This is a genomic window from Candidatus Blochmanniella camponoti, from assembly GCF_023585825.1.
Taxonomy (GTDB): Bacteria; Pseudomonadota; Gammaproteobacteria; order Enterobacterales; family Enterobacteriaceae; genus Blochmanniella; species Blochmanniella camponoti.
Map to the genome: position 1 here is coordinate 576,714 of NZ_CP097751.1, position 115,343 is coordinate 692,056.

A 115,343-nucleotide genomic window follows, 5' to 3' on the forward strand; every position below is an offset into this window, starting at 1 on the left:
TAGTAATGTACGGTATTTTGGGTATATCCATGGGATGTAACATATTCCAGCGTTCGCAGTCTTGCCCATTCCTTGCTAATTCAGTAAACGAGGTAACACTATATACATCAGAACTTACGTCATATTCTTGAGATAAGATTTTAGCTGCTTCACGAACAAGACGTAAAATAGCACCAGACCCCATCAATTGAATTTTTCCATTTTTTCCCGATAAAGATTCTAACTTATAAATTCCTTTTCTAATACCTTCTTCAACTCCTATTGGCATGGCTGGCATATGATATTTTTCATTTAATGTAGTTATGTAATAATATACATTTTCTGGATTACTTCCGTACATACGCATGAGGCCATCTTGTATAATAACAGCAATTTCATATGCATATGCTGGATCATAAGAAATGCAATTAGGAATTGTTAATGACTGAATGTGACTGTGACCATCAGCATGTTGCAATCCTTCGCCATTTAAAGTAGTTCGACCAGATGTCCCTCCGATCAAAAATCCTCGAGCTTGTTGATCAGCAGCAGCCCAAAAAAAATCTCCGATTCTTTGAAAACCAAACATTGAATAATATACATAAAATGGTATCATGGGGAAGTCGTTAGTACTGTATGAGGTAGCGGCTGCTAACCACGACGCTGCTGCGCCTAATTCGCTGATACCTTCTTGTAAAATTTGACCTTGTTTATCTTCACGATAATATGCAAGTAAATCATGATCCTGAGGAGTGTATTGTTGTCCCATAGAGCTATAAATACCGATTTGACGAAACAGCCCTTCCATCCCAAATGTTCGGCCTTCATCAGCAATTATAGGTACTAGTCTATTTTTAATTGGGGTGTATTTTAGTAATATGTTTAGAACACGTATAAATGCAAGAGTAGTAGAAATATCTTTATTTTGTTGTATTAGCAAAGGATGAAAATGTTCTAATGTTGGTAGTTCTAGAGAATTAGTTGCATGTTGCAACCTATTTGGAATGTATCCAAATAATGTTTTACGTCGCTCATGTAAGTATATGTGTTCCTGAGAACCTTCTTTAAATTTTAAATAAGGTAAAGATTCAATTTGGTCATCTTTGACGAGATTTAAGTTAAATCTATCCCTAAAATAACGTATCCCTTCTATGTTAATTTTTTTTATTTGATGCGCAACGTTCATTCCTTCTGCACTAGAACCCATACCATAACCTTTAACAGTATGTGCCAATATTACAACAGGTTTTCCAGAACTATTTTTAGCTTTTTCTAAAGCAGCAAATACTTTTTTAGGATCATGTCCACCGCGATCTAATGCCCAAATTTCAGAGTCACTCATATCGTCTACCAACGTGCTAGTTTCTGGATATTTACCAAAAAAGTGTTCACGTACATAAGCACCATTTTTAGATTTAAACGTTTGATAGTCTCCATCAACCGTTTCATTCATAAGTTGAATGAGCTTGCCGCTAGTATCCTTGTGTAATAATGCATCCCATTTACTTCCCCAAATAACTTTAATTACTTCCCACCCTGACCCTTTAAATATATTTTCTAAGTCATTAATAATTTTTCCATTTCCTATTACTGGACCATCTAATCGTTGTAGATTACAATTAATAATAAAAATTAAATTATCCAATTTTTCTCTAGCAGCAATATTAAGCGCTCCTTTAGATTCAGGTTCATCCATCTCTCCGTCTCCTAAAAAAGTGTATACTGTTTGCAAAGTGGTGTCTTTTAGATTTCTATTATTCAAGTATTTTAAAAATTTTGCTTGATAAATTGCACTAATTGAAGCAAGACCCATAGAAACTGTAGGAAATTGCCAAAAATCTGGCATTAATTTTGGATGAGGATATGAAGGAAGTCCTAAATTTTTTACTTCTTGGCGAAAATGATTTATTTGGTCCTCATGCAATCGTCCTTCAAGAAAAGCACGGGCATATATACCAGGTGAAATATGGCCTTGAAAATATACTAAGTCACCTCCATCGTGCTTATTACGCGCACGAAAAAAATGGTTAAAACACACTTCATATAATGTAGCGGAAGATTGGAATGAGGCGATATGACCTCCTAAATCCAAGTTTTTTTTTGATGCATGCAATACCATCATGATGGCATTCCAACGCACAGCAGCACATATGCGCTCTTCTATTTCTAAATTTCCGGGATATTCTGGTTCATCTTTAACTGGAATAGTATTTATATAATCATTTGTTATTTTATTATTAGAAATAATAACGCCATTATTACAGGCTTCATGTATAATTTGATTCATTAAAAATTGAGCTCGCTCAACACCTTCTCTTTGAATAACTGAAGAAATAGATTTTAACCAATCTTGTGTTTCTATGGGATCCACATCATCAGATAAACGTTCTAACATTGTAGCATTTCCTTAATGTATTTAAAGTATGTTCATGTTTATGTTGATTTTATAAATATTGTAATCAAATATTTATGTGCGTTTGTATGTATAATGAATAAAATGATTTTAAAAAACATATTGGTGTCGTTGTTTTTAACAAATCAAAATATTTGCTACGGAAAAACAATATTCAGCAATTCAATGAATGTATGATGGCTCTATGACATTCTATGATCTTTTCTCTAAGAGAAAGTAATAATGAAATGAAGAATTAAAAAAATAATATTCAAAAAAATATTATTTATAGATTTTTGTACCAATTCTTTATAAAATATCATTGATTTAAGTGATCGCATTAAAATGTATAAGAGACTTATTTTGTATACCAATACTCATTGGTGCATATATATTATATAATTTAAATTAATAATGTTATCATCGCAAAATGGCTTCGTACATATCATCATAAAATTGAATTATATTTCAGATCCTTTATACTAATATAGTATAAAATACATGTTAATTTTTATTGTGTTTAATCGTGATGTGTATTTTATATACAGTATCGATATTTTGATTATATATTTAAATATGACAAACAAAAATAATACCTGAATATTTGATAACGATAAGTAAGATGGTGTTAAGATTCATGATGTATATATTATTAACTAATTTTCAGATAGTATCACGGGTAATAATAGGGTAAAATGGTAATTGTATTGAACAATCTTCTATTATACATGCAATGAAATGTATAATATTCAATGTTGTACTGCATCCAATCTTGTTAAGTTGTACATGTGATGGATTTTTAGTTTTCGTTACAATCTAAATACTAGTATGAACGCTAAGTACATTTGAGAATTTATATATAATAAAATATGATTATGGATATGGTAAGTTTATTATATAACGTTAAACATTTCTGCATTCAGAGAAAAATTAGATTAATAATTATTTCTGGAATTTATGATAATAGTATTATAATAATATTACAAGAATTTCCTCTTCATATCAGAAATAACCTATAATAATAACATCTATGTTATAGATACACAATATAGAAATGTTTGTATCATATTCTTATTCAGTTATAATTATAAAAATTTAAAATTTCAGATATTGAAATTATTTGATCATCAAACATCAATTTTAGAAATTTTATGTATGATTGAGTTATTTTCATTTTATTTGTATCTATTTTTTATAGCATAAGAAAAATTCGTAAATTTTTTTAAAAATAAAATACCAACATGGTGACATACATAACAGTATGTTATTAACGATGTTTTATAAATTTTTAAAAAATATATTTATTTTAGTAGCTTAAATATCAAAAAATACTCAAAACCCTAAATGCTAATAGCAATAGTCACATTAGTATAAACTGGATTTTTTTTACTACATATTATGGATATTTTGGTATATACAAAATATTTCTTACAAATCTTCTCCATTAAGAACAGCTACATATTATTAGGAAATTGTTTGATATTTTTAATCAAAATGCTATTAGATATCAGAATGTTGTTAGATTATATTTATAATTAAAAATTATAAAACATTTTAATTGATATTAAATTTAAATAAGTGACGCAGTTTAATACTGTATTAGAGCTGATTCAATAAAAACCTAGTCGTATTTATTGTATAAAGAAAGATATCTATATTCATAGAAACATAAGTATGAATATTGTTGTACCTTGGTAAGTTATAATTGTGATAATACCGGTATTGATATTGATTAATATTTAAAACATGAAAACATTAATAATATCTTATGGTGTGATTCCTTTTATTTATTCAATAATTAATTATTAGTTAATATAACTTATTTGTAGGAAACATATATGTGGCCCACGTATTTATTTGTTTTAAATTAATTATTTAACACTAATCATAATATTTTATCTAAAAAGATAGAATTGTTTATTTAAAATAGACATAAATTGTTGTAGATTTGTGTGATTCATTATGTGACTTATTATCACGTATAATCAAAGGAGAATAAATTATAACCGATTGTCAATCTACCTGAGTATTGTAACGTATGTCAATAATATAATTTTTATGAATCAATTATCATATAAGTATCATTCTGTCATTGTGCAACGAGCTTTATTTTTTTTATACACTGTAATGTGCTTTTTTTTGTTTATTATCATTTTAATTGTAGTGTATGGAATATTTTTAGATAAGAAGGTTCAAAGTCGTATTGATGGAAAGGTTTGGAGACTACCTACTATTATTTATAGCCGTATGATTAATGTAGAACCTAATATGTCGTATCATAAAAATGATATAATTCATTTATTGGAAGCGTTACAGTATCGCCAAGTCTCTAAAATTACTCATTCAGGAGAATTTGTTGTACATAATAATGACATTGAATTATTTCGTAGGTCTTTTAATTTTCCAAGTGGAGAAGAAGGAGAGATACATGTATCCTTTTTTTTTAATCAAGAAAAATTACTTCGCATTTACAATCAAGACACAAAGAATAATTTTGGTTTATTTCGATTTGATCCTAAGATCATGTCTATTTTATATGCTCCCAATAAGCAACAAAGATTATTTATACCAAGATCAGGATTTCCAGATATATTAATAGATATGTTGTTAGCTGTTGAAGATCGTTATTTTTATCGGCATGATGGTATTCAGATATCTTCTATTGGTCGCGCTTTTTTAGCAAATGTTTTTTCCGGTCGTACTGTACAAGGCGGAAGTACTTTAACGCAACAATTGGTAAAAAATTTATTTTTAAATAATACACGATCGTTGTGGCGTAAATTTAATGAAGCCTATATGGCTTTAATTTTTGATCATCGATATAGTAAGGACCGTATTCTTGAATTATATTTGAATGAAATATATTTTGGTCAAAACGGAAATGATCAAATTCATGGATTTCCTTTAGCTAGTTTTTATTATTTTGGTCGACCGATCAATGAATTAAGTATAGATCAACAGGCAATGTTAGTGGGGATGATAAAAGGCGCGTCTTTATATAATCCCTGGAAAAATCCACACATAACACTGGAACGTCGCAATTTAATACTCAAATTATTAGAACATAGAAATATTATTGATAAAAAAATATGTGCTATTCTTAGTGCGCGACCTTTAGGAACTCAGCCAAAGGATGAGATATTAATCTTACAACCTGCTTTTACACAAATGGTAAATGAAGAAATACAAAATATTGATCAAATTCATGATTTTTCTGGAATAAAAATATTTACTACGTTAGATCCTATTTCCCAAAAAGCAGCAGAACAGGCAATGGAATTGGGTATTCATAAATTAAGACATTATTATAATGTAAAAGATTTAGAAGGAGCCATAGTTGTAGTAGATCGATTTAGTGGAAAAATACGAGCTATGGTAGGAGGATCTGATCCCCATTTTTCTGGATTTAATCGTGCGATGCATGCTCGTCGTTCTATAGGTTCATTAGCAAAGCCAGCAGTGTATTTAGCAGCTCTAAGTCATCCTGATAAATATCACCTCAATACATGGATTGCTGATGAGCCTATTCATTTACAACAACCAAATGGAGTAATTTGGTCCCCTAAAAATTATGACCGAAAATTTCGAGGTAAGGTCACTCTTATTGATGCTTTTATTAAATCTCTTAATGTACCTACTGTTAATTTAGGCATGACAATAGGATTAGACGCTATTTCTGATGTTTTAAAAAAATTGGGCATTTCGCCTGATTTTATTTCTTCCTTTCCATCTATCCTTTTAGGATCCATTAGTTTGACACCTATAGAAGTCGCTCAAGAATTTCAAACTATTGCTAGCGGCGGGCAATATTCTGCCTTATCATCTGTTTGTTATATTATGAACGAAGAAGATATGGTATTATATCAACATTTTACTAAGACAGAGCGTGTTATTTTCCCTCAAGCAGCTTATTTAACGTTATATGCAATGCAACAAGTAGTAACACGAGGAACGTCTTGTATTTTATCTTTAAAATTTCCTTGTTCTCAGTTAGCCGCAAAAACCGGAACTACTAATGATCTTCGTGATAGTTGGTTTGTTGGAATTGATGACACAGAAGTAACTGTGATTTGGATAGGACGTGACAATAATGGAAGAACTAAGTTAACAGGTACTAATGGCGCATTAACTCTATATAATTTGTATTTAGATCATAAAAATCCTACTCCTTTACATTTAGAACTACCTAGTGGTATTAAGAACATACCTATAGATAATTGTGGTAATTTTACATTAAATGATAGCAAAAATACTGATTGTCAGGTCTTGCCAGTGTGGGTGAATGATTGGCAATTATTATTTCAGTCACTTAAAGAATCAAAAATAATCTCGTATAATCAACAATCGATAAATACCGTAGAAGAAAAAGGTACTCACAATACCAAATGAATAGATAAATAATTTTACTATAAATAATTGTTAATTGTTTGGTAAAATAGAAGTACGATTTATACAATAATATCCAATGATACTTTACGTCACTTTCATTCTATTTTAATATCGTTAATTGATAGCATTATATTTAAATATTTCCTAATAAAATAAAATTTATTTATATAGTATATGTTTATAAATTGTAAATAATGTCACTGTATATAACATATATTTGATAATTATATAAATTTTTTTAATGGATTAATTTTTTTATAAAGTTAAATATGCTCAAATTATAAATTGATTAATTAATTATTATAAAACGAATTATAATGTTTTATATTCAATATAAAAGGTTAATAATTATGAATAATGATGCAAAATTTCCTATACAATTGACTGATTTTGCGGCCAGCAAAGTAAAGTTTTTTACTGAAAATGAAATAATTAATAGTAATTTACATTTAAAATTGCGCGTATATATTGTAGGAGGAGGTTGCAGTGGGTTTCAATATGGTTTTATCTTAGATGATAAAATTTCTAGCGATGATTGTATTATAAAAAATAACGGTGCCACTTTAGTAATAGACCCTATGAGCCTGCAATATTTATTTGGAGGTATTATAGATTATTACGAAGGATTAGAAGGATCTCGATTTGTTGTAATCAATCCAAATGCCAAGAATACTTGTAGTTGTGGTTCTTCTTTCAGTGTATAAATATTTGTTGTGTACAACAAATATTTATACCAAATAATCAAACATCTTATATTTTACTATAATTATGTTCATCAAATATTATTATGTTAAAGTTTATATCATATATACATCGTGTTTTGTATAGTATACACTTCAAGTATTGAAAGTTGTTACTGCGACTACTCTATATAGTGAGTGAATATTGCGTTTTGTTGCAAAAGATTGTGTAATGTCATGATACTCAATGATGGTACTGTTATTTATTTTTTATAGCCAAATTATGTAATTTTTAGACGTTTTATTTGCAATCGAATAAATCATTTATTAATTATCAAGATTTGCAGAACATCTGGGAATAATAAGAATTTTATTCTAAAGATAAAGATAAGCATATAATAATTACTTATTTAACTAATAATCCGCTATGATCATAGAAAAATTTGAAACCGTGAAAAAATTAAATGTATAATTTGGGTTGATATGTGAGAGTGAATTATATTTTTGTAACTGGTGGCGTGGTATCATCTTTGGGTAAGGGCATTGCTACAGCATCTTTGGCTGCAGTTTTAGAGGCTCGTGGTCTCAGTGTAACTATAATAAAGTTAGATCCTTATATCAATATGGACCCTGGTACAATTAGCCCCGTACAACATGGAGAAGTGTTTATTACTGAAGATGGAGCAGAGACCGATTTAGATTTAGGGCATTATGAACGTTTCATTCGTACTAAAATGAGACATCATAATAACTTTACTGCTGGTAAAATTTATGCTGATGTTTTGCGGAAAGAGCGTCGTGGAGATTATTTAGGCGCTACGATACAGATTATTCCTCATGTTACTGACACTATAAAGAAATGGCTTATAGCAGGTGCTTCTGGTCACGATGTGTTGTTAGTAGAAATAGGTGGCACAGTGGGTGATATTGAATCATTACCCTTTTTAGAAGCTATTAGGCAAATGGTAATGGAAGTAAATAGAGAACAAACTTTATACATACATCTGACATTAGTGCCTTTTATCGCAGTATCTGGAGAACTAAAAACTAAGCCAACACAACATTCAGTAAAAGAATTGCTTTCTATTGGTATTCAACCTGACATTTTAATTTGTAGATCTGATCGAGTAATCAGTAATAGTGAACGAAAAAAAATTTCTTTGTTTTGCAATGTACCTAAGCAAGCGATAATTGCTCTGCAAGATGTAGATTCAATTTATAAAATACCTGCTTTACTTAAAGATCAAGGATTAGATAATTATATTTGCAAACGTTTTAATTTAAATTGTCCTGAGGCAAATCTATCAGATTGGGAGGAAGTAATTTATTATCAAGAACATCCGATAGGAGAAGTGACTGTTGGTATGGTAGGTAAATATATTGAATTGATAGATGCTTACAAATCAGTGACAGAAGCATTAAAGCATGCTGGAATAAAAAACCGTTTTATTGTTAATATTCGTCTTATTAACTCCCAAGATGTGGAAAAATTGGGTATAGAAAAAACACTGAAGGATTTAGATGCTATTTTAGTACCTGGAGGATTTGGTTATCGCGGAGTGGAAGGAAAAATTTTATCCGCACAATATGCTCGAGAAAACAATATACCGTATTTTGGAATTTGCTTGGGCATGCAAGTAGCATTGATCGAATTCGCTCGCCATGTTGCTGGAATGCCAGAAGCCAATTCTACAGAATTTGTAACTAATTGTAAATGTCCAGTAATAGCTTTAATAACTGAGTGTAAAGATGAGAATGGTATTTTTATAACACACAATAATAATGCTAATTTGGGTGGTACTATGCGCTTAGGTAATCAAGCGTGTTATTTAATTAAGGGAAGTTTAACGCATCAAATATATGGCAAAAGCACTATATTAGAACGTCATCGACATCGTTATGAAGTAAACAATATGTTGTTAAAACATATAACACGTGCTGGATTAAGTTGTGTTGGCTTTTCTGAAAAAAATAATTTAGTAGAAGTAATTGAATATCCAAATCATCCATGGTTTATAGGTAGTCAGTTCCACCCCGAATTTAATTCTACACCTCGTGAAGGTCATCCTTTATTTATAGGTTTTATAAAAGCCGCAATAGAATACCAACATCGTCATAATAAATTAATTTAGTACATACGAGTGAGAATGTTTATGATATTATTTTTTGGTTCGTATGAAAATCAAGATTAATTCACAAAGGAAATAAAAATGCCTAAGATTTTAAATATTGTTGGACGCGAGGTCATTGATTCTCGTGGTAATCCAACAGTAGAGACTGAAGTATATATTAAAGGTGGTTCTAGATTCGCATCTGTTCCGTCTGGAGCATCTGTTGGTTCTCAAGAAGCTTTAGAGTTAAGAGATAATAATAATAATCGGTTTTTTGGAAAAGGAGTAACAAAAGCGGTCAGCGCTGTAAATGGACCCATTCGCAAAGCATTAATAGGAATGGATGTAACGCAACAACGTGTTATTGATACGATTATGATTGATTTGGATGGAACCAGTAATAAGTCAAAATTTGGTGCTAACGCTATCTTGAGTGTTTCTTTAGCAGTTGCAAAAGCAGCTTCGGCATTTAAAAATGTTCCATTATATCAACATATTTCTGATTTGTATGATGCACCAACAAATACATTTGTTATACCACTCCCTATGATGAATATTATTAATGGCGGTAAGCATGCTGATAATAATTTAGATATTCAGGAATTTATGATTATCCCGATTGGGGCAAAAACCATCAAAGAAGCAATTCAGATGGGATCTGAAATATCACATAATTTAAGAGTAATCTTAAATAATAAAGGAATATCCACGCAATTAGGCGACGAAGGTGGATATGCTCCTAATCTTAATTCTCATGCCACTGCATTAGAATTAATAAAAGAATCTATAGAACAGTCCGATTATATTTTAAAAGAAGATGTTGTCCTAGCAATAGATTGTGCTGCATCTGAATTGTTTGATACATCTACCAATAGGTATAACATAAAAAGTGAAAAAAAGTTTTTTACTTCTGAGGAATTTACTTATTATTTGTCATCATTAGCACAAAAATACTCGATAGTTTCTATTGAAGATGGACAAAGTGAATATGATTGGGATGGATTTTCTTACCAAACCAAAGTTCTTGGTAATAAAATTCAACTAATAGGAGATGACTTGTTTGTAACTAACATAAATCTGTTACAAATAGGTATTAATCGAAATATTGCAAATTCTATTTTAATTAAATGCAATCAGATAGGGTCTTTAACTGAAACACTAGAAACGATTAGAATGGCTAAAAATGCAGGTTACGGTACAATTATTTCACATCGTTCCGGAGAAACTGAAGATACAAGCATTGCTGACATCGCCGTGGGTACCTCTGCGGGTCAAATAAAAACTGGACCTGTGCGTTGTTCTGAACGAGTAGCTAAATACAATCAACTAATTCGTATAGAAGAAATGTTAGGAAAAAAGGGAGTGTTTTATAGATTCAACAGTAAACTTATGTCATAGTTGATGCCGTAATTCAGTATATATAAATATATACAAAATTAGATAAAAGAATATTTTTTATAGAAAAATTAAAAGATGAGGCAGTTTGTATGCTCTATATGATAATAGAGCATTAATTAATAAGTAATTAATTTGCGTTTTTTTTGATATAAAAAATATATATGTAATTATTGCTGTGAGCTAAACAATAGTATATATAAATATATATACTAGTAATATAGTTAATTCTTAATGTGTCTTTTTATATTGTGTTGTAAACTGTTTCTTATTAATTTCAAAAAATTGAATAATTGATTCTACCGCATATATTTTATATTGCTACTATAATAACATACCTGTTGAAGTATGTGCGTTTTATGTTTTATTGCAGTTTATGTTGTTTTCAAATAACAAGAAATAATTCTCAAAAAGTATTTTTTAATGAGATCTAATAAATTTTCAAATTAAGTTTATTTATATACGTTAGTAATCCATATTGTTTAATATCCAGATAAATTGGATTACATGGGTATGTCAATATTTTAAAAAGATACACATCCTTACCAATTTGTAAGATTTTTTATTTATGCAACAAATTAAGTAGTTTAATTTAATGATAAAAAACACAGCACATAACGAAATAACACCGTTAACTTCGGAGCAGTTAGATTATATTCGATCATTTTTAGTTACTTTGTCCAGTTCTCAACTGATTTGGATATCCGGATACCTATGGGGATTGGCAAGTGTTGCAGAAACTAATAAAATAACTGATATTTCTAAAAACACTAAAATCGAAGGTGTTTGTCTTAATAAAACAATTACTTTAATATCTGCTTCTCAAACTGGAAATGCACGTCAATTAGCTGAGAAATTACGCGATGATATTCATGCAATTAATATGGATGTCATGTTGTTCAATGCTGGAGATTACAGATTTAAGAAAATTTCTAAAGAAACATTATTAATTATTATTACTTCCACCTATGGAGAGGGAGAACCTCCAGAAGAAGCAATTGCGTTATACAGGTATTTATTTTCCAATAAAGCAGTTAAAATGCCAAATACTCATTTTGCGGTATTTAGTTTTGGAGATCGTTCATATGAACATTTTGCTAAAGCTGGGAAAGATTTTGATCAGCGATTAGAGGAGCTTGGAGCGCATCGATTATGCGATCGAGTCGATGTTGATATCGATTTTAAAGAAGAAGCTAATGTGTGGAGAAAAAAAATAGTTCTTTTATTAAAAAATAAAAGAATATCTACTTCCATATTTAATCAAAATAATGAAAGTTGCAGTCTTGAGCAAGTAAATCACATTGTATATAACAAAGAATATCCATTAATTGCTTGTTTATCAAACCGATACAAAATTACTAGTCGTGATTCACTTAAAGATGTGCATCATTTAGAGATAAATATTGCTGATTCTGGTTTACATTATCAACCAGGAGATGCGTTAGGAGTGTGGTATGAAAATGATCCTAATCTTATTAATGAGTTATTAGAATTATTAAGATTGAAAGGAACTGAACAAGTACGAGTTAAAGAAGAGCCAATGTTTCTTAGTGAAGCATTACAGAAACATTATGAATTAACTCATAATACTTCTGTTGTTGTAAAAAATATAGCTACTATTACTCAAAATAAAATGTTGTTGGATTTATTCGGTAATTCAGAAAAATTAAATAAATTTATTTTAACTACGCCTATTATTGAAATGATGCATCGTGTATCAATTGCAATAACTCCGCAAGAGTTATTGCAAATATTACGCCCTATGAAACCCCGATTTTATTCCATTTCTTCCGCTCAATCAGAGGTAGGAGATGAAATACATATTACTGTAAGCGTAGTACGTTATAAGACAAATGAACGCTTTAGAACAGGTGGTGCTAGTGGTTATTTAGTAGATCGCATAAAAGAAAATGAAAAAATACGTATTTTTATTGAGCCTAATAATAATTTTAGACTACCAAAAAATTCTAATGTTCCAGTAATTATGATTGGAGCCGGAACAGGTATTGCTCCGTTTCGTGCTTTTATGCAACAAAGAGCTGCAGATAGTGCATCAGGAAAAAACTGGTTATTTTTTGGGAATTTAAGATTCATAGATGATTTTCTTTATCAAATTGAATGGCAACGTTATTTCAGAGATGGTTTATTAACCAAAATTGATACAGCTTGGTCCAGAGATCAAAATGATAAGATTTATGTACAAAACAAATTATTAAAGAACAGCGTAGAGCTTTGGTCATGGATTCAAGAAGGAGCTCATATTTATGTATGTGGCGATGCTAAACATATGGCTCAAGATGTAAATAAGGCTTTAGTTATGTTAGCATCTAAACATGGGAGTATGGGTTTAGATGAAGCGAATGAATTTTGGCATAACATGCGGATACAACATCGTTATCAGAGAGATATTTACTAATGAACAGCAAATATAATCATAACAATGATAAAAATATACCGTTATTATCCGATAATGAGCGAATTAAACAGGAAAGCAACTTTCTAAGAGGCACTATTGCTCAAAATTTAGACAATAACTTAACCGGTGGATTTAGTACAGAAGATGCTCAATTAATCAGATTCCATGGCATGTATCAACAGGATGATCGCGATGTACGTGTAGAACGAGCAAATCAAAAATTAGAACCACTAATCAATATGATGTTGCGCTGTCGTTTACCGGGCGGCGTGATTATGCCGGCCCAATGGTTGGCTATCGATGATTTTTCAGAAAAATATACTTTATATGGCACGATACGTCTTACTACTCGACAAACCTTTCAACTACATGGTTTATTAAAACCTAACTTGAAAAATGTGCATCGTTTATTGAATAAATTGGGATTAGATTCTATAGCTACTGCTGGAGATGTAAATCGTAATGTAATATGCACAGCTAATCCCATGGAATCAACATTACATTATCAGGTATGGGAATTGGCGAAAAGTATTTCTTCATATTTACTGCCGAAATCTAATGCATATGCAGAAATTTGGTTAGATTCAAAAAAAACAGAATCTACAGATTCTGAGCCAATTTTAAGCGCTACTTATTTACCTCGTAAATTTAAAATAGCAATTGCGATACCGCCTATAAATGATGTAGATGTTCATGCTAACGATCTTAGTTTTATTGCTATCAGAAGCGAGAACACTGATCAAATAATTGGTTTTAATGTATTAGTAGGTGGAGGATTAGCAATGACTTACGGAGATATTACCACATATCCTCGTACAGCTAGCGCATTTGGATATATTTCTACACAAGATGTTTTAAAAATTGCAGAAACAGTAGTTACAATACAAAGAGATTGGGGAAATAGATCTGATCGTAGACATGCTAAAACAAAGTATACTTTGACTCGAGTTGGAGTGACAACATTTAAATCAGAAGTTGAACGTCGTTCTGGAGTAAAATTTCATCCAATTCATCCTTATGTATTCACGGATAGAGGAGATCGATTTGGATGGGTACAGGGTATTGATGATTATTGGCATCTTACTTTATTTATAGAAAACGGAAGAATATCAAATAATGATCCCCGTAAGCTGTTAAAACGTGGAATTGCAGAAGTTGCGCAAATACATTCAGGTTCTTTTAGATTGACTGCAAATCAAAATTTAATTATTTCTGGAGTATCTAAGGACAATAAATTAATGGTTGAAAGTACATTAAGAAAATATGGTGTAATCAATGATGATATTACGCCGCAACGAAAAGCATCTATGGCATGTGTAGCGTTTCCTACTTGTCCATTAGCGATGGCAGAAGCAGAACGATTTTTACCAAAATTTGTTACTAAGATAGAAAATATCATGTCAAAATATAGATTAGAAAAAGATGCTATTATTTTACGAGTAACAGGTTGTCCTAACAGTTGTGCTCGCTCGATGTTATCAGAAATTGGATTAACAGGAAGATCAATTGGGCGTTATAATCTTTATTTAGGAGGCAATAATATCGGTACGCGTATTCCTCGATTGTACAAAGAAAATATCACGGAAAATGATATTTTAAATATTCTTGATATGACTATTAGTCGTTGGGCACAAGAGAGAAATAATCAAGAATCTTATGGAGATTATGTAGTAAGATCTGGGATAGTTAATGCTGTTATAAATTCTGAAAAAGATTTTTATGAATAAACTATTAAATGTTATTAATCATTGCTGGACTTTTACAGAACTCAATGCACTAGATGTTAATGAACAAAAATTGATTTTAGTTAAAATAAATCGATATTTAGAATCTTTAAATACGGTAGATAGGTTCACATGGGCTATAGAATATTTACCTAAACAAGCAATATTGTCTTCGAGTTTTGGTATTCAATCATCAGTCAGTTTACATTTAACCACTCATTATTATCCTAATATTCCGATTATTTTAATTGATACTGGTTATTTATTTCCAGAAACATATCGATTTATCGATCGATTGACAGAAAAAATGCAATTAAATTTACATGTATTTTCTCCGAATCAATCTGCAGCATGGCAAGAAGCACGATATGGTAAATTATGGACACAAGGCGTAAAAGGAATCCAACAATACAATGCTATTAACAAAGTTGAACCTATGCGTCGTGCTCTAAGGACGCTGAAAGTGGAAACATGGTTTGCAGGCTTAAGGAGAAATCAGTCAGATAGTCGTAAAAAATTGCCAATAATAACCATTCAAAATGGAATTTTCAAATTCCTACCTATCGTTGATTGGAATTCTCTTCAGATTCATAGATACATTGAAAAACATTCTTTGGAATATCATCCATTGTGGCAACAAGGTTATGTATCAATAGGAGATGTACATACTAGCAGAAAATGGGAACCTGGTATGAAAGAAGAAGATACACGTTTTTTTGGACTACAACGTGAATGTGGTTTACATATTATTGAGTGAATTTATTATTTATATGAAATATTTGTGTGATTATACTTTATTTGTATTACTATATAATAATTACCTCCAGGATACTATGGGTAGTTGTCAATAGTATCCTGTTTGATAGTGTGTGTTCTCATATTTTAGTCATTATTAGAATATTTTAGTATATATGTTTCTAATTGTAGAGAATACAATTTAAAAACCTGAAAAATATGAACTGTTATTCATAATTATAATTTTGTGATTGCATAATTATATTATTATTTATTATTGCTTAAGTATTAACGTAATACCGTGGAATATTTACCGATATTTATTGATCTCAAAAATAGGCCAGTGTTAGTAGTTGGGGGAGGTATTGTTGCTGCACGAAAAATACAAATGCTACAAAGGGCGGGAGCTACTATTACGATAGTAGCTCCCGCCCTTTGTACAGAATTAAAAAAAGTTTTAATTACACAAAATATCAGTTGGATTAGTAAAAATTTTCAACCTATTATGTTAAATAAAGTAATTTTAGTGATTGTAGCAACCAATGATCCTAAATTAAATACTTTAATATACCAAAATGCTGAAAAACACAATATATTAATAAATACTGTGGATGACAAGAATAAATGTTCATTTATTTTCCCTGCTATTGTCGATCGTAATCCCGTTTTAATAGGAATTTCTTCTTGCGGAAAAGCACCTATTTTAGTACGTATTTTACGTGAAAAACTTGAATTGTTATTACCAAAGTCTCTGGGATTTGTAGCAAAATTGGCGGGAGCATGGCGTGATCAAGTAAAACAGCATATTGTAGATACAGTACTCAGGCGTCAGTTTTGGGAGAAAATATTTTATAATGGGCACGTTGCTACCTTAATGGAACAAGGTCGCCCTAAAGAAGCTAATAAAGTTTTTAACTATACGCTTAACCATTCTATAAAAAATAAGAATAATAAAAAAGGTCATGTCACGTTAGTAGGGGCGGGGCCCGGAGATATAGGATTGTTAACTATCAAAGGATTGCAAGTAATACAACAAGCAGATATCATACTGTATGATTACTTAGTAAATTCAGATATTTTAGATTTAGCCCGGCGCGATGCCGATAAAATTTGTGTTGGAAAACGTGTTGGAAATCATTTAATTTCTCAAAAAAAACTCAATCAATTTATAGTACAATTAGCACAGAAAGGAAATAAAGTCGTTAGACTGAAAGGAGGAGATCCATTTATTTTTGGGCGGGGCGGAGAGGAATTACAAGCAATAGCAGAGGCAGGTATTGCTTTTCAAGTAGTTCCTGGTATTACAGCAGGAATCGGTGTTGCGGCTTATTCTGGTATTCCTTTAACTCATAGAAAATATGCTCATAGCGTTGTTTTTATTACAGGGCATCATAATACAAATGGCGATAATCAATTTAACTGGAACAGTTTATCAAACAATCAACAGACATTAGTAATTTACATGGGTAAGATTAATGCTATAAGTATTAAGAATAATCTAATCATTCATGGGCGAAATATGCAAACTCCCGTAGCCGTAATTAGCCGAGGGACATATCAAGATCAAAAAATTTTAATTGGGACCTTAATTGAATTAGAAAAATTGGCACACATGGCTGATTATCCCGCTTTGTTAGTTATTGGCGATGTCGTGTCATTGCATAGTAAAATCAATTGGTTTGGTCAAAAAGCATTGAATTACTATCCTATTAATTCAATTATTAATTTGATATAAGTTAAAAGGACAATGTATGATCCACAATAGAAAGCATATTACTTATTTTCATAGATTAGAGTCAGAAAGTATCTATATTATTCGTGAAGTAGTTGCTGAGTTTCAAAAACCAGTCATGCTATATTCTATTGGTAAAGATTCTTCAGTAATGTTACATTTAGCTCGAAAAGCATTTTATCCTAGCGCATTACCTTTCCCCTTATTACATATAGATACTGGTTGGAAATTTCATGAAATGTATGTATTTCGAGACAATACCGCTAAATCTTATGATTTAGAGTTATTAGTGCATAAAAATCCAGAAGGAATATCTATGGGAATCAACCCATTTATTCATGGTAGCGCTAAACATACAGATATTATGAAAACAGAAGGATTGAAACAAGCATTACATCAATATAGCTTCGATGCAGCTTTCGGAGGCGCTCGCCGTGATGAAGAAAAAGTTAGGTCTAAAGAACGGATTTATTCGTTTCGAGATAAATTTCATTGTTGGAATCCTAGAAAACAACGTCCGGAATTATGGAATAATTATAATGGAAAAATTAATAAAGGAGAAAGTATTCGTGTATTTCCTTTATCCAATTGGACAGAGTTAGATATTTGGCAGTATATTTTTTTTGAAAAAATTGATATAGTATCATTATACTTAGCTAAAAATCGACCTGTGATTTGTAGAAATGGTAATTTGATTATGGTAGACGACGATCGAATCAATCTTACATTTGAAGAATCTGTAGAAACACGTATGGTACGATTTCGTACGTTGGGATGTTGGCCATTAACCGGAGCGATTGAATCTCAAGCAGAGACATTACCTGCAATAATTGAGGAAATGTTAATATCTAAGAAAAGTGAACGTCAAGGTCGAATCATTGATTTTGATCAATCCGGATCTATGGAAAGCAAAAAACGTCAAGGTTATTTCTAAAGGATCATTATGATTAGCACCATAGAGCAGGAAATTATCAATCATGGAGGAATTGAAAATTATCTATATGCGCAACAACATAAAATGTTGTTGCGCTTTCTTACATGTGGTAGTGTAGACGATGGTAAAAGTACCTTGATAGGACGATTGTTACATGATTCTTATCAAATTTATGATGATCAGTTATCTATTCTTTATACGGATAGTAAAAAAATTGGTACTCAAAAAAATAAATTAGACCTAGCATTGCTGGTAGATGGATTACAATCGGAACGTGCCCAAGGCATTACTATAGATGTTGCTTATCGTTATTTTTTTACTAAAAAACGTAAATTTATCATTGCTGATACTCCAGGGCATATAGAATATACAAAAAATATGGTTACCGGTGCTTCTACTAGCGAATTGGCTATTTTATTAGTTGATGCGCGCAAAGGAATACAGAGTCAAACTAAAAGGCATTGGTTTATCACTGTACTTCTGGGTATTCAGTATATTATAGTGGCAATTAATAAAATGGATTTAATAAATTATAATCAAAAAATATTTCAAAAAATTAGCAAAGAATATTTAGAATTTACTAAGAAACATTTATCGACTGAGATACATACAACATTTATTCCAATATCCGCTGTAGACGGAGATAATGTTACGACATTATCAACAAATATGCAGTGGTACAACGGACCCACATTGTTGGAAATGTTAGAAGATATTCAGATTAATGATTCCTTACATTTTGAGCAGCAAGAATTACGTTTTCCAGTACAGTATGTAATTCGTCATAATTTAGATTTCAGAGGTTATGTTGGCACTATTGCTTCTGGTAGTATGTATGTTGGACAACGTATTAATATTTTTCCTTCAAATACTACTTCTGCTATTAAACGTATTATTAAATTTAATGCGGATCAAACACATGCTGGGGTTAGAGAGGCAATCGCTATAACTTTAGAAGATGATCTTGACGTTAGTCGCGGAGATATAATAATTGATTCTCATGCCACTATTACACCGGTTCAGAACGCGTTGGTAGATGTGGTATGGATGAAAAAAGAAGCATTAAAAAAAAATCAATATTTTAATGTCAAGATTGCTACTAAAGTTATAAGAGCACAAGTAAAAAATATAGAATACCAAATAGATGTTAATACTTTGGAATCTAAAAAGACAAACATAATTTCACTCAATGGAATTGGACTAGTAAGGTTGTTATTCGATGAGCCACTGATACTAGATCCATATCCTCATTACCCAACAACTGGTAGTATGATATTTATTGATTTATTAACCAATGAAACTGTAGGAGCTGGAATGGTTCGTACTCCTATCGCGCGTCATAAATCTAAGAATAATAAAAATTATAGTGAATTTGAATTGGCATTACATGAATTTATTCGTTTTCATTTTCCTCATTGGAATATCCCAGACTTATTATGATGACAATTATATTATGATTCATAAAAATATCAATCGTATATCTAACAAAAATATTTTTTGGAACACTTGTTATATAACACAACAAGATCGTGAGCTTCTACATAAACATCGGGCTATATTATTATGGTTTACAGGGCTATCAGGATCTGGTAAGTCAATTTTAGCTAATGTTTTAGAAACAAAACTACATCATAGAAATATCAGCACATATATGTTAGATGGAGATAATGTCCGACATGGATTGTGTCAGGATTTAGGATTTAGTGATCATGATCGACATGAAAATATACGTCGAGTAGGAGAAACAGCGCGATTGATGGTTGATGCTGGTGTAGTGGTGTTAGCTACTTTTATTTCTCCTTATCATCGTGATCGTCAAATGGTACGTAATATGTTTCCTATCAATCATTTTATTGAAATATTTGTTGATACACCCTTTCATGTGTGTGAACAACGCGATTCAAAAGGTTTGTATAAAAGAGCTAGATCAGGTGAAATAGAAAATTTTACCGGTATCAGCTCTCCTTACGAACAACCAAAAAAACCAGATATATATTTAGATGGTCAAAAATCGATCGTAGAGTTAATCAATCAAATATTGCGATCATCATGTATTGAGTATTTGTTTAAAATAGACTTATCTATCTAATAGATAAGTAATATAAATTTATATAATTAATAATTTGTATGATTAATTATATCATCTATGATGATTAGATGCTGTTTTTAATAAAGACTATTTTTTAATAGAAACAGTTTTATATTTTATAATTAAAATAAATCTTTTAAAAAAGAAATACTCTTTTATAATAAAATTATAATAATTTATGATGATTTTTAAATCAATTGTTCTAACATGCATTATAAGTTTATATCAATAACTACAATTATATATTTAATGACCATAATTACCTATTTAATAGATATTTATTCGTTATCAGTAACAGCGAGTTGACTATATGGTGAATATAATCGATTTATTAATATAAAATATAATGAATTGGCGAAAAAATGAACAAGTTAAATTGTATATTGTTAGCATTGTTGATTTGGTTGCAATATTCACTTTGGTTAGGAAAAAATGGTATTTGTGATTTAATAAATATTCATAATACAATTACATTATATAAAAATATTAATAATATTGATCAACTGAAGGTTCGTAATAATCAATTATTGTATGAAATTTATGATTTACTTCATGGATATGAAGCAATTGAGGAGCGATCAAGGTATGACCTTGGTATGATTAAACTCGGTGAAACTTTTTATCTAATAACATTGTGATAGCAACATTAATTAAATAAAAAGGTCAACGATGGTTTGATTATTTTGATATACGTGGGTGTTTATACTAAATATGTTGAAAAAAAAAATTCCATATATTACTGCTATCCTTCCAGCAGCAGGCACTGGAAAACGCATGAAAAGTTTATTGCCGAAACAATACTGCACCATAGGTGACAAAACTTTGATTGAACATTCCATGAACGCTCTGTTATGTCAATCATGCATTCGTCATTGCATCGTAGTAATTAATGCGCGTGATCGTTGGTTTCGTCAATTATCTATCTCTTACGATCCTAGAGTTAGTGTAGTTGTTGGAGGACACACGCGAGCTGATTCAGTTATGGCTGGATTGCAGCATGTAAAAAAATCAGTTTGGGTTATTGTGCATGACGCGGTGCGTCCTTGTTTACATCATGAAGATTTATTACGGCTTTTTGAGATCACAAAATTTTCTCAAGTAGGTGGAATTTTAGCAATACCAATTTGTAATACTATTAAACGGACTTACTGTGGGACTAATTTTATAAGATATACTGTAGATCGTGAGAATTTATGGCATGCTTTAACTCCACAGTTATTTAATTATGATCTTTTAAAATATTGTCTTAAAAAAGCTTTGAAAAATAGAGTGATTGTTACTGATGAAGCATCGGCTGTAGAATATTGTGGGTATAAATCCATTGTGATACACGGTCGTTCTGATAATATAAAAGTTACTCATCAAAATGATTTAAAATTAGCTAACTTTTATTTATCTAAATTATATAAAAAAAATTAACAAGGATTGTAAGTATGTTACGTATTGGTTATGGGTTTGATGTGCATCAATTTGGAGGATGTAGACCGCTTATCATTGGGGGGGTGAATATCCCCTGTATGAAAGGAATTAAAGCGCATTCTGATGGCGATGTGATGATGCATTCACTAATTGATGCTTTATTAGGAGCTGCTTGTTATGGTGATATTGGGTCGATGTTTCCGGATACTGATGCTAAATATAATAATATAGATAGTCGAAAATTGTTACGAATTGCCTGGGAAAAAATTACCATGCAAAGATTTTTATTAGAAAATATAGATATTACTGTAATCCTACAAGTCCCAAGGATAAACACATATATTTATCAGATGAAACATCATTTATCTCAAGACTTAAATTGTTCAGTAACTAGTATTAATATAAAAGCCACTACGACTGATACACTGGGATATATCGGCCGATCTGAAGGTATTGCGTGTATAGCAGTCGTGTTATTAACACGTTAAATATTTATTAAAATAATAAAAATACATATATTTTTATTTCATAATTCTTAGATAAATCTATCGTATTGATAGATTTATCTAAGAATTATTTTAATTATTGTTACGGTTATTATGATATGTGACTCATTCTAGCTAAATTGATACACAAAATATATGTGATATTCTGATATCTATTAGTAAATTACTACAACCAGTATCATCAGACGTATATAAAGATAGGATGCGCATTATTGTATGCGCATTTATATTTGACATGTATATTAAATATATACATTTATGATTTATAAAAAATACGAAATTATTCAAATTTTATAAAATACTTATATATTTTTATATATAACTATATATTAGTGATTTTTTCTATAAAACAAAAAATGTGTAGATGTTAAAAACATATAAGAATGATTCTCAAAAATTCCTAAAAATAATTCTATTGTTGTATGCATTAAGTAAATATTATATACTGGTTATTAATACGCAATGTTGGAATGTATATTAAATTTATGAGTTATTTATTTGATTATATAAAATGTATTTAATATCAGTGACGAATGCATATGTGTTATTTGTATATTGTATGATTCTGAAACAAATAAATTATCAATAGAAAATAAGCAGGGAGCAGAGGAGTGTAGCGCATCTATTATGCTAGTAAATAGCAGATCGATAATTTATATAATAGTAGTTCTTGTATTTCTAGAGGGATGTTCTAGTGATAATATCCATAGATACCATAGTAAATGCGCGTCACAATCCCTTAATTCTGATGTTACTATCTATATGTCTCAAGATAAAAAGACAAATATACGGTATCCACAGAAAATACCTGCTGTTGCTAACGTTCATAAATACAATCATACAAATTACAGTTCTTATCACGAATCTACATATACAGTAAAATCAGGCGATACTTTATTTTATATTGCTTGGATTACGGGAAATGATTGTTTAAATTTAGCAAAAATAAATAATATTAAAGATGTAAATGTATTAAAAGTAGATCAAGTTTTAATAGTACATCGTAATACAATGTGGCTGTATTTTAAAAAATTCTTAAGAGAAATTTTTATTCCTTTTGATAGCGGTAATAATGCTTTTAAAAAAATATTATTTTTTGTTAAAAAACAATTGTTTTATTCTAGGACGTATAACAATACTTATCCTAATATGGACATGTCTTATAACATGGTTTCTAGTTCAACAGCGTCAGACTTAGTAACAGTCAAGGACTGGTACTGGCCAACAAATGGTGTAATTATTAATACTTTTTCTGATTCTGAAAGAGGTAATAAAGGAATTGATATATCCGGAGCTTTAGGTCAGCCTATCTTGGCTACCGCTAACGGAAAAGTAGTATATATTGGGAATACATTGAAAGGATACGGTAACCTGATTATCCTCAAACATGATAATAACTATCTTAGCGCTTATGCGCACAACGATATGATATTGGTTAATGAACAGCAAACAGTTAAGATGGGCGACAAGATTGCAACCATGGGTAACAGCGGGACTAATGAAGTAAAATTACATTTTGAAATCAGATATAAAGGAAAATCTGTAGATCCTTTATTTTATCTCCAAAATAGGTAATTTAAATTGATTACAAATTAATATTTTATTTCGAATATACGAAAATATTATATTTGTACATAAATATTACTTTTTTATGATTGAATTGATTTAATGATTATGTGAAATATTTTAGTTTAAATAATTTTGGTCAGTTATTAACGTAAAAATATATGTACAAATTTTATATTTTGTTTTTCAGGTATATACATCAGATGTATATCTATTGATATACGTTAATCATGCAATAAAGATCATCTTTATTTAATTTTATAAAACATATTATCGAGCATATATAATAATATTTTTATGCAATTACTATATTAATCAAAACAATAAAATTTATCGCAATTTGAACGCGGCAATAAAGTTATGGTAACTGTGAAAAATTACATTATATTTTATTCATGTTGTTGTAAAAAATATGTTTAAAATGATAATGACATTTGAGGAATATTGTATTAAAAGTGTCAATGTACTTTGATACTTCTGATTTATTTCAAAATAGCATTGGAATACATATCTATACATATACTAATGCGATGCTGTTAGAAACAATGTTTAATAAACACAAACGTATATTATCAACCAAAAAATTACATCCATTTTTAAAAATTATCTATAGAAATAGTTTGATACCTTACTTAAATACTTATCATTAAGATAGATGAATATAAAAAATTATTTATAAACATTTTAAACTTTGTATTTTTGAAATTTATTTGTAAAATAGTAAATTATTATATTATTAGTAATAATTAGTGATGTTTATGTAAAAAATAAATTTCTATATACTTTAAATATACATAATATTCTATGATTTTGATTTCTATCTTTTCGAAAATTGTTTATAATCCATAGTTATACAAGTTATATATATATGGAATTTTATTCCATGATGGAATCTATATGTACAAAAATATTGATGATATTCGTCAAGAATTTCTTAATTTTTTTAAAAAAAAAGGACATGAAATTATTTCAAGTAGTACTTTGATTCCTAATAGTGATCAAACATTATTATTTACTAACTCCGGTATGAATCAGTTTAAAAACATATTTTTAGGAATTGATAAGCCATTATTTAAGCGTGTTGCTACCGCGCAACGTTGTGTACGTGCTGGAGGTAAACATAATGATTTAAATAATGTTGGATATACTGAGCGGCATTTAACATTTTTTGAGATGTTAGGTAATTTTAGTTTTGGAGATTATTTTAAACATGAGGCTATTCAGTTTGCTTGGGAGTTATTAACTGACGTTAATTGGTTCAATTTATCTAAAAATAAATTATGGGTAACAGTGCATAATTGCGATGGTGAATCTTATGATATTTGGTCAAAGCAAATAGATATCCCTAATGAACATATTATTAGAATTGGTAGCAATACAAATAATTTTTGTGATTCTGATAATTTTTGGCAAATGGGAAATATCGGGCCTTGTGGACCTTGTTCAGAAATATTTTATGATCGCGGTGATCGATTACAAGGAGGACCTCCTGGCAGTTTAGAAGAATTTGGGGAAAGATATGTTGAAATTTGGAATTTAGTATTTATACAATTTGATCGTCAAGAAAGTGGTCATCTTTTATCGCTCCCTATGTTGTCAGTAGATACTGGAATGGGTTTAGAGCGTATTACTTCAATATTGCAGGGAGTAAATAGTAATTTTTCTATCGATGTATTTAAGAAATTAATATCTTCTATCTCTCGAATCATGAAAATTAATGATATCTATATAAATAGATCTGTGTATGTGATCGCTGATCACATTCGTACATGTTCATTTTTAATCCAAGATGGAGTCCTCCCTGCTAATGAAGGACGTGGTTATGTACTACGCCGTATTATTCGTAGAGCTATTCTTCATGGAAAAAGATTAGGTGTAAATGATATTTTTTTTTACAAATTAGTTTCTCCTCTTATTAAATATATGCAGCATATAGCCGATACTTTACATGACAAGAAAGATTTTATAGAAGAAATTTTACTTAGTGAAGAAAAATTATTTCAAGATACCTTAAAAAGAGGTTTAGAATTATTAGAAAAACAATTAATACGATTAAAAGGAAATTATCTAAATGGTGAAATAGCATTTAACTTATATGATACTTATGGATTTCCATTTGAATTAACTCAAGACGTCTGTTTAAAACGTGGCATACACGTAGATCAATTAGGATTTGATCAAGCTATGTTGACACAAAAAAAATATACGAAAGCATTAAATAAATTTGATATAAGTAATGAAAAGTTATCACTTTGTAATGTATCAAGCATATTTGTTGGATATGATAAACTGATTTGTAAATCTCGAGTAATAGCATTGTTCCAACACAATAAATCAATAAATAAAATTCATACAAAAGAAGAAGGAATAGTGATTCTGGATAATACCCCTTTTTATGGAGAATCTGGGGGCCAAATTGGAGATTGTGGTCAATTAAATACTATATCCGGATTTTTTCAGGTTACCAATACGAAAAAATATGGCCAAACAATAGGTCATTTAGGAATAGTTAATAGCGGGACTATTAGTGTTGGGGAGGAAATAGTAGCTCAAGTAGATCAACATAAAAGGAAATGCATTTCTTTAAATCACTCTGCTACGCATTTACTACATGCTGCGTTGTCTCAAGTGCTCGGATCTCACGTGACGCAAAAGGGATCCTTGGTAAACGATCGATACTTACGGTTTGATTTTTATCATCATGCAACGATGACGACAACACAAATGAGTACAGTAGAAAATATTGTAAATGAACAAATTTGGAAGAATGCTCCAATTACAGTTGATGTTATGCCAATGGAAGTAGCTAGAAATAGTGGAGCTGTAATATTGATAAATAAACAATATGATAAAAAAGTTCGTGTTCTAAAAATAGGAAATTTTTCTACTGAGTTATGCGGAGGAACTCATGCTGAACATACTGGAGAAATTGGTGTATTTGTAATTACCAAAGAATGTAGTATTGCTGCTGGTATTAGACGTGTTGAAGCAGTAACTAATAACGTAGCATTATCTGTAATACATCAATATAAAATGTTACTTAAAAATATCTTTCAATCGACTCAAAGTGATGATAAAAATATATTAAGTAAAATACATGAATTTAAATGTCGTTATCAAAAATTGGAAAAAGAAATAGATTCTTTAAGAAATCAACAAATTATACAACAAAGTTTATCGTTCATTAAGGATATTTATTATATTAAAGATGTACGAGTCTTAATTAAGCAGGTTGTCAATATGACGCCAAAAACATTATTTAATATGACAGATTGTATTAAACATCAGTTAAAATCAGGAGTGATTGTTCTTATTAATCTTAATACAAACAACAAAATTAATTTAGTAGCAGCTGTAACTAAAGATTTAATAAAACGTAATCGTATAAATGCTTTATCTTTAGTTCAGTGTATCATCAATATTCTTGGTGGAAAAGGTGGAGGTAGACCTGATTTTGCTCAAGCCGGTATTAACAATATGGCAACTACATCCAAAATATCTATTGAAGTAAATTCCTTATTACATAATATATTGTAAATAATTGCACAATTATATTAAAAGTTGTTTTAAAATAAAAAGTTATTAATGCGTTCTTAAAGTGGTGCGCTAACATTTTACAAAAAGTATAAATATCACATGCAGATGTTTATTTCATGTTGCTCAGAAATTTTAAAAATAGTAAAAATTAAGAAGTCCGGTTATTTGAATTTTTCAAGGAGTAAAGAATGCTTATTCTGACTCGACGAGTTGGTGAAACTCTCGTCATTGGAGATGAGGTTACAGTAACTGTATTAGGTATTAAAGGGAACCAAGTCCGTATTGGTGTAAATGCTCCCAAGGAGATATCTATACACCGAGAAGAAATTTATCAACGTATCAAAGCTGAAAAATCACAACAGAATTTGTGCTAAATTTATTGTTTTTTAAAATAAATTTCTAAACATAGTGATTTTATGATAAAAAATTTAGTTGTAAATTACATAAAAACAACGTAATGTAACAGAGAGTTTTTGATCATAAGAAAGAACAAAATATCCAATAAATGGAATGGATAGAATATTCAGTGAGGTGGCCGAGTGGCTGAAGGCACTCCCCTGCTAAGGGAGTATATGGTTCTTAACACTGTGTCGAGGGTTCAAATCCCTCCCTCACTGTTAGTAGTGATGATGCACCCGTAGCTCAATTGGACAGAGCACTCGGCTACGAACCGAGCGATCGGAGGTTCGAATCCTCTCGGGTGTATTGTGTTGTGTGTTATTTGAAATTATTAAATAATAAAAAATTTAATTAATTGTAAAAACAATTTTTTTCATTGCAATGAAAAATCAGGAATATTAAAGATTGTGTTTATTTTGATTCAGTATGAATATATAATAAATTTGTTCGTGTGTTTTCTTTGATTTTGAGCCATAGAGATGTTTAAAAACTTATCCAATAAAATATCACAATCAATACGTAATATTGTTAGTTCTGGGCGTTTAACAGAAAACAATATTAAAGAAACTTTAAATATGGTTAAGATTGCCTTACTAGAAGGAGATGTAGCATTATCCGTGGTACACGGTTTTGTTAATACAGTTAAAGAAGGTATAATAGGAAACGATATAAACAAACATTTAACTCCAGGTCAAGAATTTATTAAAATTATGCATGCCTCTTTAGTAAAAATTATGGGAGAAGGATCACATGATTTAAATTTAAATACTCAAATACCATCGATAATATTAATAGTAGGTGCGCAAGGTTCTGGGAAAACTACTACTACCGGAAAACTTGCGAAATTTTTAAAAATAAAAAAAAATAAAAAAATATTAGTGGCATCAACTGACGTGTATAGACCGGCAGGCGTGCAACAATTAAAATCATTGATAAAATCTGAAGATATAATTTTTTTTGAAGATTGTAATGTTCAGAATAAACCAATTGATATACTGAAAGCAGCTTCCATTGTATCAAGATCATTATCTTATGATGTTTTGTTAATAGATACTGCTGGTTGCTTAGATACAGATGATTATTTGCTTTCAGAACTAGCTGAAATGCATAGCTTTGTTAATCCAATAGAAACTTTATTCATTGTAGATTCTATGATTGGACAAGTAGCTATTAATAGTATAAATGTGTTCAATAAAACTTTGCCATTAACCGGCATTATTTTAACTAAGTTGGATGGGGATTCACGTGGAGGAGTGGCTTTATCTATTAAATATCTTACTGGAAAACCCATAAAATTCATAGGAACAGGAGAAAAAATTGATGCATTAGAGCCTTTCAATTCATACAGAATAGCTGGACGCATACTTGGAATGGGTGATATACTTTCATTAATCGAAGATATTGATAACCAAGAAAAATGGGTTAAAGAAAAAAAATATATTAACAAAAACAGTGTAGATTTTAATTTATATGATTTTTTAGGTTATATAAAACAAATACGTAGTATGGGAGGAATTAATAAAATAATAAGTAAATTACCTCTTAATCTAGGAGTGAGCTTAGATAGTATTCAATCATATACTCATGACAATACGTTCATACGTATGGAAGCCATAATTAACTCTATGACTGTGAAAGAACGTATGAATCCAAAAATAATTACTGGATCTAGAAAGAAACGTATTGCTAATGGATCCGGAGTACATATACAGGATGTCACAAAGTTACTAAACACATTTAATCATATACGTATTACAATACAGAAAATAAATAAAAATGAAATATTTCGAATGATACGTACATTAAAAAATAAAATATCATCTAAATTTACAATTAATTAAAAAATATTTTATTGTTGAAGTCGGTAGATATATTCATACTCTTGATTATGGATCTATTGATTTTTTTTTGGTTATTAATGTAAGGTTATATACTTATGGTGAGAATTAGATTAGCGCGGGGAGGTCATAAAAAAACTCCTTTTTATCACATAGTTATTACTGACAGTAGAAATGCACGCGATGGTCGTTTTATTGAACGTGTTGGATTTTTTAGTCCAATTACATTTGGGAATCACACAGGATTACATGTAAATACAGAACGTGTAAAATATTGGTTAGACAAAGGCGCGAGTCCATCTGATCGGGTTTTAAAATTAATAAAGAATTTATGAAACATGATGAATATTCAACAGATAAAGAAGATGTTATAACCCCGCCCCTTCATCCTGTAGTAATAGGAAGAATAATAGGCGCATATGGTATATTGGGGTGGATACGGATAATATCATTTACTGAAAAAAATGATAATATATTTTATTATGGTCCGTATTTTACTATCGTCCAATCTACATGGAAAGAAATTTTTTTAGATAAATGGAAACTGATTGGGAAACGTTATATTGTTAAAATACGAGGCATCTCAAATAGAAATTCTGCTCAGTCATTAAGTCGTTGCAATATTATTATTGATGAAACACAATTCCCATGCATAAATGATGATGAATATTATTGGAAAGATTTAATAGGATGTGTAGTTATCACTGTACAGGGAGTTCTTTTAGGAAATATTATCAGTATAATAGAAACTACAGCAAATGATGTTTTGGTAGTAAAAATGTGTCAATATAATCTTTGTAAGATCAAAAATTGCCTTATTCCTTTTCTTATCAAGAGAGTCGTTAAAAATATTAATCTTGTCACACGTATTGTTACTGTAGATTGGGATCCTAATTTTTAATTTTTTAAAATAAAATGTAAAAAAATATGTTGTTAGGTGTGATTACTTTATTTCCAGATATGTTTCAGTCTATTGTTCGTTACGGAATAGTAGGGCGAGCAATTCGAAGGGGTATTCTCTCCATAAAATTGTGGAATCCGCGCGTGTTTACATATGACCGACACCACAGCGTAGATGCCCGGCCCTATGGAGGAGGGCCGGGCATGTTAATGATGATTGAACCCCTTAGAAATGCAATCAATCAAGCAAAAGATGAATTAGGAAATAATATTAAAGTAATTTATCTTTCTCCTCAAGGAAGAAAGCTAAAGCAGAAATATGTATATAAGTTAGCATATGATCATCAGAAATTAATTTTAGTTTGTGGTAGATATCAAGGTATTGATGAAAGATTAATTCAAACGGAAATTGACGAAGAGTGGTCTATAGGAGATTATATACTTAGCGGAGGAGAGTTAGCAGCAATGGTATTAATAGATACGATATCTAGAGTTCTGCCTGGCGTATTAGGAAATCAAGATTCAAAAGAATCAGATTCTTTTTTCAAAGGAAGATTAGATTGTCCACATTATACACGACCAGAAACTTTTGATGGCATGAAAGTACCGTCGGTATTATTATCAGGAAATCATGATAAAATTCATCGTTGGAGACAAAAACAAGCTTTGGGTTGTACTTGGATTAAAAGGCCGGATTTACTTAATGATACACAATTAACTAATGAGGAAGAAAATTTACTTTCTGAATTTAAAAATGAATACTTGCTATTATTAAATAAAAAAACTAGGAAATAATATATATGTACGAATCAATAAATAATTTCGAAAAAAAACAAATAAAACAAAACATGCCGCACTTACATCCAGGTGATACAGTGGAAGTGAAAACATGGGTCATTGAAGGTAGTAAAAAACGCCTACAAATTTTTGAAGGCGTAGTTATTTCTATTAAAAACCGTGGATTACATTCTGCGTTTACTGTAAGGAAAATTTCTAGTGGAGAAGGCGTAGAACGAGTATTTCAATCACATTCTCCTGTGATTGAAGAGATTAAAATTAAACGATTTGGTATCGTTCGTCGTGCTAAGTTATATTATTTACGTAATCTTAGCGGAAAATCAGCACGAATCAAAGTACGTATGAATTCATGATACATTTTTTGTTACAAGTATTTAATATCAGCTTAATACACATATTAAAATTTAGAATTTTATAATCAACAATATATTTCTTTTTTCATAATATAATCAATTAATTCAAAATATTTTAATATTTAAATTTTTTAAAAAGTCATGCACCATTAAAATGCTATAATATTATGTATTAAAATTTTAAAAACTACATGCCATACATACTATGTGTTGTATGAGCAATAAGATATTCACACAGATACGTGTGCTTATATTGTTAACAGAATCTCATATAAGTTCAAGAATTCAATGTAACCTAGTTCATCAACTTATAATAATTTATTAACAATAATAATATAAAACTATATTTACATTAGTTTTATATGTGTATCATAATATGATATATATTATCATTTTTAATGATCATTTTAGTTTTATGAATTTATTATATAATATATAATTATATTAAGGATAATAATATGCAGAAAAATGAGCGTAACAGTATCTATGTCAATAACACATATTCAATAATTACTCCTGAGCAATTAAAAACTCAATTTCCTATAACACATTTGGAACAAAAAACCATTGCGGATTCTCAAAATATAATTATGAATATTATTCATAGACGCGATCCGCGCCTACTGGTGATATGTGGTCCTTGTTCTATTCATGATGTTAATGCTACTTTTGATTACGCTGATAAATTAAAAATTTTGTCAACAGAATTGCAGGATCAATTATATATCGTTATGCGTGTATATTTAGAAAAACCTCGTACTAGTATTGGTTGGAAAGGATTAATTAACGATCCGCATATGAATGGTTCCAACGATATTGAATTGGGTTTAAAGACTGCTCGAAATATGTTAGTGAAATTAACAAAAATTGGATTACCACTTGCTACTGAAGTATTAAATCCATATATTCCACAATATATCGGGGAGCTCTTCAGTTGGTCATCTATTGGAGCGCGTACTACGGAATCCCAAATACATCGAGAAATAGCTTCTGGATTGTATACGCCTGTAGGATTTAAAAATAGCACCAGCGGGAACTTTTCTAATGCAGTTAACGCGATACATGCTGCAATGATGCCTCATCGTTACATTAGCATCAATCAGTCGGGTCAGGTATGTTTACTGCATACTAAAGGTAATCTCAATGCTCATATAATTTTACGAGGAGGAGAAAATCCTAATTATTATCCGGAAGATATTATTGATTGTGAAAAACAAATAACAGAAGCAGGATTACCTTTAGCATTAATGGTAGATTGCAGTCATGGTAATTCTAACAAAGATTATCGTCGCCAAATTGATGTAGCACAGTCTATTTCACATCAAATTAAATATGGAAACCGTTCTATTATTGGATTGATGATTGAAAGTTATATTTATCCTGGTAATCAATCTATAAATTTATCATCTTCTACAACGCAATACGGAGTATCAGTTACCGATGCGTGTATAGATTGGAAAACAACTAAACACTTACTGTATGATTTGCATAAAGAATTAAAACCATTTCTTATCAATCGTATATAAGGAGCTGGAATGGCATGACAAAGGAACTAAATATTTTGAGAAACAGCATCGATAAAATAGATCAGAATTTATTAAAGTTATTATCTAAACGACTTTCTTTAGTCTCCGAAGTAGGAGAAATAAAAAGTCGTTACGGATTGTTTATTTATTCACCAGATAGAGAAGAAATGTTGGTTGCTTGTCGGAGGCGAGAAGCATTAGAATTAGGTATTTCTCCAGATTTAGTAGAAGATATATTGCGTCGTATTATAAGTGAATCTTATTATAATGAAAATGAAAAAGGATTTAAAACGTTGCATCCAAATTTAGGCCCAGTTGTTATAATTGGTGGAAAAGGGCGAATGGGGCAATTTTTTTTTAAAATGTTGACTTTATCTGGATATAAAGTAAGAATTTTAGATAAAAACGACTGGGCGCATGCAAAATCAATGTTAACAGATGCCGGTATGGTGGTAATCAGCGTTCCTATTCATTCAGTTACTGATGTAGTTGGTAAATTATCATATTTACCTTCAAACTGCATTATAGTAGATTTATCATCTGTAAAAAAAATATCCTTAAATGCTATATTAGCTACGCATAGCGGTCCAGTATTAGGATTACATCCTATGTTCAACCCAGACCATGGAAGTATGGTAAAACAAGTAGTAATTTACTGTGAAGGACGTTATCCAGAATCGTATCAATGGTTATTAGAGCAAATACAATTGTGGGGTGCAAGGTTACATGTCTGCAATACAACAGAACATGATCAATATATGAGTATTATGCAAGGATTATGCCATTTTATTACTTTTGTAACTGGATATTATTTTTCAAAAGAAAACGTTAATTTAAAACAAATGCTGTCTATTTCTTCGCCAACATTTCGGTTAAAACTAATAACAATAGGGAGATTATTTGCTCAAGATCCTCAGTTATATGCAGACATCATCATGAATTCCAAAAACAATCTCATATTAATTAAACGTTATTATAGAAGATTAGGTAGAATTTTGATATTATTAGAACGGAATAAAAGACAAGAATTTATTGATCAATTTAAAAAAATTCAAAATTGGTTTGGTTCATATACCGATCTTTTTTTTGAAGAAAGTCGTAAAATATTGCGTCACATTAATAATTATAAAGATAATGTATAACGTAAATAATAATTTTAATCATTATTGTAATTATATTTAATAATTTTTGAATAAATTATGTTTATTTAGATCTAAAAATTTTCTATATAAGAAAATTTTTAATTTGAATATTATTTTGTATACTAATATATGTATTTGTTTTGTAATATTGTTGAAATAGTACTATACGATTACATATCTATTATTTTCTGTATTTAGCTTTTAAATAATATAGTGAACAATATATTATTATAATAATTTTCTATTATAATGAAAAATTACATCAGTAAGTGGCGTCACTTGATAACACCCTAATATTTTTAATGAATAGGCAATTTTTTGTAATTCTATAAGAATATGTTGTATGTATACATTATTTATATGTGCCATCAATTCAATAATAATTATGTTTCTCGGTCTCTCGTATGATAAAAGACGTGGTCTTAAATAAGTTATTTTAGTATTGTAAAATTGTAATACTTTTAATATTTCGCATAATTTTTCTGATTGCCCTTTGATAGAAATAATAAGAATAGTTTTTGTGGCTATAGAATGATTAAAAACTGCAATATTTGTATTTTTTAAAACAATAAACCTAGTTGTATTTTTATGAGAATTAGAGAGATTATATGTCAATAGTGAATGCAATCCATAAAATTGGCCTCCTTGCTTATTGCCTAAAGCTCCTAAATTAGATTGATTTAGTTTAGATACTGTTTCCATGGCAACTGCGCTACTTTCACAGAATACAATTTTCCATGCCGAGAAATGTTTTAAAAATTCACTGCATTGTTGAACAGGTTGAGGATGACTGTATATAATTTGAATTTGATTTATATCAGTATGATTATTAACTAAAATACAATGCTTTATAGGAATAGTAATTTCATCTACTAACAACAATCGGGTGTTTAGTAATAAATCACCTACTTCATCAATTAATCCAGAATTAGAATTCTCGATAGGAACTACACCATATTCTGCATGATCACATTCTACTAAATTGAAAATATCATCAAATCTTCGACAGCTATGCTCTACTACTTGATTAAAATGGCGATTACTAGCATATTGCATAGCGGCAATATGAGAATATGATCCCTTAGGACCCAAGAATGCTATATGCACTATAGATTTGTAAATCATAAAAAAACTCATTACCGTAATATTTAATATTCAAATATAATATTTTTAGATAATTGTGGTTGCTGTAGTGTCATCAGTATCATTATAAATCGATATTTATTTATATGGATGAATATTATATTCCTGACGTATATTATATTATTAATTTAATCAATACATATTTTAAACATTGTATCAATCATATGATATCTATAAAAATAGATATTTAATATACTGGATTAGCAGCAATGATTTTTGCTACTTTGTTAGCTTGATCTGGCAAATGTATATTTTGATAAGCTTGCTCCATATAATACAGTGCTTTACGAGTTGCTTGAGTATCTGGAAAGTGATATAACATTTTTTCTACACGAGCTATTACTGATATATAAGCATATTTTTTAGAATAAAATTTCACAATAGAAAGTTCGTATTCAGCTATTCTATTTTTTAAAAAAATTAAACGTTTGTAAGCGTCTACAGAATATTGACTATCTGGATATTGGCGTATAAGTTTTACAAAGGTATGGAATGCTATACATGCATACATGGGATTGCGATCAAACCAATTTATATTGAAATATTTTATTAATCTTTTATTATCTTCGTCTAAGCACATGTTGATTACGCCATGCATGTATAATACATAATCAAAATGTTTATGATTAGGGTATAATTTAAAAAAATGTTCTATATAATTATTTGCAGATTTTAAATCGTTTAATTTGTAATAAGCATAAATTAAGTCTAAATAAATTTGTTGCGGACAAGGGTCTAATAAATATAAATTTAGTAAATTTATCAAATCCTGTGTAGCTTCTTTATAATCAGCGTTATACAATTTGTTTTGAGCAGATTTGTAAAGATTATAAGTAGCATCATTTAAAATGTTAACAGAAGCAGAAGTATAAGAAATCATAATGATACTAATAATTAATATTGTTATTCTATAGTATTGAATACGTCTCATAAAACTTTTTATTAATACTCCCTAGTAGTATATAAATATTAGCAAATAATATGCATGTACGTTTATTTAAATGAATGTACCATACAACAATTTGGTTGAATTTAGTATGCAACCGCATATCAATATGATAATACCTGAATCTTATATTATAAAACCTATGATTGTGCAGGCATCTCAATCTGGAAAACGATTAGATTGTGTTCTTTCTGAATTACTGCCAAATTATTCACGTTCTAAAATAAAATGTTGGATCCTTTCTAAAAAAGTAAACGTTAACAGTCAGACGGTTATTATACCTAAAAAAAAAATGATGGGCGGTGAATTCATTGAAATAAAAGATATTGTTAATATCGATAATAATACTATAGTTCCTCAAGATATTCCTCTTGATATTGTATATGAAGACGATGATATTGTAGTAATAAATAAAGCAAAAAATATGGTAGTTCATCCTGGTGCCGGCAACCATTCAGGTACTATATTAAATGCTTTGTTATATAAATATCCAGCTATCACAGAAGTATTTCGATCAGGTATTGTTCAACGGTTAGATAAGGACACTACTGGTTTAATGGTCGTCGCTAAAAACATGATTGCATATCATAGGTTGTTACGATTGTTCAAAAAAAGAAAAATTATTAGGGAATATGACGCGGTAGTTCTCGGAAATTTTTTACATAATGAAGGGACAATCAATCAACCTATTCGAAGACATGCTGTTCATCGTACTCGCATGGCAGTTAATCCTATGGGAAAATCAGCCATAACCCACTATTCTATCACAGAATCATTTGGTATGTATACCAGAATTCGTGTACGTCTTGAAACTGGAAGAACTCATCAAATTCGTGTACATATGGCTTACATTAATCATCCATTGTTAGGAGATCATAAATACGGAAAATCAACTTATTTTATTAAAGGTGTATCTAATGCAGTCAATGACTGTTTACATGTTTTAAATCGCCAAGCATTACATGCAACTACATTGCAATTATTTCATCCTATTACTAGAATAAAAATGAAATGGGATGTACCTTTACCGAAGGATATTATAAAACTAATAAATATATTAAGAAAAAATGAAAGACATGTTAAATAGCATTATTTATTTTTATAATAGAGATTTTTTGTGTACATTCGTTACTAAATATAGTCACGGACTTGTAATTTTTCGCGCGAAAATCACATCATAAACTCACTGCAGGGAAATACCATATATTTAAAAATTTATGGTTGTATTGATCTTTAGGCGAATAAAAATATACTTTTATTCCAGTGGTTTAAATGCTTGAATTTTAAGTACTTAATCGCCATATCAATAGGTATGTACCGGGATACGAGTATGTAATTGTTTGTATATTATTATAAGAGGAAAATGAATATTATGCGGTTGGATCATTTTACTCATGATTTTCAATTAGCTATTTCTGATGCTCAATCTATAGCACTTAGAAAAGATCATCAGTTTGTTGAACCTATTCATGTGATGCTCGCTTTTTTAAAAGAAAAAAACGGATCAGTATATCAGATACTAGAGCGTGCTGGGTTTAATATGTCTCAGTTTACTACATTAATTAAAGAGGCATGCGATCGTATGCCAAAGGTAGAAGGTATTGGTGGAGATATTCAATGTTCTCATGATTTAATTAAAATATTAAATCTATGTGATAAATTAGCACAAAAACATAATGATACTTTTATTGCATCAGAAATGTTTGTTTTAGCAGCCATTGAGTCTCATGGAACATTAAATGATTTATTAAAAAAATCTGGAGTATCTCCAGAAAATATAAAAAAATCAACAAGCTACATACGTAATAATCACTTAGTTGATAATCAACAATCAGAATCTCAACGTCAAGCGTTGCAAAAATTTACTGTAGATATAACTAAATTTGCAGAACAAGGCAATCTTGATCCTGTTATTGGTCGAGATGAAGAAATTCGTCGTACTATTCAGGTGTTACAGAGACGTACCAAAAATAATCCTGTTCTTATCGGACAACCGGGAGTAGGAAAGACTGCTATTGTGGAAGGATTAGCACAACGTATTATTAATGGTGAAGTTCCGGAAGGATTGAAACATAGTCGCATATTAGCTTTAGATATGGGAGGACTATTAGCGGGAACAAAGTATAGAGGAGAGTTTGAAGAACGTTTAAAAAGCGTATTAAATGATGTATCTAAAGAAGATAGTAATATCATTTTATTCATTGATGAATTACATATCATGGTTGGAGCGGGTAAAGCTGATGGAGCAATGGATGCAAGTAATATGCTTAAACCAAGACTAGCTAGAGGTGAGTTACATTGCGTAGGGGCAACTACACTTGATGAATATAGTAAATATATTGAAAAGGATGCAGCTTTAGAAAGACGTTTTCAAAAAATATTCGTTTCTGAGCCTAGCGTTGAAGATACTATAGCTATTCTTCGTGGGTTAAAAGAGCGTTACGAATTGCATCACAATGTTCATATTACTGATCCAGCAATAGTGGCTGCTGCAATTTTATCACATCGATATATTTCTGATCGTCAGTTACCCGATAAAGCCATTGATTTGATTGATGAAGCTGCTTCTAGCATTCGCATACAAATAGATTCTAAACCAGAAGAATTAGATAGATTAGAACGGCGTATCATACAGTTGAAATTAGAACAACAAGCATTAAAAAAAGAATCAGATGATTCTAGCATGAAACGATTAAATCTCTTAACTACTGAGTTAATTCAGAAAGAACAAGATTATATTAATCTTGAAAAAGAATGGAAAAAAGAAAAAGTTTCTTTATCTAACGCTCAAAGTATTAAATCTGATTTAGAACAAGCAAAAATTGCTATTGACCAAGCACGCCGTATTGGTGATTTAGCTCGTATGTCTGAATTACAATATGGTAAGATTCCAGAATTAGAAAAAAAACTATCTACAATCTTGCAATCTAATAATAAAAAAATACGTCTTTTACGAAATTGTGTTACTGATATAGAAATTGCCGCAGTATTATCTCGTTGGACTGGTATTCCCATATCTCGCATGTTAGCAAGTGAAAAAGATAAATTATTAGATATGGAACATGCTTTACATCAATTAGTTGTTGGGCAACACGAAGCAGTAAAAGCAATATCTCATGCTATTCGTCGGAGTCGCTCTGGATTATCAGATCTTAAACGTCCAATTGGTTCGTTTATGTTTTTGGGGCCTACTGGAGTAGGAAAAACTGAATTGTGCAAGGCATTGTCTATCTTTCTTTTCGATACCAATAATGCAATGGTGCGTATTGATATGTCTGAATTTATGGAAAAACATTCTGTATCAAAATTGTTAGGAGCTCCTCCTGGTTATATTGGGTATGAATCAGGGGGATATTTGACCGAATCAATACGTCGTAGACCGTATTCTATTATTTTATTAGATGAAATAGAAAAAGCGCATTCAGAAATTTTTAACGTATTATTACAAGTCTTAGACGATGGACGCTTAACAGATGGGCATGGACGTACGGTAAATTTTAATAACACTGTCATCATTATGACATCTAATTTAGGATCAGATTTCATTCAAAAACGTTTTGGAATTGTAGATTATCAAGAAGTTAAAGTTACAGTATTAAACATAGTTAATCAACATTTTCGTCCAGAATTTGTTAATAGGATAGATGAAATAGTAGTGTTTCATCCGCTTAGCACTGAACATCTTATGAAAATTGCTAGTATTCAATTACAGCGCTTATGTGATCGTTTAGAAGAAAAAGGATATCCGAATACTAATATTACTAACGCAGTCTTAGTATTTTTATCAAAAATTGGATTCGATCCGGTATACGGTGCACGCCCATTAAAGCGCGCTATACAACAACACATTGAAAATTCATTATCTCAAAAGATAATATCTGGGCAATTGCTGCCAGGTAAAAAAATTACTTTAGATGTTGTAAATAATACGATCGTCATTATTCAATGAAATTTTAAAAATTTCTAACATGAAATTATTTAAGAAATTTTAAATAATTTTAATAAGCAACCACATTATATATTGATATATAATGTTTATTTTTTCATGTTCCCGTATAAGATAGTATATATTTTTATTCATAATTTATGTTGCAAACTATAAATTAAATAATTATTTTATAATCATAAAAATATAAGAATCAAGATTATGTAGCAACTGAAAAATAAAATAATAAAATTATATTTTTAGTGTAATTGAAATTATGGATCGATGTGTGAATAAAATTTCATAAATTATTATAAAAATAATATATTTAATATCTTTGTTTAAAATAAATAAATGTATGGAACATCGTTTTCAATTAAAATCATTAAATACCTTTTCAGTTAACGCATTTGCTAAAAATATAGTAACAGCACATCATGAACATACATTATTAAAGTGTTGGAGGAAAGCTTATAGCAAAGGAAAACCTGTTCTTATTTTAGGAGGCGGTAGTAATATTTTATTTTTAGAAAACTATTCTGGAACAATATTATTAAATAGGATAAAGGGTATTTCTATTACAGAGAATGAAACGGCATGGCAACTACATGTTGGAGCTGGAGAAAAATGGGACGAATTAGTAGTTCATACTATCAAAAAAAACATGCCGGGGCTAGAAAATTTAGCGTGTATTCCAGGGTATGTGGGGGCTGCTCCAATTCAAAATATTGGGGCTTACGGCGTTGAGTTATCTCAAATATGTGAGTATGTAGATGCTATAGACTTATATAGTGGAAAAAAAATTCGTTTCACTTGTTCTGAATGTGATTTCAAATATAGAGATAGTATTTTTAGAAATTGTTTGGAGAAATATGCTATTGTGTTTGTAGGATTAAGATTACGTAAAAAGTGGAAACCCATATTAGACTATCATGAATTAGCTCATTTAGACAAATTTCATATTACACCCCGTCAAGTTTTTAACTTTATTTACATAATTAGACATAAAAAATTACCAGATCCTGTTTTAGTGGGAAATGCTGGTAGTTTTTTTAAAAATCCAATAATGGATATTAAAACAGCACGCTGCTTATTTCAAATTTATCCAAATATGCCTTATTATTATCAAAAAGATGGTAGAATAAAATTATCAGCAGGATGGTTAATAGAACATTGTCAACTAAAAGGTTATGTTTTTGGGGAAGCAGCAATATATCCTAAACAAGCATTAGTATTAATTAATAGCAAGAAAATAGCTACTGGTACTGAAATTGCAGCATTGGCTCTTTACATATATAATAAGGTTGCAGATAAGTTTAATATTTATTTACAACCTGAAGTGAGATTAATTGGTAATTATGGAGAAATAAATCCAAAAAAATTGTTCATGTAGTACATACTTGATGTATGTATTTTATTTAAAAATTTGAAATTAGATATATTTCTAATAATTTTTATCTTTTTAAATAGAATAAAAAATATATTTGTGTAGTAGAATTTAATGGAATTAAATATAAATATTAATTTATTTTTTTTTGGAGATTTGAAAACCTTGTTAAGGTATAATGAAAATTATGGTTGTTCCGTATTTCACCCTTTCTTAAATGAATCTAAGATTTTAACACAATTACCCGAAGGAAGGGTAATTGTGTTAAATAGAGTTAATTCAACCAACCAATATATAATAGACAACATTCCATATATAAAATCGGGTGATGCTTGTGTTACAGAACACCAAACACAAGGAAGAGGAAGACGTAACAAAATTTGGGTAGCGCCTGTTGGAGAAGGTATTTGCTTATCTATTTATTGGAAATTGAATAAGATTCCTCCAACGATGATTGAATTTAGTTTAATGATAAGTATTGTTGTGGCAAAGATATTAAAGAATTTAGGAGCGTCCCAGATTAAAATTAAATGGCCTAATGATTTGTATATTTATGGACGAAAATTAGCGGGAATTCTAATCGAAATTATAACAAGAACTGATAGTATTACTCATATAATAATAGGTATTGGTATTAATTTATCTATACGCACGCATGCAGCATTAAATACTAAAATTGGTAAAAATTGGATTAATTTAATGGATATTGGGATCATGATTGATCGCAATATTTTAGTCGCCACGCTTATTAATGTATTGCGTAAGAAATTAAAAGATTTTATGCTTTTTGGGTTTACTCCATTTATTACATATTGGAAAGTTTTTGATTGCTTATATAATAAACCGGTCACATTATTAGTTGGGGATCGTATAATATGCGGCACAGCTCTTGGGATAAATATACATGGAGCCTTAATAGTGGATCAAACAAGTTCAGTATGTTATTACTCAGGAAATAATATTTCTGTTTATGCATCTTAAAAATATAATTTTTATTCAAAATATTTTAATATTAAAATATTTTGAATCTATACAATATTAATCATTACAATAATCATTTGATTAACATAAATCCCATAGTTTTTGTAATATAATATGATTAAGTCCCAATATTTCAGTGAAAAAAATAGATACTCATAATAACTGTAAAGAATAAAATTATTATTTTTTTATAATCGTTATTATTTTCTTAATTGAACGTTGTTTATTATATGATTCACGTCTTTTCTTAAAATTAAATTTGCGCGTTCCCGAGTAGGTAAGATATTTTCTTGCAAATTCAGCCTATTTATTTTAGTCCATAATTGCGAAGCAATAGAAATTATATTTTTTTTAGATAATTGAGTATAACGATAAAAATAAGAATCAGGATAAGAAAAGGTAGTATAACAAAATTTCAAAAATCTATCAATATACCATTTTTGTAGTAAATATTCTGGAGCGTCAACATAAATAGAAAAATCAATAAAATCAGATACAAAAACACAAGGTAAGTCATAATGATAATCGTGATTAGTTTGTAAAACATTTAATCCTTCCAAAATAAGAATATCTGGTTTATAAATTACCTGTTGAACATTAGGAATAATGTCATATATTATGTGAGAATATACAGGAATTGTCATTGATTGAACTCCAGATTTAACTTTGGAAACAAAATTTACCAAACTAGTCATATCATAAGATTGCGGAAAACCTTTTTTTTTCATTAAACATCGTTTTTTTAATACTTTATTAGAATACAAAAATCCATCAGTTGTTACTAATTCCACAACACGACGTTCAGTCCATCTACTAAGAAGTGCTTGTAAAACTCTAGCTGTAGTGCTTTTCCCCGCAGCAACACCACCAACGATACCAATGATGTATGGTATATGTTGGTTTTGAATACTTAAAAATTGTTCTAAAATATTTTGTCGTTTTATATGCGAACAAATATATAGATTAAGCAATCTAGATAATGGTAAATAAATTTCTATTACTTCATTCATAGAAAGATTATCATTTATTCCTCTTAAATTTAGGATTTCTCTTGGAGATAATGTTAATGGTATCTCCTCTCGAAGAGATGACCATTCCTTGCGATTGAAAGTTAAAAATGGAACAGACGAAACATGTAGCATATTGTTTCTATTATTATAGATAAATGCTTATCTTATAGAATGAAATTTCATGTAAATACTTGATCAAAATAAAAGATTTAATTATAATTATGTATTATAATGAAAGCTCACGAAATAACTAATAATTTTAGTTTTATTAAAATAAATTTATTTTTTACAAATGTTTTGAATAATTTTATTATATCAAATACATTAGTTTAATGAAGTTTGTTTCAAAATGTGTGCTTCTAAGAACAGAAGCAATTTTCATTTTTAATGACATTAAAATGATGCCGGTGTAGCTCAATAGGAAGAGCAACTGATTTGTAATCAGTAGATCAAAGGTTCGAATCCTTTTACCGGCATCTACAATATTTTGATGGGGTTCCCGAGTGGCTAAAGGGAGCAGACTGTAAATCTGTCGTCGTAGACTTCGAAGGTTCAAATCCTTCCCCCATCATTTTAATTATACATAAACAACAAATACAATATATTCTTAATATTACAAGAATACGGATGTTTTATTATGTAATAGTGGGCATCGTATAATGGTTATTACCTCAACCTTCCAAGTTGATGATGTGGGTTCAATTCCCACTGTCCGCTTATATAATGTAACTGAATTATGCTGATATAGCTCAGAAGGTAGAGCACACCCTTGGTAAGGGTGAGGTCAGCAGTTCGAATCTGCTTATCAGCACCAGCGTCCGTCATATAGTTTCTTCTTATTAAGAAGAAGAGTATATTCAGTAGCGATACTAGTTATGATTTTTCAATATTTAATTCATAATTCAAGATTAAACAATACAATGTATGTGGATACATATTTAAGGAGATGTTATGAAAGGAGATGATCACATTATTACCCATCTTAATAATTTGTTGAGCGATGAGTTGGTCGCTGTAAACCAATATTTTTTACATTCTAAAATTTTTAAAAACTGGGGATTAGAACGACTTAACAAGATAGAATATCAAGAATGTGTAGATGAGTTAGATCATGCAGATCTTTATGCAAAACGTATTTTATTTTTAGAAGGTATGCCTACCTTGAGGAAATTTGATCCATTAAACATTAAAAAAAATGTTGAAGATATTTTACGTGCTGATCTTAGTTTAGAATTTCATAGTATTGAAAATTTACGCAAAGGCATCAAATACGCTGATTCAATACAAGATTATGTATCTAGGGATATAATGATACAAATTCTTAAAGATGAAGAAAAGCACATTGATTTTTTAGAAACAGAGCTAAATCTCATGATAAAAATTGGTATGCATAATTATATACAATCACAGTTGAAAAAATAATTTCATACTTATCAAAATGATATAAATTGTTTATAATATTTTTATATATAAAAATTTTCTGGTAAAAATTTTGAATTTTATTCTGATTAATCTTGTTTTTTATTTGTTTACTGGTACACTAAGTTTATGTAATGTTTTATTACAGAAAATAATAACAAAATTAATTGGCATGTTCGATAGGAATAAGAACGGTTTTACATTTTGGATGTATGATGCGAAGATGTTTTAGATGTTCATTTAAAGCTTTTGGGTGAAAGCATACAAAAAAGGTTTATGTAGGTAGAGTTGTTTGTGAATAACTGATTTTTGAGATCTATATTTAGCTATGCAAAATCAAAGGATCCGCATTCGTTTGAAAGCATTTGATCATCGGTTGATAGATAAGTCGACCGTAGAAATTGTAGAGACTGCTAAACGTACTGGCGCTCAAGTACGCGGCCCTATTCCCTTGCCTACTAGAAAAGAACGATTCACTGTTTTAATTTCTCCACATGTAAATAAAGATGCGCGAGATCAGTATGAAATACGAACTCACAAACGTTTAATTGATATTGTTGAACCTACTGATAAAACGGTAGACGCTTTAATGCGTTTAGATTTAGCGGCAGGAGTAGATGTACAAATTAGTCTCGGTTAGCGCATAGGAGATGCATCATAATAGAATTTATTTGTGTATTATATTATGTGTAAAATACAAATAATAATTTTGTACTAAAAGTAATAGAGAGGTTGTATCCATAATCATGCAAGGTCTAATTGGTCAAAAATTGGGTATGACTCGTTTGTTTGATAAAGATGGAGTATCTATCCCTGTAACTATGATTGAAATAACACCGCATCGTGTAACGCAAATAAAAAATATTGAAAATGATGGATATTGTGCAGTTCAAGTAACGACTGGCATTAAAAACTTTAAACATATTAATAGACCAGAGACAGGGCATATGATAAAATCAGGGGTTGATGCTGGTCGTGGTGTGTGGGAGTTTCGTTGCGAAGAAGAAGGGATGTCACAGCTATCATTAGGAGATATTATCACTATACAGATTTTTACAAATGTTAAAAAAGTTGATATTACAGGCATTTCTAAAGGTAAAGGTTTTGCAGGTACAATAAAACGTTGGAATTTTCATATGCAAGATGCAAGTCATGGTAATTCACTGTCACACAGAGCTCCTGGATCTATCGGTCAAAATCAAACTCCTGGTAGAGTATTTAAGGGTAAAAAAATGGCAGGACAATTAGGAAATTATAAAGTTACGGTACAAAATTTAGATGTTGTTAATGTTGATGTAAAACTTAATTTATTATTAGTTAAAGGCGCTGTTCCAGGAATAATTGGTGGTAATTTATCTATTAAAAAATCTGTTAAAATAAATATTAGAGAGAACATGTAAATGGAATTAGAAGTTAGGGATTTTACAACAGAAGTCAGTATCTTGGATTCAGATAAGTTTTCTGTATCTGATGAAATTTTTAAATGTTCTTTTAATCAGGCATTAATACATCAAGTAATTTCTACTTATTTAACTAATTCTCGTCAAGGTACTCGATCTCAAAAGAGTCGATCAGAAGTTTCGGGTTCTAATAAAAAACCGTGGCGTCAAAAAGGTACCGGTCGCGCGCGTTCTGGATCGGTAAAAAGTCCTATTTGGCGTTCTGGCGGAGTAACCTTCGCGGCTAAACCTAAACTATATACCCAAAAAATAAATAAAAAAATGTACAAAGGGGCAATAAGAAGCATTTTATCTAAATTAGTTTGTGATAATCGTTTATTTTTAGTAAAAAATTTATTTATAAAAGAACCCAAAACTAAATTATTATTAGAAAAATTAAGAACAATAACCTCAAAAAAAAGCATATTGATTTTTACTGATTTTTTGGATAGAAATTTGCTTTTAGCATCACGTAACGTTCATAAAATAGAGGTGCGTACCGCAACGCATATAGATCCAGTAAGTTTAATAAATTTTAACGTTACTTTAATTGCCGATAACGTGATCAAGAAAATTGAGAAACAGTTAGTATGATTTATCAAGAACGTTTATTAAAAATACTGAGATCTATACATGTCTCTGAAAAAGCGTCCATGACATTGGAGCGCCATAATGCTTTTTCTTTTAAAGTAGCAAAATATGCGACTAAAACAGATATTAAAAATGCTATCAATATGTTATTTTCTGTGAAAGTAAATACTATAAACACTATAATAGTAGCAGGAAAATCTAAAAGAAAGGCTAATAAAATTGGTCGCTGTAACAACTGGAAAAAAGCATATGTTCTTTTAGAAAAAGGCCAAAAAATTGATTTTATCAATACAGTAGAATAGATAAATATGGAAGATCAAAAGAGATGCCTATTATTAAATGCAACCCAACCTCTCCGGGTAGACGGCATGTAGCTAAGTTAGTGAACCATGATTTATATAAAGGGAATCCTTTTTCTTCATTATTATCCAATAAAATTAATAATAGATCAGGAGGACGCAATAATTACGGTCGTATTACTGTGCGACATATAGGAGGGGGGCATAAAAAACGTTATAGAATTATTGATTTTAAGCGTAATAAGGATGGGATTTCTGCTGTAATCAAACGTTTAGAATATGATCCAAATCGTTCAGCAAATATAGCATTGCTTTCATATAGAGATGGGGAGTATCGTTATATTTTAGCTCCAAAAGATGTAAAAATAGGAGATTTTATAAGTTCTGGAGTGAATGTTCCAATAAAACCAGGCAATGCTTTGCCTATGGGTAATATTCCGATAGGATCTACTATTCATAATGTAGAAATGAAACCAGGAAAAGGCGGGCAATTAGCCCGGTCTGCAGGGTCTTACATACAAATTGTAGCTCGTGATGGGGAGTATATGGTACTTCGTCTGCGATCTGGTGAAATACGAAAAATTCGCTGTGAGTGTCGGGCAACCATAGGAGAGGTTGGTAATGCTGAACATATGTTACGTATGCTAGGTAAAGCTGGAGCCAATAGATGGCGTGGAAATCGTCCTACTGTACGCGGAACAGCCATGAATCCGATCGATCACCCTCATGGAGGTGGAGAAGGAAAAAATTTTGGAAAACATCCCGTGTCTCCTTGGGGAATACAAACCAAAGGAAAAAAAACCCGTAGTAATAAACGTACTAATAAGTTTATATTGTCTCATCGTAATAAATAAAATTTGAAGGATTAGGAATACAGTATATGTCGCGTTCTATTAAGAAAGGGCCATTTATTGACTTGCATCTTCTAAAAAAAGTGGAGAAAGCAATAGAAACAGGTGATAAAAAACCTATTAGAACTTGGTCACGGCGATCAACAATATTTCCAAGAATGATTGGTTTAACTGTAGCAGTACATAACGGACGTCAACATATACCCGTATTCATATCAGATGAAATGGTTGGGCATAAATTAGGTGAATTTGCTCCAACTCGTACGTATCGTGGTCATTCAGTGGATAAGAAAATAAAAAAACATTATTAAAGATATATGGTTATGATCTTAAAATAAGATGTGCTATAGAGGGTATTTTGGTATGGAAACAATTGCTAGATGCCGTTATATTCGTTCTTCTGCTCAAAAACTTCGTTTAGTAGTTAATACAGTACGAGGAAAAAAAGTATCTCAGGCGCTTGATATCTTAAAGTATACCAACAAAAAATCTGCCGAATTAGTAAAAAAGACCTTAGAATCTGCTATTGCTAATGCGGAACATAATGACAGTTCAGATATTAATAATTTAAAAATTATTAAAATTTTTGTCGATAATGGTCCTATTATTAAAAGAATTATGCCACGTGCTAAAGGACGATCAGATAAAATTATGAAACGAACAAGTCATCTTACTATAGTAGTGTCTAATTAAAAAATTATATTTAAACGGACGGAGCATTTAAAAATGGGTCAAAAGGTACATCCGAATGGTGTGCGTTTGGGTATTACCAAGACGTGGCATTCTACCTGGTACGCAAATAACAAAGATTTTTCTGACAATTTAGGGAATGATTTTAAAGTACGTCAGTTTTTGATGCAAAAACTTTCGAAAGCTTTAGTATCTCGTATAATTATTGAACGTCCTGCTAAGAGCATAAGAGTAACTGTTTATACAGCTAGACCTGGTCTTATAATTGGAAAAAAAGGGGAAGATATTGAAAGATTACGTAAAAATATAGCAAGAATTTCTGGTGTTCCAACGCTACTCAATATTGCTGAAGTTCGTAAACCAGAATTAGATGCCAAGCTGTTAGCTGATAATATCGCATCCCAATTAGAACGTAGAGTAGTATTTAGGAGGGCAATGAAACGTGTGGTACAAAACGCTATGCGTTTAGGAGCTAAAGGAATTAAAGTAGAAGTCAGTGGGAGACTAAGCGGAGCTGAGATTGCTCGTACTGAGTGGTACAGAGAGGGACGGGTTCCATTACATACTTTACGTGCCGATATTGATTATAGTCTTTCAGAAGCACGTACTACGTATGGTATAATTGGTATTAAGGTATGGGTTTTTAAAGGGGAAATTTTAGGAGATGTGTTACTGAATACAGGATATTCATCAGATCAAACGATGAGTAATTCTAGCAAGAAAAAACATAAAACTCGCATATAAAGGATAATATGATGCTTCTGCAACCAAAGCGCACAAAATTTCGTAAAATGCATAAAGGGCGTAACCGGGGAACAAAAGTAAACGACAATATTAGTTTTGGGCAATTTGCTTTAAAAGCTATTAGCCGAGGGCGATTAAAATCTTGTCAAATTGAAGCAGCACGACGTGCCATAAGTCGTGCTGTAAAGCGTCAAGGAAAAATCTGGATTCGTGTGTTTCCAGACAAACCTATTACTAAAAAACCTCTTGAAGTACGCATGGGGAAAGGAAAAGGTAATGTAGAATATTGGGTGGCGTTAATACAACCAGGAAAAATATTATATGAAATAAATGGGGTACCAAAAGAACTAGCGTATAATGCTTTTAAATTGGGCGCATCAAAATTACCCGTTAAAACCACTTTAATAGGAAGATAATGAATAATATCATCAAATTATTAAATCAAAAAAAAAATGACGCTATTACTGTTACATCGCTTCAATCAGAGTTACTAAAGGTATTACGTGAACATTTTAATTTACGTATACAAGCAAAATCAGGTCAATTAAAACAATTGCACTTATTAAAAAAAGTACGTCGCAATATAGCATCTATCAAAAGATATTTATCTCATACTAAAAAAGTATAAAAGGAGAATATTCCATGAGTGATAGGATTCGCATCCTACTAGGTCGTGTATGTAATAAAAAAATGAATAAATCTGTTGTTGTTTCTATAGAGAGATTAATTAAGCATTCAACATATGAAAAATTTATTAAACGTACTACTAAACTGCATGTACATGACCCTAATAACGAGACTAATATTGGAGATCTTGTTGAAGTACAAGAATGCCGTCCTATTTCTAAAACAAAATCTTGGATACTAACTTCTATTATCAAAAAATCTAATTTTTAAAAAGATAATATTCATATGAATTAATGATAAGCTATTTAATTAGAACTAGTAAATAAAAATATATAAACATATATATGTTTTAAAAATTTAAATTCAATCACTACTATGGAGTAATTGTGTGATTCAAGAACGCACTATTTTAAATGTTGCCGATAACTCTGGCGCACGATATGCAATGTGTATTAAAGTGCTAGGTGGTTCTGGTCGTCGTTATGCTAATATAGGAGATGTTATTAAAGTTGCTATTAAAGAAGCAGTACCACGTGCTAAAGTGAAAAAGGGCGATGTATTAAAAGCTGTTGTAGTACGTACGAAAAAAGGTGTACGTCGTCTAGATGGATCTATTATTAGATTTGATAATAATGCTTGTGTATTATTAAATGACACCAACATCCAACCTATAGGTACTCGTATTTTTGGTCCAGTAACTCGCGAATTACGCAACGAAAAATTTATGAAGATTATTTCTTTAGCCCCCGAGGTACTTTGATGGAGAGTATTATATATGGCAGCAGCTAAAATTAAACGTAACGATGAAGTTATTGTATTAAGTGGAAGGGATAAAGGAAAAAAGGGGAAAGTAAAACGCGTTTTTTATGATAAAGGCAGGGTTATAGTAACAGGAATAAATTTAGTAAAAAAACATCAAAAGCCTATTCCCAATAAAAATCAACCAGGAGGCATTATTGAAAAAGAAGCATCCGTTGATTTATCTAATATTGCAATATTTAACCCTACTTTAAATAAAGCAGATCGAGTAGGTTTTACAATACAAAATGGTAAAAAAATACGTATATTTAAGTCTAATGGGGATATAGTTAAATGATTGGAATAATATATGACTAAATTATATGATTATTATAAAAATAGTATAATACAAAATTTAATGCATAAATTTAATTATCGATCTATTATGCAAGTACCTAAAATTAAAAAAATTACTATTAATATGGGAGTAGGTAAATCTGTTACCAATAAAAAGCTTTTAGAAAAAGCAGTAGAAGATTTAATGGTAATTTCAGGACAAAAACCAGTAATCACCACAGCACGCAAATCTATCTCTAGTTTCAAAATTCGTCAAGGTCAACCAATCGGCTGTAAGGTAACTTTACGAGGTTCGCGTATGTGGGAATTTCTGGAAAGATTTATTTTTATTGCTATGCCTCGTATTCGTGATTTTCGCGGGTTATCTATTAAATCTTTTGATGGGCATGGTAATTATAGTATTGGAATCCGCGAGCAAATTATCTTTCCAGAAATTGATTATGATACCGTGGATGATATGCGAGGAATGGATATTACTATTACTACTAACGCCATTTCTGATAATGAAGCGTATGCTTTATTAACTGCATTTCGATTTCCATTTAGAAAATAATCGTATTACTTCAAATAGAAGGAGCGTTAATTATGACCAAGGAATCTATAAAGGCACGTGAAATAAAGCGTTTAAAATTAGTTAATAAATATTATATACAACGTATTTCTCTAAAAAAAATTATTATTGATCAACGCATTCCTAATGAGGAACGTTGGAATGCGGTTTTAAAATTACAGACTTTACCACGTGATTCTAGCCCATCTAGACGACGTAATCGTTGCCGTCATACTGGACGTCCTCACGCTTTTTTAAGAAAATTTGGATTGAGCCGTATGAAGGTACGCGAAGCTGCTATGCGCGGCGAAATACCTGGTTTAAGGAAAGCTAGTTGGTAATTGTAACAATATTTTACTGCTTGGAGCTATAATGAGTATGCAAGATTCAATCGCGGATATGTTAACTACTATACGTAACGGGCAAATTTCTAAAAAAGAAAAGGTTTGCACTCCCTCTTCTGCAATGAAAGTAGCAATTGTTCATGTATTAGCAGAAGAAGGATTTATACAGAAATATAATATTAAAGATAGCATCAAACCAACTTTAGAAGTATTTTTAAAATATTATCAAAAAAGAAAACCCGTCATAGATATCATAAAACGTATTAGTCGACCTGGATTACGTATCTATAAAAAGAGAAAGGAACTACCTCAGATAATGTCTGGTATGGGTATTGTTATAATTTCTACTTCTAAAGGTGTAATCACAGATAATAGAGCTCGTCAGCTTAATGTTGGTGGGGAGATTATATGTTATGTGTCTTAATACCAAGATATTTCCGCACCATATGTGTAAAACGATAATTTCTATTCCTAAAACAATAACTATAAATATAATAATAAAAAACCATAGCATTTCTATTACAGGTGCACTTGGTGCATTAACTCGTATATTACACAAATCGGTTGATGTGCAATTGCATAATACATCAAAACTGATAGTCTATAGTAACAGTTTTGATGTTAAAAATAAAGCTTTGATAGGAACAACCTGTGCATTAATTACTGGAATGATTACTGGAGTTACAAAAGGGTTCACTAAGACACTGCAACTAGTAGGAATAGGTTATCGTGTATCTATTCAAGATAATGTCATCAGCCTAATCATAGGCTTATCTCATTCCATTGATTATATACTACCTGCTGAAATCGTAGCAACGTGTCCAAGTCAAACCGAAATTATTTTAACAGGGATGAATAAGCAACTTATCGGACAAGTTGCTGCAGATTTGAGAGCACTTCGCCCTCCTGAACCTTTTAAGGGAAAAGGTATTCGTTATATCAATGAAATAGTGCATACCAAAGATACTAAGAAAAAATAATTATTATTAATAATATAGAGAATCATGTAACATGAATAAAAAAGATGCTCGTCTCAAAAGAGCTATGAGAACACGAAAAAAGTTGTATAAATTAGATGCTATAAGATTAGTGATACATCGAACTTGTCGGCATATTTATGCACAAATAATTGCAAAAGATAATTCTAACGTCTTAGTTGCAGCTTCTACTACGGAAAAATTAATTTCTAGTCAATTGACAACAACCAGTAATAAAAAAGCTGCAGCTATAGTAGGAAAAATTATTGCGGAACGGGCAGTAAAAAAAGGTATTACAAATGTATCTTTCGATCGTTCTGGATTTAAATATCATGGTAGAGTGAAAACGTTGGCTGATTGCGCTAGGCAAACTGGGTTAAGCTTTTAAAACAAGGTAAAATAATATGAAATATACTGATAAACAGCCTGGTGAATTGCAAGAAAAATTAATTACAGTAAATCGAGTATCCAAGACGGTTAAAGGTGGTCGTGTATTTAGTTTTACAGCTCTAACTGTGGTAGGAGATGTAAATGGTCGGGTAGGGTTTGGTTACGGTAAAGCTCGTGAAGTCCCATCAGCAATTCAAAAGTCAATGGAAAAAGCTCGTCGTAACATGGTAATTATTTCCTTATATAAAGGCACTCTACAACACGCGGTTAAGGGGGTATACACAGGTTCTCGTATTTATATGCAACCTGCTTCTGAAGGAACTGGAATTATTGCTGGTACTACAATGCGTGCTATACTAGAAGTGGTTGGAATACATAATGTATTAGCAAAAGCTTATGGATCTACAAATCCTATTAATATAGTGCGTGCGACTATAAATGCGTTAAAAAGCATGAAATCTCCTGAAATGATTGCAGAAAAACGAGGTAAATCTATTAGAGAAATTTTAGGTTATTATAATTATGTTAAACATTATTAATCTTATTCAGATTGGGGTTTTATCAGTAAGTTTATATCCCAAACATAAGAACTGTGTATGGTGGGTTGAGAAGGGATTGCGCCGTATCAAAATACTGTTGAAATAATTGATGTACCTGTCATCCGTGGTATGATTAACTTAAATTAATTACACGGTCAAAGTGGAGTAGTAAATCATGTATCTTAATACCATTTCTCCATCCAGAGGAGCTAAACATTTAAGTAAACGAGTAGGTCGAGGCATAGGATCTGGATTAGGTAAAACAGGGGGTCGTGGACATAAAGGACAAAAATCTCGTTCTGGAGGGAAGGTGCGTCTTGGATTTGAGGGAGGACAGACTCCTTTATATCGTAGATTACCAAAGTTTGGGTTTATATCTCGCAAGGCTATGATTACCCAAGAAATTAGGTTATCTGATTTATCTCGTATTTCAGACAAAGTAATAGATTTAAATGTTTTAAAAACCTATAATATTATTAAGCGCAAAATTAAGTTTGTTAAAATTATAATGTCTGGAGAAATTAAACGTCCTGTCACGATACGTAAATTACGCGTTAGTAAAGGAGCGCGCACTGCAATTCAATCTATAGGCGGTCAAATAGAGGAGTAATTGAATTAAAATGATGGCAGTTACTAATAAACAACGATCTAGATCTACTTTTCAAAGTGTCAAAGGCGGGTTAGGCGACTTGAAACGTAGAATTATGTTTGTGATTGGCGCTTTAATTATTTTTCGTATAGGATCATTTATTCCAATTCCAGGAGTAGATTTGATTGTTTTGGCACAAATTATTGAACAACAACACGGTACTATTATTGAAATGTTTAATATGTTTTCTGGAGGATCTTTAAGTCGTGCTTCTATCTTTAGTTTAGGGATTATGCCATATATTTCAGCTTCAATTATTGTTCAGCTATTAACTGCGGTACACCCTGCTTTAATAGAAATTAAAAAAGAAGGAGAAAGTGGCAGGAGAATAATTAACCAGTATATTCGTTATGGAACTTTAATGCTTGGAATATTACAATCAGTAGGCGTTGTCACTAGTTTGCCTAATGTATCGGGATTAGTGATTAATCCAGGATTTTCTTTTTATTGTATAGCAATTATTAGTCTTGTTTGTGGTACTATTTTTCTAATGTGGTTAGGCGATCAAATTACTAGCAGAGGTATAGGAAATGGTATTTCAATTATTATTTTTTCAGGAATAATTGCTGGGTTGCCACTGGCTATAGGGCATACCATAGAACAAGTGAGACAAGATGAGTTACATTTTTTTATATTGATTTTAATTGTTTGCTTGGTATTGAGTGTTACTTTTTTTGTTGTATTTATGGAGCGGGGACAACGTCGCATTCTAGTGCATTATGCTCAACGTCAACAAGGCCGTCGTATTTATGCTACTCAAAGCACACATTTACCACTTAAAGTAAATATGGCTGGCGTCATTCCTGCTATTTTTGCTTCTAGTGTCATCTTGTTCCCGGGTACTGTAATCTCTTGGTTCGGCAGCGGTACTAATTGGCAATGGTTAACTATTATTTCTTTATATCTACAACCAGGTCAACCATTATATATTTTACTTTATGCGGCAGCTATTATGTTTTTTTGTTTTTTTTACACATCTTTAGTTTTTAATCCCCGAGAAACAGCTGAAAATTTAAAAAAATCGGGAGCATTTGTTCCTGGAATTAGACCGGGAGAACAAACTGCAAAATATATTAATAGAATTATGATTCGTTTGACTTTCATTGGTGCAATGTACGTTACATTTATTTGTTTAGTACCAGAATTTATGAGAATTGCTATGAAAGTCCCTTTCTATTTTGGAGGAACATCTTTACTTATTGTAGTTGTGGTAATTATGGATTTTATGGCCCATATACAAACTTTAATGATGTCTAGTCAATATGAATCTGTGCTTAAAAAAGCAAACCTGAAACATTTTAATCATTGATTAAAAAAATCATATACATATGATTATAGGAAACATTATGAAAGTACGTACGTCAGTGAAAAAATTATGTCGTTATTGTGAAATTGTGAAGAGACATAACGTTATTCGTGTAGTTTGTCGTGTGGATCCAAAGCATAAACAACGACAAGGATAATGGTTATTCAGTATAGAATAATTAACTTTTAGGAGTATAAAAATAGTGGTACGTATAGCAGGTGTCAATGTTCCTGATAGAAAACATGCCGTTATTGCTTTAATGTCTATTTATGGCATCGGAAAATCCCGTGCTCGTTCAATTTGTTTGAATACAGGTATAGATGAGCATGTACAACTTTGTAAATTGTCTGAAATTCATATAGATAAATTACGTGATGCGGTTGATGAATATATCGTAGAAGGGGATTTACGCCGAGAAGTAACTCTAAATATCAAACGTTTAATTGATCTTGGCACTTACCGAGGATTACGTCATCGTCGTAATTTACCAGTACGGGGGCAAAGGACTAGAACAAATGCTAGAACCCGTAAAGGTCCTCGTAAGTCAATGAACAAATAATTTAAATAAATATTAATAAATAAAACAGCATAAATATAAAATGATTAAATCATCCAATCTTCGAGCGCGCAAGCGGCTCAAAAAACAAATTTTAGATGGTGTAGCCCATATACATGCATCTTTTAATAATACTATTATCACTATTAGTGATAAACAAGGTAATACTTTAGGATGGGCTACAGCTGGGGGTTCTGGATTTAGAGGATCTCGAAAATCTACACCGTTTGCTGCGCAAATAGCAGCAGAACGTTGCGCTGAAATAGTTCAAGAATATGGGGTAAAAAATTTAGAAGTCATGGTTAAAGGGCCAGGACCGGGACGTGAATCTGCGGTACGAGCGTTAAATGCAGTAGGATTTCACATTACTAGCATTACTGATGTCACCCCAATTCCTCATAATGGTTGCCGTCCTTCTAAAAAACGCCGTGTCTAAAGAAGATTCATTAGTTTATTTTCAAGGAATAAAAAAATATGGCTAAATATTTAGGGCCTAAACTTAAATTAAGTCGTCGTGAGGGTACAGATCTTTTTTTAAAATCTGGAATTCGTACTATTGATTCTAAATGTAAACTCGAGCAACCTCCAGGACAACATAATATGCGTAAATCTCGTTTTTCAGATTATGGAATACAGCTAAGAGAAAAACAAAAAGTTAGACGTATATATGGCATCTTAGAGCGTCAATTCTCTAATTATTATAAGAGGGCTGCACGTATTAAAGGCAACACTGGTGAAAATTTATTAAAATTATTAGAAAGCAGATTAGATAATACTGTGTATCGTATGGGATTTGGAGCAACACGTGCTGAAGCCCGTCAATTAGTAAGTCATAAATCTATTATGGTTGAAAACCGTATTGTTAATATAGCTTCATATCAAGTTGTTCCCAATACTGTTATTAAAATACATAAAAAATCACATAAGCAATCTAGGATTCGTGCTTCTTTAGAGCTTTCTGAGCAGCAAAGAGAAAAATTAGCATGGATTGAAGTAGATCCTATTAAACTACAAGGTCTATTTAAACGTTATCCAGAACGTAGTGAATTATCTGCAAATATCGATGAACATTTGATTATCGAATTATATTCAAAATAAGTAAAAATTTGTGAAATAGTAAAAAGAGAGGAAACATGCAGAATTCTGTAGTAGAATTTTTAAAACCACGTTTAGTAGATATTGAACAAATTACTGAAACACGCGCTAAAGTTACTTTGGAGCCGTTAGAACGAGGATTTGGTCATACTTTAGGAAACGCTCTACGTCGTATCTTACTTTCTTCAATGCCTGGATATGCTATAACGGAGGTTGAAATTGATGGGGTATTACATGAATATAGTACAAAAGAAGGTATACAAGAAGATGTTTTAGAGATTTTACTCAACTTAAAGAAATTAGCTATTAGAATTGAAGGAAAAGATAGCGTTACTTTAACTTTAAAAAAATCCGGTATTGGGCCTGTAATCGCAAATGATATTTTGTATGATAGTAATAACGTAAAAATTGTTACTCCTAATCATATTATATGTCATATAACTGACAAAAATACATCTATTAGTATGCGTATTAAAGTGCAGCGCGGACGAGGTTACGTTCCAGCTTCTTCTAGGTTTAATTCTGAATCAGATATCTTACCAATTGGTCGGTTATTATTAGATGCATGTTATAGCCCGGTAGAAAGGATTTCTTATAATGTAGAAGCTGCTCGCGTTGAGCAACGTACAGATTTAGATAAACTAATTATTGATATGGAAACGGATGGAACTATAGAACCGGAAGAAGCGATTAGGCGTGCAGCAACAATTTTATCTGAACAACTTGAAGCATTTATTGATTTAAGGGATATACATCAACCAGAACATAAAGAAGAAAAACCAGAATTTGATCCAGTCTTATTACGCCTTGTTGATGACTTAGAACTGACTGTACGTTCTGCTAATTGTCTAAAAGCAGAATCTATTCACTATATTGGAGATTTAGTACAACGAACAGAAGTAGAACTATTAAAAACCCCTAATTTAGGAAAAAAATCATTGACAGAGATAAAAGATGTATTAGCATCTCGTGGATTATCTTTAGGAACACGTTTAGAAAATTGGCCTCCTACGAATATTTTAGATAATTAATCATGGATAATTTAATATTTGAAACAAAGGTAATTTATTATGCGTCATCGAAAAAGCGGTTCTAAACTAAATAGAACTAGTGCTCATCGTAAAGCTATGTTTAAAAACATGGTTGTTTCATTGGTAATGCATAAAATAATAAAAACTACTTTATCTAAAGCTAAAGTATTGCGTCGTATTATTGAACCGTTGATTACACGTAGCAAAGTGGATACGATCGCAAATCGTCGTCTAGTTTTTTCTAAAACTAGAAATAATGATGTTGTTGCAAAATTGTTCACACAAATTAGTCCACATTTTTATAATAGACCTGGAGGATATACTCGTATACTAAAATGTGGATTACGTAAGGGAGATAATGCTCCAATGGCATACATAGAACTAGTGGAACGATCTAAAATAAAACAAAAAATATAAAAAATAACATAGAAATATATAATTAAGTCTAGTAATGAGCACAAACATATCTCGATCATTTTATTCTAACACAGAGTTAGGTTTGAACCATTCTTTGTGTGCATTGAGAATATCACGCACAGATGTTATTTTTTTTCCTGAAATTTGTAACATAGTAAGTATTAATATTCCAGAACCAGTACCAACATAAATACCATTTGGATTAGTTGTTACAATGGTACCAGGTAATATAGATGCTGACGACGAGTAGTGATTGATGTTTTGATTGCTTACTTCGGCATCCCATACTCTAATGCGATCATTTTTTATTTGAAAATAACTAATTGGCCATGGATTAAAAGCTCGGATACATCGTTCCAATTGAATTGCTGATAAATTCCAATTGATACGTGCTTCTTGTTTATTTAATTTATGCGCATATGTAGCATAAGTTGAGTCTTGAGGTATCAACGTAGATGTACCTAATATAAACTGATCCAGTACTTGGGATAACATAGCAGATCCAATATTCACTAATCTATTAGAAAGAGTATAACTAGTGTCTTTTGGAAAAATTTTGCAAGGCGTAATATGCAAAATATCTCCAGTATCTATGCCTAAATCCATTTGAATAATGGTTATTCCTGTAATGGAGTCACCATATTCTAATGCACGTTGAATGGGTGCTGGTCCGCGCCAACGAGGCAATAATGAACCATGTACATTAATACAGCCTAGTCGTGGTATATTTAATATTTCTTTCGGTAAAATTAATCCATAAGATACAACTACTATCAAATCCACATCAATTTTTTTAATAATATAAATAATATCAGAAATAGATAAAGTGCGAGACTGGAATAGCGATATATTATATTTTTTCGCTATTTTATATAAAGATAAAAAGGATTTACATGTAGATATTTGTATCTCTTGAGTAAACACTGCTATTATCTGATGCGTAGAAAAGTGAGTCAGTGTATATAAATGCCACGCCGCAAAACTTGTAGTTCCAAAAAAAGCAATACGCAGTGATTTTAAGTGTGCCATAATATATATCAAAGAGAAAATTGATTCTTTTTAAATGTTTTAGATAATTTTTTTATTTTTTTATGAATTTTTTTAATTTTTAATGGAGACAAATGATCAATAAAAAGTTTTCCAAACAAATGATCTACTTCGTGTTGAATGCAAATTGCTAATAAATTATTAGCTTCCATCTCAAATTTATTGCCATATTGATCTAATGATTGAATGGTTATTTTTTCTGAACGCGGAACAATTTCATATATCTGAGGAATAGATAAACAACTTTCAGGAATACTAATAACACCTGTTTTTTTTGTAATAGCAGGATTAATAAAAACTAAACGTTGTTTATTTTTTTTATAAAGATCAATAACAATAATTTGCTGGTGAATATTAACTTGTGTTGCAGCTAATCCAATGCCTTTTTTAAAATACATAGTATCAAACATATCATTTATAATTTGATTAGTATCATCAGATACTGCAACAACAGGATCAGCGATTGTTCTAAGACGTTTATCTGGATAATACAGTATTTCTAATATCGACATAAAATAAAAAATTATTATAATAAATTTCTAATTCCATATATTATCTAGTGACTTATGAATATAATCAAGATATGATACAGAATATTTTATATTCATAATAATAATATATGGAATTAGAAATTTATTAACGGTCAATGACGTTTGGAATCGTTCTTGATACCTAGAATGTATTATTCAATTAAATAATTAAATAAATATTCAAAATGTACTAAATACATACAAAAACCGCGTACGCTATGCCGCAAAATATTTAATAAAATATATCAATTATTTTTTATTAATAAAAAATAATTGATATATAAGAATCTTAAACTATTATAGATATTACATATAAATTTAAAAGTTACCCAATTAATACTTGAAAATTTATTATTTTTAAATATCGATTTAAATAAAAGAATATTTTATGCTTTTTTTTAATAAATAATTAATTGGAATCCTAATCTACAATAAGGATATTTCCTTCGTCAAATATGAAAGATTTACTTATACAGCTAAATCAAGGGAAAGTAATTATTTATCCAACAGAATCAGTGTTTGGTTTAGGATGTGATCCTGATAATAAAAACGCAATATCTACTTTACTAAAAATAAAAAATAGATCTTGGAAAAAAGGTTTAATTTTAATTGCTGCTAACTATACACAATTACTTAAGTATATTGATGATAGTTGCTTAAATGAAACCCAACGATCACGAGTTTTTTCTACTTGGCCTGGACCGATGACATGGGTATTTCCAGCGCAAGTTAATATATCATATTGGTTAACAGGTCAATTTGCTTCTTTAGCAGTACGAGTCAGTCATTTTGAACCAATTCAACGCCTTTGCTTAGCTTTTGGAAAACCCTTGGTATCCACTAGTGCAAATTTATCTGGACAGCCTCCTGCACGTACTATTGAAGAAGTACACGATCAACTCGGGCATAACATATCTATCATGCATGAAGATATACTTGGAAGACCCAATCCCTCAACAATTAGGGATGTTATGACTGGCAAACTAATTCGTGAATAATTTTTTATTATTTAAGGAGATAAATAGATGAATTCTTTTGCTGTTTTTGGTAATCCGATTAAACATAGCAAATCAGCAGAAATTTATGCATTATTTGCACAGGAAATTGGAATATCAACAGAATACAACCTTAAATTGGCAGTACAAGATAATTTCAATTGTTTATTATATAATTTTTTTGAGTTAGGTGGATTAGGAGCAAATATTACCTCTCCATTTAAAGAAAATGCATATTTTTTGTGTAATCAATTAACTGAACGAGCTGAAAAAGCTCGTTCAGTTAATACGATAAAAAAATTAAAAAACGGTACTTTGCTGGGAGATAATACTGATGGTATAGGATTTATTAGCGATTTAAAACGACTTAATTGGTTAGATAATAATAATCAAATCACTTCTCACACGCCTATGATAACGAATATTCTGTTAATTGGCGCTGGGGGCGCTGCAAAAGGAATTATTCCTATATTATTAACGACTATAACAACATGTCACATAAATATAGTAAACAGAACGTTTTCTCGGGCACAGGAATTGACATCTTATTATCAGGAAATAGGATATAAAAATATATCATGCCTACCTTTGTACAAATTACGTTATGACACCCATAAATATAGTTTAATTATTAATGCTACAACCAGCAATATACACAATACTATTCCCAAAATACCATATTTTCTTATTACTCCTGACACTAAATGTTATGATTTATTTTACACAAAACAAGACACGTTGTTCATAACATGGTGTAAAAAAAATGGGTCAAATTATTGTGCAGACGGATTAGGTATGTTAGTAGGACAAGCGGCTCATTCATTTTTTTTATGGCATAATGCATTTCCTACTATTGATCCTGTGATAAATCATTTAAGATCTACATGTTATATGTAAAATTGTATTGATTTGATAATATTATAAATATAGGGTATGATTTTTCATAAAGATTTATTATTCTTTAAAAATATATTGTGCAGATGAAATCTATGATTTTTATAATTTATTTGGATTTTAAAAAAAAAATCATATATAATATGAAGTATTGAGTTGATTTACTGGTATTTGTTTGATGATGAAAAATCATACTTGGCGGCATTAGCGCGATAGTACCACCTGATTCCATTCCGAACTCAGAAGTGAAATGTCGTAGTACCAATGGTAGTGTGGGGTATCCTCATGCGAGAGTAGGGGGCTGCCAAGTATTTAAATTTAATGGAAATCTAATATCGAAGCTATAAAACAGTTAAAAACAATACAGCTGAATGATTTTTTATGTTTATCTGGTAGATAAATTATTGTAATGTTTAACGAGTTTTTATCTGTTTACAGAAAATAAAAATATACTAAACAGTAATATAATATTGCAGCTTTAATTTTTTAATATTTTATTATATGTTATATGTATATTTATAGGCTTGAAAAGCAATTGTAACCACAATTAGAACTAACGTGCGTATAAGATAAAATTGAATAAAAAGTTTTAATTGGAAATGTAATTAATTTTTTAAAATAAAAAATTATAATAAAAAGTAATGACTGAAATTCAGTAACTATACTACAATAACGACTAAAACGAATCTTTTTTCTTACGTAATTCAGAAAAAACTTGCCATTCTTCTTTAAGGTTACAGGATAAATTTAATGATTTTTTTATATCTGAATTACCACAACGAAAGAAAGGATTAACCTTTAGCTCTAAATCTAGCGTTGTTGGCACGGTGGGTTGGTTGCGGTTATATAACTTAATGATCTTATTGCGATAATTAATAATGGATTGATCTTGAGGTAAAATAGAAATAGCGAAGTTAACATTAGATAAAGTATATTCGTGTCCGCTGAAAATTAAGGTATTATGAGGAAGATGTCTAATTTTTAGAAAAGATTCATACATATTTTGAGCAAATCCTATACAGATTTTACCACAACCCGCAGAAAATACAGTATCTCCGCAAAATAACCAGGGTGCGCTATAAAAACCAATATGCCCCAATGTATGCCCAGGCAAATTGAGAACTTTAAATTTTTTCTTTAATAATACAAAATCATCTCCTTCTGATACCAAGAAGTGAGAGCCATTATTTTTGGTTTCCATGGGACCATAAACAATTGTTTTTGGAAAATGTTGAATTAACGGAGCTACTCCATTGACATGATCAATATGATTATGAGTCAATAAAATTGCTCGTAATCTAAATTGGAATTTTTTTAAAATATCTAGTACCTTTATTGCTTCTCCAGGATCAATAATTATGCATTCATTTTTATAATTATATAAAAACCAAATATAATTAGTGCTTAATACCGGGATTCTAATGATATTCATGATTAATCGCAGTGATACAAATTTAAAATAAGTATTTTAAAATTTTTTCAGAAATATTCAATGGATAAAAATATTATTTTTAGTACTTAGATTAAGTGTTTCAAATATAAATATAAGTGCAATAGAAATTTCGTAAATTATGAGTAAATAGTGTTGTATCGTTGTTAAATCAGAAGATATATAAGTTTAATTCATAAGAGTTTCGATACATAAGAACTTTATATAATAAAATTATATGTCTATAAATATATATGCGCATACATATAATAATTATTATAATTATATGATTAATTATGTAAGAATACTAATTCCGATAATATTATTATTAATAAAAATCTTCATTTAGAGGGCATTTAGCAGCTAATCGAGCTAATTGATCGCATCGTTCATTATCTGGATGTCCAGTATGGCTTTTTAACCAATTCCAATGTATAATACTATGAATTTGTATCGCTACATCTAGACGTTGCCATAAATCAATATTTTTTACTAATTTTTCTTCAGAGGTTTTCCAGTGATGTTTTTTCCATATATGAATCCATTGAGTAATGCCATGTAACAAATATTGGCTGTCAGTATTTAAAATGATTTGACAGGGATTTTTGAGCGATTCTAATGCGATAATAGCTGCCATTAATTCCATACGATTATTGGTAGTCAAGCGGTACCCAACACTAAATTCTTTCTTATGTTGTTTATACCGTAATATCGCAGCACAACCACCTGGACCTGGATTACCAAGGCATGACCCATCCGTAAAAATTTCTATTTTTTTATACATATTATAGGATATATTATTATTTCAATTCAAATAACTAGTGTGACACAAATGAAAAGCTATGAGCACTAATATTATACGACAAATTGTTTTAGATACTGAAACCACTGGCATGAACAAGTTTGGACCACATTATGAAGGACATAGGATTATTGAAATAGGTGCGGTAGAGATAATAAACCGTCATTTAACTGATAACACATTCCATGTTTATCTGAAACCAAATCGTATGATTGATATTGAGGCCATCCAGATACATGGAATTAGCGATCAATTTTTAAAAAATAAACCAACTTTTGCAGAAATAATAAATGAATTTTTAACATTCATTCGAGGGAGTGAATTAATTATTCATAATGCTCCTTTTGATCTAGGATTTCTTAATCAAGAATTACGAATTTGCAAGGCAAACTCAAAAAAAATAGAATCTTACTGCACTATAATTGATAGCTTAAAATTAGCTCGAAAAAAATTTCCAGGACAACGTAATAGTTTAGATGCATTATGCGAACGTTATTTTATTAATAACGGCAATCGACGCAATTTACATAGCGCATTGCTCGATGCACGACTTCTAGCTAATGTATTTTTGTCTATGAGTGGAGGTCAAATAAAAATGAAATTTATGGAAGTAACGAATACAAATATATCAAATAATAAAATCAATAATATAATAGGACCAAACTCTACAAAATGTGTAAGTAAAAAATCATTAAAAATCATTTATGCTAATGAACAAGAAAAATTAGCTCACGAAGAATATTTAGATAGCATACAACAGTTAAATAAATACTGTATATGGCGACAATAATAATAATGTAACAAAATAATAATTTTCAGTTTATTTTTTATAATAAAATAAAGCAGTAGATATGTTTGTATGTAGCATAAATATACTCTATATTACAGATAAGGTTTAAATTGAAATAAATATATTTTTTACGAATTTTTATTAAAAACTTCACGTCTCTAATTTGTTAGTTAGGCACAATACATAATATCATAACATATTATTTTTTGAAGGAGTAATCATGTATCATGATATAATTTATAAAGAATTTAATGAAACTATAAAAATGATGCAGATATTTTCTGGTGAAAAACATAACATTCAAGCAATAGAATCATCTGCAAAACTTATTGCTAATACTTTTAAAAAAGGAGGAAAAGTATTGTCCTGTGGCAATGGTGGTTCACACTGTAATGCTATGCACTTTTCAGAAGAGCTGACTGGACGTTATAGAAGCAATCGTGCAGGTTATGCAGCGATAGCTATTTCTGATCCCTCATATTTATCGTGTGTTGGTAATGATTTTGGGTACAAATATATTTTTTCCCGTTATATTGAATCTATTGGAAATGAGAAAGACGTACTATTTGCTATTTCTACTTCTGGAGAATCAACCAATATTTTATATGCCATAGAAGCAGCGTACAAACAAAGTATGAAAATAATTTTCTTGACTGGAGAAAAAAAAGAAAACAAATTATCTAATTACATAGATATAGAAATTTGTGCACCATATGCAAGTTATCTTGATTATATTCAAGAAATTCATATTAAAATAATCCATTTACTTATCCTGCTTATAGAAAAAGAAATGGCGTTCATTTCGTGAGAAATGATGAAAATTGATGTCAATGTACACCTATGCATAAAGAAGGATATCATATAAATAGAAACAAAAAATGTGTTTACTTGTTTTTTTTGTACAAACTTGATACACTTTAGATCTGGATGTGTTCCAAAGAACTAAATTTTTGTGTCTATAAAAAGTAGAATATATTGTATTGTGCACTACAAGTAGGGTTTGGTAAGCAAATGCCGATATAGCTCAGATAGGCAGAGCAGCGCATTCGTAATGCGAAGGATATAGGTTCAAATCCTATTATCGGCATAATGTAATGCAATTGCAATGTAAATATTTTGTTTGTTGACTTAAATAATTTTTACTTATAATTATACACCTGTATCCATCGAGCAACACAAACCTGTTACTTTACTTGCTATACGATGCAAGAGATATTTACAATTGAGAGAAATTTTCAGAAAGATAATCAACTACCCCTTTTTGTGATGCTTCTAGTCCCTTTTTATTTTTGTTCCATTGAGCAGGACATAGTAAACCATGAACCTCATGAAACTTCAAGGCATCTACCATACGAATCATTTCATCAAAATTTCTACCAAAAGGTAAATCATTAACTACCTGATGACGTATCACTCCCGATTTGTCTATTAAGAAAGAAGCGCGTAAAGCCACGCCTTTATTCGAGTGTTCAATACCATATTTTTTAATAATTTCACGTTTTATATCAGAAACCATAGCATATTTCAATAATCCAATCCCGCCCTGACTTACAGGAATTTGTCTCCAAGCATTGTGCACGAAAACTGAATCTATAGAAACCCCAATGACTTCCACATTTCGTTTCTGAAACTCAACATAACGTTTGTCGCAAGCAATCAATTCCGATGGACACACAAAAGTGAAATCCATAGGCCAAAAAAACACTATTGCTTCCTTTTTATTAATATAATTTAATAAATTAAAATTATCTACAATTTCACCATTTCCTAATACTGCGGAAGAAGTAAAATCTGGAGCACAATGACTAACTAATACCATATTGATTCCTTATAATCTTTGTTGTAATCTATTCAAGATGTTGACGATATTAAATATATAAATATTGATACTGACAATCAATATTCAGTCTACTGTTTAAACTATCTTTATACAAAAAATACTATGTAAAAATTTTTAAAATAAAAAACTACTTATCTGTTTGAAGATTTTTTGTAAAATCTTATTCTTTTTTATGAATTACTAATCCGCTTATTTAATATTATTTCATGTAGATACTATATCTACAATAACATGATTCGGCAACAAAATTTATTGTTTATTATTAACAATAATTATAATCGATTATTACTGTATAATTTATCTTAAATCCTTATTTTCAGCACTAAAAATATTGCGTGATAATAAATACAGAGAACCACAATAATTACTCTATATTGAAAATATAGTAGTATTTGTCAATTAAAAGTCAGTATTTTTTCTTAAAAACCAAATCCTTGTATCTAAATTGAAAAATTTAGAGTCAATCATGACCACTTAATTGAAAATAACTTAATCAATTCAATCAGATTATTTAAGATCTTCTTAAAAAAAATTAAAGTCAGGAAATTTATGATATTTGATATCATCAGTAATAATAGTGATTTGCAACAGACAAATTCAATGATCTCATTGAGATTTTCATGACCAATATCTACAATAAACATTTATGTGTAATTTCTGACTCAATAAAATTAATATTTAATTTAATAATCAGTAAATAATAAGAATATATAGGATGATTCTAAAAATGTAATCGATAACGATTAAATAATCGTCTAATTAATATTAGATAATATTAATTGTAAAATATGTCACCATATTTTCATTCGTAAATAAAAATCGATCCAAATAATATATCAAGTAATTAATATTACACATCTATATATAATAAATTATTTCTAACAGTAGACATAATATTTCTTTGACAATACTTTGTTGACAAAATTATATACTATAATATAGTAACGATTTTAGTAATTTTACGTATGAAATCAATTAATTTTAATTAATACAACTTATCTAAATAAAAATCTATATTAAAATTCAAAAAATAGCTATTAAATAATTGATGATAATAATCACCATAAACTGTTGACCATCATATTAATATATGTCAAATATAGCGATAACTATTGAATATTTTCATATATGCAACAAATCTTTGTTCTATCAATTTTATTTGATAGATCTTAAACGATATTATTATTTAATTTATATTTTTTAAAATTAATATTAATTAAGTCAAAAAAATATAAAAATTGTTATTAATATTTATTAAGGATTATAAATTATGGCATATACATATAACTTTGTAAGTTATGAATATATTACGTTTATTGTGCATAATATATATAAATACAGATTATTATAATAAATACAGTTTGTAATTAGTACTTACTATATTTATATATAGATTAATAAACATTTCTTTAATTAGGATAACATTTATGCCATTTCAACTATTACAAACAGATGGCTGTGCACGTCTTGGTAGACTTATTTGTAACCAAGGAATAGTAGATACGCCTGCCTTTATGCCAGTAGGGACCTATGGATCCATAAAAACATTAACTTCAAAGGAAATTGAAGCCAGTGGAACACAAATTATTTTAAGCAATACTTTTCATTTATGGTTGCGTCCTGGTTTAGACGTTATAAAGCTACATGGTAGCTTACATAAATTCATGAGCTGGAATGGTCCTATAATTACAGATTCTGGAGGATTCCAAGTATTTAGTCTAAGCAAAATGCGTACAATTACAAGAAAAGGAGTTTTCTTTAAAAGCCCTATCGACGGTCATCTTGTGTTTTTAACTCCAGAAAAATCCATAGAAATTCAGCACGATTTGCAATCCGATATAGTTATGATATTTGATGAATGCATATCTTATCCCAACACTTGGGATTATGTAAAAAAATCAGTAAACATGTCTTTAAATTGGGCTGAACGCAGCCGTTTGCGTTTCGATACATTACATAATTCAAATATGTTGTTTGCTATTATTCAAGGAGGTATGTATAAAAATTTAAGGGATATATCAGCAAAAGAATTAATAAATATTGGTTTTGATGGATACGCAATAGGAGGTTTATCGGTAGGTGAGCCAAAAAAGGAAATGTATCGTATTTTATCTCATATATGTAAATTAATTCCTATAAATAAACCACGCTATTTAATGGGTGCTGGTAAGCCAGAGGATTTGCTGGAGGCTGTGCAGAAAGGTATTGATATGTTTGATTGCGTTATACCAACGCGTAACGCTCGTAATGGATATTTATTTGTTTCTGATGGAACAATTAAAATTCGTAATGCGCAATACAAACAGGACACTTCCCCGTTAGATGGGGACTGTGATTGTTATACTTGTCAACATTACAGTCGTTCGTATTTGCATCATTTAGATTGTTGTAAAGAAATTCTTGGTGTGCGTTTAAATACTATTCATAATTTAAGATATTACCAGCGTTTAATGGAGGAATTACGTCAAGCTATAAAAACAAAATCATTGCAAAATTTTATCGATATTTTTTATAAGCGTGTTAATCGTATTTAATACTGAATTTACATTTAGTATTTTTTTTAATTAGACTCAATAATTCAAACTATTTATAAAACAGGAAGTATACATGAACATATTTATTAATGCTGCTTGGGCAAGTATCAATGCTAACTCTAACTCTCAGAGTAATCCGTATTCCTTAGTAATCATGTTAACAGTATTTGCTGGAATTTTTTATTTTATGATCTTTAGACCACAACAAAAACGTAATAAAATTCATAAAGAATTATTAAGCTCCATCTCTAAAGGAGACGAAATCCTAACTAATGGAGGGTTAGTCGGGCGTGTAGTCAAAGTTACAGAAACAGGTTATATCTTTGTTATTCTCAATGACAAAAATGACACTAATGGCAATGAAATATTGATTAAGCGTGACTGTGTTACTGCTATTTTACCTAAAGGCACTATGAAAGCATTATAATTTCAATATAGATTGAGATAATATTTTGTGTTAAATAATTATCCGTTATGGAAGTATCTTTCGGTTATCTTAGTATTTGTTACTAGTATAATCTACACATTACCGAGTTTATATAGGGATCACCCTACAATATATATTGCTCAATGTGCTTTAGATAAAAACTATCAAGAGATGGATGATATTTTATTATGTCAAATAAAAAAAATACTAACATACGAAAAAATAATTAATAAATCTATTGTATTGCAAGCAAATAAAATTCGAATACAATTTTTTCATGAACAAGATCAACTACAAGCTTACCAAAAACTATCAACTATTTTTTCAAAGAAGTATCAGATATTACTTTGTAATACTCCAAACATACCACATTGGTTATCTGCAATAAAAGCTAAGCCTATAAAATTAGGATTGGATTTATGCGGTGGAATATATTTTGTAATACATGCAAATACGAAAACTGTACTAGATAAATTCCAAGAACAATATATTGATTCTTTAAGAACTATCTTATTTGAAAAAAACATTTCCTATTTAAAAATATACAAAATTAAAAATCATGATATTGAAATTAATTTTCAAAATTCTAATTATAGAAATAAAGCAATTTTACCTTTATCTGAAATAGATAATGACCTAATATTGCATGCAATGGGAACCAACAAATTACATGTGATTTTTTCTGAAAGAAAAAAAAATGCAATTCGTGAGCACGCAATACATCAAAATTGTACTATTTTACATCATCGTATCCATCAGTTAGGTATTACTGAGCCATTAGTACAACGTCATGGAAGTGATCGTATTATTATAGAATTACCCGGTTTTCAAGATATTGAAAAGATCAGAGAGATGCTTGGTACCACGGCAAGCCTGGAGTTTCGACTGGTTAATTCAGCAATAAGTGAATTTGAAATAAATAATAATTTAATTCCAGAAGATTCTGAGATAAAATTAAGTAATAATGGTTATTTAATACCATTATATAAACGAATAGTATTATCAGGAGACAATATTATTAATTCTAATGTTAGTTTAGATGAATATAATCGACCTCAAGTGAATATTTCTTTAGATAAAACAGGTAGTACCTTAATTTCTAATTTTACCAAAAATAATATTGGAAAAGCCATAGCTACTTTATTCGTAGAATACAAAGATAACGGAAAAAAAGATTCTAAAGGTCATGCTATTTTAATTAAACATGAAAAAGTTATTAATATTGCTACTATTCAATCTCAATTAAGTGATAATTTCCGTATTTCCGGAATCAACAATTTAAATGAAGCACGTCATCTTTCGTTATTATTACGTATGGGGAATTTAGCGGCACCTATTCATATTGAAGAAGAACGCATGATTGGCCCTATACTTGGTAAACAAAACATTGTACGAGGATTTACCGCATGTGCTTTAGGATTATTAACTTCTATATGCTTTATGATTTTATGGTATCATTATTTTGGATTAATCGCTAGTGTTGCTTTAATTGCTAATTTAATACTCATGATAAGTACGATGTCTATAATCCCAGGAATAGTGTTAACTATGCCAAGTATAGTGGGAATAATATTGACTTTATCCGTAGCTGTAGATGCAAATGTATTAATTAACGAAAGAATCAAAGAAGAAATAAAACAAGGTAAACCAGTACAATACGCTATATACACAGGATATCGTAAAGCACTTACTAGTATTGTAGATGCAAATATTACAACTATTATCACTTCCATTATATTATATTTAATTGGTACAGGACCAATTAAAGGATTCGCTATTACTACTATTATTGGAGTAGGCACATCAATGTTTACATCTATTGTTGGTACTCGTGCTGTTGTTAATTTAGTCTATGGGAAAAGACGTATTAATAAGCTATCCATTTAACTTTTTAACTTTTTAGATCGTATATACCAATTTATACATTTTAATTGAATTTCTTTAAAATGAGTGAAAGTTATTATAAAATTTATGATTTTCTTGCATGGAAACGTTTAATATTTTTTTTATCGATATTTTTATTCTTTATTTCATGCTGTACTATAATAACGCGCGGTTTTAACTGGGGGATAGATTTTACTGGAGGTATGTCAGTTGAAATTACTTCAGAAAAAGATGTAAATATCATTAATATTCAAAATATTCTAGTTCAATCAGGATTCAAAAACCCTATCGTGCAACATTTTGGTTCCCCGAAAGATATCATGATACGATTACCATTGGATCCTAATGAAAATAAGATTAATCAACACACTATAAGTACAGTACTATATACTTTACGACAAGGTATTGTTCAAAATTTTTTCGTTAAACAAGTAAATTGGATTGGTCCCAGCGTTCATAGTCAACTGATAAATACAGGAATAATAGCTTTATTAGTCGCATTAATATGCATCTTAGTATATATAACTTTTCGTTTTGAATGGAGATTGGCAACTGGAGTAGTCATATCTTTAACATATGATATGATAGTTATTTTAGGTATATTATCTTTGTTTGCTATTAAAATAGATTCCACCATTATTGCTGCCCTAATGTCAGCAATTGGTTACTCTATTAATGATAAAATTGTCATTTTTGATAGAATTAGAGAAAATTTCTATTATATACCTGTATCAAAATCTATAGACATATTTAATATCTCATTGAGTCAAGTATTAAGTAGAACTATTATAACTTCGGTTACAACTATTATGGTACTACTGATACTACTAGTTTGGGGGGGGGATATATTACACGGATTTGCAGTTACTTTATTACTTGGAACTATTATTGGCACAGTATCATCTATATATATAGCTTCAGCGTTAGCATTCAAATTTGGTACTGCACGTGATCATTTTATAAAAATTAATAAAAAATAAAATTTTTTCACTACTGATTTTATATATTTGCTTAACAAACACCAAAAATATAATAGTATTTTTGGTGCCATAGGAATACTGATTGATATTATTGTTGACATAAGTGTTTTGGAATACAGTTTGTACATGATGTATGATTTATATTTTAAACAAAATTAAATTTGTAACAACAATACGTATGCGTTATAAATTAACGCATACGTATTTAAGTATCAATAAACATTACTACAATTAATATATAAACAAATGAAATCTAATACATTATTATGTAATCAAATATTAGCTGTGGTATTCGTATCACATGGCTGATTATAACTTCAACATTTACTGAATAATTTATTAGTATCATGACATATCGAGAGATCCAAAACAATAGTACTCTCGTAATATCGGATTTAAATTATTTTTTATTAATAAAAATTGATCATATAAAAATATATTTAGTTTCACGATCTCATGATGTCTATGACAGACAATATTATACTACATGACAAAAGATTTTTAACACGAGCGCTCCAATTGGCATGGAAAGGACGCTTTACTACAATGCCTAATCCTAATGTAGGATGTGTTATCGTTCGCAATAATAAAATTATAGGAGAGGGGTATCACATACGAGCAGGAGAGGCACATGCTGAAATACATGCGTTACGTATTGCTGGAAATTTAGCACAAGGAGCAACTGCTTATATCACTCTGGAACCATGTAGTCATTATGGACGTACTCCTCCTTGCACTACTGCATTAATTAATGCAGGAATTAAACGTGTTGTTGTAGCTATGTTAGATCCTCATTTTTACGCAAGAGGACGTGGTTTGCATGTGTTACAACAAGCAGGTATTGAAGTACAACATAGTCTGATGTTACCTGAAGCTGAATCAATAAATCGAGGATTTCTCAAACGTATACGTACCGGATTTCCATGGGTTAAATTAAAATTAGCTGCATCTTTAGATGGCAGGACCGCTATGTCTTCTGGAGAAAGTAAATGGATTACATCTATTCAGGCACGCCAAGATGTACAACGTTTCCGTGCAGAAAGTGACGTCATTCTTTCTACTGCTGGCACTGTTTTAGCAGATGATCCAAAATTAAATGTACGTTGGGCATGTTTTTCAGACAAAATGAAACGTATTTATTCCAACAATCAAATTAGGCAACCACTGAGAGTCATTATTGATAGCACAAATAGAGTACTTCCAACACATCGTATTATACGATATGAGGGAAAAATTCTACTCGTGCGTTTAAAAAAAGATCATCGAAATTGGCCCTCATCAGTAGAACAACTATTATTATCGTCAATTAATTGTCATGGCCATCATCGAATAAATCTAACAGAATTAATGCAACACCTTGGATATCGTGAAATTAATAATATTTGGGTTGAAGCAGGAGCTACTTTTTCAGGAGTATTATTAGATATTGGATTGGTAGACGAACTTATTCTGTATCAAGCTATAAAATTTTTAGGATCTGACGCGCGACCTTTATGTTTATTACCAAACATCAAATGTCTAAATGACATTAAATCTTTTAAATTACTTGACATCAAAAATGTAGGACCAGATCTGCGTTTAAGATTAATCCCAAAGAGTATGTAATATATTTTTTTATTAGTTATACCCTATGTTATAGCATTTATGCTATAACATGTTTATTTGTAAATAAGAACAAGTAATGATTTTAGTAACCTGAATAATAAGGATTATTATGAATATTATTGAAAGTGATACTATGGCAAATACAGCCAAGATTGCTATCGCGGTTGTTCGGTTTAATCGTTTCGTTAATAATAATTTACTCGAAGGAGCTTTAGATGTCTTAAAAAGAATTGGGCACGTAAAAGATGAAAATATAACCATAATTTGGGTCCCAGGCTCTTATGAATTACCGTTAATCGCAAAAGCATTGGCTATTAGTCACAAATATGATGGAATAGTAGCTTTGGGTACAGTAATTCGTGGATTTACTGTACATTTTGAGTTTGTTGCAAAAGAATGTAGCTCTGGATTATCCAGAATTTCCATGGAAAACACATTGCCTATTGGATTTGGATTACTTACTACGGATAATATTAGTCAAGCTATAGAACGTTCAGGTGTTAAAGCTAATAACAAAGGATCAGAAGCTGCTTTGGCTGTTTTAGAAATGATTAATATACTAAAAATAATTAAAAAGTAGTTCTTAATACATATAAATATATAACAGGAGTTATGTGAAAGCAATTAGTAGAAGGCGTGCTCGTGAATGTACATTGCAGGCATTGTATTCTTGGCAAGTATCTAAAAATGATGTTAAAGAAATAGAACGTTATGTTGTAACAGAGCAAGATATTCAAGATTGCAATATCTCTTATTTTCATGAATTATACATTGGAGTAATAAGTTGTGCTGAAGAACTGGATAAATTAATGATACCGCATTTATCCCGCAATTTAAAGAAATTAGGTTATATTGAACATTCGGTGTTACGTATTGCATTATTTGAGCTTACCAAATGTAATGATATACCATATAAAGTTGCTATTAATGAAGCAATTGAGCTTGTAAAAAATTTTGGAGCTGAAAAAAGTCATAAATTTATTAATGGAGTATTAGATAAAATAGCCAATCAACTTTGTGTTAGCAAAAACAATCATATTATTAAATAATAATGATATAATTGTTGTTTTTATAATGAAAAATAAATTTGAAAGAACAATAATTGTTTTTATTAATCCCGAACCCCCGAAACCGGATAGATGTGTGCTACTGATATGTTTTTAAATATGATTAGTAATTTGAAATTATCTAAAATATGGTGTTTATTTGCCACTGGTTTTGGTTTAGGTACAATTTCTTGGCTACCAGTAGGAACTGCAGCGTCATTATTAGCAATACCAATATGGTGGATTTTGAATTATTTATTTCCATTTCAGTTTTATCTTCTATTCTTGATTATTGGAACAGGAGTGGGTATATATTTTTGTGATCATACTACTAAAATAATTGGTGTTCATGATCCTAAATCAATCGTTTGGGACGAATTTGTCGGTATGTGGATGACATTAATTATAGTACCAATACATAGTTGGGTATGGACGATTATCGCATTTTTATTATTTAGAATATTTGATATAGCAAAACCCTGGCCAATTTCATGGTGTGATCGTGAAATAAAAGGTGGATTTGGAATCATTATTGATGACATATTAGCGAGTATTATATCAGTTTGCATCATGCTATTACTAATGAATTTATATCATTAAAATGTTTTATAAAATGTATATATGTCGATAATATTGAAGGTTAACTTTATTATATGTGTCAGATCATCTAAACGTTATACTACATTGAATATAACCCTGTTAATGTATCCATTTTATAATTTTTTTATAAATACCTATACTATCTAATCCCAATTCAGAGAGTATCTCTGATTGTGAACCTTGTGAAATAAAAAAATCAGGCAAACCAATGTTTAAAACTGGAATTGATAACTTATTCTGCATAATAAATTCATTTACCCCGCTTCCGGCTCCACCCATTATTGTATTTTCTTCTAATGTTATTAAAACTTGGTGATTTTTAGCAAGATTTTTTATTAAGTTTTCATCTAATGGCTTAACAAATCTCATATCTACTAGAGTCGCATTTAATTCAGATGCAACATTATAGGCTGATTGCAATAAAGTTCCGAAATTAAGAATTGCGATGCAATTTCCTTGACGACGTATTACACCTTTACTTAATGGTAAGGTATACAATTTTGTTGTATCTACTAAATTACCAGGTACAGCATATCCCTTAGGATAACGTACAACACTAGGTCCATATCGATAGCGATATCCTGTATATAACATCAACTTACATTCACACGCATCACTTGGGGTCATGATTATCATATTTGGAATACAACGCAAATACGATAAATCAAAAGCGCCTTGGTGAGTTTGTCCATCTGCTCCGACAATACCTCCTCGATCGACAGCAAATAACACAGGCAAATTCTGAATTGCTACGTCATGGATTACTTGATCATATGCGCGTTGTAAAAATGTTGAATAAATAGCGACAATAGGTTTATAACCCGCTATAGCTAATCCAGCAGCAAATGTCACAGCATGTTGTTCAGCAATTGCAACATCAAAATATTGTTTTGGATATTTCTGAGAGAAGATACTCATTCCAGAACCTTCTCTCATCGCGGGCGTAATTCCTATAATCTTATTATCTCGAGCCGCAACTTGGCATAACCAATCACCAAAAATTGCAGAATAAGTTATATTTTTAGAATGTTCTGTGGGTAACGATCCGCTTTCAGGATCAAATTTTGGTACTGCGTGCCATTTAACAGGATCTTTTTCTGCAGGTTCATATCCACAACCTTTTTTAGTAATAACATGTAAGAATTGTGGACCTTTCATATCACGTATATTTCTCAAAATATATACTAATTCTAATACATCGTGTCCATTAATGGGGCCAATATAATTAAAACCAAGTTGTGAAAATAATGAACTTGATGTGCCATTAAAATTTTTGATTTGGTTACCAGTATGTTTAATCAATGTATTAGTTAAAAAAACGTCAGACAATATTTTATTATTGTCTACTTTTAAATTGGAATATACTTTTTTTAATAAAATATGAGTATGATGATTGTTTAATGCTCCTACGTTTTCTGAAATAGACATTTCATTATCATTTAAAATAATCAATAAATCAGAGTTTGTAGATCCAGCATGGTTCATTGCTTCAAAGGCCATCCCAGCAGTTATTGCTCCATCTCCTATCACGCATACTGTACGACGTCCCAGCATTTCTCGTCCCGCCGCTATTGCTAGACCTAATCCCGCGCTAATTGAAGTAGAGGAATGTCCTACTGATAAAACATCATATTCGCTTTCATCACGACAAGGAAATGGATGTAATCCGTTCCTCCTTCTAATACTAAAAATACGTTCGCGTCGTCCCGTAAGAATTTTATGTGGATATGCTTGATGCCCTACATCCCAAATTAAATAATCAAATGGAGTATTGTATACGTAATGTAATGCTACGGTAAGTTCAATAGTTCCTAATCCAGATGCAAAATGTCCGCTAGATCTACTAACACTAGTTAAAAGAAATTGACGTAACTCATTACACAACTTTGTTAAATGATCTTCAGATAATTGTCTCAATTCTTTAGGAGTATTGATTAAACCTAATATGGGGTATTTATTTGAATTACAGTTCATATTAAATTTATTTAATATTATTTATTTACGTAATTTTAGTTGTTACGTTTAATGATATAACGCGAAAATGCAGATAAAATATTAACGTTGTAGCCTAATTTCGCAATGTATTTTAAAGATGTTAATGACTCACAATATAAATCTTGAGCTTTAGTGCGAGCTGTGCTTAATCCTAATATTTTTGGATAAGTGTTGTTGATATCATTATGTTTCGATCGCATGCTGTGTTTTTTTTTCTGATCATATGTATGTGAAATATCTATAATGTCATCTTGTATTTGAAAAGCTAAACCTATAGTTGTAGCATAGTGGTCTAGAAATGACAATACGTCATCGCAGCTTTTGTTTCCTGCTGCTAAAGCTCCAATGCGAACTGCAGCTCGAATTAATGATCCTGTTTTGTACTGATATATGGTTTCTAACTGTGTGGCTGATATATTTTTATTATTTTTACTAATTAAATCTAAAGACTGACCTAAGCACATACCATTAGCTCCGCTGGCAGAAGCTAATGTAGCAATCATTTTTAAACGATCTTGATCTGTGACGGTTGGCATATGTGCTTCTGAAAGAATGGTAAAAGCTAATGTATGTAGAGCATCACCTGCTAAAACAGCAATAGATTCTCCAAATTTGACATGACATGTTGGATGTCCTCTACGCAGTTTATCATTATCCATAATAGGTAAATCATCATGGATTAAAGAATAAGCATGTATGCATTCAATGGCTGCTGCTGGAGCATTAAGATTTGATGATCTAATACCAAATAATTTACCTGTTTGATAAACCAAAAAAGGACGTAATCGTTTTCCTCCTAACAGAACACTATAACGTATTGCTTGCATCAGGAGAGATACATCTTGTTTAAGAAACATAAGTAAATAACGACTAATAGCTTCATCTACTCGTTGATGGCTGGCACGTAACTCATTAACAAAATCAATCATAAGCATAGTATTGTACTAATACCATAAAATAAACACTATTAGATATGTGTATTTAAATAACATACACAGTATATAATAATATTGCATAATAAAAATATCTATATGTTAGTATAATTATTTTCATAAATTCATATATTGATTACGTATATGATAGGCTATCATCATTTTTGATGCGATAATCTAAAAGAAGAGCACATTATTATGTAAATAATAATAATTTATATAGTATAAGATTACTATATCTAATATATTATTCTTATGCTTATGTATTTTAATGTTTAAAACATTTATATGAAAATAGTTATTAAATTATCACCAGAAATTACAATAAAAAGCCGCGCTATACGAGTTTTTTTTATAAAAATCCTCATTACAAATATTAAGACTATTTTAAAAAAAAATAATGAATCAGCATCAATTATACGTAATTGGGATTATCTTGAGGTAATATGTAATAATAACAAGTACCAAAAAATATGCGCTATTTTAGTGAATATTCCTGGTATTCATCATTTGTTATTAATTAAAAAACATATGTTTCATTCTTTACAAGATATTTATGAAAAAATTATACTCAGTCTAAATTGTGAGATTAAATTGTCAGGTAAAAGTTTTTGTGTTCGAGTGAAACGTTGTGGCAAACATAATTTCACTTCTCAAGAAGTTGAACATTATTTAGGGAATAAATTGTGTCAAAACATAGGTAATATTAGAGTTAACTTAACAAAACCTGAAAAAACTATATGTTTGGAAATTAAAGATAATAAACTTTTTATAATTATCAAACGTTACGAAGGATTAGGAGGTTTTCCGATAGGTACGCAACAAGAAATGTTATCATTAATTTCAGGAGGATTTGATTCAGCTGTTGCTAGCTATATGTTCATTCGACGAGGATGTAAAGTGAATTATTGTTTTTTTAATTTAGGCGGAGCTATGCATACTATTGAAGTATGTAAGGTAATATATTTTCTATGGAACAAATTTAGTAGTTCTCATAAAATAAAATTTATTTCTATTGATTTTTCAGAAGTCATTAAAGAAATTGTTGCTAAAATAAAAGACAACCAAATAGGAGTAGTGTTAAAACGTATGATGATACGTTCTGCATCATTGGTAGCTAATCGTTGCAAAATTACTGCATTAATAACAGGAGAAGTATTAGGACAAGTATCGAGTCAAACTTTAAGCAACCTAACACTTATTGACAGTGTTTCTGATCATGTAATATTTCGCCCTTTAATTGCTTATGACAAAGAAAAAATTATTAATTTAGCTCGAAAAATAGGCACAGAAATATTTTCAAAATCTGTTCCGGAATATTGTGGAATAATATCAACAAAATCAACTGCAAGAACAACAAAAGAACTCATCGAATTTGAAGAAAATAATTTTGATTTCACCGTGTTAGACCGTGCGGTGTCTCAATCTTACGTAATAGACGTACAAAATATTCCTGATCAAATTATTAATCAACATGTATTTCAAGTAGAAACTAAAAAAATATTGGATTCTACTGATGTAGTATTGGATATACGAACAGAAATTGAACAAAAAAGAAATCCTCTTTATTTAGATAATGTAGAAATAAAAAAAATACCTTTTTATAGTCTAATTGATCAATTTTCTAAATTAAATCCCGATAAAGTATATTTATTATATTGTGATCATGGTATAATGAGTCGGTTGCAGGTAATGTATTTGCATGGACAAGGATTTCGCAATGTAAAGATATACAGGCCACCTAGATAACGAATAGGGTGAAACAAGTCGTGGATAAATACTTCAATTAAAAATTTTAATTAATAATGAGTGCCTTACTGAATTATTAAGTTTACTAAAAATTGTTTTATAGAAAACGCCATAGCATTGGTTTTCAGTATTACTGAATTATAGATAACTTTTATTAATAAATTACAGTAATCACATTACCGTAATTACGCTTTTACAGTTTATAAAAAACATAATTTTTTTATTCACAACATTTATTGAAATATTCTGTGTTTTAATGAAGCAATGGATTTATGTATTTCGTTGCATATTAACCGTAAAATTTAACCGCATTACAGATAATTAATGTAGTGTGTTAACTACTATAACACACAATAAGGATATAATTAATGAAAAAAACAATACCAACCATACTCCTTTCATTTCTAATAAAAATCCACCTAAAATCCCACCGAATCCTATTCCTAAAAATTGACCAATAGAATAAATACTAATGGTAGTTACTTTATATTTTTTTTGTGCTTCTTTGTTTATCAAAGCAGGTAATATTGTCTCTATTAAACTAAATGCTATAAAAAATAACTGCATTCCAAGTAAAAACATTTTACTATATAATGTATTCATTAACATAATTAGTTCAGATAAAAATAAAATATTCATACAAGCAATTAATATCTTTTTTGTACAATTTTTACCTTCAAAATAGAAAATACATGTCAATACTACGATAGCAGATATTACCATAATAATACTATAAATTTTCCAATGTATACCAAGAGGAAATCCTAAATTTATCATTGTTTTTGGTAAAACAATAAAGTTTAACATTAAAATAGTATGTGTAAAAAATATGCTAACATTTAATTTCATTAATTGTGAATGAGTTAATATATGTTTAATTTGATTAAACATAATAAATAAATTTTCATCATTTTTTACGGGATGAGAAGAAATAGGTGGTTTTATAATACAAATTAGAATAATAGCTAATATAATTAATATAGTAATACTATGAAATAATCCGTTCAATCCAAACTTATTAGCAATAATTGGGCCAAGAACCATAGAAGCAGCAAAAGCTATACCAACACTCATACCAACTGACGCCATAGCTTTTATACGATGTTGTTCTGGTACTGAGTCTAACAACAATGCTATAAGTGAGCTGCCAATAGCTCCTGATCCTTGTAGTGCTCGTCCAATAATAAGCCCCCAAATATTACTAGTGGTTGCTGCTATTTCACTACCAAAAATAAATAACACTAATCCCCCGATAATGACAGATTTACGTCCAATTTTGTCAGACATTAATCCAAAAGGTAATTGAAAGATTATTTGCATTAAGCCATATACTCCAATAGCTACACCTAGCGCAGTTCCATTCGCTCCTTGTAAGGAAACAGCATGAACAGTTAAAACGGGCAGAATCATGAATACTCCTGCCATACGTAATGCAAATATCATGCTCAATCCAAATATAATGTAAAATTCTTTTTTAGTCATTATAGTGTTAACAATAGATGGATATCGAAGTATCTTAAATTTATATATTTTAAAATATCGATATATATGAAATATTTAAAATGAAAATTTCATATATATTGAGAAATATCATATTATTTATTCATTTAAATTAATAGTATTTCACATATGGCATATTTACAGTAATATATTTTTTGTAGAAAATAAAATATGATCTAAGGATAAAAGCAAATTTAATGATACTATAATGATAAGAGATAATAAAAACATTTTCTTTGCCCACAAATTATTATGATTAATTATTCTATAACCATAAAAGCCCATATATAACCACCATAAATTCATAACGCTAATTATTATTAAAAATATATAACTAGTATACCCCATAACAGTAAATAATATGGTTGCTATAATAAATCCAATTATATAAACAACCATATGATTCTTAGTTGACTCCATCCCCTTTTTAATAGGGAAAGTTGGAATAAAAGCTACTTTATAATCATTGAATCGTAAAATAGCAATGGAATGAGAATGTGGGATTTGCCACAAACTAAAAATTATTAATAATATTACAGCTCCTACATCAAATTGATTTGAAGCGGTACAATATCCAATAACTGGTGGCATCGCTCCTGATACACTACCCACCATTATACTATAAATAGATCTACGTTTCATCCATAAACTATACACCCCGACATATATCAATAAACCTATTGCCGCTAAATATACTGTCAAAAAATTCTTAGTAAAACTCAAAAACAAAAATCCAAATATACTTAAGATTACTGCATACAATATACTTCGATTTAAAAAAAGTTGACCGTGTTGCACCAAGACTCTATTTTTAGTTCTTTCCATAACTGCATCAATATCTCGATCAATAATGTTATTTAACACACAGCCAGCAGCTATCACTAAGGCTGTTCCTACAATCATTGTGATAAATAAAGAACAAGATATAGCATCTCGCGATGCTATTAAAAATCCCCCTATAGCCGACATTAAATTACCTAAAACAATTCCTGGTTTCGTTAAGTGTAAATAATATTTAATCATAACAATTAAACTATCTTATTATTCAAATCATCAAATTATGATGCAAATGTGTCATAATCCATACACTTCCTAATACAAGGATAAAAACAATAAATATTGTGAATATTAAAGATATTAAATTCCATGCTTGATTAGATACATTTCCCAAATGTAAAAAGAAAATTAAATGAACAATGATCTGAATTATTGAGCAAAATACAATGATATTTATTAATATTTTTTTATTTATTGCGTCATGTGTAACCATAACAAATGGAACGATTGTCAAAACAACAGACAACATAAACCCAATCAAATATGACTTCTGTGTATAACCATTCTTCATTAATCATAGTACTCCCAGTAAATACACCTCAGTAAATACACATATCCATATAATATCAAGAAAATGCCAAAATAAACTTAAACATTGCATTCGTATATAGTTGGTGTATGTCAATCCTTGATACACAATATGCATAATCATTACCGCAATCCAAATAAGACCTGCTATCACATGTAGACCATGAGTCCCCACTAAAGTAAAAAAAGAAGAAAGAAACGCATTGCGACATGGATTGTTTCCTAATTTAATTAAATGATAAAATTCGTAGATCTCCATACTAATAAAACATAGTCCTAGTAAAAAAGTTATTCCCATCCAAACATTTACTTGTTTAGTACATGATTTTTCTACATATATCATAACTTTACCATGAGTAAGACTACTCAATAATAAACAACAAGTTTCTACAAACACAAAAGGTAATGAAAATATATCTTTACCTGAAGAACAATCTACTGTGTTATTACATAATACAGAGTATATTGCAAATAAACTTGCAAATAGAATACAATCACTCATTATGTATAACCAGAAACCAAATATTGTCTTTATATTTAAATTATTATGTTTATACATTACTAACGCATTCAATTTCTTTAATTTTTTCTACTGGTACGTAATATTCTGTATCATCATTAAATGTATGGAGAATCCAAGTTGCTATTATTCCAAACATACTGAAAATAACGAGCCACCATATATACCAAATCATACCAAAACCAAATGTTAAACCGAAAAAAGATATAACAATGCCAGAATACGTATTTTTAGGCATATGTATGGATTGAAATTGATCAGGACAAGAATATACGTTTCTATTATTTTGTACATACCAAAAAACATCACGATCACTGTTTATTATAGGAATAATTGCAAAATTATAAAATGGCGGGGGAGAAGAAACAGCCCATTCTAAAGTAGATCCATTCCATGGATTTCCGTTTATATCTTTATATTTATCACGATTTACAATACTGACTATTATTTGGATACATTGACACATAATACCCAATCCAATTAATATAGTACCCATTGATGCGGTTATTAACATCGATGAAAATATTGGATCAATGTGTTGGCTTAGTCGACGGGTCATACCCATAAACCCTAAGATATATAACGGCATAAACGCTATATAAAATCCAATAATCCAAAACCAAAAAGCTCGTTTCCCCCATTTTTCATTTAAAACATAACCAAAAGCCTTAGGAAACCAATAGGTAGCGCCGGCAAAGCAACCGAACAATACTCCTCCAATAATAACATTATGAAAATGTGCAATTAAAAATAAACTGTTATGCAATACAAAATCAGCCCCGGGCACAGATAATAATACCCCAGTCATTCCTCCTATGGAAAATGTAATGATAAATCCAATAGTCCACATCATTGGAGAAGTAAAAACAATCTTCCCTCGATACATAGTGAATAACCAGTTAAACACCTTTACTCCAGTTGGAATGGCAATTATCATAGTCATAATACCGAAAAATGCATTAACGTTAGCACCTGCACCCATAGTAAAAAAATGATGTAGCCATACACAAAAAGACAACACAGTAATAGCTATAGTAGCCCATATTAATGAAGTATACCCAAACAACTTCTTTTGTGAAAAAGTGGAAACAATTTCCGAAAATACACCAAATGCGGGCAACACTAAAATATATACTTCTGGATGACCCCAAGCCCAAAATAAATTGATATACATCATCATATTTCCGCCTAAATCGTTAGTAAAAAAATGGGTTCCCAGATAACGGTCTAGTGTTAATAAAGCGATAGTAATAGTCAAAATTGGAAAAGCAGCAATGATTAATGTATTTGTACATAAAGCAGTCCAAGTAAAAACTGGCATTTTCATCATCGACAATCCTGGAGCTCGCATGTATAAAATTGTAGTGAAAAAATTTATACCAGTCAAAGTAGTTCCTATTCCAGAAATTTGTATACTCCATATCCAATAATCGACACCAACTCCAGGACTGTATTCTTTGTTTGATAACGGTGGGTAACCTGACCATCCTGTTTGAGCAAATTCTCCTATTCCTAAGGAAAGATTCATCAAAATTACACCTACCATAAATAACCAAAAACTCAAAGAATTTAAAAAAGGAAAAGCAACATCTCGCGCTCCGATTTGTAATGGAACCACCAAGTTCATTAATCCTATTACGAAGGGAGTAGCCATAAATATGATCATGATTACGCCATGGGCGGTAATTACTTGGTTGTAATGATAGGCTGAAAGAAATTCATACGATCCAGAAGAAGATAAAGCTTGTTGCGCTCTCATCATAATCGCATCAGCAAAACCACGTAAAAACATAATACATGAGACTATAATATACATAATCCCAATTTTTTTATGATCTACAGAAGTAAACCATTCATTCCAAAGATATCGCCATTTATTGTAATATGTAATGATACCGGAAAGCATTACTCCAATGAAAAGAATGATAATAACTGTCGACATAATAACTGGATCTTCATACGGAATAGAATGTGTTGTTAATTTTCCAAACATTATTTTATTATCCTTATATATTTACAACATTTCCCAAAACAATCATGCTTTATATTAAGAAAACATGAATTATAGCTAAAAATATTCTTTCTTTTGATGTGTAAATTTATCGATTACATTATTAAACAAGTTAGGTTGTACATTGGAGAAATAAATTATCGGATGGTATTCGCTGGGTTTAGCTAATTCTTCATAAATTGACATATTATTAATTTGATGAGATGATTTTTGAGCTGTTTGTATCCATTGTTCAAATTCTTGTTTAGTCTGTGTAGCAACAACGGTAAATTTCATACCAGAAAATCCTTGACCACTAAAATTTGATGAAATACCTTTATATCGCCCCGCTGCATTAGCTATTAAATATAGCTCCGTACGCATTCCAGCCATCGCATAAATTTGTCCTCCTAATTGAGGAATAAAAAAAGAATTCATAACTGAATTAGAAGTAACATTGAATTTTATTGGTATATGTGCCGGAAAAACAAGCTCATTAACAACTGCTATATTTTGTTTTGGATAAATAAAAAGCCATTTCCAATCTAATGATATGACATTAATAATAATTGGTTGCTCAGCAGACGATACAATAGGGTTTTTAGGATCTAATTTATGAGTAGATTTCCAAGTTACAGCCCCTAAAAAAATAATAATTAAAATTGGCACAGCCCAAACTATAAATTCTATTTCTTTAGAATTTACCCAATTAGGACTATATTGCGTATTTCTGAGATTAGATGCTCTATATTTTATAGTAAAAAAAATTGTCATCACGATTACCGGGACAACTATACTAAGCATTAATCCGAATGCGGTCAATATCAGTGAACGTTCTTCTATCCCAATTTGACCTTTAGGATGCAGTAAAACCAAATCGCTGCATCCATTTAATACTATTATCAAACTATGCAGTAACAATGAAATACATATCTTTCTATGTTTGCGTACGCTGAATTTCATTCAACAATTCTAATGCGAATATATATATATTTAAGTGCTTGTACTAAATATCCTACTGCAAATCTGCATTAATGTAAATAGATTATGTATATCTAAAAATTTTTATCATTACCATTTACTAAAAATTTTAAATATAGTAAGTATATTTATTCAAAATGAACTTCATTTTATGAAGTAAAGATAACACTAAATACTCTATTATTGTTCAATAATTTACAGCAATAATTGTATTGCTAGGTATAATTGAGCTGATTTTTTTTCACTAAATAACTTAACGTAAATTAATTTAATTATATATTTTATATATCTATTCAATTATTAATATCATCGTAATATTAATACTTAAAACATTATTAAAAATTTAGCGCATTGATAATTTTAAGAATATGAATTATATAGTAATTATTTATTAGATATAAATATAAATTAAAGGTCTGTTATATTTATAGTTTGTATGTTATATGATGTTGCGTAGTATCGTATACTTTATTGTCATTTTTACTTATAAAACAAAAGGAATAAATTAGATACGCGTAATGATTGAAAATATTAAATATTTATGGAAACACATTACTGTTAATTTATTCTATAAATATTGCGAATACAGAATGTTATGAAAGATCGACACATTTTCTAAAAACATATATATTCATGGTTTTCGTGTTGGGAAAGTATCTATTTATTTTTTTAAGAAAGATTATGAAATAATTATTAGTCATAAAATCATGATAAAATTAATGTAATAAAAATTTTATTGATCTTATCATCAAAACAGAATCAATTTAATTAGTGAACCTACATGCAATAATTTATATACTTTTGTAATAATAGTAAAAATTTTGTGCATACTGGCGCAGTAGAAATATGTCCGCGTATAAAACTAAAAGGACTCATTAACATTGAAATAAAAAACCAATTTTTATCAGAAATTATAAAAAATGGATATTGATTGTAGTTTTAAAAATATAAAAATATATGTACATAGAAATGTAGTAATAAGAAAATTAGTATTGGAATCGAGTTACTTTTAACATAGTCATACTATCTTATAGTAAGATATGAAGACGGCAACATTGGAGGTGTTATTATGATAGTTAATAAAAAAACAATTAGTTTTTCCTGATTTATAAGATAAGACGTTTGATCATAATATAGAAGATGTTTTCAATATAAAAATTGATATTCATTTTGAATATCAATTTAAATAATCTTTAAGGAGAGATGCATGAATTTATTGTTATTTTTAAAAATGAAAATTTTAAAGTTTTTTAAAATCAAACCAGAATGACATAAACTGGTCTATTTTACAGAATAGACACCACAAAAATACATGTATGTAAAAAATTTAGGAATGTGTTTAATTTTATTTAAACTATATCATTAGAATAAAACAAAAAATTAAATATTAAAATATTATGTCATATGTCAATGACATTGAGTTTCTTTTTATGTTTAATAGAGTATGTACTAACAGTTTACAGTAATAAGATAAGTAAGTATGTTTATGCAATGCAATTTTAAAAAATAAAACAATTACACACTTTATTGTTAGGAAAATTTAACTTCGAAAATCAAGAAAACGTCGCGTAAAATTGTATTGCTATGTAATGATGTTACTCCAAAAATTGATGTTACCTATACTTTTAATTCACAACATTATTAATAATGTATTAGGTGTATTCGATGTTTCAAAAGATGTGATCATGGAACAACAATACGACAATGGTAGCAATATGTTCAGGTTCTTTTTTATAGAGAATAGTAATTGATTTTATTCTTAATCAAACAAAATTATTGCAAAAAATTATATATAACGATTTAATAAGTTATGATTATATTAGCTGATCATTAGAAACGTTCGACTACAAGAAATATCACCTTAAATAATAAATGCTTTTATTTTAATTAGTTGATTAGATCATAAACAATCAGTTTTTATCAATGTGAAATGTTCTTTAACTATTTATTACATACGACCGTAGTCTTACATATAAGATACGATAAGAACAAATAATATATATATGTGAATATACAAACATTTTTTATTATAATCTTTAAACATTTGATTAATAATAAATTAACAGAAAACTATATGTTCAGTAATTACTTCTTAATAAAATATGATTATTAAATTTAGTTTGAAATTTTTCATAAATTGTATTATATCAAGGTTTAAATAAAACTTTTATATAACAGATATACAATACAAGAGGATTATAATATATGCTATGCAATGCTCACATAACTTTAACATGCCTTACTGTCATCGTATGGTAGTAGTTCCAACAGTAATAGAGCATACTATTCGAGGAGATCGTGTATACGATATATTTTCTTTATTACTAAAAGAAAGAATTATTTTTATGACAGGAACAATCGAAGATAGTGTAGCTAATTTGATTGTTGCTCAGATGATGTTCTTAGAATCAGAAAATTCAGAAAAAGACATCCATTTGTATATTAACTCTCCAGGAGGAGTGATAACCGCAGGAATGTCGATATACGATACTATACAATTTGTAAAACCTGATGTTAGTACGTTTTGCATGGGACAAGCTGCATCCATGAGCGCTTTTCTATTAGCTTCTGGTACCAAAGGTAAACGATTTTGTTTGCCAAATGCTCGAATAATGATTCACCAACCATTAGGATCTTTCCAAGGACAAGCTACTGATATTGCTATTCATACCAGAGAAATATTGAAAATTAAAAATAATATCAACAAGCTTATGGCAAAGCATACCGGACAATCTATCGATATCATCAATAAAGATACAGAACGAGATTGTTTTTTATCTGCTGATGAAGCAATGAAGTATGGATTGGTAGATTGTGTGTTATCTCAACGAATATAAATTTAGATTACTGCTTAATTTGCGTTTCATTATCATCATGATCTGTAATAAAATTTATGTCTGAATTTGTTATTTGTGTATCAAGTAATTTATAGATTGTTTTAAATGAATTAAACGTAAACGGAAGGATATCAGACTGTGAGCGATGATCATCAAAATCATTCAAAAAATAGTGTATTGTGTTGTTCATTTTGTGGGAAAGACCAAAACCAAGTATTAAAATTAATTGCTGGATTATCAGCGCATATTTGCGATACATGTATTGATTTATGTAAGGACATAATTAGCCAAGAAAATAAAGGTAAAATAATTAACGAAAAATTGACCAAATATCCCACCCCTTATGAAATTAAGAATCATTTGGACGATTACGTGATTGGACAAGAATACACTAAAAAAGTACTTGCAGTAGCAGTATATAATCATTACAAACGTTTACGTAATGAAAAGATATGTATAAACAGCAATAGTACAAAATTGTTTAAAAGTAACATTTTGTTGATTGGTCCTACAGGAAGTGGCAAAACATTATTAGCAGAAACATTAGCTCGGTTTCTTAATGTACCATTTGCTATATCAGATGCTACTACTTTGACAGAAGCGGGGTATGTAGGTGAGGATGTAGAAAACGTTGTACAAAAATTATTACAACGATGTAATTATGATGTGAATAAAGCGCAACAAGGAATCATTTATATAGATGAGATAGACAAAATTTCTAGAAAATCAGAAAATCCTTCTATTACTCGAGATGTTTCCGGAGAAGGAGTGCAACAAGCTTTATTAAAGTTGATTGAAGGGACTACAGCTGCGGTACCGCCACAAGGAGGTCGTAAACATCCTCAGCAAGAATTTATACAAGTGGATACCACTAACATTCTTTTTATTTGTGGTGGTGCTTTTTTTGGTTTGAATCAAATTATCCAGCAACGCACTACTAACAAACGTACAATTGGATTTCGAGTTTCAGAAAACAACGATACAACAAAAAACATTGAGTATTCATTATTAACACAAATTGAGCCAGAAGATTTAATTAAATTTGGTTTGATTCCAGAATTTGTTGGTCGACTTCCAATAGTTTCTACTTTAGATGAACTGCAAGAAAAAGAATTAATTAAAATCTTAAAAGAACCAAAGAACGCTTTAATAAAACAATATGAAATACTATTTCATATTGATGGAGTAAAATTGGAATTTTCCGAAACATCATTGACTGCTATTGCTAAAAACGCTATGAAAAAAAAAATTGGTGCTCGTGGACTTAGAGCTATTTTAGAGAACATATTGCTAGATATAATGTATGAATTACCTTCACAAAATAATATAGATAAAATAATAATTGACGAAGCAGTAGTATTTGGGCGCTCAAAACCATTGTTAATCTACAGTAACCATAAAACTAACCAAACGTAAATGAACTCTCGTTGAATAATAGCTGCATGTGATATTGTCATAAATTGAGAATAAAAAATTTGTTATTATGATAACAATCATCACTCTACTGTAAACACAAATTTCTAAAAAATTTACGTACAATATACATTCTAATTGCAAGAGAAAAACTCTGGTAATTAATTATTTTTTATTGAAAAATTTTTTCCGAATAGGAAAATTTTCATTTCTTTTTCAAGTATTGTACGATCTGAAATATTCATCATATTGAGTTTATTTTCATTGATTAAAATAGTTTGTTTATCTTGCCACTGCATCCATGCAATTTTAGAAATATGTTCATAAATATATTTGCCTAATGCTCCTGGATAACATGGAGCGTCTAGTCCTTCAGCATATTTTTTTAAAAAAACACAATAAATTATTTTGGACATTATTAGAAGTCTCATATTGCAACAAGCATTTTTATAAGAATTGGAAATTCAATATCTTTACTATGTTATGATTACAATTTCTGTAGTATTATAGAAATTGGTTTAGGTAATCCAATGATTGGAGGATGCATCAAATCATACCAAATCCCATCTTTTTTATAATTTAATTTTGTATGTGTATTAAGCAATATTGGTTTAATTTCTAAATCAATATTGCTTAATTTGTGTTTTAAAATGGCCAGATTTATACGTTGATTATTATGAAGATTATAGTGTAACAACCACGTATTTAATATTTTAAGGTTGGAAAATTCAGGAAAACAAAACAATCCTCCCCATATTCCTTGATATGATCGCTTTTCGAGCCATATCATTTTCATTTGATGTTGTTGTGACAACAACAATAAAAACCAGATAGTTTTCTTAATTAATTTTTTTTTAAGCTTCTTTCTGGGATATTGATCAACACAGTGATTTAGAAAAGATCGACAACCTTCTCGAAGAGGGCAATCATTGCAAAGTGGATACGTACTAGTACATATTAATCTCCCGAGATCCATCATAGCTTGATTAAAAGCTGCAACCCCTATATTAGGAAGTAATTGCTTGATTAATAACCATAGTTTATTATTTGCTTCAGAGCTATTTCTTGATAAATAATAATCGAGAGTATAATATCTAATTAGTATTCGTTTTACATTACTATCAAGAATAGGATAATGTTGATCTAACGTTAACGACAATATAGCTCCTGCGGTAGATTTTCCGATACCAGGAAAAGAAATAAGCGTGTCGAAATCTTTTGGAAAATTACCGTGATGATGATTAACAATAATTTTAGCTGTTTTGTGCAAATTCCTAGCTCGCACATAATACCCCAATCCGCTCCATAAAAATAATACTTCATCTAATTCTGCTGTCGCCAATTGTTTAATGGTTGGAAATTTTGAAATAAATCGTTCATAATAAAAAATTACAGTTTTCACTTGTGTTTGTTGTAGCATGATTTCAGATAACCAAGTTTTATACATTGTTTTATTCAATTGCCATGGTAAATCCTGTGTTCTATATTTTTGATACCAAAGTAATATTTTTTTTGAAAAAATAATATCTTGAGCCATATGTTTTTGTACTATATAAAAATTAAATGTAGTCACTTGCTTATGCAAGCGACTAAAACTTTTACTAAAAGATATTGTTAAAAATTTAAAACAATTTTTCTAAATAGCAATACCCGATTAATATGTTGTTAAAGTAACTATAGTTGTTTCAGTCAACTAACAAAATATGAAATTTAATTTCAATAATTAGTGGTATAAATTAATAATTATTTATTTTTAAACATAGTAATGTCACTATATAATAAACTACTTTTTGAGGAAAGTGATCTAACAATCATATTTCTAATTGTTAATAGAAAACAGTGTCCATACATCAGTGCACATGCGTTTATTCATAATAAACGCATGTGCACATTTTTATTAAAAGTTGTAGATTTTTATCATCTAATTTTTATCAGAAATAAAAAATAATATCACAAACATTATTAATGTGGCGCTGTGTGCTGATTTGTCTCAATTAATACACCGATTTTTTTTTACTCATTATTACAATTCCTAATTTATTTCATTTGTGCTGATACCCTATCTCAAAAAAATATAAATAAAAAACAAATAAAATATTTTTATATACCCTTATTCAATTGAAATTTAAAATTTATAAGATATGTATAATTACAATCATCTATCAAAATTTAAAATTATCTTTTAATTGTAATCAAATTATACAAAACTAATAAAACTGAGTAAATTTCTTATTATTATTTTCATTGAAAATCAATATGTTTTTAAACCTATATTTTAGTGCCACCTGGGAATATATTTCCAATCCCGATAGTTAATGCGTGAATTAAAAAACATCAACATGTTAAAAACATCAGTCAATATTTTCTATGAAAAAATTAATATCTATTCTTATATATAAAATAAAATTTTTTATATGTGAATTAATATAATACATTTAAACATTTAGCATATTATCATTTTTTACATTATTAAAAAATTTTTTAAAATAACAAATAATAAAAAACAATCATTAAAATTTGAACATTATTATCAGAATTGATATAATTAAATATTATTTCTAATATTTAATTATCATTTTTTTATCCTATTTATATAGGAAATATTATTTTTTGTACTTAAGATTTATTTAACCAACTTTTTAAAATTACTTCAGCTGCAATTGCATTAATTTTAATATTCGGTCTAGCACATGAATCATCATGATAATATTCAAAATAGTTTAAACGTGCTTCACTTGTACTAAAACGCTCATCATGCATTTTGACCGTAACAGGAAACAATTCTTTGAGTTGCATGGCAAATATCTTTGCTAAAATTGTAATAGGTTGTTCGCTACCATCTATTTTTAAAGGTAATCCTACTACCAAAATCATTGGTTTCCATATATTATAAATATCTTTGATACGCTTCCAATTAGGAACACCAGATTGCGACTGCAATACAGTCAAAGGTTGCGCAGTACAAGTCAATTTTTGACCAATAGCTACTCCTATGTGCTTAGTACCAAAATCAAAACCCATAACTATCTCAATAATTGACATCACGCATGACCTTTCTGATCAGCAATATTACAAATATCAATTCCTAATATTTTTGCAGCTGCGCGCCAACGATCAATAATAGGAGTATGAAATAAAATTGTTTCATTAGCCGGAGCAGTAAGCCAAGTATTTTCCATTAATTCATGTTCTAATTGACCTTTAGCCCATCCAGAATAGCCAAGTGCTACCAATACATCCTTTGGTTGATTAGGGGTACCTAAAGTTTCTAAAATATCTTTAGAAGTAGTAATCATAGCTTTTGAAGAAATGTTAACACTAGAACTAAAACCTTTTATAGGAGTATGTAAAATAAAACCTCGATCGTCTAATAAGGGGCCTCCAGAAAACACTGGATTATCTAATCGAATAGACGGATCGCGTGTGGGGGATACAATCTTGAGGTTGTTTAATATAGTCTCTACCGTACATCGTGTTACTAGTTTATTAATGACAATCCCCATAGCACCTGTATCATTATGTTCACAAATATATATCACTGATTGTTTAAATAACGGATCTTGCAGTGCAGGCATAGCTATTAAAAAATGATTTTGTAAATTTATTATCTTATGTGGTGTTAACATAAATTACTTATAAATTTATTTGTTAAAAATACAAAGTTTAAAAATTTAAATTAATTATTTTTTCTAAAATAATTTACATCTTTGCTATCAACTATAATTGATTGATTTCTATGCAACCACAAGTCAATTTAAGTATTAAAATTTTTTAATTATTATTAACACATGGTTTTTTGTTCTTTGTTAACACAATATTTATAATGAGAATATTTAAATAAAATTTAAATCAAACTAATAACATTTTAAATGCAAAAAAATCAACAATTAATTATACAAAATATCAATATGTAGATTCTCAAATAACACATACTATAATTTTATTTTTTTTACATTAAAATTAAGCAAAATTACTACATATCAAAATATCTAAAAAATATTTATATATACTTATATTTTAATATAGTTGTTTTATAAAGACTAATAAAAATTACTGAAATTAATTCAGCATATAAAATCTAATTGTACTTTGTTATATTTAAAAAAATTATTTATTGTGTACTGCATATTTCATAAAATTTTATAAAAATTAATCAACCTTAATTATTACATTTGCATACATGTAATATTGTTTATACATAAAATTAAACATTAATTTTATGTATAAACAATACGTAGTTAAATTTTAATTAATTTTATTAAAAACTGATTACATAATTTTAATTTTTATGCAAACAATATGCATCTTGCATACAAGACCAATATTAACCTTCTTATTGTATATGCATTGATCATGCATTGTATATTCCATATTAATGAAATCATTATAAATCAACTTAAAAATAAATATGTAAATATTATTAAGGTGTACATTTCAAACCAGCCGCATCACGAAGAAGTTCCGCCTTATCAATTTTTTCCCAAGGAAAACATTCGCGACCAAAATGTCCATAAACAGCTGTTTCTTTGTAAATTGGTTTTAATAAATCTAACATAGCAATTAAACCATAAGGACGAAAATCAAAAAAATTTTTTATTAATTTTATTAAAATGTCATGTGATATTTTTTCTGTTCCAAAAGTTTCAATGCTCATAGAAATTGGATGTGGAACACCAATTGCATAGGACACTTGAAGCTCACAACGATCTGCTAATCCAGCCGCTACAATATTTTTAGCTACATATCTCGCTCCGTAAGCAGCTGAACGATCTACTTTTGATGGATCTTTTCCAGAAAAAGATCCGCCACCATGCCGACCTATACCTCCATAGGTATCTACAATAATTTTTCTTCCAGTTAAACCACAATCACTAATAGGACCTCCGATAACAAAACGTCCTCCAGGATTGATAAGAAATATGGTGTTATTAGACAACCACTTGTTAGGTAGCACTGGTTTAATAATTTCTTCCATGGCAGCTTCTTTCAAATCTGTTAACTTTATATCATAAGCATGTTGAATAGACAAGACAACAGCGGTGATACCAATGATCTTGCCATTCTCATAAGCAACAGTTACTTGGCTTTTAGCATCTAATCCCAACCAAGGTAACACTCCACTTTTTCTCATTTGAGATTTTCTTTTAATCAAACGATGCGCATATGTTATCGGAGCAGGCATTAAAACATTAGTTTCATTAGTAGCATATCCAAACATTAATCCCTGATCACCTGCTCCTCGTTGCAATGTACTTGTATTACCTTGATCAATACTATATTGAATATCTGAAGATTGTTTATTAATTATACTCAATATTACGCAAGAATTTGCATCAAACCCCATATCTGAATGAACATAACCAATATCACGAATGGTATTTCTAGTGATTTCTTCCATATTTACCCAAGCAGTGGTAGTGATTTCCCCACCTATTATTACTATACCTGTCTTAACATAAGTTTCACACGCAACGCGAGCTCTTGGATCCTGCGCTAAGATAGAATCCAATATAGCATCAGAAATTTGATCTGCAATTTTATCCGGATGCCCTTCTGATACGGACTCAGATGTAAACGAATATTGCGACATTTTAATATCCTTTTAGTATAAAGTTTACGATTTACATTAGTATGACCCAATATAGGTATAGTAAATTTATTTGAGTTAATCATATGTATAAAATTATTTTACATAAATCACTAACATATCATATTTCCTTTTTATATTTAATAATAATTTAATATTATTAAATTTATATATTAAATATTGATAAAGTAGCTATATTAGCTATTAATAGATTGTGATCAAAATTTGCTACAAATATGCCTGTTTCTAATACTTTTCATCTGATACTTATACAAGTATCACTATTAATTTAATTTTTTTATGTACTTATTTATTTATATTATTGAATCATGTTTTTAATTAATTTATTAAACAGTAAAGTTATCCATTTAATATTATTGTGTATATAAATTTAAAAATTCTGACGATATTCAATCCTTATACAAACCAAATATCTTATTTATTCATTTTTATAATAAGATGTTTGCATTTTATGTTGTAAAAAATAATTAAATTAAAAAATAAATAGAAATAAGCTTTATTTGTAATTTATTTACTATGTAGATATCACTCTCATTTTGAGTGCAGGTTTATTTGAATATATTTCTAGAAATTTTTTAAATTTGAGAAACTTGTTTGACTGCAACTGTGTCGACCGACTATATAAAAAATTTTTAGAAATATCAATTTATACAAACATTCTATTTAATTTTATTCAACTATATATTCTATATAGTAGACTGTTTATAAAATTAATTAAATAAAGAAAACACATGAATACTTTAAAATTATAAAAATGATAACTCCTTATTTTCAAATTCCTTTGGGTTTTTACGATTTCCATTAGAATTCGATCCTTATAATAGTAATAGTAGTGATTGGGTAATTACTGGGGTTCCTTTTGATATGGCTACTTCTGATCGCTCAGGAAGTAGATTTGGACCAACCGCCACTAGACAAGCATCTATTAATTTAGCCTGGGAACATTTTCGTTGGCCTTGGAGCGTGAATATACGCAAGAATTTACACATAGTTGACTGTGGAGACTTAATATACAAATCTGGAGACATACAAGATTTCACCAGTTCTCTATAAACCCATGCTGAAAATTTACTAATGTCTGAAAAAAAATGTTATCATTTGGAAGTGATCATTATATCATATTACCTATATTACGCGTGTATGCAAAATTTTTGGAAAAATAGCAATAATACACTTTGATGCACATGTAGATTATTATGATAACGATAGTAAATATGATCATGGTGTTGTAATATTACATGTTCTTAATGAAAAATTAATAGATCCTGTACATTCCATACAAATTGGTATTCGTATCGAATACAAAAAATGTTTCGGATTTACAGTTCTGGATGTAGAGTATATTAAGGATACTAACATTGATGTTATCATCAATAAAATAACATCAATTGCACAATCCTTTCCAATATATTTAACTTTCGATATTGATTGTTTGGATTCAGCTATAGCGCCTGGTACTGGGGCGCCAGTAATTGGAGGATTAACAAGTTACCGTGTATTAAAATTAATACGCGGTTTTCAACATTTAAATATTATGGGTATTGATTTAGTAGAGGTAGCTCCGGATTACGATTGCGCACAAATTACTGCTTTAGCAGCGGCTACAATACAATAGGGTTAGAAATGCTTTATACTCAAGTGAAATCAAAGAAGCATTAAAAATTAATTTAGTATGTTATTCAGTAAATAAACACTGTAATTAATCACACAAAAAATAACATCGCATATAGAATTGATACTATATTCAAATGCTTAATACTGCATCAAATCAACAATACTTATAATATTAGTTACGTAACATGTTAAATGATTATATGATTACAACACTACATTCATAAATGATTTATAAATCAGATTGTTATTAAGTAATCAGCACCTTATACTCCCATAAGACATTACATGTTTCCTAATGCATGTTAACATTGTTCAGTATATAGTAACTGTTTACAATACGTTATTTTTTTAGAGTTTCTATGTTATTAATTAATTATTTTGAAAAATTAAATTTATTTTAAGTTATATATTATTTATTTTATTCAGTTGTTAACTAGTAAACTAAACTAAAAATAGTGATATGTAGATAAATAAAAATATTTATTATCATCAATATATATGACTATCTATATTGCTTCATATTTGAAAGGTTACCTATCATGACTATGATCAAAATAACTGATTTAGACCTAACGGGTAAACGTGTTTTAATTCGTTCTGATTTAAACGTACCTGTTAAAAATGGAGTCATTACTTCTAATAGAAAAATTCATGCATCATTACCTACTATTAAATTGGCTTTAAAGAAAAGTAAACATGTTATGGTAACTTCTCATCTGGGTCGACCAATAGAAGGAGAATATAATGCTCAATTTTCCTTACAGCCCGTGGTTGAATATTTAAAAAAACAATTGATTAATCGATATGTCAAAGAAGTGCGTCTAGTTAAAGATTATTTAGAGGGAGTAAACTTTATGGAAGGAGAGCTGTTAGTTTTAGAAAATGTGCGGTTTAATAAAGGAGAAAAAAAAGATGATGAGATATTATCAAAAAAATACGCCATGTTATGCGATGTATTTATTATGGATGCGTTTGGTAGTGCTCATCGTACACAGGCGTCTACGCATGGTATAGGTAAATTTGTTTCTTCAGCTTGTTCTGGGCTTTTATTGCAAAAAGAACTAGAAGCTTTAGGAAAAGCCTTATGCAATCCTATGAGACCAATGGTTGCAATAGTTGGAGGGTCTAAAGTATCTACTAAATTGATTGTTTTAGATTCTTTATCAAAAGTTGCAGATTATTTGATAGTAGGAGGAGGTATTGCAAATACCTTTTTAGCAGCTCAAGGTAAAAAAGTAGGTAAATCCTTATATGAAGAAGAACTTATACCTACAGCAAAACGTCTTTTAGAAAATTGTGATATACCTATTCTTACTGATGTACGAGTAAGTACAGAATTTTCTGAAACTGCTCCAGTCACTATGAAAGCTATAATTGATATTAAAGATGATGAGCAAATTCTTGATTTAGGTGACGAATCTATTACTCGAATATTAGATATTTTAAATTGTGCTAAAACTATTCTTTGGAACGGTCCTATTGGAGTATTTGAATTTCCAAATTTCAGAAAAGGCACGGAAATGATATCTCATGCTATTGCTAAAAGTAATGCTTTTTCTATCGTTGGAGGCGGTGATACTTTAATGGCTATTGATTTATTTGATATTTCTGATCAAATTTCTTATATTTCTACTGGAGGTGGAGCTTTTTTAGAATTCATTGAAGGTAAAACATTTCCATCAGTAAAAATGCTTGAAAAACATGCTTTAAATAATATAAATTAACCAGTATTATACATGAACAATACATACAACTATATTTAAATAGTCTTGTCGATGTATGCTTTCATTAACAACAGAAGAAAATATGACTAAGATCCTCGATTTTATAAAACCAGGCGTAGTTACTGGAAACAATGTACAGAAAATATTTGATTTTGCAAAAAAAAACAATTTTGCTTTACCAGCGGTAAACTGTATAGGAATGGATTCAATTAATGCTGCATTAGAATCTGCAGTTAATATGCAGTCTCCTATTATTTTACAGTTTTCTAAAAAAGGATCTGCTTTCATGGCAGGATATGGTTTAAATAGTGATAAAAATGATCATAATACAGCAGTATTAGGAGCTATCTCTGGTAGTCGACATGTACATCACATTTCTAAACATTATGGTATTCCTGTTATTTTACATACTGATCATTGTACTAAAAAAAATTTGCCTTGGATTAATGCTCTATTAGATTTAGGTACAAAGCATTTTTATGAAACTGGTAGTCCATTATTTTCATCCCATATGATTGATTTATCTGAAGAATCTTTAAAAGAAAATATAGAAATTAGCTCACAGTATCTAAGTCGTATGCACAAATTAAATATGACTTTAGAAATAGAATTAGGTTGCACCGGAGGAGAAGAAGATGGTATAGATCACCATCATTTGGATCATTCACTTTTATATACGAACCCAGAAGATATAACTTATGCTTATGAAAAATTACATATTATCAGTCCTCGATTTATTATAGCTGCATCATTTGGCAATGTACATGGTGTATATAAACCAGGAAACATACGATTAGATCCAAAAATTCTTCAAAAATCACAAAAATACGTTTCTAATAAATTTGGATTACCTGACAATTTTTTAAATTTAGTATTTCACGGAGGATCTGGATCTACAGAAGAAGAAATTAAAGAAGCTATCAGTTACGGTGTTGTAAAAATGAACATTGACACTGATATACAGTGGGCTACTTGGGAAGGTATTTTAAAATACTACCAACATAATAAAAGTTTTCTTCAAACTCAATTAGGTAATCCATATGGAAACGATCAACCAAATAAAAAATTTTATGACCCACGCATCTGGATTCGTGCAGGACAAAAATCAATGGTTAAGTATTTAGAAAAAATATTTTACACTTTAAATGCTGTTAATATTTTGTAAAATAATTTTTTAATAACAAATTATAATGTATTAGATCAGATTCGTATATCGAATATCATTCGAATTATATGAAATTAAATTTGATGAATATTATTAATATTATGATTACGACAAGTAAGATTTAATTAAATTTCAATATAAATAAATCTTAAAATCTGTTTCTTGTTTATGGAGTGCAATGCCTACATGAATCATAAAAATTATCTAATGTATGGTTTTAATTCCCATTGAATATCGTTTTTTGATCTATATAAAACGAAAATTATTATCAAACATCAATAATAATAGATCAAATTCGTGTGCACTAATTATATAATATACGTATTGTATAGGTGTTATATGGTACAAAATAAATTAAAAAAATCAGTAGGTTGGGCGGCTTTAAAATATATTCAATCTAGCAGAATTATAGGAGTAGGAACAGGTTCTACTGTTACATATTTTATTGAAGCACTAAATAGTATAAAGGAAAAAATAGAAGGCGTGGTTTCCAGTTCAAATTATTCATCTAATCAATTAAAAAAAATAGGTATTCCTCTATGTAATCTTAATAGCTTACACGAATTAGATGTATATGTTGACAGTGCAGATGAAATTGATTCACATATGCAAATGATTAAAGGTAAGGGTGGAGCCTTGACCAAAGAAAAAATTATTGCTGCTGCAGCTAAAACATTTATTTGTATCGTTGACAGCAGTAAACAAGTAAATATATTAGGACGCGGTCCTTTGCCAATAGAAGTCATTCCTATGGCTCGCTCATTAGTAGCAAGAGAATTAGTGCGTTTAGGTGGTTTACCAGAATATCGACATAATGTAATTACTGATAATGGTAATAACATCTTAGACGTATATAACATGAAGATTATAAATGCGTCGTTATTAGAAACAAAAATTAATAATATTCCAGGAGTAGTGAGTGTTGGTATATTCGCGAAAAGACGAGCAGATATAGTATTAATTGGAACAAGAGAAGGTATAAAAATAATTAAATAAATCTTTTTTTCTATTCTAATAAAAATCAAGTTTGAACAATATAAAACTAAAAATGACTGACAATTTATATGGCAGTATAAATCAATATATTTTTATATATGATCATTATTAAGATTTCTTGATAATAAATGCGCATTACTTAATATTAATTGCTGAGAATACAGCAAACTATCCGTATTCAAAAAATGTTATTATCACAGAACTAAATATTACAAACAACATGCCCTCCAAAGTATTGTTTAATGAGTATCTACAATCAAATGATAAGATGGAGTGATAATTTCTGGTAATATTATATCCCATGTTTCTATAGGAAGCAATTGGGTAGGTATTCTTTGAAAATCATGTGCTAATCCTATAGGTATATAATTGCTTTGATGTTTCCAGTTTTGTAAAGTTCTATCATAAAAACCACCACCCATGCCTAATCGATTGCCACTAGTATCAAATGCGACTAATGGAACAAATATAACATCTATTTTTTCTATAGGAATAACAGAACGAGCATTCCATTTCGGTTCATATATATTTAAATGATTGCATATAAGAGGTGTTGAAAATGTATATCGTGCAAATAGTAAGCATGTGGATCCTGAATCAGGCAGAATCGGTAAATATATCTGTTTATGCATCAATAACAAAGCTCTAATGAGCAAAGCAGTATTTATTTCTCCATCAAAAGCAATAAACACCGCTATACGCGTTGATCTATGCATATGATTTATAGTCATAATTTTGTTAGTTATTAATTGCGCCGCTGTATATTGTTCTTGAAACGTTAAAGTTCTACGTATACTTCGTATATACATACGAAGAAATTTTCTGTATGATTTTTTGTCATCAACATACATATTAGATTGAATTCATTGATATGAATACAGCATATTTATACGCTGTTTGTCCTAAAAATAGTGTTAACTACTATGTTTGCCTATTTACATTCATTATTCTGACGATCTTATTATGTTTACACACAAAATATATGATATAATAATTTATGCGTGTTCAGAGCATTCCAGTGATCTATTAGCATGATCAGTAATATGAGTATGTGCAAGTAAGGCTTTTTCGATAGTTTGTTGCAATAAAAGAATATGTTTTTCAATGTTGGCTGCATATTCACGCGTTTTTAATTTTTCCTGAGTTAATTCATGGCATATATTTAAAGCGGCTATAAATACTAATTGTTCAGCATTAGTTACCCTTGTTCTAATTTTTAAATCCTGCAAACGTTGAGTTAAATCCTCTACTGCCTTATTTAAAGCATCCTGTTGTTGAGGCGGACAATTGATACGTAGTGTTCGACCGAAAATTTGAATATCTATTGGTTGTTCAGGCATATTTCTTTCCTGGAAATTATAATTTATTTATATTTTTCAATGATTATACAATACAGTAATAATTACTATAATGGTTACACACATATACAAAAATTTTGTTTTGTATATGAATACTTGATTAAAAAAATCATAAAAATCATTATGTTATTTTAAACACATTCAATGATTAATAATCATTTAATATGTAAAAATATTTAAATGTAAAAAAATATCTTACATAAAAATATAATTAATCTGCAATTTAAGTGTAGTAAAATTAAAAATTGGATATTTCAATAAGTTTATAGAATATTTTTGTAGTCCATAAGTATATTATGTATCATCTGTATGATTAAATTATTTTAAAACCATATGAATTTTAAAATAGTATATTGAATATGCATATTCAATATACTGAAAAACCACTTAATTTTATTATAAAAATAGGTTTATTTGCCATAAACACTAACAATACTGAAATTATATTGCAGTAAATGCTGATATCTTTATAATTGTCATATAATGAAATAAACATATCCCGTATCTTATAATAAATAAGAATTATTGCAATTAGATTTAATGTAATTGTTCATAATAAATAGAAAATGCAAAAATATTTCGATATACGTATCAAACTCATATTGCAGTTAACTGTAAATATACTTTATTTAATCGGTGAATTAATTCTACAAAGATGTTTGCATATTGCGTTTTTTATTGTTATATAGTTATCTAACTTATGTTAAGATATTAAACTAAAATAAATTAAATTATAAAAATATATAATACTAATATTTTCAAAAATTAAGTCTGATTGTATTAATTCATATACTATATTTTTTTCGATATTAAAATTTTTTATATTCATACGTTAGCTAATAATCGATGTCTATTGTTATAAATGGTGGAGGAATGACAGGCGCAATACTAGCCTTAATGTTATCTAAATTGACAAAAGGGGATTTAGAAATCTCCTTGATAGAGCAACATTCTCCTTATTGTTATGATACAAAATTGTCCTCAAATGCATACCCACCTCATGTAATAGCTTTATCGCGAGGCGCTTATTTTGAGTTAATACGAATTAATATGGCTCCAATTCTATCTTCTTGCTCCACCATTATAAAACAAGTAGAAGTTAGTGAATATCATCGGTTGAATAAAATATTCATTGATGCTCAAGACTATCAATTATCAGAATTAGGTTATGTTATCGAATTAAATATTTTTAGAAAGAAATTGTTTGATTTTTTATATAATAAATCTACTGTAACTGTATATTGCCCAGCAACTTTAAAAAAAATTAAACGCGAAAAAAAAAATAACATAATTGTTTTAAATAATGATCATCGAATAGTTTCAAAATTAATGGTAGCGGCAGATGGCGCTGATTCAACACTCGCTGCCAATTGCGGTATGCAATGGTTCAGGTGGAATTATCAACAAATTGCTGTAGTTTCTATAATTACTACTGAAATACCTCATTTTGGAAGAGCTTTTGAAAAATTTACAGAGTACGGACCGTTAGCCATATTACCTATGGCTAACGATTTTAGTTTTTTAATTTGGTGTATTTCTGATAAGCAAAAAAAAGAGGTATCTACATGGAATAAGGATAAATTTTCTCAAGAATTGCAAAATGTATTCGGATGGAAATTAGGAAAAATTTTGAATATAGGAAAGAGATATTTTTACGATCTTTGGTTAACGCGGGCTAATAGCCATATTAGCCACAGATTGGCATTAGTCGGAAATGCGGCACAAAATTTACATCCTATTGCTGGACAAGGATTTAATCTTGGATTGCGTGACATTGTAGTGTTATCAAAAATAGTGACACAAGCATTATATCAGAATTTAGATATTGGAGACTATTCTGTGTTAAATAGATACCAAAATCATAGATATTTAGATCAACGTAGGACCATTAAAATCACCGATGGATTAGTGCGTCTATTTAGCAATCATTACTTGCCGTTCATTATTGCTCGAAATATGGGTTTATTTTTTGTTAACTATAGTGCCTTTCTAAGACGTCTTTTAGTAAGTGCAATATTAAATTGGAAAACAAATTAATTTTATTTAAATAAATAATAATGTGGACAGTTTCGATTTATTAATTGTAAATCAGGGAATTTCCGGATTGGCATTAGCCTGCGGTTTGGGTGATTGTTTTCGCATTGCAATTATAGAACATAAAACTCATTTTCATATGTATGAAGCAGATCAATGGGATCTAGAAACATCATTAGTTAATATAACTAGCATGAGAATATTGCAATATTTAAAAATTTGGCATCAAAACATATCACATTTTTCTGTTTTATTACATAAATTAGAAATTATTAAAAAGAATAGTATAAGTAAAATTGTTTTCGATTCCGGTTACTTAGGATATCTTGAGCTAGGATATGTTATTAATAAATGTTATATATACCAAGCTTTAGTTGATCGCGCACGACAATTAAACAATATTATATTTATAGATTCATATGTACCTAAAGCAATAAATTACCATGAAGATGCAGCATTTATTACAATAACTAATAATTATACGTTCAAAGCTAAATTAGTAATAGGTGCAGATGGAATTAATTCTTGGGTAAGAAACACCGCAAATATCTCGTTAATATTTAAAGATACTAAATATTATGGATTCACTACTATTATTCATACTGAGAAAACTCATAACAACACTCTTCGTTGTATCATTCATAATGATGGGTTAGTAATATTATTGCCATTAAAAAACGTGCATCTTTCCGTTGTTTTTTGGTTGTTACCCCCGCATACCGCCAAAAAATATTTGTATGTATCCGCTTCTGATCAATCTATTAATTATGCGTTAATTAAAATCTGCAATATACTCGGTTATTGTGTTACATGTGACAATAAAGATTCTAACATTTTACTACTGAGAATGCAATATGCACATAACTTTACAAATCATCGTTTGGTGTTATTAGGAAAAGCTGCGTACACTATGTGTCCTTTATTTTTTCAAAATATTAATTCAGAACTGATAGATGCAGCAGTTTTATTACATCATCTGCAGAATCTGAAAGAAAATAATCAAGACATTGGACACTATACTTATTTAAAGTATTACGAACGCAATAGAAAATACAGAATAATTAAAGATTCTATGAATATTCCATATATTTACATGTTTCTTCATGATAAGAATCATTTTTTAAAATACATACAATATTTTATTTTTTATCTCATAAACACGGTTCCCAACTTAAAAATACACATTTTACATCGCATTATGGGTTTAAATAATATTCCAGAATGGTTATTACGAGATCATTATGACTAAAAAGAAATATTGAGATATTAAAAAAATATTTAAATGCATCAAATATCAATAATAAAACATGAGACTATCGTGAGTTTGTGTATTTGTAATTCTCAATTCTGAAGATGCTAGAATAGATCTATTTAATACTACTTGTATCCATATATTATTTTTTTTAATTTGACAAGATTGTAAAACAATTCCAATATTTTTCCAGTGTTGGTTATTTATTTTTAACTCTACCTGATCACCAGCAGCAGGCAATTTATAATTTTTCTTATAATCAATGACACCGTGCAATCGATATAAAGTTTGTTTGTTATGCCCACGATACTTAATACGTGCAATAGATTCTTGTCCAATATAACAACCTTTATTAAAACTAATTCCGTGTAATATATCCATATTAACAGCTTGAGGAACAAATAATTCACTAGTTATTGGCTCAATAATTGGATAGCCTGCTTCCATATCTAATGATACCCATTGACGACTATTATTAAGTTGTATCTGAGACTGTGATTCACTTAACAAATAATCTAATATTGATTTTTTATTAATAATCAACAAAAATCGTTCTGATGGAGCACTAAGATAAAGTAAGGTCACATCTTGAGCATGAATTATTGTGTGTGTCTTATTTGGTAAAACTGAAAAAAACATACTTAAATGCTTTCTTGCATTTATTCCAGCTATTCCAATAAGTATTGCATCATAATCAGGAATAACAGTAACACTAGAAAATACCATATATTTTTTCATTTCTTCTATTTGTTTTTTGCATATATTTAGACGTTCAATAAATGCCATTTCTTGATTTTTAAGATGAAAAACATACATATTGCTAATCATTTTTCCTTTTGGATTACAATGTGCTGAAAAACTATATTTATTTTTATTTAAATTTTGAATATCACAAGTAAACTGATTATGTAAACACTGTATAACATCTGGTCCATATAATCTCACTAACGTCCATTCCTCTAAGGAGATGAATGTTAGAGGCAAATCTTTTGAGGGTACAGGATACTGTCCCAAAAAAGCCATACGAGGAAACATTATATTTTTCCTTATGAATAAAAATAACTCCGAATAAATATCATATAATATATACTAACTAATCCCACTAATTAAATATCTACACCGAAAGATAACAAAAAATTACATTATCATTAACCGTGTACTATTATAACATTTATAATTAAAAAATTATCGATTTTTAATTATGTGTATAATTAAGATGATAATATAAGCGCATAACAATAATTGATAGGATGCTATTCTCTTCGTTATGTATGATTATTTACGGCATTAATTGAAATAAAATAAATAAAAATGTATATAACAGTTTCGTATTTGCATACGACTTATTACACAATTGAATAATAACGATCAAAGATCAAAATCACACTATATGACTGATATCGTAAGAAAATACATATATCTTTACATATATTATATAGAGAGTCTTTATCGAGTTGTATTATAGTATATATAATATATATACGATTACGTGAAATTATATGAATAAAAAATATACATCTTAAGGAATAAAATTTCATGATAAATATCGATCTTACTAAACAACATATTCAAGTTATGTTAAATAGAGTATTGAAGTTTAAGGATGATTTTTGACTACGATCTCAAAAGAAAACATTTTAAAATAATTAGCAACGAACTAAAATCACCCGGTATTTGGAAAAATCCTAAAACAGCACAAATTCTTAGACAAAAATCATCTTCTTTAAAAATTTTTATCAACATTGTTGATCAGCTTTATAAAAATTTAGTGGATTTAAATGATTTGTTAGAATTGACGGAAGAATATGACAACATCCTACTTTCCGAGATTTATGATCAATCAATTGATTTAGAACGTACATTATCTCAATTAGAGATTAGTCGTATGTTTATAGGAAAGTATGATGATTCCAATTGTTATGTCGATATTCAATCAGGATCTGGAGGAATAGAAGCACAGGATTGGGCTAGTATGTTGTTACGCATGTATTTACGTTGGATCGATCACAAAGGTTTTATGTCCGACGTTATTGAAGAATCGACAGGAGAAGTCAAGGGGATAAAATCTGCTACTATTCAAGTTATTGGGCCTTATGCATATGGTTGGTTACGTACTGAATCTGGTGTACACAGACTAGTGCGCAAAAGTCCTTTTGATTCTGCTGGGAAACGCCATACTTCATTTGCTTCAGTATTTGTATATCCAGAATTAGATGATAGTATAAATATTCATATTCGCCCAGAAGATCTACGTTGTGATGTTTACCGAGCTTCTGGAGCAGGAGGTCAACATGTTAATCGTACAGAATCTGCAGTACGCATCACCCATATACCAACAAATATTGTTACCCAATGTCAAAGTGATCGTTCACAACATAAAAATAAAAATCAAGCTATGAAGCAACTAAGAGCTAAATTATATGAGCTTGAATTACAAAAAAAAAATTATGAAAAAAAAATGAGAGAAAACAATAAAGTAAATATTACTTGGGGTAATCAAATACGATCTTATATTTTAGATAATTCTAGAGTTAAAGATTTACGTACTGGTTTTGAAAAACGTAATATTAAAGCTGTTTTAAATGGAGATCTAGACGATTTTATAAGAGTTAGCATTAAAAACACTTTAAGCGAGATTCGTAATGACTAAATACGTATATTCAAAGGATCAGTCATATCAAAAATTTAATGTCGATGATGAATTAAATATTCGTCGAAAAAAATTATCAAAACTCCGTGAAAAAGGCGTAGCATTTCCAAATAATTTTCGTCGTAATTCTATTTCTAATCAATTACATAAAAAATACGCTCATACATCCAATTTAGAATTGATACAATTAAATATAGAAGTAATCATAGCAGGCCGTATAATAAGTCAACGTATCATGGGAAAAGCATCTTTTATAACTGTACGTGATGCTGGGGGTTGCATACAATTATATATTACTTCTAATTCATTAGCAACAAATTTATATGATGAAAATATAAAACAATGGGATTTAGGAGATATCTTAGGAGCACGCGGTATATTATTTAGAACACGTACTGGGGAACTATCAATATACTGTAAAGAAATTCGATTATTAACTAAATCATTGCGTCCATTACCAGATAAGTTTCATGGTTTAAATAATCAAGAAACAAAATATCGTCAAAGATATTTAGATTTAATTATTAATGAAAATACAAGAAAAATATTTAAAATACGTTCTTTAGTGATTTCTGAAATACGCCAATTCATGAAAAAAAATAATTTCATGGAAGTAGAGACACCAATGATGCACACAATTGCAGGAGGAGCTATAGCGCATCCTTTTATTACACATCATAATAAATTAGGAATAGATATGTATCTACGAATCGCTCCAGAATTATATCTAAAAAAATTAGTGATAGGTGGTTTTGAGCGAATATTCGAAATAAATCGTAATTTTCGTAATGAAGGTATATCTTCTTATCATAATCCTGAGTTTACAATGATGGAAATATATATGGCTTATGCTGATTATCGTGATATAATCATTTTAGTGCAAAATTTATTAAGATCGGTAACACAGAAAATACTAGGTAGTAATATAATAAATTATGGAGATTATGAATTAGATTTTAAGCATCCTTTTACGCAAATCAGTATAAAAGAAGCTATATTGTATTATCTACCAGAAACTAGATCCCAAAATATAGACGATATATGTACTGCTGTTTCTATTGCAAAATCACTTGGCATTAACGTTAAGAGTTGTTGGACGTTACACAGAATACATATGGTTATTTTTGAAGAAGCAATAGAAAAAAAAATAATTCAACCAACTTGTGTTACTTCTTATCCAATAGAAGTATCTCCATTAGCACGTCGTAATGACAACAATCCAGAGTTTGCTGATCGTTTTGAACTTTTCATTGCTGGACGAGAAATAGGAAATGGTTTTTCAGAATTAAACGATCCAGAAGATCAAAAGGAACGTTTTTTAAAACAAGCATATGGAAAAAAAGATAAAACAAACAATAATAATGTTCACATAAATTATGACGAAGATTATTTAATTGCATTAGAATATGGATTACCTCCTACAGCAGGTATTGGGATAGGAATCGATCGTTTGATCATGTTGTTCACCGACAGTCATACTATTCGTGATGTAATTTTATTTCCTACACTTCGTCCAAAATAAAATTTGTTTATATTTTTTCAATATACTTAAAAAGTAAGTATATATTTATGATTTTATCTGATTAATTTTTTAATAATACAAACCTATGTTTAATAATTTTCAAGTATATATTCAAGATATAATTTCGAAATATTTTGATATTTAATATATATATCAAAAAGATAATAGGAATATAGCGTGACACATAATATCTTTGCGCAAACAAGTGCTCTTACCTATGAAAGTTTAAAAAAATTACATCAAAAATATAAAGGTCCAGTATGGGTGTACGATGCATCGATTATAATTAATCGTATTACACAATTAAAACAATTTGACGTTATACGGTACGCTCAAAAATCTTGCTCTAATATTCATATTTTACGATTAATGCATAATTATGAAGTTAAAGTAGATGCTGTTTCTTTAGGAGAGATCGAACGAGCATTATTAGCTGGTTTTAAAACGGGAAAACAAAGTAATGAAATAGTTTTCACTGCTGATATTTTAGAAGAAGAAACATTATTAAGAATATCAGAACTAAATATCGTTGTTAATGCAGGATCGATAGATATGTTAGCGCAATTAGGAGCTTGTTCTCCTGGACATAAAATATGGTTACGTATTAATCCTGGATTTGGACACGGACATAACCAAAAAACTAATACTGGAGGAGAAAATAGCAAGCATGGAATTTGGCATGAAGATATACCAATAGCTTTATCTTATATTCATCATTATGATCTACAGTTAATCGGACTACATATGCATATTGGTTCTGGAGTGCGGTACGATCATTTATCTAAAGTATGTAATGCGATGGTCCAACAGATTTTGAAATATAAAATAGATGTACATGTTATTTCTGCTGGAGGAGGATTAACAATACCATATCAACATAATGATATAGTTTTAGATGTAAATCATTATTTTCGATTATGGAATAATGCGAGACAATACATTAGCCAATATTTAAATCATACAGTAACATTAGAAATAGAACCTGGTCGTTTTCTTGTGGCTGAATCAGGAATATTAATTACACAAATTAGAGCGGTAAAAAACATGGGTAATCGTCATTTTGTATTAATAGACGCAGGGTATAATGATTTAATGCGCCCAGTCATGTATGGTAGTTATCATCATATTTCATTAGTACCTGGAGATGATCGCAGCGTTATTTTAGAAACATTATGCGATACCGTTGTTGGTGGTCCACTATGTGAATCTGGAGATGTTTTTACACAAAATATGAACGGAACAATATTAGCACGTAAATTACCTTGTTCAGCAAAAGTAGGGGATTATTTGATATTTCATGACACTGGTGCATACGGGGCTTCTATGTCTTCTAATTATAATACGCGTCCGTTACTACCAGAAGTTTTATTTGAAAATGGACAAATTCGTCAAATTCGCCGAAAACAAAAACTAGAAGATTTATTTATGTTGGAAACAATAGAACAATTCAATAAGGAAAATTGTTAAAATTACCGAATACCATAAATGTGACATTATATCAAATGATTTATTAAAAACTTATTATTTAGTATCATTTAAAATGATAGATTAAATGATTTAGATATTATAATAACTTTTTTCAATTTTATTTCATAGTTTTATTTATTTGACAATTATTTATTATAGTGTTTTTAACAAAAACAAACGTATTATGAATTGTGAGATACAGATTAAAATGTATTCTTGTACTTTTAATTTAAATTATAGACAGTTATTATTAAGCATGCTTTTATAAGAAACATTATATCCCCATTTTTTATAAAAAACTTAACAACATCGATTTTAAGTAGTAAAGCTTAATATAAATTATAATTAAATTTTTTAATTAAAAAATTTTTATGCAGTTTATTGATTAAAGAACGTCAGACCATAGTAAAACTCCTTGAGTTGAGTATACTTATTATATAAAATATAATAAGTATATTAGTATTATTACTTTACTGTATTATGTATAATAACACAGATATACAGGCTTGTATATATTTTGGAGAATCTATAGCTCCTGCATTTTTATAAAATACAATAGGAATAGTTATATTTATAATAAATATTTAAAAAATTTAATGAAATATCTCAATAAAACTGAGGCAATCTGGTGATTGATGATAACGGTTACCGATTAAACGTAGGAATTGTGCTATGTAATACTCATCAGCAAGTATTATGGGCTAGAAAATGTAAGCAGCATTACTGCTGGCAATTTCCTCAAGGTGGAATTAATATTGGAGAGACTCCAGAACAAGCCATGTATAGGGAATTATTTGAAGAAATAGGATTGAATGATCAAGATGTTCGTATTCTATCTTCAACGCAATATTGGATGCATTACAAATTACCTAAAAAATTAATTCGTTGGAAAATTAGGCCTATTTGCTTTGGGCAAAAACAAAAGTGGTTTTTACTAAAGCTTGTATCTAAAGATACACGCATTAACATAAAAAGTAATAAAGATTACACATTTGATAGCTGGAAGTGGGTTAGCTTATGGTATCCCATACGCCGAGTCGTATTCTTTAAAAGAGATGTATATAGAAAAGTTATGCAAGAATTTGTTGATGTGATAATATCGTAATTTAATGCTATTGCATCCTTATAAAGAAGAAGATCAAATACAGTATAATCAATAAAAAGAATTTCAATATTCCATTGCAGATGTGCACGCCAATATTAATAGTACATTGAAACGTGTTTTGTTTAAAATAACTACATTTTGTGGTTAAAACTGATTATAAAAATCATATAAATAGTATAATTCAATATGCAGAATCTTTATTATCATGCATGTAATCCGGTAATTTTTACAATGGGACCTATTTCATTGCATTGGTATGGTGTAATGTATGGATTAGGTTTTATATATGCTATGTGGTCATTATCATATCGTATGCGTCATTTCAATAATGTTTCATGGACTCATACAGATGTAGAACATTTATTATGTTTGTGTTTTTTTGGTGTTTTATTAGGCGGTCGTATTGGATACGTATTATTTTACCAGTGGTCTTTTTTTTCTAACAATTTACTGTGGATCTTTAAAATATGGGAAGGAGGTATGTCTTTTCATGGCGGTTTAATAGGTGTAATTATATCGATCGCATGGTTTTCTCACAAAAAACATCGTCCTTTTTTTCAAATATCAGATTTTGTCGTTCCCGCAGTTCCGTTTGGATTAGG

The 115,343-nt window shown here is 29.5% G+C and carries 106 protein-coding genes, 7 tRNA genes, 1 rRNA gene and 1 pseudogene (2 of these 115 cut by a window edge); 90 read left to right on the forward strand and 25 right to left on the reverse strand.

Going from position 1 to position 115,343, the window contains the following annotated elements:
* Positions 1-2,374 carry the 5' portion of a pyruvate dehydrogenase (acetyl-transferring), homodimeric type gene (gene aceE / locus M9394_RS02375; RefSeq protein WP_250246959.1) on the reverse strand. 293 nt of this gene lie to the left of the window's left edge, so 2,374 of the gene's 2,667 nt are visible here — the first part of the coding sequence; it begins with the start codon at positions 2,372-2,374; the stop codon falls past the left edge of the window.
* Positions 2,375-4,429: 2,055 nt separating this feature from the next.
* Here aceE and mrcB point away from each other — a divergent pair.
* From mrcB to tyrA, 26 genes are all read left to right on the forward strand, one after another.
* Positions 4,430-6,760, forward strand: a complete 2,331-nt coding sequence (gene mrcB / locus M9394_RS02380; protein ID WP_250249876.1) for a bifunctional glycosyl transferase/transpeptidase — start codon at positions 4,430-4,432, stop codon at positions 6,758-6,760.
* Between the two features lie 350 nt (positions 6,761-7,110).
* On the forward strand, positions 7,111-7,464 hold the full coding sequence (gene erpA / locus M9394_RS02385) for an iron-sulfur cluster insertion protein ErpA (protein WP_250246958.1): 354 nt from the start codon (positions 7,111-7,113) through the stop codon (positions 7,462-7,464).
* A gap of 461 nt (positions 7,465-7,925) precedes the next feature.
* Positions 7,926-9,572: a CTP synthase gene (locus tag M9394_RS02390; RefSeq protein ID WP_250246957.1), complete on the forward strand. Its 1,647-nt coding sequence runs from the start codon at positions 7,926-7,928 to the stop codon at positions 9,570-9,572.
* Between the two features lie 78 nt (positions 9,573-9,650).
* A complete protein-coding gene (gene eno / locus M9394_RS02395) occupies positions 9,651-10,949 on the forward strand; it encodes a phosphopyruvate hydratase (RefSeq protein ID WP_250249878.1) in 1,299 nt (432 codons plus the stop codon).
* Between the two features lie 592 nt (positions 10,950-11,541).
* Positions 11,542-13,362, forward strand: coding sequence for an NADPH-dependent assimilatory sulfite reductase flavoprotein subunit (gene cysJ, locus M9394_RS02400; protein WP_250249879.1), 1,821 nt, complete (start codon positions 11,542-11,544; stop codon positions 13,360-13,362).
* Positions 13,362-15,089 (forward strand): assimilatory sulfite reductase (NADPH) hemoprotein subunit, encoded by a 1,728-nt coding sequence (cysI, locus tag M9394_RS02405; RefSeq protein WP_250249881.1) that lies wholly within the window; start codon positions 13,362-13,364, stop codon positions 15,087-15,089. Before cysJ ends, cysI begins: the two co-directional genes overlap by 1 nt.
* Positions 15,082-15,843 carry a phosphoadenylyl-sulfate reductase gene (locus M9394_RS02410; protein WP_250249882.1) on the forward strand — a complete coding sequence of 254 codons (762 nt, stop codon included), beginning with the start codon at positions 15,082-15,084 and terminating at the stop codon, positions 15,841-15,843. Before cysI ends, M9394_RS02410 begins: the two co-directional genes overlap by 8 nt.
* Positions 15,844-16,122: 279 nt before the next feature.
* Positions 16,123-17,556 (forward strand): siroheme synthase CysG, encoded by a 1,434-nt coding sequence (cysG, locus tag M9394_RS02415; protein WP_250249883.1) that lies wholly within the window; start codon positions 16,123-16,125, stop codon positions 17,554-17,556.
* A 16-nt stretch (positions 17,557-17,572) separates the two neighbouring features.
* Positions 17,573-18,487: a sulfate adenylyltransferase subunit CysD gene (cysD, locus tag M9394_RS02420; protein ID WP_250246951.1), complete on the forward strand. Its 915-nt coding sequence runs from the start codon at positions 17,573-17,575 to the stop codon at positions 18,485-18,487.
* A gap of 9 nt (positions 18,488-18,496) precedes the next feature.
* Positions 18,497-19,927, forward strand: coding sequence for a sulfate adenylyltransferase subunit CysN (cysN, locus tag M9394_RS02425; RefSeq protein WP_250249885.1), 1,431 nt, complete (start codon positions 18,497-18,499; stop codon positions 19,925-19,927).
* Positions 19,928-19,940: 13 nt separating this feature from the next.
* On the forward strand, positions 19,941-20,576 hold the full coding sequence (gene cysC / locus M9394_RS02430) for an adenylyl-sulfate kinase (protein WP_250249887.1): 636 nt from the start codon (positions 19,941-19,943) through the stop codon (positions 20,574-20,576).
* Positions 20,577-20,938: 362 nt separating this feature from the next.
* A complete protein-coding gene (locus tag M9394_RS02435) occupies positions 20,939-21,214 on the forward strand; it encodes a septum formation initiator family protein (RefSeq protein WP_250246948.1) in 276 nt (91 codons plus the stop codon).
* A 73-nt stretch (positions 21,215-21,287) separates the two neighbouring features.
* Complete coding sequence (gene ispD / locus M9394_RS02440) at positions 21,288-21,995, forward strand: 2-C-methyl-D-erythritol 4-phosphate cytidylyltransferase (RefSeq protein ID WP_250246947.1); 708 nt, start codon at positions 21,288-21,290, stop codon at positions 21,993-21,995.
* Between the two features lie 14 nt (positions 21,996-22,009).
* Positions 22,010-22,483 carry a 2-C-methyl-D-erythritol 2,4-cyclodiphosphate synthase gene (ispF, locus tag M9394_RS02445; protein WP_250249889.1) on the forward strand — a complete coding sequence of 158 codons (474 nt, stop codon included), beginning with the start codon at positions 22,010-22,012 and terminating at the stop codon, positions 22,481-22,483.
* A gap of 645 nt (positions 22,484-23,128) precedes the next feature.
* Positions 23,129-24,076 (forward strand): peptidoglycan DD-metalloendopeptidase family protein, encoded by a 948-nt coding sequence (locus M9394_RS02450; RefSeq protein WP_250247576.1) that lies wholly within the window; start codon positions 23,129-23,131, stop codon positions 24,074-24,076.
* An 888-nt stretch (positions 24,077-24,964) separates the two neighbouring features.
* Positions 24,965-27,604, forward strand: coding sequence for an alanine--tRNA ligase (gene alaS / locus M9394_RS02455; RefSeq protein ID WP_250249891.1), 2,640 nt, complete (start codon positions 24,965-24,967; stop codon positions 27,602-27,604).
* Between the two features lie 188 nt (positions 27,605-27,792).
* Entirely contained in the window at positions 27,793-27,978 is a 186-nt protein-coding gene (csrA, locus tag M9394_RS02460; protein WP_250226696.1) for a carbon storage regulator CsrA, read from the forward strand.
* A gap of 151 nt (positions 27,979-28,129) precedes the next feature.
* Positions 28,130-28,221: transfer RNA gene (locus M9394_RS02465), tRNA-Ser, on the forward strand.
* A gap of 14 nt (positions 28,222-28,235) precedes the next feature.
* Positions 28,236-28,309: transfer RNA gene (locus tag M9394_RS02470), tRNA-Arg, on the forward strand.
* Between the two features lie 173 nt (positions 28,310-28,482).
* Positions 28,483-29,844 carry a signal recognition particle protein gene (gene ffh / locus M9394_RS02475; RefSeq protein WP_250249893.1) on the forward strand — a complete coding sequence of 454 codons (1,362 nt, stop codon included), beginning with the start codon at positions 28,483-28,485 and terminating at the stop codon, positions 29,842-29,844.
* A 95-nt stretch (positions 29,845-29,939) separates the two neighbouring features.
* Positions 29,940-30,176, forward strand: coding sequence for a 30S ribosomal protein S16 (gene rpsP, locus M9394_RS02480; protein WP_250249895.1), 237 nt, complete (start codon positions 29,940-29,942; stop codon positions 30,174-30,176).
* Complete coding sequence (gene rimM, locus M9394_RS02485) at positions 30,173-30,742, forward strand: ribosome maturation factor RimM (RefSeq protein ID WP_250249896.1); 570 nt, start codon at positions 30,173-30,175, stop codon at positions 30,740-30,742. The genes rpsP and rimM overlap by 4 nt, the downstream gene beginning before the upstream one ends.
* Positions 30,743-30,768: 26 nt before the next feature.
* Positions 30,769-31,536 carry a tRNA (guanosine(37)-N1)-methyltransferase TrmD gene (gene trmD, locus M9394_RS02490; protein ID WP_250248138.1) on the forward strand — a complete coding sequence of 256 codons (768 nt, stop codon included), beginning with the start codon at positions 30,769-30,771 and terminating at the stop codon, positions 31,534-31,536.
* A 5-nt stretch (positions 31,537-31,541) separates the two neighbouring features.
* Positions 31,542-31,892: a 50S ribosomal protein L19 gene (rplS, locus tag M9394_RS02495; RefSeq protein ID WP_250246940.1), complete on the forward strand. Its 351-nt coding sequence runs from the start codon at positions 31,542-31,544 to the stop codon at positions 31,890-31,892.
* 458 nt (positions 31,893-32,350) lie between these two features.
* The gene (locus M9394_RS02500) at positions 32,351-33,418 is read left to right on the forward strand and encodes a 3-deoxy-7-phosphoheptulonate synthase (protein ID WP_250246939.1); all 1,068 of its coding nucleotides are present in this window, start codon (positions 32,351-32,353) and stop codon (positions 33,416-33,418) included.
* Positions 33,419-33,432: 14 nt separating this feature from the next.
* Positions 33,433-34,560 carry a bifunctional chorismate mutase/prephenate dehydrogenase gene (tyrA, locus tag M9394_RS02505; protein ID WP_250249898.1) on the forward strand — a complete coding sequence of 376 codons (1,128 nt, stop codon included), beginning with the start codon at positions 33,433-33,435 and terminating at the stop codon, positions 34,558-34,560.
* A 228-nt stretch (positions 34,561-34,788) separates the two neighbouring features.
* On the opposite strand, the gene M9394_RS02510 is transcribed toward tyrA, so the two are convergent.
* Together M9394_RS02510 and bamD are read right to left on the reverse strand one after the other, a co-directional pair.
* Positions 34,789-35,685, reverse strand: coding sequence for a prephenate dehydratase domain-containing protein (locus M9394_RS02510; RefSeq protein ID WP_250249900.1), 897 nt, complete (start codon positions 35,683-35,685; stop codon positions 34,789-34,791).
* 205 nt (positions 35,686-35,890) lie between these two features.
* Positions 35,891-36,583 (reverse strand): outer membrane protein assembly factor BamD, encoded by a 693-nt coding sequence (gene bamD, locus M9394_RS02515; protein WP_250246936.1) that lies wholly within the window; start codon positions 36,581-36,583, stop codon positions 35,891-35,893.
* Between the two features lie 175 nt (positions 36,584-36,758).
* Between bamD and rluD the strand changes: the two genes are divergently transcribed.
* The 4 genes from rluD (at position 36,759) to M9394_RS02535 (ending at position 42,942) form a co-directional block, all read left to right on the forward strand.
* The gene (rluD, locus tag M9394_RS02520) at positions 36,759-37,736 is read left to right on the forward strand and encodes a 23S rRNA pseudouridine(1911/1915/1917) synthase RluD (protein WP_250250251.1); all 978 of its coding nucleotides are present in this window, start codon (positions 36,759-36,761) and stop codon (positions 37,734-37,736) included.
* Between the two features lie 285 nt (positions 37,737-38,021).
* Positions 38,022-40,598 (forward strand): ATP-dependent chaperone ClpB, encoded by a 2,577-nt coding sequence (gene clpB / locus M9394_RS02525; RefSeq protein ID WP_250250252.1) that lies wholly within the window; start codon positions 38,022-38,024, stop codon positions 40,596-40,598.
* Between the two features lie 334 nt (positions 40,599-40,932).
* Positions 40,933-41,967: a UDP-N-acetylmuramate dehydrogenase gene (gene murB, locus M9394_RS02530; protein WP_250249901.1), complete on the forward strand. Its 1,035-nt coding sequence runs from the start codon at positions 40,933-40,935 to the stop codon at positions 41,965-41,967.
* A 108-nt stretch (positions 41,968-42,075) separates the two neighbouring features.
* A complete protein-coding gene (locus tag M9394_RS02535) occupies positions 42,076-42,942 on the forward strand; it encodes a biotin--[acetyl-CoA-carboxylase] ligase (RefSeq protein WP_250249903.1) in 867 nt (288 codons plus the stop codon).
* Positions 42,943-43,142: 200 nt separating this feature from the next.
* On the opposite strand, the gene coaA is transcribed toward M9394_RS02535, so the two are convergent.
* A complete protein-coding gene (gene coaA / locus M9394_RS02540; protein WP_250249905.1) occupies positions 43,143-44,084 on the reverse strand; it encodes a type I pantothenate kinase in 942 nt (313 codons plus the stop codon).
* Positions 44,085-44,355: 271 nt separating this feature from the next.
* Here coaA and M9394_RS02545 point away from each other — a divergent pair.
* The 32 genes from M9394_RS02545 (at position 44,356) to rplQ (ending at position 59,561) form a co-directional block, all read left to right on the forward strand.
* Positions 44,356-44,428 (forward strand) — tRNA-Thr (locus tag M9394_RS02545).
* Between the two features lie 13 nt (positions 44,429-44,441).
* Positions 44,442-44,523, forward strand: a tRNA-Tyr gene (locus tag M9394_RS02550).
* A 74-nt stretch (positions 44,524-44,597) separates the two neighbouring features.
* Positions 44,598-44,669 (forward strand) — tRNA-Gly (locus M9394_RS02555).
* Between the two features lie 21 nt (positions 44,670-44,690).
* Positions 44,691-44,766 (forward strand) — tRNA-Thr (locus M9394_RS02560).
* A gap of 137 nt (positions 44,767-44,903) precedes the next feature.
* Positions 44,904-45,374 (forward strand): bacterioferritin, encoded by a 471-nt coding sequence (gene bfr, locus M9394_RS02565; protein WP_250246931.1) that lies wholly within the window; start codon positions 44,904-44,906, stop codon positions 45,372-45,374.
* 325 nt (positions 45,375-45,699) lie between these two features.
* The gene (gene rpsJ, locus M9394_RS02570) at positions 45,700-46,011 is read left to right on the forward strand and encodes a 30S ribosomal protein S10 (RefSeq protein ID WP_011282738.1); all 312 of its coding nucleotides are present in this window, start codon (positions 45,700-45,702) and stop codon (positions 46,009-46,011) included.
* A 106-nt stretch (positions 46,012-46,117) separates the two neighbouring features.
* Complete coding sequence (rplC, locus tag M9394_RS02575; RefSeq protein ID WP_250246930.1) at positions 46,118-46,771, forward strand: 50S ribosomal protein L3; 654 nt, start codon at positions 46,118-46,120, stop codon at positions 46,769-46,771.
* Positions 46,772-47,404, forward strand: coding sequence for a 50S ribosomal protein L4 (gene rplD / locus M9394_RS02580; RefSeq protein ID WP_250246929.1), 633 nt, complete (start codon positions 46,772-46,774; stop codon positions 47,402-47,404). It begins immediately after the preceding gene.
* Complete coding sequence (rplW, locus tag M9394_RS02585; protein WP_250249907.1) at positions 47,401-47,703, forward strand: 50S ribosomal protein L23; 303 nt, start codon at positions 47,401-47,403, stop codon at positions 47,701-47,703. The genes rplD and rplW overlap by 4 nt, the downstream gene beginning before the upstream one ends.
* A gap of 23 nt (positions 47,704-47,726) precedes the next feature.
* Positions 47,727-48,554 carry a 50S ribosomal protein L2 gene (gene rplB, locus M9394_RS02590; protein WP_250246927.1) on the forward strand — a complete coding sequence of 276 codons (828 nt, stop codon included), beginning with the start codon at positions 47,727-47,729 and terminating at the stop codon, positions 48,552-48,554.
* Positions 48,555-48,580: 26 nt separating this feature from the next.
* Entirely contained in the window at positions 48,581-48,862 is a 282-nt protein-coding gene (gene rpsS / locus M9394_RS02595) for a 30S ribosomal protein S19 (RefSeq protein ID WP_250246926.1), read from the forward strand.
* Between the two features lie 52 nt (positions 48,863-48,914).
* Positions 48,915-49,244 (forward strand): 50S ribosomal protein L22, encoded by a 330-nt coding sequence (gene rplV / locus M9394_RS02600; protein WP_250246925.1) that lies wholly within the window; start codon positions 48,915-48,917, stop codon positions 49,242-49,244.
* A gap of 33 nt (positions 49,245-49,277) precedes the next feature.
* Positions 49,278-49,985 (forward strand): 30S ribosomal protein S3, encoded by a 708-nt coding sequence (gene rpsC / locus M9394_RS02605; protein WP_250246924.1) that lies wholly within the window; start codon positions 49,278-49,280, stop codon positions 49,983-49,985.
* Between the two features lie 11 nt (positions 49,986-49,996).
* Complete coding sequence (rplP, locus tag M9394_RS02610) at positions 49,997-50,401, forward strand: 50S ribosomal protein L16 (protein WP_250247573.1); 405 nt, start codon at positions 49,997-49,999, stop codon at positions 50,399-50,401.
* Positions 50,401-50,613 carry a 50S ribosomal protein L29 gene (gene rpmC / locus M9394_RS02615; protein ID WP_250248143.1) on the forward strand — a complete coding sequence of 71 codons (213 nt, stop codon included), beginning with the start codon at positions 50,401-50,403 and terminating at the stop codon, positions 50,611-50,613. Before rplP ends, rpmC begins: the two co-directional genes overlap by 1 nt.
* Before the next feature lie 14 nt (positions 50,614-50,627).
* Positions 50,628-50,882, forward strand: a complete 255-nt coding sequence (rpsQ, locus tag M9394_RS02620) for a 30S ribosomal protein S17 (RefSeq protein WP_250246922.1) — start codon at positions 50,628-50,630, stop codon at positions 50,880-50,882.
* A gap of 118 nt (positions 50,883-51,000) precedes the next feature.
* Positions 51,001-51,372, forward strand: coding sequence for a 50S ribosomal protein L14 (gene rplN / locus M9394_RS02625; RefSeq protein ID WP_250242126.1), 372 nt, complete (start codon positions 51,001-51,003; stop codon positions 51,370-51,372).
* Between the two features lie 15 nt (positions 51,373-51,387).
* Positions 51,388-51,708, forward strand: coding sequence for a 50S ribosomal protein L24 (gene rplX / locus M9394_RS02630; protein ID WP_250246921.1), 321 nt, complete (start codon positions 51,388-51,390; stop codon positions 51,706-51,708).
* Between the two features lie 12 nt (positions 51,709-51,720).
* Positions 51,721-52,260 (forward strand): 50S ribosomal protein L5, encoded by a 540-nt coding sequence (gene rplE / locus M9394_RS02635; protein WP_250249909.1) that lies wholly within the window; start codon positions 51,721-51,723, stop codon positions 52,258-52,260.
* Between the two features lie 32 nt (positions 52,261-52,292).
* Positions 52,293-52,598 carry a 30S ribosomal protein S14 gene (gene rpsN, locus M9394_RS02640; protein WP_250246919.1) on the forward strand — a complete coding sequence of 102 codons (306 nt, stop codon included), beginning with the start codon at positions 52,293-52,295 and terminating at the stop codon, positions 52,596-52,598.
* Positions 52,599-52,629: 31 nt separating this feature from the next.
* Positions 52,630-53,025 (forward strand): 30S ribosomal protein S8, encoded by a 396-nt coding sequence (rpsH, locus tag M9394_RS02645; protein ID WP_250246918.1) that lies wholly within the window; start codon positions 52,630-52,632, stop codon positions 53,023-53,025.
* A 22-nt stretch (positions 53,026-53,047) separates the two neighbouring features.
* Positions 53,048-53,581, forward strand: a complete 534-nt coding sequence (rplF, locus tag M9394_RS02650) for a 50S ribosomal protein L6 (protein ID WP_250248144.1) — start codon at positions 53,048-53,050, stop codon at positions 53,579-53,581.
* A gap of 31 nt (positions 53,582-53,612) precedes the next feature.
* On the forward strand, positions 53,613-53,966 hold the full coding sequence (gene rplR, locus M9394_RS02655) for a 50S ribosomal protein L18 (protein ID WP_250246916.1): 354 nt from the start codon (positions 53,613-53,615) through the stop codon (positions 53,964-53,966).
* A 16-nt stretch (positions 53,967-53,982) separates the two neighbouring features.
* Positions 53,983-54,507 (forward strand): 30S ribosomal protein S5, encoded by a 525-nt coding sequence (gene rpsE, locus M9394_RS02660; RefSeq protein ID WP_250246915.1) that lies wholly within the window; start codon positions 53,983-53,985, stop codon positions 54,505-54,507.
* Between the two features lie 175 nt (positions 54,508-54,682).
* Positions 54,683-55,117, forward strand: coding sequence for a 50S ribosomal protein L15 (gene rplO, locus M9394_RS02665; protein WP_250246914.1), 435 nt, complete (start codon positions 54,683-54,685; stop codon positions 55,115-55,117).
* Positions 55,118-55,130: 13 nt separating this feature from the next.
* Positions 55,131-56,465 (forward strand): preprotein translocase subunit SecY, encoded by a 1,335-nt coding sequence (gene secY, locus M9394_RS02670; RefSeq protein WP_250247571.1) that lies wholly within the window; start codon positions 55,131-55,133, stop codon positions 56,463-56,465.
* 37 nt (positions 56,466-56,502) lie between these two features.
* Positions 56,503-56,619, forward strand: coding sequence for a 50S ribosomal protein L36 (gene rpmJ / locus M9394_RS02675; protein WP_250242145.1), 117 nt, complete (start codon positions 56,503-56,505; stop codon positions 56,617-56,619).
* A gap of 45 nt (positions 56,620-56,664) precedes the next feature.
* Entirely contained in the window at positions 56,665-57,021 is a 357-nt protein-coding gene (gene rpsM, locus M9394_RS02680) for a 30S ribosomal protein S13 (RefSeq protein ID WP_250249911.1), read from the forward strand.
* Between the two features lie 40 nt (positions 57,022-57,061).
* Complete coding sequence (rpsK, locus tag M9394_RS02685; RefSeq protein WP_420022144.1) at positions 57,062-57,454, forward strand: 30S ribosomal protein S11; 393 nt, start codon at positions 57,062-57,064, stop codon at positions 57,452-57,454.
* A 38-nt stretch (positions 57,455-57,492) separates the two neighbouring features.
* Positions 57,493-58,116, forward strand: a complete 624-nt coding sequence (rpsD, locus tag M9394_RS02690) for a 30S ribosomal protein S4 (RefSeq protein ID WP_250246912.1) — start codon at positions 57,493-57,495, stop codon at positions 58,114-58,116.
* A 35-nt stretch (positions 58,117-58,151) separates the two neighbouring features.
* On the forward strand, positions 58,152-59,144 hold the full coding sequence (locus M9394_RS02695) for a DNA-directed RNA polymerase subunit alpha (RefSeq protein ID WP_250248145.1): 993 nt from the start codon (positions 58,152-58,154) through the stop codon (positions 59,142-59,144).
* Between the two features lie 39 nt (positions 59,145-59,183).
* Positions 59,184-59,561: a 50S ribosomal protein L17 gene (gene rplQ / locus M9394_RS02700; protein ID WP_250246910.1), complete on the forward strand. Its 378-nt coding sequence runs from the start codon at positions 59,184-59,186 to the stop codon at positions 59,559-59,561.
* Between the two features lie 60 nt (positions 59,562-59,621).
* Here the strand turns inward: rplQ and fmt are convergent, their stop codons facing one another.
* Together fmt and def are read right to left on the reverse strand one after the other, a co-directional pair.
* Positions 59,622-60,590, reverse strand: coding sequence for a methionyl-tRNA formyltransferase (gene fmt / locus M9394_RS02705; RefSeq protein ID WP_250249913.1), 969 nt, complete (start codon positions 60,588-60,590; stop codon positions 59,622-59,624).
* A gap of 8 nt (positions 60,591-60,598) precedes the next feature.
* The gene (def, locus tag M9394_RS02710) at positions 60,599-61,120 is read right to left on the reverse strand and encodes a peptide deformylase (protein WP_250246908.1); all 522 of its coding nucleotides are present in this window, start codon (positions 61,118-61,120) and stop codon (positions 60,599-60,601) included.
* A 473-nt stretch (positions 61,121-61,593) separates the two neighbouring features.
* Here def and tsaC point away from each other — a divergent pair, with 473 nt between their 5' ends.
* From tsaC to rrf, 3 genes are all read left to right on the forward strand, one after another.
* Complete coding sequence (tsaC, locus tag M9394_RS02715) at positions 61,594-62,136, forward strand: L-threonylcarbamoyladenylate synthase type 1 TsaC (RefSeq protein ID WP_250246907.1); 543 nt, start codon at positions 61,594-61,596, stop codon at positions 62,134-62,136.
* 27 nt (positions 62,137-62,163) lie between these two features.
* Positions 62,164-63,030 (forward strand): shikimate dehydrogenase, encoded by an 867-nt coding sequence (aroE, locus tag M9394_RS02720; RefSeq protein WP_250249915.1) that lies wholly within the window; start codon positions 62,164-62,166, stop codon positions 63,028-63,030.
* Between the two features lie 191 nt (positions 63,031-63,221).
* Positions 63,222-63,337: ribosomal RNA gene (rrf, locus tag M9394_RS02725) — 5S ribosomal RNA — on the forward strand.
* Positions 63,338-63,703: 366 nt separating this feature from the next.
* Here the strand turns inward: rrf and gloB are convergent.
* Complete coding sequence (gloB, locus tag M9394_RS02730) at positions 63,704-64,459, reverse strand: hydroxyacylglutathione hydrolase (RefSeq protein WP_250249917.1); 756 nt, start codon at positions 64,457-64,459, stop codon at positions 63,704-63,706.
* A gap of 325 nt (positions 64,460-64,784) precedes the next feature.
* Positions 64,785-65,240 carry a ribonuclease HI gene (rnhA, locus tag M9394_RS02735; protein ID WP_250242166.1) on the reverse strand — a complete coding sequence of 152 codons (456 nt, stop codon included), beginning with the start codon at positions 65,238-65,240 and terminating at the stop codon, positions 64,785-64,787.
* A 58-nt stretch (positions 65,241-65,298) separates the two neighbouring features.
* Between rnhA and dnaQ the strand changes: the two genes are divergently transcribed.
* The 3 genes from dnaQ to M9394_RS02750 all read left to right on the forward strand — a co-directional run bounded on the left by dnaQ (position 65,299) and on the right by M9394_RS02750 (position 67,135).
* Positions 65,299-66,048, forward strand: a complete 750-nt coding sequence (gene dnaQ, locus M9394_RS02740; protein ID WP_250249919.1) for a DNA polymerase III subunit epsilon — start codon at positions 65,299-65,301, stop codon at positions 66,046-66,048.
* A gap of 220 nt (positions 66,049-66,268) precedes the next feature.
* Positions 66,269-66,856, forward strand: a complete 588-nt coding sequence (lpcA, locus tag M9394_RS02745; protein ID WP_250246903.1) for a D-sedoheptulose 7-phosphate isomerase — start codon at positions 66,269-66,271, stop codon at positions 66,854-66,856.
* Between the two features lie 205 nt (positions 66,857-67,061).
* Positions 67,062-67,135, forward strand: a tRNA-Thr gene (locus tag M9394_RS02750).
* 129 nt (positions 67,136-67,264) lie between these two features.
* Here M9394_RS02750 and M9394_RS02755 read toward each other — a convergent pair.
* Entirely contained in the window at positions 67,265-67,867 is a 603-nt protein-coding gene (locus M9394_RS02755) for a peroxiredoxin C (RefSeq protein ID WP_011282773.1), read from the reverse strand.
* 1,448 nt (positions 67,868-69,315) lie between these two features.
* On the opposite strand from M9394_RS02755, the gene tgt reads away from it, so the two are divergent.
* The 8 genes from tgt to M9394_RS02795 all read left to right on the forward strand — a co-directional run bounded on the left by tgt (position 69,316) and on the right by M9394_RS02795 (position 76,964).
* Positions 69,316-70,422: a tRNA guanosine(34) transglycosylase Tgt gene (gene tgt / locus M9394_RS02760; protein WP_250246902.1), complete on the forward strand. Its 1,107-nt coding sequence runs from the start codon at positions 69,316-69,318 to the stop codon at positions 70,420-70,422.
* A 73-nt stretch (positions 70,423-70,495) separates the two neighbouring features.
* The gene (gene yajC / locus M9394_RS02765) at positions 70,496-70,849 is read left to right on the forward strand and encodes a preprotein translocase subunit YajC (RefSeq protein WP_250246901.1); all 354 of its coding nucleotides are present in this window, start codon (positions 70,496-70,498) and stop codon (positions 70,847-70,849) included.
* A gap of 27 nt (positions 70,850-70,876) precedes the next feature.
* Positions 70,877-72,736, forward strand: coding sequence for a protein translocase subunit SecD (gene secD, locus M9394_RS02770; RefSeq protein WP_250249921.1), 1,860 nt, complete (start codon positions 70,877-70,879; stop codon positions 72,734-72,736).
* A 59-nt stretch (positions 72,737-72,795) separates the two neighbouring features.
* The gene (gene secF / locus M9394_RS02775; RefSeq protein ID WP_250249923.1) at positions 72,796-73,713 is read left to right on the forward strand and encodes a protein translocase subunit SecF; all 918 of its coding nucleotides are present in this window, start codon (positions 72,796-72,798) and stop codon (positions 73,711-73,713) included.
* 465 nt (positions 73,714-74,178) lie between these two features.
* Positions 74,179-75,318: a bifunctional diaminohydroxyphosphoribosylaminopyrimidine deaminase/5-amino-6-(5-phosphoribosylamino)uracil reductase RibD gene (gene ribD / locus M9394_RS02780; protein ID WP_250248147.1), complete on the forward strand. Its 1,140-nt coding sequence runs from the start codon at positions 74,179-74,181 to the stop codon at positions 75,316-75,318.
* Positions 75,319-75,427: 109 nt separating this feature from the next.
* Complete coding sequence (gene ribH / locus M9394_RS02785) at positions 75,428-75,898, forward strand: 6,7-dimethyl-8-ribityllumazine synthase (RefSeq protein WP_250246897.1); 471 nt, start codon at positions 75,428-75,430, stop codon at positions 75,896-75,898.
* 34 nt (positions 75,899-75,932) lie between these two features.
* Positions 75,933-76,367: a transcription antitermination factor NusB gene (gene nusB, locus M9394_RS02790; RefSeq protein ID WP_250246896.1), complete on the forward strand. Its 435-nt coding sequence runs from the start codon at positions 75,933-75,935 to the stop codon at positions 76,365-76,367.
* 105 nt (positions 76,368-76,472) lie between these two features.
* Positions 76,473-76,964 (forward strand): phosphatidylglycerophosphatase A family protein, encoded by a 492-nt coding sequence (locus tag M9394_RS02795; protein WP_250250254.1) that lies wholly within the window; start codon positions 76,473-76,475, stop codon positions 76,962-76,964.
* A gap of 99 nt (positions 76,965-77,063) precedes the next feature.
* Here the strand turns inward: M9394_RS02795 and dxs are convergent, their stop codons facing one another.
* On the reverse strand, positions 77,064-78,938 hold the full coding sequence (dxs, locus tag M9394_RS02800; protein ID WP_250248149.1) for a 1-deoxy-D-xylulose-5-phosphate synthase: 1,875 nt from the start codon (positions 78,936-78,938) through the stop codon (positions 77,064-77,066).
* Between the two features lie 35 nt (positions 78,939-78,973).
* The gene (ispA, locus tag M9394_RS02805; RefSeq protein WP_250246894.1) at positions 78,974-79,894 is read right to left on the reverse strand and encodes a (2E,6E)-farnesyl diphosphate synthase; all 921 of its coding nucleotides are present in this window, start codon (positions 79,892-79,894) and stop codon (positions 78,974-78,976) included.
* Between the two features lie 285 nt (positions 79,895-80,179).
* Here ispA and thiI point away from each other — a divergent pair, with 285 nt between their 5' ends.
* Positions 80,180-81,640 carry a tRNA uracil 4-sulfurtransferase ThiI gene (thiI, locus tag M9394_RS02810; RefSeq protein ID WP_250249925.1) on the forward strand — a complete coding sequence of 487 codons (1,461 nt, stop codon included), beginning with the start codon at positions 80,180-80,182 and terminating at the stop codon, positions 81,638-81,640.
* A gap of 321 nt (positions 81,641-81,961) precedes the next feature.
* Here the strand turns inward: thiI and M9394_RS02815 are convergent, their stop codons facing one another.
* From M9394_RS02815 to cyoA, 6 genes are all read right to left on the reverse strand, one after another.
* Positions 81,962-83,122, reverse strand: a complete 1,161-nt coding sequence (locus M9394_RS02815) for an MFS transporter (RefSeq protein ID WP_250249927.1) — start codon at positions 83,120-83,122, stop codon at positions 81,962-81,964.
* Positions 83,123-83,278: 156 nt separating this feature from the next.
* Complete coding sequence (cyoE, locus tag M9394_RS02820) at positions 83,279-84,163, reverse strand: heme o synthase (RefSeq protein WP_250249929.1); 885 nt, start codon at positions 84,161-84,163, stop codon at positions 83,279-83,281.
* Positions 84,164-84,185: 22 nt separating this feature from the next.
* Positions 84,186-84,488: a cytochrome o ubiquinol oxidase subunit IV gene (gene cyoD / locus M9394_RS02825; protein WP_320411728.1), complete on the reverse strand. Its 303-nt coding sequence runs from the start codon at positions 84,486-84,488 to the stop codon at positions 84,186-84,188.
* Between the two features lie 3 nt (positions 84,489-84,491).
* A complete protein-coding gene (cyoC, locus tag M9394_RS02830) occupies positions 84,492-85,064 on the reverse strand; it encodes a cytochrome o ubiquinol oxidase subunit III (RefSeq protein WP_250249931.1) in 573 nt (190 codons plus the stop codon).
* Entirely contained in the window at positions 85,057-87,018 is a 1,962-nt protein-coding gene (gene cyoB / locus M9394_RS02835) for a cytochrome o ubiquinol oxidase subunit I (RefSeq protein ID WP_250249933.1), read from the reverse strand. Before cyoB ends, cyoC begins: the two co-directional genes overlap by 8 nt.
* Before the next feature lie 75 nt (positions 87,019-87,093).
* A complete protein-coding gene (cyoA, locus tag M9394_RS02840) occupies positions 87,094-87,978 on the reverse strand; it encodes a ubiquinol oxidase subunit II (RefSeq protein WP_250246888.1) in 885 nt (294 codons plus the stop codon).
* 2,270 nt (positions 87,979-90,248) lie between these two features.
* On the opposite strand from cyoA, the gene clpP reads away from it, so the two are divergent.
* Positions 90,249-90,833, forward strand: coding sequence for an ATP-dependent Clp endopeptidase proteolytic subunit ClpP (clpP, locus tag M9394_RS02845; protein WP_250247567.1), 585 nt, complete (start codon positions 90,249-90,251; stop codon positions 90,831-90,833).
* Between the two features lie 138 nt (positions 90,834-90,971).
* A complete protein-coding gene (gene clpX / locus M9394_RS02850) occupies positions 90,972-92,249 on the forward strand; it encodes an ATP-dependent Clp protease ATP-binding subunit ClpX (RefSeq protein ID WP_250249935.1) in 1,278 nt (425 codons plus the stop codon).
* 158 nt (positions 92,250-92,407) lie between these two features.
* On the opposite strand, the gene M9394_RS02855 is transcribed toward clpX, so the two are convergent.
* The 5 genes from M9394_RS02855 to metK form a co-directional block, all read right to left on the reverse strand.
* A complete protein-coding gene (locus M9394_RS02855) occupies positions 92,408-92,662 on the reverse strand; it encodes an oxidative damage protection protein (RefSeq protein ID WP_250246886.1) in 255 nt (84 codons plus the stop codon).
* 71 nt (positions 92,663-92,733) lie between these two features.
* Positions 92,734-93,831, reverse strand: coding sequence for an A/G-specific adenine glycosylase (mutY, locus tag M9394_RS02860; RefSeq protein WP_320411729.1), 1,098 nt, complete (start codon positions 93,829-93,831; stop codon positions 92,734-92,736).
* A 1,031-nt stretch (positions 93,832-94,862) separates the two neighbouring features.
* Positions 94,863-95,288 (reverse strand): Holliday junction resolvase RuvX, encoded by a 426-nt coding sequence (ruvX, locus tag M9394_RS02865; RefSeq protein WP_250250256.1) that lies wholly within the window; start codon positions 95,286-95,288, stop codon positions 94,863-94,865.
* Positions 95,288-95,851, reverse strand: a complete 564-nt coding sequence (locus M9394_RS02870) for a YqgE/AlgH family protein (RefSeq protein WP_250247563.1) — start codon at positions 95,849-95,851, stop codon at positions 95,288-95,290. Before M9394_RS02870 ends, ruvX begins: the two co-directional genes overlap by 1 nt.
* Before the next feature lie 815 nt (positions 95,852-96,666).
* Entirely contained in the window at positions 96,667-97,836 is a 1,170-nt protein-coding gene (metK, locus tag M9394_RS02875) for a methionine adenosyltransferase (protein ID WP_250249937.1), read from the reverse strand.
* A gap of 768 nt (positions 97,837-98,604) precedes the next feature.
* Between metK and speB the strand changes: the two are divergent.
* From speB to rpiA, 4 genes and pseudogenes are all read left to right on the forward strand, one after another.
* A pseudogene (gene speB / locus M9394_RS02880) lies at positions 98,605-99,469 on the forward strand (agmatinase); the annotation flags it as partial.
* A 538-nt stretch (positions 99,470-100,007) separates the two neighbouring features.
* Positions 100,008-101,192, forward strand: coding sequence for a phosphoglycerate kinase (locus M9394_RS02885; protein WP_250246883.1), 1,185 nt, complete (start codon positions 100,008-100,010; stop codon positions 101,190-101,192).
* Positions 101,193-101,274: 82 nt separating this feature from the next.
* Positions 101,275-102,357, forward strand: a complete 1,083-nt coding sequence (gene fbaA / locus M9394_RS02890; RefSeq protein WP_250248211.1) for a class II fructose-bisphosphate aldolase — start codon at positions 101,275-101,277, stop codon at positions 102,355-102,357.
* 339 nt (positions 102,358-102,696) lie between these two features.
* Positions 102,697-103,353, forward strand: coding sequence for a ribose-5-phosphate isomerase RpiA (gene rpiA / locus M9394_RS02895; protein WP_250246882.1), 657 nt, complete (start codon positions 102,697-102,699; stop codon positions 103,351-103,353).
* 239 nt (positions 103,354-103,592) lie between these two features.
* Here the strand turns inward: rpiA and M9394_RS02900 are convergent, their stop codons facing one another.
* Both M9394_RS02900 and zapA read right to left on the reverse strand, forming a co-directional pair.
* On the reverse strand, positions 103,593-104,204 hold the full coding sequence (locus M9394_RS02900) for a 5-formyltetrahydrofolate cyclo-ligase (RefSeq protein ID WP_250247558.1): 612 nt from the start codon (positions 104,202-104,204) through the stop codon (positions 103,593-103,595).
* Positions 104,205-104,348: 144 nt separating this feature from the next.
* On the reverse strand, positions 104,349-104,693 hold the full coding sequence (gene zapA, locus M9394_RS02905) for a cell division protein ZapA (RefSeq protein ID WP_250246881.1): 345 nt from the start codon (positions 104,691-104,693) through the stop codon (positions 104,349-104,351).
* A gap of 864 nt (positions 104,694-105,557) precedes the next feature.
* Between zapA and ubiH the strand changes: the two genes are divergently transcribed.
* Positions 105,558-106,748, forward strand: coding sequence for a 2-octaprenyl-6-methoxyphenyl hydroxylase (gene ubiH, locus M9394_RS02910; protein ID WP_250249939.1), 1,191 nt, complete (start codon positions 105,558-105,560; stop codon positions 106,746-106,748).
* A gap of 22 nt (positions 106,749-106,770) precedes the next feature.
* On the forward strand, positions 106,771-107,994 hold the full coding sequence (locus M9394_RS02915; RefSeq protein ID WP_250249941.1) for an FAD-dependent monooxygenase: 1,224 nt from the start codon (positions 106,771-106,773) through the stop codon (positions 107,992-107,994).
* Between the two features lie 45 nt (positions 107,995-108,039).
* Here the strand turns inward: M9394_RS02915 and ygfZ are convergent, their stop codons facing one another.
* Positions 108,040-109,032 carry a tRNA-modifying protein YgfZ gene (gene ygfZ / locus M9394_RS02920; RefSeq protein ID WP_250246878.1) on the reverse strand — a complete coding sequence of 331 codons (993 nt, stop codon included), beginning with the start codon at positions 109,030-109,032 and terminating at the stop codon, positions 108,040-108,042.
* A 501-nt stretch (positions 109,033-109,533) separates the two neighbouring features.
* Here ygfZ and prfB point away from each other — a divergent pair.
* The 5 genes from prfB to lgt all read left to right on the forward strand — a co-directional run.
* Positions 109,534-110,647, forward strand: a protein-coding gene (gene prfB / locus M9394_RS02925) for a peptide chain release factor 2 (RefSeq protein ID WP_420022143.1) whose coding sequence is annotated in 2 segments (ribosomal slippage) — positions 109,534-109,590 and positions 109,592-110,647 — 1,113 coding nt in all. Because the reading frame shifts where the segments join, the coding sequence is not laid out codon by codon here.
* Entirely contained in the window at positions 110,640-112,169 is a 1,530-nt protein-coding gene (gene lysS / locus M9394_RS02930) for a lysine--tRNA ligase (RefSeq protein WP_250246877.1), read from the forward strand. The genes prfB and lysS overlap by 8 nt, the downstream gene beginning before the upstream one ends.
* A gap of 177 nt (positions 112,170-112,346) precedes the next feature.
* Complete coding sequence (gene lysA / locus M9394_RS02935) at positions 112,347-113,636, forward strand: diaminopimelate decarboxylase (protein ID WP_250246876.1); 1,290 nt, start codon at positions 112,347-112,349, stop codon at positions 113,634-113,636.
* 628 nt (positions 113,637-114,264) lie between these two features.
* Positions 114,265-114,741: an RNA pyrophosphohydrolase gene (gene rppH / locus M9394_RS02940; RefSeq protein WP_250249943.1), complete on the forward strand. Its 477-nt coding sequence runs from the start codon at positions 114,265-114,267 to the stop codon at positions 114,739-114,741.
* Between the two features lie 186 nt (positions 114,742-114,927).
* Positions 114,928-115,343 carry the 5' end (the start) of a prolipoprotein diacylglyceryl transferase gene (lgt, locus tag M9394_RS02945; protein ID WP_250246874.1) on the forward strand. It continues 430 nt past the right edge of the window, so the window shows 416 of its 846 coding nt (coding positions 1-416); it begins with the start codon at positions 114,928-114,930; its stop codon lies beyond the right edge, outside the window.

Excerpts from the sequence above, each read along its gene's own strand:
- mrcB (WP_250249876.1), top strand. The coding sequence starts at position 4,430 with ATGAATCAATTATCATATAAGTATCATTCTGTCATTGTGCAACGAGCT.
- erpA (WP_250246958.1), top strand. The coding sequence starts at position 7,111 with ATGAATAATGATGCAAAATTTCCTATACAATTGACTGATTTTGCGGCC.
- eno (WP_250249878.1), top strand. The coding sequence starts at position 9,651 with ATGCCTAAGATTTTAAATATTGTTGGACGCGAGGTCATTGATTCTCGT.
- cysJ (WP_250249879.1), top strand. The coding sequence starts at position 11,542 with ATGATAAAAAACACAGCACATAACGAAATAACACCGTTAACTTCGGAG.
- cysI (WP_250249881.1), top strand. The coding sequence starts at position 13,362 with ATGAACAGCAAATATAATCATAACAATGATAAAAATATACCGTTATTA.
- M9394_RS02410 (WP_250249882.1), top strand. The coding sequence starts at position 15,082 with ATGAATAAACTATTAAATGTTATTAATCATTGCTGGACTTTTACAGAA.
- cysD (WP_250246951.1), top strand. The coding sequence starts at position 17,573 with ATGATCCACAATAGAAAGCATATTACTTATTTTCATAGATTAGAGTCA.
- cysN (WP_250249885.1), top strand. The coding sequence starts at position 18,497 with ATGATTAGCACCATAGAGCAGGAAATTATCAATCATGGAGGAATTGAA.
- cysC (WP_250249887.1), top strand. The coding sequence starts at position 19,941 with ATGATTCATAAAAATATCAATCGTATATCTAACAAAAATATTTTTTGG.
- M9394_RS02435 (WP_250246948.1), top strand. The coding sequence starts at position 20,939 with ATGAACAAGTTAAATTGTATATTGTTAGCATTGTTGATTTGGTTGCAA.
- ispD (WP_250246947.1), top strand. The coding sequence starts at position 21,288 with ATGTTGAAAAAAAAAATTCCATATATTACTGCTATCCTTCCAGCAGCA.
- ispF (WP_250249889.1), top strand. The coding sequence starts at position 22,010 with ATGTTACGTATTGGTTATGGGTTTGATGTGCATCAATTTGGAGGATGT.
- M9394_RS02450 (WP_250247576.1), top strand. The coding sequence starts at position 23,129 with ATGCTAGTAAATAGCAGATCGATAATTTATATAATAGTAGTTCTTGTA.
- alaS (WP_250249891.1), top strand. The coding sequence starts at position 24,965 with ATGTACAAAAATATTGATGATATTCGTCAAGAATTTCTTAATTTTTTT.
- csrA (WP_250226696.1), top strand. The coding sequence starts at position 27,793 with ATGCTTATTCTGACTCGACGAGTTGGTGAAACTCTCGTCATTGGAGAT.
- ffh (WP_250249893.1), top strand. The coding sequence starts at position 28,483 with ATGTTTAAAAACTTATCCAATAAAATATCACAATCAATACGTAATATT.
- rpsP (WP_250249895.1), top strand. The coding sequence starts at position 29,940 with ATGGTGAGAATTAGATTAGCGCGGGGAGGTCATAAAAAAACTCCTTTT.
- rimM (WP_250249896.1), top strand. The coding sequence starts at position 30,173 with ATGAAACATGATGAATATTCAACAGATAAAGAAGATGTTATAACCCCG.
- trmD (WP_250248138.1), top strand. The coding sequence starts at position 30,769 with ATGTTGTTAGGTGTGATTACTTTATTTCCAGATATGTTTCAGTCTATT.
- rplS (WP_250246940.1), top strand. The coding sequence starts at position 31,542 with ATGTACGAATCAATAAATAATTTCGAAAAAAAACAAATAAAACAAAAC.
- M9394_RS02500 (WP_250246939.1), top strand. The coding sequence starts at position 32,351 with ATGCAGAAAAATGAGCGTAACAGTATCTATGTCAATAACACATATTCA.
- tyrA (WP_250249898.1), top strand. The coding sequence starts at position 33,433 with ATGACAAAGGAACTAAATATTTTGAGAAACAGCATCGATAAAATAGAT.
- M9394_RS02510 (WP_250249900.1), bottom strand. The coding sequence starts at position 35,685 with ATGATTTACAAATCTATAGTGCATATAGCATTCTTGGGTCCTAAGGGA.
- bamD (WP_250246936.1), bottom strand. The coding sequence starts at position 36,583 with ATGATTTCTTATACTTCTGCTTCTGTTAACATTTTAAATGATGCTACT.
- rluD (WP_250250251.1), top strand. The coding sequence starts at position 36,759 with ATGATAATACCTGAATCTTATATTATAAAACCTATGATTGTGCAGGCA.
- clpB (WP_250250252.1), top strand. The coding sequence starts at position 38,022 with ATGCGGTTGGATCATTTTACTCATGATTTTCAATTAGCTATTTCTGAT.
- murB (WP_250249901.1), top strand. The coding sequence starts at position 40,933 with ATGGAACATCGTTTTCAATTAAAATCATTAAATACCTTTTCAGTTAAC.
- M9394_RS02535 (WP_250249903.1), top strand. The coding sequence starts at position 42,076 with ATGGAATTAAATATAAATATTAATTTATTTTTTTTTGGAGATTTGAAA.
- coaA (WP_250249905.1), bottom strand. The coding sequence starts at position 44,084 with ATGCTACATGTTTCGTCTGTTCCATTTTTAACTTTCAATCGCAAGGAA.
- bfr (WP_250246931.1), top strand. The coding sequence starts at position 44,904 with ATGAAAGGAGATGATCACATTATTACCCATCTTAATAATTTGTTGAGC.
- rpsJ (WP_011282738.1), top strand. The coding sequence starts at position 45,700 with ATGCAAAATCAAAGGATCCGCATTCGTTTGAAAGCATTTGATCATCGG.
- rplC (WP_250246930.1), top strand. The coding sequence starts at position 46,118 with ATGCAAGGTCTAATTGGTCAAAAATTGGGTATGACTCGTTTGTTTGAT.
- rplD (WP_250246929.1), top strand. The coding sequence starts at position 46,772 with ATGGAATTAGAAGTTAGGGATTTTACAACAGAAGTCAGTATCTTGGAT.
- rplW (WP_250249907.1), top strand. The coding sequence starts at position 47,401 with ATGATTTATCAAGAACGTTTATTAAAAATACTGAGATCTATACATGTC.
- rplB (WP_250246927.1), top strand. The coding sequence starts at position 47,727 with ATGCCTATTATTAAATGCAACCCAACCTCTCCGGGTAGACGGCATGTA.
- rpsS (WP_250246926.1), top strand. The coding sequence starts at position 48,581 with ATGTCGCGTTCTATTAAGAAAGGGCCATTTATTGACTTGCATCTTCTA.
- rplV (WP_250246925.1), top strand. The coding sequence starts at position 48,915 with ATGGAAACAATTGCTAGATGCCGTTATATTCGTTCTTCTGCTCAAAAA.
- rpsC (WP_250246924.1), top strand. The coding sequence starts at position 49,278 with ATGGGTCAAAAGGTACATCCGAATGGTGTGCGTTTGGGTATTACCAAG.
- rplP (WP_250247573.1), top strand. The coding sequence starts at position 49,997 with ATGCTTCTGCAACCAAAGCGCACAAAATTTCGTAAAATGCATAAAGGG.
- rpmC (WP_250248143.1), top strand. The coding sequence starts at position 50,401 with ATGAATAATATCATCAAATTATTAAATCAAAAAAAAAATGACGCTATT.
- rpsQ (WP_250246922.1), top strand. The coding sequence starts at position 50,628 with ATGAGTGATAGGATTCGCATCCTACTAGGTCGTGTATGTAATAAAAAA.
- rplX (WP_250246921.1), top strand. The coding sequence starts at position 51,388 with ATGGCAGCAGCTAAAATTAAACGTAACGATGAAGTTATTGTATTAAGT.
- rplE (WP_250249909.1), top strand. The coding sequence starts at position 51,721 with ATGACTAAATTATATGATTATTATAAAAATAGTATAATACAAAATTTA.
- rpsN (WP_250246919.1), top strand. The coding sequence starts at position 52,293 with ATGACCAAGGAATCTATAAAGGCACGTGAAATAAAGCGTTTAAAATTA.
- rpsH (WP_250246918.1), top strand. The coding sequence starts at position 52,630 with ATGAGTATGCAAGATTCAATCGCGGATATGTTAACTACTATACGTAAC.
- rplF (WP_250248144.1), top strand. The coding sequence starts at position 53,048 with ATGTGTAAAACGATAATTTCTATTCCTAAAACAATAACTATAAATATA.
- rplR (WP_250246916.1), top strand. The coding sequence starts at position 53,613 with ATGAATAAAAAAGATGCTCGTCTCAAAAGAGCTATGAGAACACGAAAA.
- rpsE (WP_250246915.1), top strand. The coding sequence starts at position 53,983 with ATGAAATATACTGATAAACAGCCTGGTGAATTGCAAGAAAAATTAATT.
- rplO (WP_250246914.1), top strand. The coding sequence starts at position 54,683 with ATGTATCTTAATACCATTTCTCCATCCAGAGGAGCTAAACATTTAAGT.
- secY (WP_250247571.1), top strand. The coding sequence starts at position 55,131 with ATGGCAGTTACTAATAAACAACGATCTAGATCTACTTTTCAAAGTGTC.
- rpmJ (WP_250242145.1), top strand. The coding sequence starts at position 56,503 with ATGAAAGTACGTACGTCAGTGAAAAAATTATGTCGTTATTGTGAAATT.
- rpsK (WP_420022144.1), top strand. The coding sequence starts at position 57,062 with ATGATTAAATCATCCAATCTTCGAGCGCGCAAGCGGCTCAAAAAACAA.
- rpsD (WP_250246912.1), top strand. The coding sequence starts at position 57,493 with ATGGCTAAATATTTAGGGCCTAAACTTAAATTAAGTCGTCGTGAGGGT.
- M9394_RS02695 (WP_250248145.1), top strand. The coding sequence starts at position 58,152 with ATGCAGAATTCTGTAGTAGAATTTTTAAAACCACGTTTAGTAGATATT.
- rplQ (WP_250246910.1), top strand. The coding sequence starts at position 59,184 with ATGCGTCATCGAAAAAGCGGTTCTAAACTAAATAGAACTAGTGCTCAT.
- fmt (WP_250249913.1), bottom strand. The coding sequence starts at position 60,590 with ATGGCACACTTAAAATCACTGCGTATTGCTTTTTTTGGAACTACAAGT.
- def (WP_250246908.1), bottom strand. The coding sequence starts at position 61,120 with ATGTCGATATTAGAAATACTGTATTATCCAGATAAACGTCTTAGAACA.
- tsaC (WP_250246907.1), top strand. The coding sequence starts at position 61,594 with ATGAAAGATTTACTTATACAGCTAAATCAAGGGAAAGTAATTATTTAT.
- aroE (WP_250249915.1), top strand. The coding sequence starts at position 62,164 with ATGAATTCTTTTGCTGTTTTTGGTAATCCGATTAAACATAGCAAATCA.
- gloB (WP_250249917.1), bottom strand. The coding sequence starts at position 64,459 with ATGAATATCATTAGAATCCCGGTATTAAGCACTAATTATATTTGGTTT.
- rnhA (WP_250242166.1), bottom strand. The coding sequence starts at position 65,240 with ATGTATAAAAAAATAGAAATTTTTACGGATGGGTCATGCCTTGGTAAT.
- dnaQ (WP_250249919.1), top strand. The coding sequence starts at position 65,299 with ATGAGCACTAATATTATACGACAAATTGTTTTAGATACTGAAACCACT.
- lpcA (WP_250246903.1), top strand. The coding sequence starts at position 66,269 with ATGTATCATGATATAATTTATAAAGAATTTAATGAAACTATAAAAATG.
- M9394_RS02755 (WP_011282773.1), bottom strand. The coding sequence starts at position 67,867 with ATGGTATTAGTTAGTCATTGTGCTCCAGATTTTACTTCTTCCGCAGTA.
- tgt (WP_250246902.1), top strand. The coding sequence starts at position 69,316 with ATGCCATTTCAACTATTACAAACAGATGGCTGTGCACGTCTTGGTAGA.
- yajC (WP_250246901.1), top strand. The coding sequence starts at position 70,496 with ATGAACATATTTATTAATGCTGCTTGGGCAAGTATCAATGCTAACTCT.
- secF (WP_250249923.1), top strand. The coding sequence starts at position 72,796 with ATGAGTGAAAGTTATTATAAAATTTATGATTTTCTTGCATGGAAACGT.
- ribD (WP_250248147.1), top strand. The coding sequence starts at position 74,179 with ATGACAGACAATATTATACTACATGACAAAAGATTTTTAACACGAGCG.
- ribH (WP_250246897.1), top strand. The coding sequence starts at position 75,428 with ATGAATATTATTGAAAGTGATACTATGGCAAATACAGCCAAGATTGCT.
- M9394_RS02795 (WP_250250254.1), top strand. The coding sequence starts at position 76,473 with ATGTTTTTAAATATGATTAGTAATTTGAAATTATCTAAAATATGGTGT.
- dxs (WP_250248149.1), bottom strand. The coding sequence starts at position 78,938 with ATGAACTGTAATTCAAATAAATACCCCATATTAGGTTTAATCAATACT.
- ispA (WP_250246894.1), bottom strand. The coding sequence starts at position 79,894 with ATGCTTATGATTGATTTTGTTAATGAGTTACGTGCCAGCCATCAACGA.
- thiI (WP_250249925.1), top strand. The coding sequence starts at position 80,180 with ATGAAAATAGTTATTAAATTATCACCAGAAATTACAATAAAAAGCCGC.
- M9394_RS02815 (WP_250249927.1), bottom strand. The coding sequence starts at position 83,122 with ATGACTAAAAAAGAATTTTACATTATATTTGGATTGAGCATGATATTT.
- cyoE (WP_250249929.1), bottom strand. The coding sequence starts at position 84,163 with ATGATTAAATATTATTTACACTTAACGAAACCAGGAATTGTTTTAGGT.
- cyoD (WP_320411728.1), bottom strand. The coding sequence starts at position 84,488 with ATGAAGAATGGTTATACACAGAAGTCATATTTGATTGGGTTTATGTTG.
- cyoC (WP_250249931.1), bottom strand. The coding sequence starts at position 85,064 with ATGTATAAACATAATAATTTAAATATAAAGACAATATTTGGTTTCTGG.
- cyoB (WP_250249933.1), bottom strand. The coding sequence starts at position 87,018 with ATGTTTGGAAAATTAACAACACATTCTATTCCGTATGAAGATCCAGTT.
- cyoA (WP_250246888.1), bottom strand. The coding sequence starts at position 87,978 with ATGAAATTCAGCGTACGCAAACATAGAAAGATATGTATTTCATTGTTA.
- clpP (WP_250247567.1), top strand. The coding sequence starts at position 90,249 with ATGGTAGTAGTTCCAACAGTAATAGAGCATACTATTCGAGGAGATCGT.
- M9394_RS02855 (WP_250246886.1), bottom strand. The coding sequence starts at position 92,662 with ATGTCCAAAATAATTTATTGTGTTTTTTTAAAAAAATATGCTGAAGGA.
- ruvX (WP_250250256.1), bottom strand. The coding sequence starts at position 95,288 with ATGTCAATTATTGAGATAGTTATGGGTTTTGATTTTGGTACTAAGCAC.
- metK (WP_250249937.1), bottom strand. The coding sequence starts at position 97,836 with ATGTCGCAATATTCGTTTACATCTGAGTCCGTATCAGAAGGGCATCCG.
- M9394_RS02885 (WP_250246883.1), top strand. The coding sequence starts at position 100,008 with ATGACTATGATCAAAATAACTGATTTAGACCTAACGGGTAAACGTGTT.
- fbaA (WP_250248211.1), top strand. The coding sequence starts at position 101,275 with ATGACTAAGATCCTCGATTTTATAAAACCAGGCGTAGTTACTGGAAAC.
- rpiA (WP_250246882.1), top strand. The coding sequence starts at position 102,697 with ATGGTACAAAATAAATTAAAAAAATCAGTAGGTTGGGCGGCTTTAAAA.
- M9394_RS02900 (WP_250247558.1), bottom strand. The coding sequence starts at position 104,204 with ATGTATGTTGATGACAAAAAATCATACAGAAAATTTCTTCGTATGTAT.
- zapA (WP_250246881.1), bottom strand. The coding sequence starts at position 104,693 with ATGCCTGAACAACCAATAGATATTCAAATTTTCGGTCGAACACTACGT.
- ubiH (WP_250249939.1), top strand. The coding sequence starts at position 105,558 with ATGTCTATTGTTATAAATGGTGGAGGAATGACAGGCGCAATACTAGCC.
- ygfZ (WP_250246878.1), bottom strand. The coding sequence starts at position 109,032 with ATGTTTCCTCGTATGGCTTTTTTGGGACAGTATCCTGTACCCTCAAAA.
- lysS (WP_250246877.1), top strand. The coding sequence starts at position 110,640 with ATGACTAAATACGTATATTCAAAGGATCAGTCATATCAAAAATTTAAT.